This window comes from Rhodococcus sp. IEGM 1354 (genome assembly GCF_030056855.1).
GTDB lineage: Bacteria > Actinomycetota > Actinomycetes > Mycobacteriales > Mycobacteriaceae > Rhodococcoides.
This window is the reverse complement of sequence record NZ_JASHKT010000008.1, coordinates 56,437-171,779: the sequence shown is the minus strand read 5'-3', so window position 1 is coordinate 171,779 and position 115,343 is coordinate 56,437. Positions and strand designations below refer to the sequence as shown.

Sequence of the window (115,343 nt, the reverse complement as noted above, 5' to 3'; positions counted from 1 at the left end):
GAAGGCCGCATATCCCAGAATCACCACCACATAGAGCACGGTCGGCACCACGAACACCCACGCGTTCACCGACGCACCTGTGGTCGTGCCCGCAACGACGCAGATCCAGGCGAACAGCAGTGCGGAGGCGACTCCGATCCAGTCGAGGTCCTCGGAAATCTTGCGGTTCAGTTCGGGCCGATTCTCGGGGGCAGTCCAGTACTCGTGCAGTCGTCGACTCGGCAGGTTCACCATCTGAGCCGGAAGCTTGGGCAGCCACCAGCCGACGCTGACGAACAACCCGATCATGACGAATCCGGTACCACCCATCGTGAGGAGGAAGGAGAGCTTCGAATCCATCCGATCCACCTGACCGGAGCCGTCGAAATGTGCAGGAATCTCGGTGCCCGCGGTGACGGCGACCCACACGAGGCTACCCACGAAGACGAGACTGGACAGCAGTAAGGCAGCGCGCGAGAACTTCATCCCCGTTCACTTTAATGCCTCCGGCAGTGGTGTGGTTGAGTGCCACAGAAGGAACCTATCCGCACCACTGCCGGAGGCATCGATGCCCAACAACGAGTTCGGAGACTTTCAGACTCCGATCGAGTTGGCGCGCGCGTTGGTCGACACCCTGCCCGGTCGCGACTGGACCCGCGTCCTGGAACCCACGTGCGGTGTCGGGAATTTCCTGTCGGTCATGGCCCGGAGTCATCCCGAAACAGAGCGCGTCGGGATCGAGCTGCAGCCCGAGTATGCCTTCTCAGCAGCACAATTCGGCAGGATCATCACAGCGTCGATCTTCGACTTCGATCTGGCCCGAGGTATCGAGTGGAGTTCGGGGCCCGGCCCGACCCTCGTGATCGGCAACCCGCCGTGGGTGACCAACTCGCAACTGTCGGTGCTCGATTCCGCCAATCGACCCGCCCGCATGAACACCAAGAACGCTCGCGGTATCGAGGCCATCACCGGCAGCTCCAACTTCGATATCGCAGAGTTCATTTGGGTCAAGTTGCTCACCGAATTCGCAGATCGCCCCGCAACGGTCGCGATGATCTGCAAAACCCAGGTAGCTCGAAACGTTCTGCTGCACTGTGCTCGGCATCAGCTTCCGGTGACCGGTTCGAGCGTACGAATGATAGATGCGAAGAAGTGGTTCGACGCAGGGGTCGATGCCTGCTGGTTCGTTGTCGAACTCGGGCCGGGCCAGGCCGACTACACCGCAGAGACATTTCCGAGCCTCGATGCGGTGCAGCCGGACAACAGAATCGGAGTCGTTGACGGCCAACTGGTCGCGAATGTCGATGCATATCAGCGCAGTAAGCAGTTCGACGGTGCGAGCCCTCTCGTATGGCGGCAAGGCATCAAACACGACGCCACAGCGGTGATGGAGTTGGCCGAGAAGGGTGGTCCGCGAACCAAACTGGGAACCGGCGTGGACATCGAAGCCGACTACCTGTTCCCACTCTTCAAGTGCACCGATGTCTACCGCGACAAGCTGGACTCGGTGTCAAGGTGGATGATCGTGCCGCAGTCGCATACCGGTGACGACACCGAGCTACTTGCGTCGACTGCACCGAAGCTGTGGAAGTACCTGACCGACAATGCCGCCGTCCTCGACGGGCGGAAGTCGTCGATCTACCGCAACAGGGCCCGCTTCTGCATTTTCGGTGTGGGCCCGTACACGTTCGCGCCGTACAAGATTGCGATCTCCGGGTTCCACAAGATCCCACAGTTCAGGATGGTCGGTCCCTACGACGGCAAACCAGCGGTGTTCGACGATGCCACCTATCTGCTCCCTTTCGAGGACCCCGCAGCCTGCTCCGTCGCGCACGCGTTACTGACCGGGCCCGAAGCCACCGATCTGATTGCTGCTCTGGCATTCTGGGACAGCAAGCGGCCCGTGACGAAGAAGCTCTTGCAGCGCATCGACCTCGCGGCGATCGCCCGGGCGACCGACCCCGTCGTACTGAGTGAGCGTTCCGCAGCGGCGGCAGCGGCGCACGGTCCAGTGTTCGAGGCAGCATCGCTCACTCGTGCAGTCGATCTCGCGAGGGGCAAAAAGCTGTGACTGTCGATCGTCCTCAGCGACAACCCGTTCCGGAGCTGGGCCTCCTCCTCATAGGTGGAGTCATGTTCGTCGTGGCTACCATCGTGAAGTGGGATTGGCTGTTCATAGGGTCCATTTTCTTGGGCGTATTCGCCGGTTTCGCAGCCCTGATTTCGACATGGCTGGCCCGTCAGCGTCGGCGCATCATCGCACTGCTCACCATCCTCGGATTCGTCCTGACGGGGATCGGTGCCGTCTACATGGTCAGGGACGCATCGGAACCCGTCATCTTCTCTCCCGGGCTCGTCCTCTATCCAGGAGGCAGCCTCGCACTGTCCGGCATCATCAACCTGCTGTCAGGCCTCATACAGAAGTCGCGCCGAGGCAGTGGAGACGTCACAGATCGGTCTTGATCGTTTCGGTCAATCGGTCGAGGTAGTCGGCGTTGCGTTTGTAGTGCACCCAGGGCCCGATTTTGGTGCTGGTCACCAGGTGGGCGCGTTGTAGCACCGCCATGTATTGCGAGGCAGTCGACTGCGAGACGCCGGCCCTCGACTGAATGTGTTTGAGGCACACCCCTACCTGTTCGGCCGGTTCGAGCTGCGGCGGAAAGTCGCTCGGGTCCTTGAGCCATTGCATGATCGCCAATCGCGCCGGGTTGCTGAGAGCACCGAACACTGCAGCAAGCTCCGCAGGATTCAGTTCGTCAGCCACCCTCGAAGCGTACTCCAATATCGCAATATCGCGATCTGTGGTCTACTTACTCGGACATCGCAATATCGCGATATTCAGATAAGGAGAAGCCGATGAAGACAGCAGTAGTCGTGGGGGCCAACGGCGTGATCGGCGGAAATCTGGTCGAACACCTGCAGCGGACCGGGGATTGGAACATCATCGGCCTGTCCCGCCGCGGCGGTATCGACAACGAACGCGTCCAGCACATTATGGTGGACCTGCTCGACGGCGACGAGACTCGACGCCGACTCTCGCACCTGACAGACGTCACGCACATCTTCTACGCCGCGTACCAGGAACGCCCCACGTGGGCCGAGCTGGTGCCTCCCAATCTGGCGATGCTCGTCAACGTGGTCACCGTGATCGAGGACAGTTCCCCGAACCTGGAACACGTTTAGCCTGATGCAGGGCTACAAGGTCTACGGCGCGCATCTCGGACCGTTCAAAACCCCTGCGCGCGAAACCGATCCACCGCACATGCCGCCCGAGTTCAACGTCGACCAACAACAGTTCCTCGAAAGCCGTCAGGTCGGAAAGAGGTGGTCCTGGTCGGCTATCCGGCCATCGGTGGTGTGCGGTGTAGCGCTGGGGAATCCGATGAATCTGGCCACCGTGATCGCCGTCTACGCCACCATGTGCAAGAAGCTGGGCGTGCCCATGCGATTCCCGGGCAAGCCCGGTGCTTTCGGATCTCTGCTGGAAATGACCGATGCATCGTTGCTCGCCGAAGCGACCGTGTGGGCCGCAACCACTCCCGCGTGCGCGAATCAGGCGTTCAACATCACCAACGGAGACCTGTTCCGCTGGAACGACATGTGGCCGCGCATAGCGGACATCTTCGGGTTGGACACCGCCACCCCACTGCCGATGTCGCTGGAAGACGTCATGGCCGACAAAGAGCCACTGTGGAATTCGATTGTGTCCGAACACGAGCTGAAGCCCACTACTTACCGCGATGTGTCGTCCTGGGCATTCGGTGACTTCGTGTTCTCGTGGGACTACGACGTCATATCCGACGGCTCCAAGGCCCGCCGCATGGGTTTTCATCGTTTCGTGGACACCGAGGCGATGTTCGCCGGCATCGTCACAGATCTCCGGCAGCAACGAATTATTCCCTGAGCGAATCGGGCTCGGTGGTTCCGCACCCCGGGAGCTGTGGAGGCATAGGCTTTTCGACGCACGCCCCCGACAAGGAGATCGCCATGTCAGTGAAGTCCGAATCGACGTCCACTCGGCACGTGATGCCAAAGAAGCAACTACTCGCAGTCAGTATCGGCAACGCCGTGGAGTGGTACGACTGGACGGTCTACGCGACATTCTCGATCTACTTCGCCACCCAGATCTTCTCCGGTGACAACCCGGCTGTGGCTCTGTTGAGCACATTGGCAACGTACTCGGTGGCGTTCTTCTTCAGGCCGCTCGGGGGCTTGCTGATCGGGCGCTTCTCCGACCTCAGAGGGCGACGCCAGGCAATGATCCTGACGATCGCGATGATGTCGGGTGGGTCGTTCGCGATCGCCGCCCTTCCCACCTTCGCTGTCGCAGGGTGGATCGCTCCGATTCTGCTATTGCTGGCCCGGATCCTCCAGGGCATGTCGATGGGCGGCGAGGTCTCCAACGCGTCGGCCTACCTCGCCGAGATCGCCCCGAACGACAGGCGGGGCCGATACTCGTCCTTCTATTACATCTCAACCGGCACGGCCATTCTCCTTGCGTCACTGCTCGGCGCGTACCTGACGTTCGTGCTCGACGACGACCAACTGAGCTCGTGGGGCTGGCGCGTACCGTTCGTCATCGGCGGGCTGCTCGGAGTAGTGGGACTCTGGATGCGACGCGGCATGGCCGAAGCCGACAACCAGGAGCGCAACGCGGTGAAGGCGAAGGCCGTGCGAAACCCGTTGTGGATGACCATGAAGCACCATCCCCGCGCCGTTCTGCAGGTCATCGGATTCGTTCTCCTCGCCACACTCGCCTACTACACGTTCTTCTCCGCGATGACGCCCTACGCCGTCAAGCAGCGCGGAGCAGACGCCAACGACGTGTTCGTAGCGTTGTCGATCGCGACAGCGATGTTCGTCGCGCTGCAGTACCCCATGGGCGCTCTCGCGGACCGCATCGGCCGCAAGCCGCAATTGCTCACCTACGCTGCGCTGTTCGCGATTCTGATCATCCCGCTCTCCAAGCTGATCGGGCCGTCGTTCGTAAAACTGCTCATCGTCTTCTGCGTCGGCCTGCTGCTGTTCGCGATGTGCTCGGCCATCATTCCTGCCGTTCTGGCCGAAGCCTTCCCGGCCGAGCTTCGAGGGGTCGGTATCGGGGCTTGGTACAACCTCACCGTTGCTCTCTTCGGAGGCACCGCTCCGCTACTGGTCAACGCCTTGTCCGAGAAAGGCCACGCCGACTGGTTCTTCTACTATCTCGCTGCCGCAGCTGTGATCTCGTTCCTGACGATGGTGTGGATGCCGGAGAAGCGTGGCCAGGACCTGGACTGATTCTCGGCGACACTACGATCGGATGACACACCGTCCGAGGCCGTAGGAGAGTCGATGCACCCGTTCGACGCAGCAGTCGCACTCGAGATTGTCGGCGAGGGCACGTACGCAGGACGTACGTCGCCGCCGTACAACAACATGGTCGGCCCGTTCGGCGGAATCACTGCTGCATCGTTCGTCCGTGCCATCGAACTCCACCCCGACTGCCAGGGAACACCGGTCTCGCTGACAGTGAATTTCGCCGGACCGGTTGCCGAGGGTGATTTCGAGATCTCCGCCCGCCCGGTGCGGACCAACCGAAGCAACCAACACTGGTATCTCGAACTGGCGCAGAACGGTGTGGTGGCTACGACCGCAACTGCGGTGTTCGGTTCACGTCGTGAGACCTGGGACAACATCGAGGCGACGGTCCCTGACGTTCCTTCCCCCGCCGATACGAACCAAGGCGGCCTTCCCGACGCCATCGCATGGGCGCAGAACTACGAGATGCGTTTCGTGGCAGGCGCACTGAGTGATCAGGAGTCCGCAGACTCGACCGAAACTCTGTGGATCCGCGATACACCACCGCGGCCGATGGACTTCGCGGCCCTGACCTCGCTGAGCGATGTGTTCTATCCGCGGATCTTCCAGCGGCTCGGCACGTACGTTCCGGCTGGAACGATCTCGTTGACCACCCATTACTTCGCTACGCCCGAGGATCTCGAGCAGCATTCCGACGGATACGTCCTCGGCACCGCACGGGCACGCCGATTTCACCAGGGCTACTTCGACCAGACTGCCGAATTGTGGACCGAGGGCGGGAGTTTGCTGGCCACCAGTCATCAGGTGGTCTACTACAAGGTGTGACTTACCGACGACTGTTCGAGCAGTCGTCGTACCGCGCCCCTGGCACCGTTGTCCTGCAGCGAACGCTTGGCTCGCTGGTACGCACCTCGTAGTCGCGGGCTACCCGCGAGGTCCCCGAACACTGCGCGATTGGTCAGGAACGCTCCGGGATTGTCGTGGTCTTCCCACGACAGTCGCTGCAGACGCTCCGCATCGACGTCCATCATGGGAACGTCCCCACGCTCGTACACCCCACACCATCCGGCGAGTATCAACGCGCAGTGATCGACGGTCCGATCGTGCGCCAACCGATCTCGCAGGACCGGCAGCACGAATTTTGGGATTCGCGCGGAGGCGTCGACGATCTGACGTTCGAGGGTGTCTCGAACGGCCAGACTCGAAAATCGTTGCAGCAGTTGCTCGATATAGGCATCCAGGTCGATCCCCGGCACCGGCGCGAGCGTCGGGGCAACCTCGGCACGCATGTACGACGCGACGAATTCACGCATGTCCGGATCCGCCATCACCTCGTGGACGTGGGTGTACCCGGCGATGATGCCGAGGTAGCTCATGGCCTGGTGGGATCCATTGAGCAGTCGAAGCTTCATGTGCTCGTACGGTGCGACATCGGAGACGAGTTGCACTCCTACTTCGTCGAACGGTGGCCGCCCGAACGAGAAGGTGTCTTCGAGTACCCACTGCGAGAACGATTCCGACTGAACCGGCCAGCGGTCGTCGATGCCGAAGTCACGTCGAGCATCCTCGATGACGGTCGACGTCGTTGCCGGCGTGATGCGATCGACCATCGAGTTGGGAAAGGCAACCGTGGAATCGATCCAATCGGCGAGATCGCGGTCGTGGTGGCGCGCGAAGGACGTCAGCGCGGTGCGGGCGACCGCGCCGTTGTGAACGATGTTGTCGCAGGACATCACGGTGAATGGCGGGACTCCGTGGAATCGACGGGTGGCGAGAGCCACGGTCAAAAACCCGAAGACGCTCGTCGGTGTGGAGAGATCCTCGAGATCCGCCAGCACCGACGGGTCGGTGGGCTCGAACGCGCCCGTCAGATCGTCGACGCCGTAACCGCCTTCGGTGATGGTCAGGGACACGATCATCGTCGACGGTGAACTCAGCACATCGATGACGGTCTGCGGATCGTCGGGTGCGAAAACGAAATCGGCGACGGAGCCGACGACTCGGGCGTCACGTATGCCGTCGGGGTCGACGGTCACGAGTGTGTAGAGGTAGTCCTGGGCGTCGAGCACCTCCCCGATTCTCTTGTCCTGGGGCAGCACTCCTACCCCGCACAGCGCCCAGTCCAGGTGCCCGGCCGCGAGCAATCGGTCGAAGTAGACCGCCTGATGTGCGCGGTGAAACGCACCGACACCGAAATGAACCACACCGCAGTGCAGTTCGTCGGCGTCGTACTCGGGCCTCGCGACGGTCGCCGGTAGGTGTTCCAACGTGGTGCGACCAAGCTCGGTCATGACTTCGGTCCTCGAGTCGGCTGAAGATGAAACGGACGTGGTGAGCGGTGGCGCTCCCGGGCAGGTTCTGCCACCAGGAGCACCACCGCAGTTCAGGTGTGAATTAGCAGGACGACTTGTAGACGTACTGTGCGCCTTCGCCGTCGATGTTGTCGGCGGTGATGACGTGGAAGCCGGTGGAGATCTCGGCGGTGACCGGCTTGTCGTCGATAGCCGCCATGGCCTGCTCTACGCCGTCGGTGCCGATGGTGCCGGGCTGCTGCGCGATCAGTGCTTGCACCGTTCCCTCACGAAGCTGCTTGACCTGCGCCGGGCCCGCATCGAAGCCGACGATCTTGACCTGATCCTGCTTGCCTGCCTGTCGAACTCCTGTTGCGGTGCCTTCGGCCGCAAAAGTGTTGGCGGCGAAGATGCCGACGATGTCGGGGTCCTTGGCCAGTGCGGCAGAGACCAGACGGGCTGCTTCGGCCGGATCGTTGTGGCTGTACTGCACGCCCAGGTAGTCGAAGGCCGAGTTCGCTCCGACTGCTTCCTCGAAGCCGTCCACTCGCGCGTCGGCCGTGGAGACGCCTGGGTCGGTGGAAATGACCAGTACCTTGCCGCCTGCCGGGCTGAGCCGCTCGATCGCGTTGAACGCTTCTGCGCCGCCACCCTTGTTGTCGGACGAGATGGAGGAGACCGCGATGGACGGGTCTTCGAGAGTGGTGTCGACGAGGACGACCTTGATGCCGGCCTTCGATGCTGCGGCCAATGGTGCCTGCATGGCCGCGACGTCGGTGGGAGCGATGAGGATTGCCGACGGCCGTGATGCCACAACCGAATCCACGATCGGTTTCTGCAGCGTCGGGTCGAACTTCACCGGTCCCTGCGTATCGACGGTGACGCCTGCGTCCTTTGCCGCGGCCTCGATTCCGCACTGCATGCTGATGTAGAACTCGTCTCCGCTGACGCCCTGGATGAAGGCGATCTTGCCGCTGCCGCCACCGCTTCCGGAGTCGGACGAACAACCCGCCAGGAACATGGCGGAGACCGAAGCGACACTCAGTGCAACGACGGCGGTGCGTGATGTGATCATGGTCGACTTTCTTGTAAGGGGTTGCGAGTGAGGGAGTTCAGGGCCGGTCCGAAGCTAGGGACTTCGAGACCAGAGTTTCTTGAGGGAGCTGGGCGATTGGCCTCGACTTGCGGCATCGCGTCGACGTTGGTCGAAGTAGACCGCTGCGATGAGAACCGCACCGACGGCGACCTGCTGCCAGAAGGGCTGCACTCCGACGATGACGAAACCGTTCTGCAGTACGGCCGGGATGAACAATCCGACGACGGTGCCGAACATGGTGCCGATGCCGCCGAAGAGGCTGGTGCCACCGATGACCACTGCCGCAATGACATTGAGGTTGGTCTGGGACTGGCCGGCGATCGCGGTGGTGCCGTACTGGGACAGCGACAGTATGCCCGCCAATCCGGCGAGGGTGCCGGAAAGTGCGTAGATCTTGACCAGATGCATGTCCACTTTGATACCGACGCGGCGAGCGGATTGCTCCTTGGAGCCGACGGCGAAGGTGTAGAGACCGAACTTGGTGCGGTGCAGAACGATTCCGAAGATGACGACCAGCACCAAGGCGATGCTCGAGATCAACGGGATGGTGGTGGCAGGCAGGTTTCCGTAGCCGATCGTGTCGACGAGAACCGGTGGTACGTCACGGATGTCGACGCCGCCGGTGATGACCTGCGACAGACCGAGCGCCCCGCCCAGTGTGCCGAGTGTGACGATCAGCGGAGGCACTTTCGCCTTACCGATCAGAAATCCGTTCAGCAGGCCCCAGCACAGACCGCATCCCAGCGCCACCACGATGCCGACGGCCGCCACTCCCCAGCCGTCGCCACCGATCGCGGCCATCGTCTTCGCCGACACCACGCCGGAGAAGACGAGCACCGACCCGACCGAGAGGTCGATACCGCTGGTGACGATCACGAATGTCATGCCGATGCCGAGGACGGCCAGGATGGAGACGTTCTGAATGATCTGCCGGATGTTGCCCCATTCGGGGAAGCTGCCGGGGGCCATGATCGAGAACACCAGGCAGATCGCGGCCAGCACGAGCACGATCTGAAAGACCTGGACCCGAGCCAACTTTCCGAGCGATTCGACGAGATCGAACGAGTGCCGTGACGGCCTGTCGCCGGGAGGCAACGGCTCGAGCGATGGGGAGATGGTCTGGTTGCTCATCGTGTTGCTCCGGTGGTTGCGCCGGTCATCGCGCCGACGAGTTCTTCCATGGTCGTGTTCTTGGCGTCGAGGGTGGCCACGCGCTTGCCCATCCGCAGCACCTGAACCCGGTCTGCTACTTCCATCACGTGGGGCATGGAGTGGCTGATGAACACCACGGCCACTCCCCTGTCCGCCACGCGGCGAATGGTGTCGAGGACGTTGCGCGTCTGCACCACACCGAGGGCGGCGGTCGGTTCGTCGAGAAAGACGACGCCCTTGGCCCAGGCGACGGCGCGCGCGATGGCGATGGCCTGTTGCTGGCCGCCGGACATCGATCCCACCGGGACGGTGAGGCTGCGGACGGTGGCACCGAGTTCGTCGAGCGCATCCTGTGATTGCTTGCGCATCGTGGAGACGTCGAGGAAACCGAGGCGGCCGAGCGGCCCCTTGGCCGGCAGTTCGCGTCCGAGAAACATGTTCTGTTGCGCGTTGAGATGCGGAGCGAGCGCGAGATCCTGGAACACCGTTTCGATACCGAGCTCTGCCGCCACCGTCGGACTGTCGAGATCGACTGCTGTGCCGTCGAACAGGATCTCTCCGGTGTCGACGGCCAGGCTGCCCGAAAGAGCCTTGACCATCGTTGACTTGCCTGCGCCGTTGTCGCCGATGAGGGCGACGACCTCACCCGGGTAGATGTCGAAGTCGGCGTCGTCGAGGGCGCGCACGTTTCCGAAGCTCCTCGACAATCCCCTCGCTTCGAGGATCGGTGTCGCAGCAGGTGCAACGGTGGCCATGGGTACTCCTCGGTCGAATGGAAACGTTCGGGTGTGGGACAGGACGCCCCCGCCGACGCCGGTGCAGCACGGTTCGAGAACTGGGCCTGCGCGGCATGTCGAGCTCCCTGCGGGGCTCGCTGTGTTAACGAGTGTGACCCACACAACTCGCATTGTCACGTGTTTCGCGAAAATTCATGTCACCGGTGACATGGCCTATCGGCCCGGCAGTTGTTCCGCCGCAGTACGAGGCCGATATCCGACCACGAAGTACCGTCTCTGAACTGGACAAATGGACGATCTGCACCGTTTTCGCGACGGGAACTACGCGCTGCGGTACCGTCCATGACACCGATGACATACGCGTCCACTCCGGGACGGATGACACCGATGACATGACCACTCGGAACAGTGAAGGTAGACCCCCATGGCGAAGTTCGACGGCCGCAAGATCTTGGTGACAGGTGCCAGCGGAGGCATCGGCTCGGCAACCGTTCGACGATTGGTGGCCGACGGTGCCGACGTCGTCGCGGCGGGCCAGTCCGTGGACGCGCTGGACAAATTGGCCGACGAAACCGGCGCAACGCCCCTGGCGTTCGATCTGACGTCCGAGGACAGTGTTCGCGACGCCGTCGCCGGCCTCGAGCTGTACGGCGTCGTCAACTGCGCCGGATTCGGCGGCGAGATCGCCACGCCTCAGGACACCGACATCTCGATCTTCGACAAGGTCATCGCCATCAATGCGCGCGGCGCCCTGTTGGTCATCAAGTACACCGTCCCCGCCATGATCGCCGCGGGCACCGGAGCGATCGTCAACGTCTCGAGCCAGGCCAGTCTCGTCGCTCTGACCGGACACATCTCCTACGGATCCTCGAAAGCAGCCTTGGACAACATCACTCGGGTCTCCGCACTCGAACTCGGCCGCCACGGCATCCGCGTGAACGGTGTGAACCCGACGGTCGTCATGACGGAGATGTCCGCGTTCTACTGGGGTCGCCCGGAGATCGAGGAGCCGTTCCTGGCGCAGATGCCGCTGGGACGCTGGGCCACCGAAGACGAGATTGCCGCGCCGATTGCCTTCTTGCTGAGCGATGATGCTTCCATGGTGACCGGAGTGTCGTTGCCGGTGGACGGCGGCTACACCAGTCGCTGACGGGACGAGGACGAGCAGACGGGGTAGATCATGACCACCATGCAAGACGTCGCGGCGCTGGCCAAGGTCAGTGCCAAGACCGTCTCACGGGTGTACAACAACGACCCGCACGTCGATCCCGATACTCGTGCCCGCGTTGCCGAAGCACTCGAGTCGCTCAACTATGTGCCGAACACGATGGCGACCTCCTTTCGCAACGGCCAGACGGCGGCCATCGGTGTCGCCGTACCGGACATCGACGACCCCTTCTTCTCCTCCATCGCACGCGCAGTGGAGGAACGGGCCCGCCAGGACGACATGGCAGTTCTCGTCACCAGCCTCGGTCACGACGGAGATCAGGAACAGGCGTTGGTGGAGTCGCTGCTGCGTAGGCAGTTGAGCGGCTTGATCATCGCGCCGACGGGTGCGGACCACGCATATCTGGAGCGCTGGATCGACAAGACTCCGACGGTGTTCGTCGACCGCGCACCCGACGGCCTCAAAGCCGACAGCTTCGTCGACGACGATCACGGCGGGGCGGTGTTGGCCACCGATCATCTCCTCGATCTGGGTCATACCCGCATTGCCGTCATCGGCGACAGTGCCGGGATCCCGACAAGCCGCAATCGCTTGGCCGGATATCGAGAGTCGTTGCAGGCCCGGGGAATCGAGTTCGACGAGGCTCTCGTCGCTCTGGGTGTGCTGGACCGCGAGGACGCCCGTGTGGCACTGACCGACTTGACCGCACTCGACAGTCCCCCTACTGCACTGTTCCTGTCGAACGCGCGAGTGGCAATGGCCTGCGTGCCTGTTCTACAGCAGATGAACTTGCTGCATCTGGCGTTCGTCGGATTCGGCGACTTTCCCCTCGCCGATGCAGTGATGCCACCGGTGACGGTGATCGATCAGAACCCGGCTCGACTCGGCCATCTGGCCATCGAACGACTGTTGGGTCGAATCGAAAATCCCGGGCGCCGTTACAAACGGCGCAACATCCTCGGCGTCGAGTTGATCGAGCGCGAATCCTGCACTCCCGGAACCACTCACACCATCAGCTGAGCCCGAGCTCTCGGGCCACGAGATCGGCTTGCTGCGCGGTCGTCAGTTCGGCGTCGACGCGTAGGTGCGGAATGCGCGGCGTCCGAGCGGGCGGATCCACCGGCCGGTGGGCATCGCGATCCGCCCCACGAGCGGCCCGGCGTCGCGCCAGGAGCTCCGGCGATCCGTCGACGTGGATCACCTTCGTTGCGGCTGGGGACAATTCGTTCACGAGTAGCGTCCATTCGGGCGCACCCGTCAATTCGCGGGTGAAGGGCGCAACGAGGACGGGCCGCTGACCGAGTTGTACGAGATCCCGGGCAGCGGCGCGCACCACGGCGTAGCGCCCGGCGCGAATTCGCTCCGAATGGGGACCGGCACTGTTCCAGTGCGGGCCTTCGATCAGCGAATCCAGTTCGTCCAGTAGCGGATTGGTGATGGTGTCCAGGTCGAGCAGGGCCGTACCGAGACGGCGCGCCAGCTCTCTACCCAGCGTCGTTTTGCCACTGCCCGCCGCGCCGGCAACCACCAGGACCGGCAGGGATTCCCGTTCGATTCCGAGGACGTCTTGACAGACATGAGGCATAGCGGGAATCATACAAGACAACGTTGTCTCGCATACGTGCTACAGCGACACACTTCCTCCGATCGAGAGTTCACGTGACCGAGCGCGCCAGCATCAAAGACGTCGCCGCCTTGGCGGGCGTCAGCTTCAAGACCGTCTCACGCGTCGTCAACGGCGTGGATACGGTCCTGCCGGAGCTGCGCGAGCGGGTCGAGGCTGCGGTGCAGACACTGAACTACGTACCGAACTCCGCCGCCAGGTCCCTTAAATCGGGGTCGGGCAACACCATCGGGATCGTCGTCGACTCCATCGACGATGTCTTCTTCGCATCCCTGGTCAGTGCCGTCGAAGATCGCGCACTCGAACACGGGCTCGCCGTCATCGTCGGCAGCACCGGCTTCGATGCCCAGCGCGAACGGGATCAGCTGGCCCTCCTGGCCGGACAACACGTGCGGGGCATCATTCTCGCGCCGGTCGGCGACCACAGCGATTTCCTCGTACCTCGGCGTCGCACACTGCCCACGGTCACCATCGACCGCTCGATCGCCGGTTTCGATTCTGTCATCGTCGACGATTACGGTGCCGCCAAGCGAGCCGTCGAGAAGTTGGTGGCAAGCGGGCACACGCGAATTGCCCTGCTCGGCTTCGACGATCGCCTGCAAACCGCGCAGCTGCGCAGGCAGGCGTATCTCGACGTCCTCGCCGATCTCGGCCAAGAGCCGGAAGCCGCGCTCGCCCCTCCGGTATCCCACGCCGCAGATTCGGTGCGGCCGGTAGTGAAGACACTACTGGCGCAGCGCAATCCACCGACTGCGTTCTTCGTCGCCAACGCACGACACGCGACCGCCGTGGTGTCCGTTCTGCACGAGATCGGTCGCACCGACGTAGCCATGGTGTCGTTCGGCAATTTCTCGCTCGCCGACGCCGTCAGCCCGTCGGTGACCTGTATCGACCAAGACCCGTATCGCATCGGCACCCTCGCATTCGACCGCCTGGTGCAGCGGTTCGACGATCCCTATCTCGAACCCGAGCAGCAGATAGCGCCGACCACTCTGGTGGAACGACTTTCACACGCACTCCCCCTACCCGTAGAGAAATGAGAACTACTCCGTGAACCCCAGACTTGTTGCGGGACTGGACCTCGGGAGCACCGGCGTCAAAGTGCTCGTCACCGACGATGCAGGCACCGAGCTGCTCATCGAGCAGAGTCCCACGCCGTGGCGGCACGGACCGGGCGGAACCACCGACCTGTCCGCCGAGGATCTGTTGTCCACCATCGGACACCTACTCGATGCGGTCGCTCGCCGGCTGCCCGAGGCAACCGGTGACCCGGCCGCCCGCATCGACGCCATCGCGGTGTCCGGGATGGGTGAAACGGGCTTTCTTCTCGATGAAGACAACGTTGTCCGAGCACCGGCCTTCGCGTGGTTCGATCCGCGTGGTCAGCAGCAGGTCGACAACCTGCCGGCCGAATTGCGCGATCAGTTCGCCGGCAAGACCGGGCTTCCCGTCGGCGTTCAGGTCTCCGTCGTCAAGATTGCTCATCTGCGTGACAACGGACTGAGCCTCGACGGGCTGCGCTGGTTCAATCTGCCGGAGTTCGTCGTCCTGTCCCTCGGCGGTCGTGCCGTGGCCGACTACTCGCTGAGTTCGCGCACCGGACTACTCGATCAGGACAGCGGCGAGCCGTGGTCGGAGATGTTGGCGCACCTGGGTGTCGGAACCGACTTCATGCCGCCACTGGTCGACGCCGGAACCGATCTCGGAACTGCCGACGCATCAACACTTCCCGCGTCCATCGCCGGCGCTCGTCTGACTGTGGCCGGTCACGATCATCTCGTCTCCGCGGTGTCGGGCGGAGCTATCCCGCCCGACCGCTACCACGTGTCGATGGGCACTGCCGAGGTGCTGCTGCGGGTACTCGACGCTCCGTTGACCACGGCCGCGCGGAGCAGGCTCGCCGACCATCTCATCAACTCGGTACGCCATGTGGTGCCGGGCCAACATGTACTCGTTGCCGGAGTCAAGACCGGCTTGCTGATGCGACGGGCGTTGCAGCTGTGCGACATCAGCGATCGTGCCGGCCGCGACCTACTGGACCAGCGAGTGTGCGCCCTGCCTCCAGGTGGGCCGTTCACCGACGGTGGTATCGACATCGCCGGTGCCCGCAACGACGACGGCGTTCTGTCCATCACGGTCCGGACCGACGGGATCGATTCAGCCGAGCTGTTCCGCTCGATTCTGTTGCACGGCAACGACGAAGTGGCTCGCCTTATCGAGGCACTCGACGCCGAAGTGCCGCCCGCCAGGACGACATTGCTCACCGGCGGCTGGGCCGGCATGGCCAGCGTACGAGATGCCCGGGCTCAGGTACTGCCCGACGTCTCGGTCTCGACCAGATCCCAGGACACCGCCTACGGTGCAGCACTGTTCGCCGCCCGACTACTGACGCTCATAGAAATCTGAGCCCATATTTCTGCAGTGAGACAACGTTGTCCCACTCGCGCTCGACCCCAACACCCACCAGGAGAAGAAGATGAACGAACTCACCACCCTCGAACGTCGCGGAATGGCTGCCATTTCCACCGAAGACGGCAACATGCTCATCGTCGCCGGAGATCAGCGCAACGGCATGAAGGCCGTCATGAAGGACGCCGTCGACGGGCCGGGCTCGATCACCGTCGAGCAGCTCGCCGAGGCCAAAGCCGATCTGGTTCGCTACCTCGGCAATCACGCGCCGGCCATCCTGCTGGACCCGGAGGTGGCACTGCCGAAGATCGTCGACGACGGTGTGCTCTCGCGGGGCACCGCGTTGGTGGTCGGCATGGATGCGTCGGGCTTCGAGGAGACCGACGGTCTGCGCTACACCCGTTTCGTCGACGGCGTGACCCCGCGCGTCGTGCGTGACCTCGGCGGCGACGTCGCCAAGATGCTGTTCTACATGCGCCCCGAGCAGCAGGGCGTCGACTCCCGTGTTGCCGAGGAGATCCGCGACCTCGTCAAGGCCTGCTCGGCCGAGGGTCTGCTTCTCATCGTCGAGATCTTGACGTACCAGCTCGAGGGCGAGTCGGACGAGGACTACAAGGCCGGCTTCGGCAAGATCATCGCCGACTCCACGCGCATTTCGGTCGAGTGCGGTGCCAAGGTGCTCAAGCTCCCCTACCCCGGTTCCGCCGAGGCCTGCGCTGCCGTTACCGAAGCGGCACAGGGTGTTCCGTGGGCCGTGCTGTCGGCGGGCGTCGATCACGAGACGTTCATCGAGCAGGTCCGCGTCGCCGTCGCCAACGGTGCACGGGGAGCGATGGCAGGCCGGTCACTGTGGAAGGACAGCATGGCTGTCGCTGCCGACACCCGCGAGGATCTGCTCACCAACCGCGCACTCCCCCGGCTGCGTGAACTGAACGCGGCCGTCGACGCCTGATCGGCGTTTTTCGACCGAGCCCGTGCGCGAACACGGGCTCGGTCGACGCCGTCTGGGTAGCGTGAACCCATGACGGAAGACTCGAACCACATCGATATCGTTGCCGCGCCCGGAGTGTTCGCCGATCTGCAGACCGCACAGGAGCTGGTCGCACGGGCCCTGTCCGCCCGCGGTCTGTCGGGCGGAATTGTCGACGCTGCAACCGGTTCTGGTGAGGTCGTCGTCGTTCCCGGCGATGGAGCGCAGGTCGATTCGTCGTTGTACAGCAGCGTCGTTCGCGTCGACTTCGGTCAGTGCGCACCGGATCGGTCCAAAAATATTCGCGCCCACATCCGGGGCCGCGGTCTCGACGGTCTCCGGTTCGCTATCGACAGTGTCTACCTCCATCGCTTCCACCCCGGCACGATCGTGACGTACGGAGATCACCCCGAGCAACGTGTCGAACTGCGGGTGCCCGAAGGCGACGGCCCGTTCCCCGTCGCCGTACTGATTCACGGCGGGTACTGGCGTTCGAGGTGGGAATTCGACCTGATGGATGCGATGGCGGTGGATCTGACCGCACGCGGGTACGCCACCTGGAATCTGGAATACCGCCGACCCGACGAACACGGATGGGACGCGATGACTTCCGACGTCGCGGCGGCACTCGCTGCGTTGGAGAATGCACCCGCCTCGCTGGATCTGTCTCGAATCGTCCTGATGGGCCATTCCGCGGGAGGCCAACTGGCCCTGCGACTTGCGGCCGATTCTGTCGGCGAACGAGTGGCCCCTGCCCTGGCGGTGAGTCTGGCCGGGGTGCTCGACCTGAAAGTCGGCGACGAGCGGTGGCTCGGGGAAGGTGCGGTATCGAACGCCATCGGTGCCCGCTATGGCGAGGCCCAGCGCATCTACGAGGAGTCGTCACCGATGTCTCGACTGCCCCTCGGCGTTCCACAGCTGGTGGTGTCCGCAGTGGCCGACGATCCCAATCTCCTCGAAATCAGCCGCGCGTACTACGCTGCCGCATCCGCGAGTTCCGATTCCGTTGCTTCGGTCGAAGGACCGGGCGGGCACTTCGCCGTCGTCGATCCCACGTCGGAGATCTGGGTCGACATCGTTGCGGCGGTAGAGGCGGCCCTGAAGTAGCTCGACCTCATTCGGTGGTGATCGACAGAATCACCCGCGGCTTGCGGCGTCGAGCGATGATCAGTTCGACGAGCATGACGATGCGGTATTCGATGCCGTATTTCTTCTTCAGCACCGAGGTCGGTCTCGAGGCGGCGTCTCCGGTGACGATGGTTGCCGAGCCGGTCACCGCCACGGCGTCATCGGGCACCGCTCCGCGCCGACTGCACGGGCGGAGCTCCACGCGATCGGAGTTCCTGATGCGTTTGACCTTGCCGCTGTCCGCGGGAGTGATGACGACCAGGTTGTCGCCGTCTCGGGCGATCCACACCGGCGTCGATACCGGCGCACCGGATCGACGGAAGGTGGTGAGCGAGACGAATGCCTCGTCGCCGAGGGCACGAGCGTCATCCGAAGTAGTGGCCATGAGTACCAAGTTACGCACCCTCCTCGCGTCGAGTCCGTAGTGTGCATGTTGTGACGCGGAGCACAACGACGTGCAGCCGCGCCGGGACATCGAAAGCGAGATCGTCGTGAAGAGCACCATGCAGGACACCCCACTGTCCATCGGCCAGCTGGTTCGATTCGGGACGTCCATCCACTCCTCGGCCGAGATCACCACGTGGACCGACACCGGCCCCACCACGGTGACATTCGGGGAGTTGGGCAGGCGGGCAGCACAATTGGCTCACGGCCTGAGGTCGATAGGGATCGACGATGATCAGCGAGTCGCGACATTCATGTGGAACAACGCCCCGCATATGGAGGCCTACATGGCGATTCCGGCGATGGGCGCAGTGCTGCACACCCTGAACATCCGACTCTTCCCCGAGCAGCTCACTTACATCGTCAATCATGCCGAGGATCAGGTGATCATCGCCGACGCGAGTCTGCTCCCCCTGCTGACGCCGTTGCTGCCGACGTTCGAGACCGTGCGACACCTCGTGGTCGTTGGGGTCGACCCGGCGCAGGTCACTGCACCCGACGGTATCGAGGTGCTCGGCTACGAGGACCTGCTGGCGGGCAACCCGGAGGAGTTCGATTGGCCCGAACTCGACGAACGGTCAGCTGCCGCAATGTGTTACACCTCGGGCACCACCGGTGATCCCAAGGGGGTCGTGTACTCGCATCGTTCGATCTACCTGCATTCCATGCAGGCGTGCATGACCGACGCAATGGCAATTGCGCAGTCCGACAAGGTGTTGGCCATCGTGCCGATGTTCCACGCGATGTCGTGGGGGCTCCCGTATGCGGCGCTGATGGTCGGTGCGTCCCTGATCATGCCCGACAGGTTTCTGCAGCCGGCTCCGTTGGCAGAGATGATGTCGACGCTTCGTCCGACGGCGGCGGCTGCTGTCCCGACGATCTGGCAGGCCCTGCTCGCTCATCTGGACGAGCATCCGGCGGATCTGTCGAGTCTGCGTGATGTGGTGGTCGGCGGTGCCGCATGCCCACCGAGTCTGATGAAGGCATTCCACGAGAAGTACGGCGTCCACATCTCGCAGGCATGGGGCATGACCGAGACGTCACCGCTCGGCACCTCCGGTAGGCCCGACGCGGGACTATCGCCGGAGGACGAGTTCGACTTGCGTTGCACACAAGGCAGATTCGTTGCCGGCGTTCGGGCACGACTCGTCGACGACGCCGGAACGGTGTTGCCGTGGGACGGCAAGACCGTCGGGGAACTCGAGGTGCGTGGGCCGTGGATCACCGGCAGCTACTACCGCGCCGACGCGGACGACAAGTTCGACGACGGTTGGCTGCGAACCGGTGACGTGGGCACCATCTCCGAGAACGGCTACCTCCGGCTCACCGATCGATCCAAGGACATCATCAAGTCCGGCGGTGAATGGATCTCGTCGGTGGAACTCGAGAACCAGGTGATGGGACATCCGGCTGTTCGTGAGGCCGCGGTCATCGGTGTGCCCGACCCGAAGTGGGACGAGCGTCCACTGGTCGCTGTCGTCGTCCGCGAGGGTGCGTCGGTGACGGCCGAAGAACTGAAAGAGTTCCTCGACAGCCGCGTCGCGCATTGGCAGTTGCCGGAACGATGGACCTTCATCGACGAGGTCCCGAAAACGAGCGTGGGCAAATACGACAAGAAAAGGCTGCGGAGTTCCCACGCCGACGGGGCGTTGGAGGTCATCGAACTGGTGTAGGACTAACTGCTCCAACCCCAGTTGTAGGGGTTCACCACGATTCGGTACCAGGTATCGGTGTTCTCGACGTTGGTGCACGGCACCACGATGTACGACTGCGATGCCTTCTCGAGTGACTGCGCCTTGTTGCAAAAGTACTGTCCACCCTCACCGGACTGCTCGGCGCGATAAACGGGGCCGTAGTGCCATTCGTCGGCACTGGCGGTCGCGGCTCCCATGGTGGCTCCGGCGGCGAGCGGAAGCGCCAGAAGTCCGGTCAATACGGTAATACGTCGGCTGATGCGGTTCATTCGAGGGCCTTTCGTGGCGGCACGTCCTGCACAACGTCGCCGGCCGTGGTCCGGCCACCGACTCGATCCGTTCATTGGTGACGTCGCTCGACGGTCGGGTCGTGTTACCAGTCGACGCGACGCATCGCGGCTACCCATCGACCTCCACGCCGAACCGCACCGCCAATTCTGCCAATCCGTCGTCGTAGCCCTGACCGATCGGCCGGAAGCGCCAGCCACTCCCGCGGCGGTAGATCTCTGCGAGCAGCATCGATCGTTCCGTGGTCGCGGCATCCAGCACCGCTGTCGCGACCGCCGAATCGAGTCCATCGAGCGACACCGATACCGCGCCTAGGTCACCGAATGTGTGGTCACCGTCGATTGCTGCGGCGACGGTGATACGCACGCAATCCTCGGGAACGAGTGAAAGGTCGATGCGCACACCCTGCTCGCTGTCTCCGTCGATAGACATCGAGACCGCACCGTCCGAGGTAGCCGGGGCGTTGTAGAACACGAAGTCCTCGTCACTGGCGACCAATTCATCGTCGGACAGCAAGAACGCAACTACATCTACACCGACCCGATCGGAGTCGTCGGCACGCCAGGAACTGTTGACCGTCAGCACTGCCTGATCGGGGTCGAGGTCGACGACGCCACCCCGTGGCACCAACGGAGCGATTCGGGACCGCCGAGCAGGGAGCGGCGCGGGAATTTCGATTTTCAGTTCTCGGTCGATCGCTGCCGGTGTCAGCAACGTGAGATCCCGTTCCTTCACTTTTGGCATCCGCGGGTCTCCATCGCCGCCGTCCAAGATCAGGATGTCGGTCACGCCGGCGCTGAGATTCACAGCCGGTGTCGCACCGAGTTGGATCAGGCGCGACCGCATGAGTACCGACTCGGCGTGCGAACCGCCCATGACCAAGACCCTTCTTGTCTGCCAGGGCTTGACGACTGGATCGGGCTGCTGCTCGGCTGGTTTCGGCTGGGTCTGCGGCCGAATACCTTTCGGCGTTCCCGGCTGCACATTCCGGAGCAAGTCGAGCAATTCCGACTCCGAGATGATGCGAAGGCCATGGGCGCGCGCCCTTTCGACTTTTCCGCTTTCCGTTGTGGGATCCGAACACACCACCACACTCGTGAATCGACTGACGGAATTCATCACGTCCAGTCCGGCTGCCGTGAGCTGAGCGGCCAAGCGCAATCGCGGGATTCGCGTGTCGCCGCTGATCACGACTCGCATGCCCTGAACGAGACCGCCGTCCTCGGCAAGTGGACCTGGGTTCTCCCACGCGCAATGTGTGCGAGGAACGGTATCCGGATACAGCGTCAGACGCTCGGTGCACGTGACGACTGGAAGGGGAAGTTCGAGCGACCTGGCCAGCCGAGCGCTGTGGGTGAACACCTGCGCCAGCACTTGGGCATCGTCGTAGGCGTCGTGCGCATTGGACTGCTGCACTTTCCAGTGCGCGGCCAGGGTGGACAGCTTGTGGTTGGGAGTATCGAGTTGTAGTCGCCTCGACAATGCCACGGTGCACAACCGTTGCTTCGTCGGCATGTCGATGCCCGCACGCATCGATTCGAGCTTCAAGAACCCGTGATCGAAACTCGCGTTGTGCGCGACCAAGGTTCGACCATCCAGTAGATCCATGAGTTGCGGAGCGATCATGTCGAACGTCGGCGCACCGGCAAGCCGTTTGGGCGTCAGTTTGTGAATGTGCACCGGGCCAGGATCGCAACCCGGGTTGACCAAAGTCGACAGTTCGCGTCCGACACGTCCGGCCTCGTCGACCGTCAGAGCGGCCACACTGAGCACTCGATCACGGGATGCCTTCAGACCCGAGGTCTCGACATCGACGACGACCCATTTGTCGCGGCCGGTTCTAACCGAATTCTTCACAGGATTACCGCTTTCGACCGCATCGGATAATGGAGGCCACTATGCCGCACGAGATGCTGCACGCGAGTCGACTTCGGGCCAACACCTACGGTTCCTGGCCACCGACGGCCGTTCCGCAGCACATTGGCGTACCTCGAACAATCAGTGCGCTTGCCAACGCACGCATAGCGAGCCCTCCCCCTGCAAGACGACGTTTCCACACCTTCTGCCTGCTGAAGCAGGCATAGGGGCTCATTGTCGGCAGAACCTTCGGGGAACTTCCGATATGCATGCCAGGGCAAGCACAAGGAGCGATGATGGCGGAACCGCGACGACGAGCCCGTGAGCACTCGGGAGAACTGGCCGAAACGTTCGTCGCGCGTCGCCATCAGTTGCGCATGACCCAAGCCGAGTTGGCGTTGCTCGCCGGGGTGGGTCGTTCCACCGTTCAAGCACTCGAAGGAGGAAAGAACACAGTGCAGCTCGACAGCGTGGTCGCGGTCGCGGATGCTCTGGGGTGCGATATCGCACTGCTCACGCGCGCCGGATCCTTTGTGCCACCGCTGGATCCGACATGATTCAAGCACTCGAGCTACGAGAGGTCGATGCAGCCGATACCAGGGAAGACCTCTTCTTCCCGATCAACTGACCCGCTCGGGAAACGACATGGTGTTTCGATACGACAGCACCTACCTCGACGACTCCTCTGCGCCGGATCGTCACCGAGGCCCGAATTGACGGTCTCCCGCATCCCCCAGTCCGGGCACGATGATGCCCTGATCGTTGAGCTCATCATCGACGGCGGCACAGACCACGCGGACAGGGTGTCCTGACTTCTCCAGCGCTGCAAGGCCTTCGGGTGTGACGACGACGCACACGACGACCACGTCGGTTGCTCCGCGTGCCACGAGCAAGTCGATCGTCGCGGTCATGGACCCGCCTGTGGCCAACATCGGGTCGAGAACGAACACCGGCGTGCCGGCGAGATCTGCGGGGAGAGACTCGAGGTACGGCACCGGCTGCAGTGTCTTCTCGTCTCGTGCCATGCCGATGAATCCCACACCGGATCGCGGAATGAGCGCACTCGCCTGCTCCACCATGCCCAGCCCTGCCCGGAGAACAGGAACCAGCAGAGGTGGGTTCGCCAACCGCACACCCGTGGTGCGGGCAACCGGGGTGTCGACCTCGAAGGTGTCCACCGGGGCATCACGCAAAGCCTCGTACACCAAGGTGTGTGTCAGCTGCCGCAGCGCCGAACGGAAGGTCGCGTTGTCACTGTGGACGTCGCGCATCGTCGTCAAAAGCGCTGCGGTCAAGGGATGGTCGACTACGTGGGTATCCATGGTCGCAGATTATGGGCCCCTCGTCGGCCATCCGTCCACACGGCTCGCACTCGCTCGAACTGTCCGAAAGCTGCCCCTCAGCGTCGGCAACTTTTGCCCACGACGGGGCCGCGACCGGCACGTTGACTCGGACGCATGACGCTTCGCAACGATCGATTCGAGTTCGACACCGACATCGCTCCCCTGTCTCGGAACGCAATCCGATGACGGTCGGACCGCTCTCCGACTGCCTGGTCGTCGACCTGTCGCGGGCACTCGCCGGACCCCATGCGGCGATGATGCTCGGCGACCTCGGCGCGCGAGTGATCAAGGTCGAATCGCCCAGCGGCGGTGACGACACCCGAAGTTGGGGCCCACCCTTCGTCGCCGACGACGAGGGCGATCGGCACTCGACGTACTTCCTCTCGTGCAATCGCAACAAGGAATCCATCGCACTCGACCTGAAAGCTGTCGACGGCCGAGACACGCTCACCGCCTTGATCCGCCGCGCCGACGTGCTCGTCGAGAACTTTCGTCCCGGCGTTCTCGCTCGCCTCGGCTACAGCATGGAGGCATTGCACGAGCTGAATCCGCGTCTGGTGATCCTGTCCATCACCGGTTTCGGCCACGACGGCCCAGAAGGCACGCGCCCCGGTTACGACCAGATCGCTCAGGGCGAAGCAGGATTGATGTCCCTGACTGGGCCGTCGAAGGACGAACCCACTCGAGTCGGCGTTCCCATCGGTGATCTGCTCGCCGGAATGAACGGCGCATACGGCGTCGTGGCCGCACTGCACGAGCGCAACACCACCGGACGCGGCCGCGTCGTGCGAACCAGCTTGTTGGCCTCAATCGTCGGGGTGCACGCATTTCAAGGCACTCGCTACACCGTGGCCGGCGAGGTGCCCCGCCCCACCGGCGGACATCACCCGTCGATCTGCCCGTACGGTCTGTTCCACTCGTCCGAGGGTCTGGTTCAGATTGCCGTGGGCAGCGAGGGATTGTGGCAACGCTTCGCTCCCGCATTCGGATTGGACCGTCCGGAGTGGGCCACCAACCCCCAACGCGTCGACGACAGAGAGGCCGTCATCGCCGCTGTCGATGCCGTTTTCGCGGACTGGCCGACCGACAAACTTCTCGGACTACTCGGTGAGCTCGGCATACCGGCCGGACGCGTCCGTGATCTGGCCGAGGTCTACACCTGGGAACAGACACGGTCGCAGGGACTGATGATCGACGTCGATCATTCGGCCCTGGGCACCATCACGTTGCCCGGCCCACCGCTGCGCATGGACGAGGATTGCGAGGGTGCCGCGATGCGCACGACACACGCGGCCCCGCCGACCCTCGACCAGCACGGCGACTCGATCCGCGCCTGGCTCGAGACGACACCATGACCCGCACCGGCGCGCCGGCACGGCTCGGCGCACTCGAACTCGTCGAGATGGTCGTCGACGCCGGCAGTTTCGTCCGGTGGGACACCGACCCGCTTCCCCCGATCGGGGTGCACGGACCGGCGGATCAGGGCTATCTCGACGAGCTCGCCGCGGCCCGTGAAACGAGCGGCTGCGACGAGTCGGTGTTGACCGGCGAAGCCACCCTTGCAGGGCGCCGGGTGGCACTCGTCCTGTGCGAGTTCGGGTTTCTCGCCGGCTCCATCGGAACGGCGGCCGCCGAACGATTGGTACAGGCCGTCGAAAAGGCGACAGCAGAACAGCTTCCGCTGCTCGCCTCGCCGACCTCCGGCGGAACACGGATGCAGGAGGGCACGGTCGCCTTCTTGCAGATGGTCAAGATCTCGGCGGCTATTGCTGCGCACAAGTCGGCGGGTCTCGCCTACGCCGTCTACCTTCGCCATCCCACGACCGGTGGAGCACTTGCCTCGTGGGGCTCTCTCGGCCACGTCACTGCGGCCGAACCGGGTGCGCTCCTGGGCTTTCTCGGTCCGCGCGTGTACCAGGCGCTGTACGGCGAAAAGTTTCCCGAGGGAGTGCAGACAGCCGAAAACCTCGCCGCCCGTGGCCTGGTCGACGCGGTGGTCCCTCCCGAGCAACTCCGTGAGGTTGCCATTTCGGCCCTCGCCGTCCTGTGTGCGCCACACGAGCCACCTCCGCCGGTTCCGAACATCCCGTTGGAGCACCTCGACGATGTGCCGGCATGGGAATCCATCCGTCGTTCTCGACGACCGGAACGGCCGGGAGTACGCCACCTCGTGCGATCGGCAGCGAACACGGTGACCACGTTGCAGGGCACCGGAGCCGGTGAGATCGAGCCCGGATTGTTTCTGGCCCTTGCCAAGTTCGGGGCCTCGGCGTGTGTACTTCTCGGCCAGGACCGCACTTTCGCCGATCAGCCGTTGGGTCCCGCCGGCCTCCGGGAAGCACGACGCGGAATGCGTTTGGCGGAAGAGCTGCAACTACCCCTCGTCACAGTCATCGACACTGCCGGTGCAGCGTTGAGCAAGGAGGCCGAAGAAGGTGGCCTCGCGGGCGAGATCGCCCGCTGCTTGGTCGAACTCACGACACTGAAGGCACCGACGATCTGCCTGCTGCTCGGCCAGGGAGCCGGCGGCGGCGCACTCGCACTGCTCCCGGCCGATCGGGTGCTGTGTGCTCAGCACGGTTGGCTGTCGCCACTGCCGCCGGAGGGTGCATCGGCGATCAAGTTCCACACCACCGACCGCGCAGCCGAGATGGCAGAGGAGCAGGGCGTGCGCAGCCTGGACCTGCTGCGTAACGGCGTCATCGACCGGATCGTGGCCGAACGGCCGGATGCCTCCGACGAACCTGCGGCGTTCCTGTCACGCCTCGGGACCGTGCTCGAACACGAATTGGCCGTACTCCTTGCCGCCGACCCTGCCGCCCTGGCGACCTCACGGTTGCAGCGCTACCGCTACCTGGGGATGTCCGATAACCAAAAAAGTGCGCTCATTGGGCAAAGCTTGCCAGTGCACCCCCGGTCCCACGGTCGATAACGTTCGTGGGGCGAGCCCCCGCCGCGCGAACGCCGGCCGACTCTGCAGTACCCACAGATCCCGATGAAGGAGATTTCAGTGCCCGACGCAATCGAGGTCCGCAAGGTCCCGCTCCACAACGTGTCCGATGCCAGCGAGCTGGCGAAGCTCATCGACGACGGGGTGCTCGACGCCGACCGGGTCATTGCAGTCATCGGTAAGACCGAAGGCAACGGCGGAGTCAACGACTACACCCGCATCATCGCCGACCGAGCATTCCGCGAAGTGTTGTCCGCGAAAGGAACTCGCAGCGCACACGACGTCGGCGAGGTTCCGATCGTCTGGTCCGGTGGCACCGACGGAGTCATCAGCCCCCACGCCACCATCTTCGCCACCGTCCCGTCGGACAAGGCAGTGCAGACCGAGGAGCCGCGCCTGACGGTCGGCGTCGCGATGAGCGAGCAGTTGATGCCCGAGGACATCGGCCGCACCGCGATGATCACCAAAGTGGCTGCGGCAGTCAAGGATGCGATGGCCAACGCCGGCATCACCGATCCCGCAGACGTGCACTACGTGCAGACCAAGACCCCGCTGCTGACGATCCACACCATCCGTGACGCCAAGAGCCGCGGCAAGACCGTCTGGACCGAACAGACGCACGAGTCGATGGATCTGTCCAACGGCGGCACCGCTCTCGGTATCGCTGTCGCGCTCGGTGAGATCGATATGCCGACCGACGAGGACGTCATGCACAGTCGTGAGCTGTACTCCTCGGTGGCCTCGTGCTCCTCGGGCGTCGAGTTGGACCGTGCGCAGATCGTCGTCGTGGGTAACACTCGCGGAATCGGCGGCCGGTACCGCATCGGACACAGCGTGATGAACGACGCGCTTGATCAGGACGGCATCTGGAACGCGATCAAGGATGCCGGTCTCGAACTTCCCGAGCGGCCGCACACGAAGGATCTGGGCGGCAAGCTCGTCAACGTCTTCCTCAAATGCGAAGCAAGCCAGGACGGTACGGTCCGTGGACGACGCAACGCCATGCTCGACGATTCCGACGTCCACTGGCACCGCCAGATCAAGGCGTGCGTCGGTGGAGTCACCGCGGCAGTGACCGGCGACCCAGCGGTCTTCGTATCGGTCTCGGCAGCGCACCAGGGCCCCGAAGGTGGCGGCCCCGTCGCCGCGATCGTCGACCTCGGATAGCACCGGTTCCGATATCGAACAGCGCCGCGCGAACCCGACAGTCTCGGGTTCGCGCGGCGTCCGGCCCTCCCTGCTTCTGCGTCTCTCTCGAACGAAGGAACCACCATGGCAACCACCGTCGGACCCGCTGCCGAACTTCTGATGTCCGACGCGGTCGAGCTCAGCGGCAAGATCAAGCGCCGCGAGGTCTCGTGCGTCGAGACAATGACGGCGTACCTCGACCACATCGAGGCACACAATCCGACGGTCAACGCCATTGTCGCCCTTCGTGATCGCGACGAGCTGATGGACGAGGCACGCGAGCGAGATCAGCAGCTTTCGGACGGACAGTATCTCGGGTGGATGCACGGATTTCCCCATGCGGTGAAGGACCTGTCCGCAGCCCGAGGCCTACCGTTCACATCGGGGTCACCGATCTTCGCGGATCGCATCGCCGACGCGGACGATCTGTTCGTCGCCCGCGTGAAAGCGGCCGGTGCCATCGTGATCGGCAAGACCAACACACCGGAATTCGGGTTCGGATCTCAGACGTACAACCCGGTGTACGGAACCACCGTCTCGCCCTACGACACCTCGCGCACTGCAGGCGGAAGCAGCGGAGGTGCGGCGGCAGCATTGGCCCTGCGCATGCTGCCCGTCGCCGACGGCACCGACTACATGGGATCGCTGCGCAACCCCGCAGCCTTCAACAATGTGGTCGGCTTTCGCCCGTCGTGGGGACGCATTCCCGAGCCCGGCTTCATCGCCCAGGGCGCGGTCGCCGGACCGATGGGCCGATCGGTCACCGACGTCGCACATCTGCTGTCGACGATGGCGGGCCCGGATGCCAACGCGCCCCTCGGCATCGACGAGGACCCGGAGATCTTCACCCGCACTCTCGAACGCAGCTTCCGCGGTGCCCGCATCGCGTGGGTCGGAGACTGGAACGGTCACCTGGCTACCGAACCCGGTGTCCTCGATCTGTGCGAGTCGTCGTTCACCGTCTTCGAGGACCTCGGCTGCGCAGTGGAGAGCACCGTGCCGTCGTACGACCCGGCGAAAATCTGGGACTCGTTCCTGACGTGGCGGTGGTGGGCGCAGCTCGGGATGGCCGATCTGTACGAGGACCCGCGCACGAGGGAGCTGATGAAGCCCGAAATGCTGTGGGAGATGGAGCATGCCGTCGCATTGACCGCACTCGACGTCACCAAGGCAGCGCAGGCTCGCAACGACTGGCAGAGCGCACTGACGACATTGTTCGAGACCTACGACTTCGTTCTCGCGCCCACCGCTCAGGTGTTCCCGTTCGACAAGGACCAACACTGGCCGCAGTCCATCGCGGGTCGACCCATGGACACCTATCACCGGTGGATGGAAACGGTGGTGCCCTGGACGATGACCGGCGTTCCTGCCGCCGCCGTCCCGGTCGGGTTCGACGATCGCGGTCTGCCGATGGGGGTCCAGATCATCGGCAGGCACGGTGCCGACCGGGCGGTTCTGCAGCTCGCCTACGCCTACGAGCAGGCCTCGCGGTGGGTCGAACGCGTACTCCCGCCGGCACTGCACGTCGGCTGATCCCCCGCCGTCGCGACATGCGCAACACAGTATTGTTGAACAATGGATGACATGGTCGGTGCGCTTCGGCCACGAGTACGAGACTTCCCGGCGTCGGCGAGTTACGCGCTCACCGTCGCAGAATTGCTTGCACTCCCCAGCCTCTCCGGGTCCACTCTTGTTGCGGGCGAGCAGGGACTCGAGAATGTGGTTCGACGCGTCAACGTCATCGAAGTACCCGACATCCTGCCGTGGGTGAAACCGAACGAACTGCTGCTGACAACGGGTTTCCCACTGCGGCATGCAGATTCGGGCCGCCCGTTCGGTGCCGGTGCCCTGGTGGAGCTGGTCGAGGGACTCGCCGAACGCGGCGCGGCAGCGCTAGGAGTCAAAGAAGGACGCTACTTCGGAGACGTGCCCGCTGCGATGATCGAGGCAGCGGATCGACTCGGCCTGCCGCTCTTCCTCATTCGCCGGGATGTCGGCTTCGACGAGGTCATCTCCGAGGTGTTCACACACCTCGTCGACCGGCAGGCGTGGGCGTTGGATATCGCCGATCGCATGCATCGAGCACTGACCTCGATCGTGCTCGAAGGCGGCGATCTACCTCAGATCGCCGATGAGGTCGCCACGCTCTTCGAGGCCTCGGTGCTCATCTGCACTCCGGACGGTCGAGTCCAGGCCACAGCAGGAGCAGACGCAGATCTTGCGGCCCTGGAAGAGATGCCCCTGTTCGACCCGTCCGGTCGTCTGCTCACCGAACGACTCAACGAAGGCCTGCAACCGGTACCGGGCGACAGCGGGCACCGCATTGCCGTCGCACCGATCATCGCGGGCGGCACCGACCATGGACTGATCGTGGCTGTGGCGGCCGCCGAGCGACTCGGTCCCGTCACGATGCAGTCCCTCGAACGCGCGGCCACCGTCGTGGCGTTGGCGGTCATCAAGAAGCTCGCGGTCTCTGCAGTCGAGTCCAAGTTTCGCGGCGACTTCCTGCGGGACGTCCTCAACGGCGCAACCGAATCCCCCGAACAGATCATCGAGTACTGCGCCCAGCTCGACTGGGACGTGGACCGGAGCATGGTCGTCATCGTTGCCCAATTGGACGAAATCGCCGAGGTTGCCGTGAGCAACTCGGTGAAGCCGGCCGTGTCCGGCCGCCTGCCACAGGAGCGGCTGACCGCGGCGTGGCAGCAGGTGGTGCGCAGGCGCGATCGACGGGCTCCCGTCGTCGGGTTCAGCAACGAGGTCGTCACGCTGATGCCGGCCGAACCCGGCACCGAACGGGACGTCGTCGAGGATCTGATCGCCTCCGTCGCCGGAGACAAGGGCGGCGGACGAAACTCGTTCGGCGCGGGCGTGAGCCGCGTCATCGACTCCGTTGCCGACATTCCGCGCGCCTACGATCAAGCCCGCAAAGCAGTCGTCGTAGGACGCCGTATGCGCGGAAACGGATCGGTAGCGCATTTCGACGGCCTCGGCGTGCATCGACTGCTGTCACTGGTCACCGACGGAGCCGAGCTGCAGGCCTTCGCAACCGAGGTGTTGGGCTCACTTGCGGGCGACGACGCCGATGCCGTCGACCTGCGCCAGACGTTGCAGGCACTGCTGGACACCAACTGCAACGTGGCAGAGACCGCTCGCGTCTTGCATTTCCACTACAACACACTCCGCTACCGCATCGGCAAGCTTGAGTCCATCGTCGGCCCGTTCACCACCGATCCGATTCTGCGCCTGGATGTAGCGCTGGCGCTGCGGGTCGCGGAGATGAAGGGGCTGTGACAGCACCCGAGGAGACACACAGTGCCTGAGGGCAATTCGATCGGAACCGACGCCAACGCACTCGCGGCAGCAGTGCGCGCCGGCACCATGTCCGCGCGCGAGGTGACCGAGCAGCACCTCGAACACATCGGCCGAATCAACACCGAGCTGAATGCGATCGTCACCGTCGCAGCCGAATCGGCACTGCTGGCAGCCGACGGAATCGATGCCCGCATCGCCCGCGGCGAGCGGGTCGGCGACCTCGCCGGAGTGCCGTTCACGGTCAAGGACCTGATCGCCACCGCCGGAGTTCGCACCACGGCGGGCTCACATGCGCTCGCGGACAACGTCCCTCGCGTCGACGCTCCCGCCGTTGCTCGGATGCGCGCCGAGGGCGCAATCCTGATCGGTAAGACCAACACACCCGAGTTCGGTGCCAGCGGACTGACGCACAACGACCTGTTCGGCTACACCGTCAACCCGCTCTCTCCCGCCGGCACGAAGCTGTCACCGGGCGGGAGCAGTGGCGGTGAGTCGGCGGCCATCGCGTCGGGCATGAGTGTGGTGGGACTGGGCACCGATTTCGGTGGCTCGGTGCGGTGGCCCGCGCACTGCACCGGTCTGTGCTCGATCAGGCCGACACCGGGTCGAATCGACTCCGAGGGGCAGTATCCCGGTGTCATGAGCGACAACCGAGTGCTGACGAATCCGGCGACCATGCACGGCACCGTGCAGACCATCGGACCCATGGCCCGCACTCTCGACGACGTGATCCTGTTGCTGCGCGTGCTGTCGTCGCCTCAATACGCCTGGACCGACCCTTCGAGCGTGAACCTCCGCGAGCTCGATATTCGTTGGGCCACAGGAGAAGGCACGATTCCGGTCGATGCGGAGATCCGCGCTGCCGTCGAGGCCGCAGCACTGCGCACAGAGCCGATCGTCGGATCGGTGACGCCGTACGAGGGCACCGCACTACGCGAAGCTCATGAGCTGTTCACTCGGATGCGGGCCTGCGAAACCCAAACGGACATCGAGCAATACGGCCCCGCCGAGTTCAGCGCCAACATTCGGGCCATTCTGGCTGCCGTCGGAACCACCACGGCCGCAGACGTCGAGGCACTGTGGGCTCGACGCGCCGAGATGCAGCACCAGCTGGTGTCCACGATGGGCGACGTCCTGATACTTCCCGTTGCATCGATTCTCGCCCCTCCGCTCGGTGAGACGAGCTTCGAGGTCGACGGTGCCTCTCTGTCGTGGTCGCAGGCGCTGGCGAGTAGCCGAGCGATCAGCATCCTCGGGGTGCCCTCGGTGGTGATTCCCGTTGCCACCTCCAGCAGCGGTCTGCCGATCGGAGTGCAGATCATCGCCAAGCCGTGGCACGAGCATCACGCTCTCGCCGTCGCCGCCGCTCTGACGTAGTCCGCGCGGTCCGTCCATCCGTACCGCGACGGCAGGTTCTTACAACGACCCGCTGTCGATTTGGTCGAAATGTGTTTCATGGTCGGCCCGCGCCAGCAACTAGCGTGATGGGCATCACTCATCCGGTCGAAAGGCGGCGGCATGCGCGACATTCTCGACGACGTGGCCCCGTGGCTGCGCGAACGTGAGCCGTTCGCCCTGGCCACGGTGGTACGTACGTGGCAGTCGTCGCCGCGCCCAGCGGGTGCGGCAATGGCAGTGGCTACGTCCGGTCAGGTCATCGGGAGCGTTTCCGGCGGCTGCATCGAAGGTGCCCTGTACGAGCTGGCGAACGACGTCCTCGCCGACGGTATGGCCAGGAGCGAGACCTACCGGGTAGCGGACGACGACGCGATCGGCGTCGGCCTCACGTGCGGCGGCACCATCGAGGTGTTCGTTCGTCTCATCGACAGCGACGCGTGCGCGGCACTCGAAGACGTCGCGCGTCTGGTCTCGAGCGGCGAGCCGGTGGCCGTGCTCACCGACCTCACCACCGGGGCCCCGACGCGGCTGGCGGTTCTGGGAGCGGAAGCAACCGTCGATCCCGACGGACTCACCGACATCGAGTCCGACGGTTCGAGCGTGAGTCTCGCCGTTCTCGACCGACTACACCGCGGCGAGTCCGGCCTGGACATTCACTTCGTCGACGACGGCGCGCGATCCGTCATGGTCGAGTTGTTCGGGCCACCGCCCCGGATGTACGTGTTCGGTGCCATCGATTTCGCCGCCGCGATGTGCCGCCTGGGCACGTTCGCCGGCTTCGCCGTCACCGTCGTCGACGCCCGCCCGGTGTTCGCCACCCGAGCACGATTCCCCGACGCGCACGACGTCGTGGTGGCGTGGCCGCACACGTTCCTCGCTACTGCGCCGGTGGACGAGCGCACCGTCATCACCGTTCTCACCCATGACGAGAAGTTCGACATTCCGCTGCTCGAGGTCGCGCTGCGCAGTGGCGCCGCCTACGTGGGCGCACTGGGCAGTCGGTCCACCCACCGCCGCCGGGTGGAACTGCTCGGCGAGCGCGGGGTGACCGACAGCGAGCTGGCTCGGTTGCACTCCCCCATCGGGCTCGATCTGGGTGCCTCCACTCCACCGGAAACGGCGATCTCCATCGTGGCCGAGATTCTCAAGGTCTCACGGCAGACGACCGGGCTCGAATTGCGAAGTCTCAGTGGGCCGATCCACCGCGATGCTGCAGCCCAGATCGACGCGACGTCACCCATCCGATCGGCCGTCAGGTGCTGACACTGCACGACGAGCAGCGCTCGCCCACCACGGAGGTACCGCATACCGTCGAGACCGTGCTGGGCTCGAACCTGCTGGCGCACGCCACGTTGCTCGCCGGTCGCGCCGGCCTCGGCCGGCCGGTATGCAGAATCAATCATGTCGACGACCCCGCCGGCATTCGGTTCTGGATTCGGCCGGGTGACCTGTTGTCCACGACGAGCGAGGCCCTCACGCACCTGACGGAGCCGACGGCCGCGCTGCTGTCCCGAGCCCATTCCCTCGGCGTTGCCGGGATTCTGGTGCGGGTGGACGACGACATCGCCGTTCCGGACTGCGTCGGCGTGAGTGCCGAGACACTGGGCCTGCCGCTGGTTCAGGTCTGCGGCGAACTCGACCCCGGGCATGATCTCACCGCGGGCCTACGCGACAACGCAAAGACGCAGGCACGAGCGATGTTTCGGTCCGAGCGTCTGCGCCGGGCATTGACCGACATCACGCTCGCCGGCGGCGGGGTCGCACAACTGGCATTCGCAACCTCGGTCGAATGCGATGTGGCAGTGTCGATCACCACGGTGGACGGACGAGAACTTGCCTCGGCAGGCAGTGACGACGAACTGCGCGCCCTCCGCGCCAGCACCGCCCTCGATCCCACCGGAAGACTGCGCACCGACTCCGTCGACGGCGGCCTCGGTCTGCGTTCGCAACAGGGCAATGCGATCGCGGTATGCGCCATCACTGCCAACGGAATCGACCACGGACGCATCGTCCTGTTCTCCTCACGTCGGCCTTTGACGGAATCGGACCTGCACACCGCCGACGCCGCCGCAGGTGTGTTGGCGATGGTCGTCACTCGCGATCTCGCGCTGTCGGCAGTCGAGGAGAAACACCGATCGAACTTTCTTCGCGATCTCCTCCTGGGCCGAGGCGGCGAGCACGCACACGCGGTGGCGCATGCTCGACGATTCGGCTGGGATCTCGGCAGGCCGGTGGTGATCGTCGCGATCGAACCGATCCCACACCTCGACGACGAACCGACGCCCGGCCGCAGGCCACTCGTCGATCGGCAGATGTCGGCTTTCGCAGGGGCTCTGGCACAACGAGACCCGCAGGCCGCCATCGCCGCCCTCGGCACCGAAACCGTCATCATCATGGGCGAGCGTCCCACGACGGTCGCGGACGTGCACGAGATCGTCGAGCGAGTACACGGAGACGGCGGCGGTGGTCGGCAACCGTTCACGGTCGGGATCTCGCGACCGTGCACCACGGTGGCCGACATCCCCAGCAGGTACGGCCAGGCGCGTACCGCGTTGAAGGTCGGCCGGCAAGTATCCGGGGACTGGGCCGTCACCACGTTCGACGAACTAGGCGTGTTCCGACTACTGAGCCTGGTGGACAACGTCGACGAGCTCGAATCGTTCACCCGGGAAACCCTGCACGACCTCGCCGGGCACGACGACGAAGCACGCGACATGCGCAGAACGCTGGAAACCCTGCTGGCCACCAACATCAACATTGCCGAAACCGCTCGGGCACTGCACTTTCACTACAACACCTTGCGATACCGAATAACGAAACTCGAAAAGATACTGGGCCCCTTCACCGATCGCGCCGATCTACGCCTGGATCTTTCCCTCGCGCTGAAAATCATGGCCATGCGCGGAACCGACCACCACATGTGACGGACCCGCCATCGAGCGCTTGGCAGATTGCGCTCGTAGCGATTTGGAAATGCATCAGTAACGTTGCAGGACAATGCTTTACCCATCCCGCGAACCACCCCGGTTCGATACGTTGGAGAAAGGCTCGACATGCCTATCTGGAAGATTCACGGAGACGGAAAGAATGTTCGACCGGGTGACGTCGTCGCGCCGAACGAACGGTTGAACTGGGGCCGCACCATCAGTCTCGGCGGCCAACATGTGGTGTCGATGTTCGGGGCCACGTTCGTCTTCCCCATCATCATGGGGCTCAATCCTCAACTCGCCATTCTGATGTCGGGCTTCTGCACCATCTTCTTCCTGCTCATGGTCAAGGGCCGCATCCCCAGCTACCTCGGCACGTCCGCGGTGTTCGTCGGCGGTGTCGCGGCCATCCGAGCGCAGGGTGGAACGTCGGCCGAGGTCACCGGAGCCATCCTGGTATCGGGTCTCGTACTGGCGCTGGCCGGGCTCGCCATCCACTTCATGGGCGGCGGCGTCGTGGTGCGGGTGTTGCCCCCGGTCGTCACCGGTGCGGTGGTCATGTTGATCGGCTTCAATCTCGCGCCCGTCGTGGCCAGCACCTACTGGCCACAGGACCAATGGGTCGCTCTCGCAGTGATGTTCGTGCTCATAGTCATGAGCGTGGCGTTGCGCGGGTTCCTCGGACGGATCGCGATTCTGCTGTCGCTGGTGTTCGGGTACGCACTGTCGTGGATCCTCGACCTCGCATCCGGGCCCATCACGTCCTACGACGCCACGGCCGGCGAGGTCACCGAGCACTTCCGCGTCAACTGGTCGGGTGTCGAGGCGTCGCAATGGTTCGGACTCCCGCCGTTCAGCGACGAGGCCAACGGCATCGTCGGCATTCACGCACCGTCGTTCAGTCTCGCCTTCATCGTTCTCGTCCTCCCGGGTGTCATCGCTCTGATCGCCGAGAATGCGGGCCACGTCAAGGCTGTCGCGGAGATGACCGGTGACGATCTCGACCCGATGATGGGCCGGGCACTCGCTGCCGACGGCATCGCAACGGTCATGGCCAGCTCGGTCGGTGGCTCACCGACGACGACCTACGCCGAGAACATCGGCGTCATGGCGGCGACCAAGGTCTATTCGACGGCGGCATACACGGCGGCCGGAATCATCGCCATGATCCTCGGATTCTCGCCGAAGTTCGGCGCGCTGATCTCGGCCACCCCCGGCGGCGTACTCGGCGGTATCACCGTCGTCCTCTACGGCATGATCGGTCTGCTGGGTGCCAAGATCTGGCGCGAGAACGGTGTCGACTTCGGCAACCCGCTCAACATGATGCCGGTTGCCGCGGGTCTGATCATCGCGATCGGCGACACCTCGCTCGTGTTCAGCGATTCGTTCTCGTTGAGCGGTATCTCCCTCGGCACGATAGTCGTCATAGGGCTCTACCACCTGTGCGCTCGCATTGCCCCGGCCCACATGAAGACACCGGTCGACGCGTCGCCTCGGCATCGATCCTCCTCTACCACAGCACGTTCCGACGGCAGCGACGGAGACGGGGTTGTCGGTGAGGTCGACACCCTGAAGCCGTTGCGGTAACGAGCGATTGCAACACTGGGGCGTGACGTTTGTCACCTCTTGACGAAACACTTCCAGGCACAGGCAGGCAGGATCGGGATATGAAACCTTCTCCATTGAAATACCATCGGCCGCGGTCGATCGAGGAGGCGTGCCGGATCCTGGCCGAGGTCGACGGCAAGGTACTCGCCGGCGGGCAGTCCCTGATTCCGATGCTGTCGATGCGCCTGGCCGCTCCTGGGAACCTGATCGACATCACCGGTATCGACGGTCTCGACGACATCACCGGGTCGACCGACTCGGGCGTCACGTTCGCGGCTCTGGCCACGCACGCGTCGTTGGCGTCGAACCTGGCTGCCGCCCGGACGCAGCCGTTGCTCGGACGGGCACTGCAACTGGTGGCCCACGCGACCATCCGGAACCGTGGGACCACCGTCGGATCCATCGTGCATGCCGACCCGTCGGCCGAGATGCCTGCCGTCATCCGGTTGCTCGACGGTTCGGTGACGGTGCAGTCCGTCCGCGGCCGCCGGGAGATCGCGGCGAAGGATCTGTTTCTCGGGCCGTTGGAGTCCTCGCTCGAGACGGACGAGATCGCGATCGCCGCAACGGTTCCCGCTGCCCGGACCGGAGAAGGAACGGCCATCGACGAGGTTGCGCGACGCCACGGCGACTACGCGCTCGTCGGGGTCGCGGCCCGCGTCACCGTTACCGAGAACGCGGTGCGCACCGCGCACGTCACCTACGTCTCCGCCGGAGAATTCGGCGAGGTCGTCGACTACACCGATGTCATCGGTGGGGCCGCTGTGTCCGACGCACGTGATCCGAAGTGGAACGCGTTGTCGGAGGACGCACGTCGACGCGTCGAGACCGAGTCCGATATTCATGCCACCGCGGCGTACCGATCCCAACTCGTCGCAGCACTGACCGCACGGGTGGTGATGGCCGCCGCAGTCGACGGCGCGTCGTCGAAGTCCACTCACCCGCAGCACGCCGATTCCGGAGTGAACCACTGATGAAGACAACAGATATCGAACAGCAGTTGGACGATCTGATGGCGGAGACCGGTGAACAACACGTACAGGTGACGTTCACCCTCAACGCAACCAAGCAGACAATCGTCGTCCCGGCCCGCACCCTCGCATCGGACGCCATCCGCCACGACCTTCGTCAGACCGGCACCCACGTCGGATGTGAGCACGGCGTGTGCGGCGCGTGCACCGTGCTTCTCGACGGCAAGCCCGTCCGGGCCTGCCTGATGCTCGCCGCCAGCCTCGAAGGCCAGACCGTCACCACGGTGGAGGGTCTCGTCGAGCCGGACGGCACTCTGCATCCCGTGCAGCAGGCCTTCAAGGACTGCCACGGTCTGCAGTGCGGTTTCTGCACACCGGGATTCGTCACGACGATCGCCGCGTTCCTCGAAGAGAACGACTCGCCGACGCAGGCGGAAGCCACCGAGGCCATCGCCGGCAACATCTGTCGGTGTACCGGCTATCAGAACATCAAGGCCTCGGTGCTGCGCGCTGCCGAGATCAAACGTGAGCGGGCGGGCGAGTTCCCGCTCGGTCCCGACGACGAGTCGAGTCGTGCCGCACTCGACCGCAAGGTACGCGGATCCACCAGTCCCGTCGGCGGACGGATGGGCCGAGCATGAGCACCACGCGCACCGCACCGCCGCACACTCCCACCAACACCGCTCCCCTGTTCGGCCAGCCGCTGTCGCGGTCGGAGGACGAGCGGCTGCTCAGCGGCAAGGGCAAGTATCTCGACGACCTCGGTCACGGCGCACTGATAGCCGCCTTCGTGCGCTCCCCGCACGCACATGCACGCATCACGGCCATCGACATCGACGACGCGCTGGCCATGCCGGGCGTGCACGCGGTGTACACCTACGACGATCTCGAAGCGGACTCGGCCGAGATGGCCGAAGGGCTGCCGCTGTTGATCCCCCATCCGGCAATCGTGGCTCCGCGCAACGGCTTCCCGCTCGCCAAAGACGAGGTCAATCACGTCGGTGAGGCCATCGTCATGGTCATCGCAACGAATCGCTACGTGGCCGAGGATGCCTGTGCGGTCATCGACGTCCGCTACGACATCCTCGAACCCGTGGTGGGTATCGACACTGCACGCGTCGCAGCTCGGCAAGTACACGACGACGTGCCGGACAACGTGGCCGCGCACCTGCAGCACGGTTTCGGCGACATCGACGCCGAACTGGCCGCTGCACCACACCGCATCACCCTCGACCTGAACATCGAGCGTTCGGCGGCGATGCCGATGGAGGGCAAAGGCGTCTACGCGCGCTGGGACAGTGACGAAGAGACGCTGACCTTCTGGTCGTCCACGCAGACCTCCACGTCGGTGCGCGCGGCCGTCGCGGCGCGACTCGGCATGGCGATGAACAAGATTCACTGCATCGCCCCGGACGTCGGGGGCGGATTCGGCGTCAAGATCATGCACCCGTGGCCGGAGGAGGTGATGGTGACGTGGGCAGCTCGACAGCTCGGTCGCGCCGGCATCTCCAACGAGGTCAAGTGGGTCGAGGACCGCCGCGAGCACTTCATCTCGAGTGCGCACGAACGTGCACAGGTTCAAGAGGTCACGCTCGGTTTCGACGACGAGGGACGGCTGCTGGCGTTCGACTTCACCGTCTGGCACGACAACGGCGCATACCTGCCGTACGGCATCATCGTGCTGATCAACACTGCGACGCAGGTGCTGGGGCCATACAAGCCGGTCTCGTTCCGCTGCAACGGTTATTCGCTGTACACCAACACCGTCATCGTCATTCCGTATCGAGGAGCGGGCCGCCCGCAAGGTGTGTTCGCAATGGAACGCTCGATGGACGCCATTGCCCAGTACCTCGGCAAGGACCGACTCGAGGTACGCGAGAAGAATCTCATCAGGCCCGAGGAGATGCCCTACGACTTCGGTTTGATGTTCCAGGACGGTCGACCGTTGATCTACGACACCGGCGATTACCAGGCCGGCATCGACAAGCTCAAGGCGCTGATCGACTGGGACGGCTTCCCCGAATACAAGAAGCAGGCAGCCGCGCAGGGCCGCACCGTCGGTATCGGTGTCGGTGCCTACGTCGAGGGCACCGGCCCGGGGCCGTACGAGGGCGCGCACGTGCTCATCGAGAACTCGGGAAAGATCAAGGGCGCAACGGGGTTGACGACGCAGGGCCAGGGCCATCAGACGACGTTCGCGCAGATCGTCGCCGATGACCTGGGTGTCTCCATCGCCGACGTCGAGATCACCACCGGCGATACTCGTCGATTCGGTTATGCCGTCGGCACATTCGCCTCCCGTGGTGCGGTGATGTCCGGTTCGGCGTTCCACGTGGCCGCGCAGATGGTCGCCGAGAAAGCGAAGGTCATCGCCGGGCGTGCCCTCGATCTCGACCCCGTCGAGCTCGAATTGCGCGGGGGCTACGTCTGCAAGATCGGCACCGAACCCGGAGCAGAGGGCACGTCCATCTCCCTCGGTGTCGTTGCCGTACTGTCCAATCCGCTGCGTTATGCCTTCGACAAGGAGTCGAGGCAGGCCACCGGGTTCGCGAAGATGGACACCGACATGACGATCCCGCCGGTGCCGGAGGGCGAACAGCCGGGCCTCGAAGCCACCGGTTACTACTCTCCCCCGCGCTCGACGTTCGCGTCGGGCATCCACGCGGCGATCGTCGAGACCGATCCGGTGACGGCCGAGATCCACGTCGAGCGCTACGCGGTGGTGCACGACTGCGGCAACGTCATCAACCCTCGGATCGTCGAGGGCCAGATTCACGGCGGCGTCGCCCAAGGAATCGGCGGCGCGTTGTACGAGAAGATTGCCTACGACGAGCACGGGCAATTACTGAACGCCTCGTTCATGGACTTCCTGATGCCGTTCGTCACCGAAGTTCCCGAGACCATCGAGATGGACCACACCGTCACCCCGTCCGGGCTCAATCCGTTGGGCATGAAGGGTGCCGGCGAAGCCGGTGTCATCCCCACCAGCGCCGTCATCGCGGCTGCTGTCGAAGACGCCGAGGGCTTTTCGATCACCTCGATGCCCATTTCACCGTCCGACCTGTACGAGCTGCGGCTGACCCATGCGGTCGCTCAGACAACCGAGGAGATTTCATGAGAATCGCAGGAACCGCAACGCTGGCCGCACCTCCCGCCGAGGTGTACGACAGCATGCAGGACGGCCGGGTACTGGCCGCGACCATCCCCGGAGTGCAGTCGCTCGAGCAGTTGAGCGACGATCACTACAAGCTCTCGATCACCGCAGGCGTCGCAGCCATCAAGGGCACCTACGACGGCGAAGTGGTGCTCTCGCAACAGAATCGGCCCGAATCGTTCGTCATGACCGCCTCCGGTGCCGGCGCACCGGGCACGGTGCGCGCAGACGTCACCATCAAGCTCGAGCCCACCGAGGGCGGCGGCACGATGCTCAGCTACGATGCCGACGCCGTGGTCGGCGGCATGGTCGGCGGTGTCGGTCAGCGCATGATCACCGGTGTCGCCAAGAAGATGGCCGGAGTGTTCTTCAACGGCCTCGACGGCGTCATCGCCAACGGGGTGCCGGAGGCCGCTGCTGCTCCCGCGGAGGTAACAGCCAGCGACACCGGTGCCGGCCCCACCGCCCTGCCTGCCGCGGCCGGACGCGCTGTGAGTGCCGGTGCACCCGTCACCGCGCAGTCCGTCCGAAGCACCCTGCTGGCCGCCGCAGCCGGCGCAGGCTTCGCACTGGCCGGAGTCGTGTTGGGCGGACTGCTCACTCGCTCGTCCTGTAACCGGTAACCCTGCACCGTCTCGGCTCACGACAAGGCCGCTCATCCCCGTAGATCGGGGGTGAGCGGCCTTTGTCGTTGCAAGTACTGCCAATTCGGAGCTGCTGCAGGGCGCGCGAAGCTCAAATGCTCGGCCGGAGTTTGGCACCTTGTGCCAAAGATACTGAGACGCAGAACGGGTCGAATGTGAGTACACGTCAGGTACCCGCCGATCCGATCAACGGACGCGTGGCCTACGAACCATATCGAGGAGGAAGCGTGGAACCACGAAAGATTCGGGTCGGTATCGACACCGGTGGCACATTCACCGACGTCGTGGCAGTGGACGAGGAGTCGGGAGCCATGGTGACCACCAAGACTCCGTCGACTCCCAGTGATCCGGCCGAGGGATTCCTGACCGGCATCGACAAGGTACTCCGCCAGCTCGGGGTATCCGGCGATTCGCTCAGCGCCGTCAGCCATGGCACCACCGTCGCTACCAACAAGCTGCTCGAAGGCAAGGTGGAGAACCTGGGGTTCATCACCACCGAGGGCTACGAGCACGTACTCGAGATCGCGCGCCAGTCGGTACCCGACGGCTACGGCAACTCCTACTTCTGGGTCAAGCCCGATCGCATCGTGCCCGCACACCGCGTGCGCACCATCCGCGGCCGGCTCTCGTTCGACGGCAACGAGATCCGCCCCCTCAACGACGACGATGTGCGCGCGGCAGCAGCATTCTTCAAGGCCGAGGGCGTCAAGACGCTCGGCGTGTGCCTGGTGCACTCCTATGCCAACCCCGATCACGAGCAGCGCGTCCGCGACATCCTCCTCGAGGAATACCCCGAGGCGACAGTCTCCATCTCCACCGAGGTGCTGCGCGAGTACCGCGAATTCGAGCGCGCCATCACCACATTGGTCGACGCGGCCGTGAAGCCGAACATTCGCAGCTACGTCAACAACATCGCGAACCGGTTGCGGGAGTTCGCCACCGAATCCGGTGATGCACGCGACGTGCCGTTCTACGTCATGAAGTCCAACGGCGGCGTCCTCTCCGCCAAAGAGGTTGTGCACCAGCCCATCACCACCGTGCTGTCGGGACCAGCAGCCGGCGCGCTGGGTGCGGCCCTGGTAGCCAGCGCGGCAGGCGTCGAACAAGTGTTGACCTGCGACGGCGGCGGCACCTCCACCGACGTGACCGTCGTGGTCCGAGGCGAGCCCGCGCTGACCACCGAGGGACGCGTCGGCAACTACCCGTCGAAGATCCCGATGATCGACGTCGTCACCGTCGGCGCGGGCGGCGGCTCGATCGCCTGGATGACACCCGAGGGAACGCTGCGCGTCGGGCCACATTCGGCCGGTGCCGATCCCGGGCCCATGTGTTACGGAAACGGCGGCTCCGCTCCGACGATCACCGATGCCCACGTCCTGCTCGGCCGCATTCCTCCCCACCTGCTCGGCGGCGAGATCCCCCTCGATACCGACCTGGCACGCAAGGGGATCGAAGACCTCGCGCACCAGCTCTCGCTGGAGGTCGAAGCCTGCGGCACCGGCATCCTCGAGGTGTCGGCCTGGAACCAGGCCAATGCGCTGCGGCAGATCTCGGTCAAGCGTGGCCTCGACGTCCGCGACTTCACCCTCGTCACGTTCGGCGGCTCGGGATCGTTGCTCGCCTGCCGCCTGGTGGACATCCTGGGTCTGAAAGATGTTCTGGTACCGCTCAATCCGGGCAACGTCTCGGCGTTCGGTCTGCTCACCGTCGATGTGCGCAACGACTACGTGCAGACCCACGTCAGTCGGCACGACCGACTGCGCGCGGAGGACCTGGAATCGGAGCTGGCAGTGCTCGCTGCCCGTGCCGACGAGGCACTCGCCGGTGAAGGCTTCGCTGCCGAGGATCGTCGCTACGCACGCTCGGCCGACCTGCGCTACTTCGGTCAGGCCTTCGAGGTGCGCGTACCGATCGCCGACGGCGAGATCACCCAGGCGAGCATCGATCAGGCCGCCGAGGCCTTCCACGAAGCGCACCGTGAGCTGTACGGCTACGACTTCCGCGGCGATCAGAGTCAGTTCGTCGAGTGGGTCAACCTGCGGGTCAGCGGTATCGGCCCCATCAAGCGCCCCGTGCTGTCGGAGATCGCCACCGGCACCGGAGCCGAAAGTGCCCGCACCGGAACGCGTCAGGCGTACTTCGACGGCTGGCACGAGACCGCGATCTACAGCCGTGCGGATCTCGGAGCCGGTGACACGATCACCGGCCCGGCCGTCATCGAAGAATTCAGCTCCACCGTGCCGATCGATCCGGGCTTCTCCGCCCGCATCGACACGTTCGGCAACGTCCGCATCACCCGCACTCTCGACTCGAACGGAGCGAACTGATGACCGTCATCGACATGGTGAACAACAAGCCCTACCGGCTTTCTCCGGTCGACGCGCCTGCGCCTGATCCCGTTCTCGTCGAGATCGTGGCCGGCTACCTCGCAAGCGTCGAAATGGAAGTGGAGACCGCCATTTCGCGGACGTCGCGGTCACCGATGATTCGTGACGCCCACGATTTCCGCGCCGGAATTCACGACCGCAATCTGCGCAAGCTGACGGGGCGTTCCTACTCCGCGTTGGTGCATCCGGTGGCTCGCGACTTCCCGCTCGAGACCATGAAGCCGGGCGACGTCTACTTCCACAACGACGTCTATCTCTCCGAGGGTGGCATCGGCCACCTGCCCGATCTCTGTGTCACTGTGCCGGTGTTCGCTACCAAGCCCGGCGACACAGAGCCGTCGGTCGTTGCTTTCGTGCAGGCCTTCGGCCATCACGACGACATCGGCGGCTGCTGCCCCGGCTCCATGCCGTCCGGTGCCACCACCGTGTACGAAGAGGGCCTGATGGTTCCGCCGATCAAGCTGTGGGATCAGGGCGTACCCAACCAGGCTGCGTTGACGATCATGACGCGCAATTCCCGCATGCCCGACGCGTTGGCCGCCGATCTCGACGCCGAATGCTCCGCGTGCCTGATGGGTGCTCGGCGAATGACGGAGCTGTACGAGCGCTACGGCATCGACACCGTCGAGGCGTGCTTCGACTCGATGATGGATGCCACCACCGAGATCTACCGCCGCGAGATCCTGAGCAAGATCCCCAAGGGCGAGTACACCTGGGAGGACTACGCCGAGCACGATGGCGTCGACGAGCCCATGTTGCACGTTCAGCGCATCACGTTGACCAAGACCGGCCCTGAGGACGAGCGCGGCGAGCGACTCATCCTCGATTTCACCGGCACCGGGCCACAGGCCAAGGGCCCGATCAACCACTGCGGTGATTACGCCGACGGCAACTTCCTGGCCAAATGGCTTGCGCCGGTGCTCCGCAACCTCGCGGACTCTCCCGAGCGCATGGCCGAGCTCGACGTCAACGAGGGCGTCATCCCGCTGATCGAGATGAAGTTCCCGGAGAAGGGCACGCTCATCACCCCGATCTTCCCGGCCCCGACCAACGCTCGTACGTTCGTCATCCTGCGCTTGCTCGGTGTGCTCGCCGGTGTGGTGGCAAAGGCCGTGGACGGCAACATGCCTGCCGATCAGGAAACCATTCGCTACACGGGCGTGTACGGCGACGACTTCGACGGCAACTCGTACCTCATGCGTGAGGTGCTCGGCGGCGGCTCCGGTGGTCGGCATTACGCGGACGGTGAGGACACCATTCACGTCGTGCCCGATTCGCGGAACCTGCCCACCGAATTCACCGAGAGCCGCTTCCCGTTCATCGTGGAAAAGCTGGGCCTGGCCAAGGATTCGGGCGGTGCCGGACGCTACCGCGGCGGCCTCGGTTACGAGAAGCACATCCGGATGCTCAAGGATGCGCACTTCATGTCCATCGCCGACCGTTCGATTCTCGCGTGCTGGGGAGTGAAGGGCGGCAAGGCCGGCGGATCGTTCTCGGTGACGCTGAATCCGGGTCAGCCCAACGAGCGTGAGTTCGACGCGTTGACCGATGCCGAGCCGATCCTGGCGGGCGACACCATCCGAATCCGCACGACGGGCGGCGGCGGCTGGGGCGATCCCCTGGAACGTCCCATCGAATCGGTGGAGCAGGACGTGCTGTGGGGCAAAGTCTCTCGCGAGTTCGCGGCCAAGGACTACGGCGTCGTCATTGCCGAGGACACGGCGACCGCGGACATCGAGGCATCGGAGAAGCTGCGTGCAGAGATGCGCAATGCGCGCGGCCTCGATGAGCCGTTCTTCGATCGCGGACCGGGATACGAGCAGCTTTCCGGCGGTGCGAAGTTCGCCGAGTACGACTTCATCGATCGCTGAGATCACCTGATGACTCTCGACGTTTCCCGTGGCACTGACATCGCGATCGTCGGTGCCACGGGTAAGACCGGACAAGCCGTCGCAGCTGCACTCGACGGTGTGGCGGTGGTACGGAGGCTGAGTCGTTCTGCGCCGGACTTTCCGGTGGACCTGGAGACCGGCGATGGACTGGTCGAGGCATTCACCGGGTGCCGCGGGGTGTACTTCATTGCGCCCAATGTGCATCCGGACGAGTCGGCTCTACTCGTGCGGGCGCTGGACGCTGCGGCTTCGGCAGGGGTCGACCACGTCGTCTATCACTCGGTGGCCTGGCCGTACAGCCCGCGGATGCCGCACCACATGGACAAGGCACGCTGCGAGGAAGAACTACGTGCTTTCAGTTCGAAGCGGGGCTTGCACTGGACCATCCTGCAGCCCTGCGCCTATGCACAGAACTTCGAGGCGGTTCTGGACGGGACTGCTGCCGATCTTGCTGTGCCCTACAGCCTGGACACCACGTTCTCGTTCATCAGCCTCGACGATGTGGCCGATATAGCAGCTCGGGTCCTCATCGAGGGACCCGAGCTGCACCATGGGGCGACCTACGAGCTCGGTGGGCCGGAAGCGCTCAGTGTCCGAGACGTGGTTCGTCTGGTCGAGGTGGCCACCGGCCGTGTGGTCGCTTCCAGGTCCTCGAGTGTCGACGAATGGATGAGGCTGCACAGCGACTCGATGTCCGCCGATGAGCAGTATCGACTCGGGGCAATGTTCGAGTTCTACGACGACCGAGACTTTCTGGCCGGGAGTGCCGTCACCGCAACCCTGTTGGGCCGGGAGCCGACGCCGGTGCGTGCGTTGATCAGCTAGTTGTTTCTCGACTAGCAGGCCACTGCAACACCCTCACGGCCAGGTGATGCCCAGGATCGTCACTGCGCTTTCGGCACCGGAGGGGAGCGAGTACGTGCGTACGTCACGCACTCGACTCCCGTCCAAGGCAGCGCCCAAAGGTGAAGCGATCGAGCAGCTTCGGTCGCTGCTCTCCATCGCGCGTTCGACCAGAACGAAGGTGTCCACGTCCTTCTCGTCACCATCGAACATGACGGTGACAGCAGATCCTGGGCCGGCGATATCGCGGTCGATGGTTTTCGATGCGTCCGATTCTGCGATGCGGCTTTTCACTTCTGCGATTGTGCGATCGATGCGCTGCAGCTCGGCGCGAGCGCGGTGGTACGCGTCGTTGTTGTCCAGGTCACCCGAAGCACGTTGCACCAGAACGTTGTTGAAAGCCATCACTCGGCTCTCCAGCAGCTCCGACAGTTGTTGCTCACGGGGTGCGGGTGTGTCGAACGGCAGGTGATCGATAGTGGTCACGGCTTCTCCTGTGTGACTGGAGTTGTGAGAGTGCTCGGGCAGCACGTCATTGTGCGATGCACGGACGCAGAACTGCGCCGTCGATTCGAGATGATTATTCGATGACCGCTGTTTCTCGATACGCCGACGGACAGGCGAAATCGAGCGCGATGAGAACGGCCGGTGATCGAAAAAGATGGCGCTGCAATCGGGTCCAGGACGGAGTCGAGGGACCGAGGATCGAACGAGGTGACGAAAGCGCGAACGCTACCGCACCTCTGCTCCATCGGGGATCACAGCGACACACCTTCTTTCGGTTCGAGCTCGTGCAGCCGACTGTAGCCGAAAGAAAATAAAAAGCCAGTCGGTGATGCGGGCGGTGCTCTAGACGATGCCGAGAGCGATCATCGCGTCGGCGACTTTGATGAAACCGGCGATGTTCGCGCCGTGGACGTAGTCGCCCGGCTTGCCGTACTCCTCGGCGGTCGCGATCGTTCGGTGATGGATTCCGTGCATTATCGCTGCGAGGCGTTCGTCGGTGTACTCGAAACTCCACGAGTCACGAGATGCGTTCTGCTGCATCTCGAGAGCGGAGGTTGCAACTCCTCCGGCATTGGCCGCCTTGCCAGGTGCGAACGCGACCGAGGCGTCGCGGAAGATCTGGACGGCGTCCGGTGTGGTCGGCATGTTGGCCCCTTCGGCCACCACCTTCACGCCATTGGAGACGAGGACTTTCGCCGCGTCGGCATCGAGTTCGTTCTGCGTGGCCGACGGCATTGCTACCTGGCACGGCACATCCCAGATCGAGCCGTTTTCGATGAACGATGCTCCGTCGACGGTCTCGCAATACGCACTGATGCGTTCGCGTCGCACCTCTTTGATGTCTTTGAGCAGTTCGAGGTCGATGCCGTTGGAGTCGACGATGTAGCCCGAGGAATCCGAGCATGCGATCACCGTGCCGCCAAGTTGATGCACCTTCTCGATCGCGTAGATGGCGACGTTTCCGGACCCGGACACGACGGCGGTCTTGCCATCCAGTGAGGTGCCGAGCGTCTCGAGCATGTCTGCGACGAAATAGGCGACGCCGTAGCCGGTGGCTTCCCGGCGTACCTGCGAACCACCCCACGAGGTGCCTTTGCCGGTCAACACGCCGGATTCGTAGGAGTTGGTCAGACGCTTGTATTGCCCGAAGAGATAACCGATTTCGCGGCCACCGACGCCGATGTCGCCGGCGGGCACATCGGTGTACTCGCCGATGTGGCGATGCAGCTCGGTCATGAAGGACTGGCAGAACCGCATGATCTCGGCCTCGGATCGTCCCTTGGGGTCGAAGTCGGAGCCGCCTTTGCCGCCGCCGATGGGGAGCCCGGTCAGTGCGTTCTTGAAGATCTGCTCGAAACCCAGGAACTTGACGATGCCCAGGTTGACGCTGGAGTGGAACCGCAATCCACCCTTGTACGGCCCCAGGGCGCTGTTGTACTGCACTCGGAATCCACGGTTGACGTGCACTGCGCCGGCGTCGTCCACCCACGGAACACGGAAGATGATCTGACGCTCCGGCTCACACAAACGCTCGATCAACCCGGCGTCGGCGTAACCCGGACTGCGATCGACGACCACTCGAAGCGAGTCGAACACCTCGGTCACCGCTTGATGGAACTCGGGCTCCCCCGCGTTCCGCGCGCGAACTTGCTGGTAGATCGTCTCGATCTGGTCTCGCGTCGACACTCGTGCGTCTCCTATGTGAGGAATGTGAAATATGACCGTAACAATGAAGGACGAGAGATGGGCACACAGGTTGGGGCCTCACAGGACTGGATCCACGACGTTTCCGATCGAGTGGGGTCAGCTTCCGCAGCGCGATGTACGCGCGAATGCGGCCTGCGGGTCAACACCTGTCTGCATACGCCACGCCGTCAGAGCGAGTCCCAGACCGGCCAGGTGCGTCGGATCATCGAGCGAGGTGCCCAGGAGCGTGTCGAGTCGCGACAACCGGGCGTAGAGAGACTGTCGCCTGATGCCCAGTCCGATCGCGGTCTGGGCTTTACTACCGCCGTTCGCCACGAAGGCATCGAGGGTTCGCACGAGATCGGCAGAGTGCTCGGTGTCGAAAGCGATCACGTCTCCGAGCTGTTCGGTGACGAACTCCGTGATCATGGCCGGTACGCACGCGCCCAGCAACCGTTGAACACCGACATCGCGAGCGCAAAGAACACCGGTGCGAGTTCCGAAGCGCCGCGCGATCTGGACCACCTCACGCGCTCGGCCGATCGCATCGGAGACATGAGACAACCCGAGGACCGGAGCCGACGCACCGATCGTGCGCAATGATGAACCATGAGATCCGCCGCGGAGCAGAGCCTCGATCTCACTGAACGCGGAGCGAACTCGCGCAGGCGACGGCTGCACCCAGCCCTGAGCGAGCACGACGACGTGGTTCGCAGCCACCCCGACCAAACACCGCCCGAGGACGGACTCGACCGCCTCTCGAACCGGAATCAACAGCTCGCGCGCCGGAGTTCGTTGATCGACGTCGACGGCGGCCACCAGAACATGGTGGCCTTCGGTGAGTGCCCAACCGGCTGCGCCGAGGCGCTCGACGAGGTCACCGTGTGAGGTCGACGTGCCTCCCACGAGATCGGTGATCACGGCCTGTGCACGGGACTGTCGGGGACCGAGGCCGGGATGTCGACCGAGTTCCAGAGCTACCGCGACGGCCGCGCAGTGACCGATGGCCGAGCGCCGTGCAGTGGTCCGTCCGGCCAGCACGAGCCGACCGAGCGAGCCCGCGGGTCCGCGCACGTCGAGGACCGTTTTTTCATCGGCCGATCGCGGTGCAGCGGTAGCGTTGTGTTCGACGACGCGGCCCTCCGCGTCGAGCAGATCGACGCCACAGCCGGCCAGCCGTGCGATCGCGTCGAGTAGGGCAGTCATGCCCTGCCCCGCCACGACGAGGTCCATGAGCTGATGCCAGACCGGCTCGCCGGTGCGCTGCATTCCGAGCCGGCGCCTCATCACGAGGTCGTGGAAGTCCTCGACCATCCGCTCGAAGGGGACGATCGTGTGCAGCGTCAAGAACGCCACCCCTCGGCGACGCGCGGCCTCGACCAATTCCGGCGGTGCCACGAGAAATGAGCGCCCGACTTCCATTGCGAGAGCGGCACATCCCGCGTCGGCCAGTTGGTCGACGTAGGCGGTCAGCTGCTGGGCCGATCGTCCCTGGAGGCCGAGTCCGGTGGTCAACAACAGCTCTCCGCCCGACAGCAAGCCGCCCATCTCGTAGACCTCGGACGAGTGCACCCAGCGGACGACCCCAGTGTCGGGTGAGCCCGTGAGTATCTCGACAGCAGCCGCTTCGAAAGACGGCAGCGCCAGAACGTTTCGCAGAGTCGGCAGCATTCGTTCATGCTCCGCCGACGGGACACAGTGCTCCAGATCGACTATTGCTCGAGTGACACGTTGTCCCTTGGCAATCTGTGCGAGGCCTGGTCGACTGATGACACGCATCACCCTTACCGTTCGTAGACGCTTCAGGAGGACCCCTTGACCGATCCCGCGCACACCGACGAGTACTTCCTCGGACTTGCCATCGAACAGGCACAGATCGGCTGGGAGGAGGGCGGCGTTCCCATCGGCGCGGCACTCGTGCACGACGGCGAAGTACTTGCGGTGGGACGGAACCGACGCGTGCAGATGGACAGCGCAATTCGTCACGGCGAAACCGACTGCATCGAGCGAGCGGGGCGGCTGCCGGCTTCGGCGTACCGCAAATCCGTTCTCTACACCACCCTGTCCCCGTGCTTCATGTGCGCGGGAACCGCATTGCTGTACGAGATTCCGCGAATCGTCATCGGCGAGAACCGCTCCTTCGAGATGTCGGAGAGTCTGTTGCGCGAGCATGGAGTACAGCTCGACGTCGTCGACGACCCCGCCTGTCTGCAGCTCATGGAACGCATGTTGGCGGAGCGCCCGGGCCTGTGGCTCGAAGACATCGGCGAGGAGGCATGAGCAACCGAGCCGATCACGAGTCCACCGCACAGAAGGCCGACGAACCGGTAGACCTGGACTACCCCGTCACGCCCGTGCCCCGCAGTGCCCGCAAGCCGTTCTTCTCGTTGGCCATCGTTCTGCTGGGCTTCACCATCTTCACGCCGACAATGCTGGCCGGCGCTGCACTCGGCACGGCGTTCAGTTTCTGGACCCTCATCCTGGTGATCGTCGCCGGCTCGGCGATTCTGGGCGCGTACGTGGCCATGATGGGATTTGCCGGTGCACGTACAGGTTTGACGACCGTGCTCATGGCGCGGTACAGCTTCGGCACCCGCGGATCCAAGCTCGCGTCGTTGCTCCTCGGTGGTACGCAGATTGGTTGGTATGGCGTCATCATCGGCACCATCGGTGAGCTCACCTCGCAGGCTTTGGGGTGGGAGTCGTATGCCGCGCGGGCGGCGGTCATGATCGGTGCGAGCATCCTCATGTGCATCACCGCCTGCTACGGATACCGCGGGATGTACTGGGTCTCGGTCGTGTCGACGCCATTGATTATTGCCTTGGCATGTTGGGTGGTCTCCCGCTCTCTCGACGAGGTCGGTGGGTTCTCCGGTCTGACGTCGATCGCACCCACGACGACCATGACGGTCACGCTCGCCATCACGACGGTCGTCGGCACTTTCGTCTCCGCGGGGACCCAGGCACCCAACTGGACTCGATTCGCGCGATCCGGGTCGCAAGCGGCGTGGGCGTGCATCATCGGGTTCCTCGTCGGCAACGGAATGATGATTCTCTTCGGAGCGATCGGAGCAATCACGTTCGGTGAAGGCGATTTCGTTCTGGTTCTCTACAACCTGGGGCTCGTAGGCTGGGGCTTGATTCTGCTGTTCGGCAACTTGTGGAAGAGCAACGCCGACACCGCTTATGCCTTCGGTGTTGCCGGCGCGGAAATGTTCCGGCATCCCCGCAAGGCACCGTTCATCATCGGCGGCTGCGTCATCGGGACCGTGCTCGCGCTCGTCGGTGTGCACAACCATCTGGTCGACTACCTGAGCCTGCTCGGCACTTTCATTCCCCCGTTGGGCGGTGTACTCATCGGAGACTTCCTGTGCCGCTGGCGTCAGGGCCTTCCCGAGGGACACACTCCCCCGCTGGTGCACTGGCGACATCTCGCGGTCTACGCCTTCGCGGCCTTCCTCGCGTGGTTGTCCGGGGAACTGGAAATTGGTATCCCGCCGTTGATCGGCATCGTGGTCGCCATTGCACTGACGATGGTTCTGCATCGACGCGGCGCTGCGTCAGCAGATGGATCCTTAGCCGCTTAGGGTTGTCGACACTCCACCGCGAAGCCAGTGTCCATCGAAGAGAGGTAGCCGACGCCGATGATCATCACCGGATTGTTCTTCGCGGAGTACGCACGCGTCAGCGAAGACATGCTCGACATCCTCGGCGGTGTATGGGATACCTGCACCGTCCCGCGCGATACCCGCATGCTCGAATGCCGTCTGGTCGCCTTGCTACAAACCGGGCCCGACGACATCGGTAAGGACTTCCCTGCGACGCTCGAGGTGCTCGACGCGAAGGGCGAACACATCGTGAATCAGCGGGGCCTGCAGATCCCCGGTGCCGGCTTCACTGGCGAGAATCGATTCTGGTTCCTCCCGATGCAGATGGTCTTCCGTGATGAGGGACGACACAACTTCATCCTCAGCGCCGGTGGAGCCACAGCAAGCGTGGGGCTTCACATCGCCTTCGGCTGACGTCAGCTACTGATCGTCTCCCGCGCGGCACCCCGCTCCACGACTCGACGAGCGGTTCGGGCTACAGCCTCGTCGATCAGGAATCCCTTGCTGTCCACAGCCACACCCGAAGTGGCGCGTGCCAAATCTGCCAACAGTTCCTCGGCTTCTCGTACCTCGTCCTCGGACGGCACGAAAACCGTTTGCACGGGGGCGAGTTGAGCCGGATGAATACACGCACGACCGACGAATCCGAGACCGGCCAGAGCGCGAGTGTCGACCTCGAACGCCTCGGCGTCGCGGAAGTTTCGCGACACCGCTGCAGGCGGCGGATCGATTCCCGCCGCCACGCTGGCTGCGACCACCTGCGCTCGCACGAACGACAGCGACTCGGCGGAGCCGTCGACACCCAGATCGGCGGCCAGGTCCACCTCCCCGATCTGAAGAAACTTGACCCGCGGGGCACGGGCAATCTCTAGAGCCGCGAACACTCCCGCGGCAGTCTCGATGAGAGGCGAGACCACCGCGTCACTGCCACTCAGTAGAGCGTCGGCCTGCTCCACCTCGCGAGCCGACGACACCTTCGGCAGCCAGATGCCCGTCAAGTTCGGGTGCAGGACCGCGCGAATATCGGCCTCCTGCAACGGCCCCGGATTCACCCGCACCCAAATCTGCACGTCACCCGGATCGCAGGCGGCAACCCACGCAGCAACCGTCGCGCGAGCGTGATCCTTGTTTGCCGCGGTGACGGCGTCCTCGAGATCCAGCACCACCGCGTCCGTGCCCGATGCCAAAGCTTTGTCGAAGCGCTCCGGCACGTCCCCGGGAACGTAGAGGTAAGTCAGAGCCGACCTCATCCGATGACACCCGTTCCCGCTACGAGGGACTTGGCGATGACGGTCCGCATGATGTCGTTGGTGCCCTCGCCGATGGCCATGAGGGGAGCATCGCGGTAAAGACGCTCGACGACGAACTCGGTGGAGTAGCCGTAGCCACCGTGTATACGCATGGCTTCGAGGCTGGCTGTGATCGCGGCCTCGGAGGCGAAGTATTTCGCCATCCCGGCTTCCATGTCCACTCGCTTGCCCGAATCTGCCTGCGATGCAGCCCAGTACGTCATCAGACGCGCAGCCTGGAGCTGGGTCGCGATGTCGGCGATCTTGAGCTGAATGGCCTGGAACTCGGCGATGGGCTGACCGAATGCAGTGCGCTGCTTCGCATATTCGAGGGCAGCGTCATAGGCAGCCTGCGCGATGCCGACGCTGCGGCCGGCAATGTTCAGCCGGCCGATCTCGAGACCCGACAGTGCTTGCTGCAGACCCCGACCCTCCACCCCACCGAGCACTGCGTCGACGGGAACGCGCACATCGGTGAAGGTGATCTCACACGATTCGGTGCCCTTGTAGCCGAGCTTGCCCATGTCGCGCTGCACCTCGAACCCGTCGGTCGTGGTGTCGATCAGTAGCAGCGACATGCCCTTGTGCGCGGGAGTCGTGGTGGTGTCGGTCTTGACCAGTACCGGAAGCACATTCGCGTGTCGGGCATTGGTGATCCAGGTCTTCGCACCGTTGACGACGTAGTGGTCGCCGTCGCGCTTGGCGGTGGTCTTGATGCCCTGCAGGTCGGTTCCGGCACCGGGCTCGGTCAGGCCGACTCCCGTACGCCATTCACCGGTCGCAAGCTTGGGCAGCAGTGTCTTCTTCTGCTCGTCGGTACCGTGCTTGCCGATCATCCAGCACGAGAGGTTGTGGCTACCGAGAATTCCGGCGACACCCATCCATCCGCGGGCGAGTTCCTCGTACACCAAAGTGAACGAGACCTTGTCGAGGTCGAGGCCGCCGTACTCCTCCGGGGTCGTGATGCCGAACAGGCCCATGGCCTTCATGTGCTCGACGATCTCGGTGGGGTATCGGCCCGTCTTCTCCCACTCGTTGGCGACCGGGATGATTTCCTTGTCGACGAAGGTGCGCAATGCTTTGCGGAAGGCCGTCTGCTGCTCGTCGTACGTGAAGTCCATGATGATGTCCTGTCGATTGGGGTGTCGTCGATCGAAGTGTCACGGTGCCGGCGCGATGGCTGCGGCGAGGTCGAGGATGGCGGTCAAATCGGTTTCGTCGACCAACCCGAGGATGCGGTCGGCCAATTCGGTGGCACGAGAGTCGTTGCCACAGTTGGCGAGAAACTTGTCCAGCAGACGGTCGTCGCTCAGCGGGAACCCGGCGGATCCTTGGCTGCCGCCGACGGAGGCGTCGAGCACTCGTCCGTCGGTGAGGGTGAGAACGGCCCTGCCCGACGCGGCGGCCGCGGGAACCTCGGACGGGAGGTTCGTCACCCGCACCTTGCGGGCGGTGACGAGAACGTCCTCGCGCGCGATGGATTCGTCGGTGTAGGTCGAGACGGTGATCGCTCCGTCGTGCAGAAGCGCGGCCACACTCCAGGGCAGATCGAACTTGCCGTCGTAGGTGCTGCGCGGGGACGCGACCCCGGTGTTCGGGCCGCACACGAAGGGACTCGAATCGGGGTGCACGAAGACCTCGATGTCGGCGATCTCGCCTACGTGAACCGTATTGTCTGCGAGTGCTTCCGATACCGCGTCGAGCGTCACGTGCATCAGCTGGCAACTCGGATACGGCTTGATGCCGATGCGGGTGGCTTCCCACCGCGTGCCGAGCCCCTCCGTCAACGCCGCGAAGTTCGTCGGCCGATCGGTCAGCGCAGCGTAGATGCCGCGTCGACCTTCGAGAACCGACGACGGTCCCGTGGCACCGGCAGCGGCGAGCCGGGCGGCCAGCACACCGTTCATGCTCGCCGATCCGGGATGCAGTGCCTTGGTGTCGGCGTCGGTATCGAGAAACTCGAGCAGCCCCGAGCTGGACGACCCGGCGATGCCCAGGGCGTTGACCAGTGTTTCGGTGTCGAACTTCGAGAGGTGGCCGGCGACGAGCGCGGCGGTCAACGGACCCACCGCTGCGGTCGCATGAACACCCCGAGCGTGAAACCCGTGCGGGCTCACTTCACCAAGGCGGCAGGCGGTTTCGAGACCGAGGGCGGCGGCGGTCAGCACGTCTGCACCAGAGGCCGATACCTGCTGCCCGACGGCAAATGCCGCAGGAAGAGATACGGCCGTCGCGTGGACCAGTGCGCCCGCATGCGTGTCGTCGAAGTCCAGGGAATGCAGCATCACCCCGGTCGCGAAGGCGGCTGCCGGTGCGGACAGGCCTCGGGTGCCGGTGAGCGGCCGCGCCTCCGGTGGGCCTCCGAGGGCGTCGGCCACTGTCCAGCCCGGTCGGCCGTAGCCGAGACGTTGGGCCGCAACGGTATTGCCGACGCCATCGAGAAGGTGTCGCGCCGCCGAGTGCCGGACGTTCTCGGGCAGGTCGGCAACGGTCACACTCGATGCCCACTCTGCCAAGATCGTCGAACTCACGCCCGAACCTCGTCCTTCGCCGTACCGAAGGCACCCTCCGCCTTCAGTTTCGCGACGCGTTCGTCGTCGTAGCCCAGTTGCTCGCGCACGATGTCGTCGAAGTGCTCGTTGCGCTGCGGCGCTCGGCGGTACTGCTTGGCCTCGGAACCGAAGTTCACCGGTGAGGCGACCTGACGGACCGTGTTGTAGACCGGGTGCTCGGTCTCGACCACGAGATTGCGTGCGAGCGTGTGAGGTTCGGTGAGTGCGTGCTCGACGTCGTTGATCGGACCTGAAGGCACCCCGGCAGGGCCGAGCTTCGAGAGCCAGTGATCGACGGTATTCGTGGCGAACACCTCTTCCAGGATCGGCAGCAGCACGTCCTGATGCTTGCCACGCAGCGAGAAGTTGCTGAACCGCGGATCGGCACCGAGGTCCGGGCGATCGATGGCGACGACGAGCCGGTCCCAGAACTTCTCCTTCGCGCAGCCGACGATGAGCCAACCGTCCGTCGCCTCGAAGGCCTGGAACGGCACCAGGGACGGGTGCGCCGAGTTCTTCGTACGGATCGGCTCGAAGCCGGCGTTGAGATGCCACGTCGCGGGATACGTGAGCAGAGACATCGCTGTGTCGTACAGCGAGACGTCGCAGTCACCGCCGATGCCGTCGCGCCGGGCTGCGTGCAGTCCTGACAGCAGCGAAATGGCGGCGACGAAGCCACCGGAGTAATCGACCAGCGACAGACCGGATTTGGTGGGCGGGCCGTCCGGGTCGCCGGTAACGCTCATCCAGCCGGCGAGACCCTGCAGGATGTAGTCGTAGCCAGGCTCTTTCGACCGCGGACCGGTCATGCCGAAACCGGTGAGACTGCAGCACACGATCGCGGGATTGAGATGCTTGAGCTGGTCGTAGGTGATGCCGATCTTCTCCGGCACGTCACCACGGAGGTTGGAGTAGACCGCGTCGCTGGTACGGACGAGGTCCTCGAACACCGCTCGGCCACTCGGGGTCGAAAGGTCCAGGGAGAGAGACCGTTTGTTGCGGTTGAAGCTCTCGAAGAACAGCGAGTCCTCGCCCTCGTTGTAGGGCGGCACGTAGCGTCCGACGTCGCCGCCGACGCTGGGGTCCTCGATCTTGATGACATCCGCGCCCAGATCGGCGAGGTGCAGGCTGCCGAACGGGCCTGCGCCGTACTGCTCGAGCGAGATGATGCGGACGTCTTCGAGTGGCCTCATGCGTCGGAATCCTTAGTCTGGGGAAGTTTGAGCGGGCCGTTCTGCGCTTCGGGGAAGTAGTTCTGCCCGATGCCGCTGTCCCGGGTGGCGACCATGACCGAGCGCTTCCACGAAATAACCTCGACGCCATCTTGATTGAGGCCGCGAGTGATCATCGAGACTATGCCGGCGTAGGGGCGTGATTCGGACTTACGCAGTCCGGTGCAGATGCTTTCGGCGTAGAGCGTGTCGCCTGCGTACACCGGGTGCGACATCTTGATGTCGGTGAAGGCGAGGTTCGAGATCGCGTTCTGGCTCATGTCGATCACCGAAAGTCCCAGTACCACAGAGACTGTGAAGCCGGAGTTGACGATGACCTTCCCATCGGTGATGGGGTTCTGCGATGCCAGGTGTGCGTTGAAATGGTTCTGGTTGGTGTTGAGCGACAGCAGCGTGATCCACGTGTTGTCGGTCTCCGTGATCGTCCGCCCGAAGGGATGTTGGTAGACGTCCCCCACGGTGTAGTCGTCGAAGAAGCGCCCCAGAACGGCCGGATGGATTGCCACCGTGTCTCCTCGTGTCGGTTTGGCGAGTGCCTTACCTAGACCATAAACATCAGACGTTTACGCCGTCAAGGGTTCGAGAAAACCGGTAATCAGCAGACTTCACTTGAATCGACTCGATAAAGAGCAGATGTTTATGGGTTGCGGAGTCGATCCATCTGGCGGTACGAGTCGCCGAGGTGGTCGAGATGCTTACGCATCAGATCCATCGCAGCCATCGAGTCACCGGACTCCACCACGTCGAGCAGTCCCCGGTGGTCGCTGTCGACGCATTGCCAGAACCCATCGGGTGCATGATCGCGGCCGAATCGGCCGGACAGGACACGGAAGACGGGAGCCGTGATGAGCTCGAGCAAGGGGTTGTGGGCTGCGCGCAGCAAGACGAGGTGAAATTCCTGGTTCTTGGCGAAGGTCTCGGGCCCCTGCACGTCGTTGGGGTCGAAGATCGTCGCGTTGAGCTGCTCGAGATGCTCGTCGGTGCGGCGGAACGCAGCGATGCCTGCGGCCGGTACCTCCATCAGGTTGCGCACTTCCATTAGCTGGTCGACGGTGACGGTCTCGGCGGCGGCCATCAGGGCCACACCGGTTTCCAGATGCTCACTGATGTGTCCGACGCTGGGGACGGCGACGAAGCTTCCTCCGGTCACTCCCCTGGTCGTCTCGATCAGGTTCTGACTGGCCAGGGACCGGAGAGCTTCACGAATGGTGCTACGGCCGACGCCGAACTCGGCGGTGAGCTCGGCCTCGCCAGGCAGCCGCTCCCCCGGTTGCAGCTCACCGGACAGAATGCGGCTCCGAAGATGGCCGGCGAGAACCGCATACGCGGGGACGCTCTTGGCGGTCGCCTTGAGCGGAGCCGATTGGGCCACGTCTTCCCCCTGATGTCGCTCGACTGTTTTTACTGACCGGTCGGCTCGAGCTTATCGTGGCCGACGCTCCGCGATGCAGAGATCGCACCCTTCGATACATCCGCCTTTTAGCGAGAAAACACGCAAATCGACTCCGGCGAGGACCGATATTTGGACAAAGCCGACGCAATACATCAGAGGTATTGCTTTTCCTTGCGATCACCCGCACTATGACTGAAGTCACCTCAGCAGTGACCCCACGACTTCGTAGGACACGCGGAGCACGCCTTCCCGCTCCCCTCGGGCACCGACAGAACGGACGCAGCATGAAACGCATTGGAGTCGACGTCGGCGGCACGTTCACCGACCTCGTCCTGTGGGACGACGACGGCACGGTCGTCGTGCACAAGACCCCGTCCACCAATCACGACCCCTCGATCGGCACGATGGACGGAATCAAGGTCCTCGCCGAACGCGCCGGGATCGACCCGTCCGAGATCGACATGTTCTTCCACGGCACCACCGTGGCCACCAACATCGTGCTCGAGCACAACGGTTGCGACGTCGGCATGATCACCACCGAGGGTTTCCGCGACTTGCTGCACATCGCGCGCAAGAAGCGTCCTCTCAATTACTCGAACTACCAGGATCTTCCGTGGCAGAAGTGGCAGCTCGTGCCACGGCGCAACCGGCGGGTGGTCCCGGAACGCATCGATGCCGCAGGAAATATTCTGACCCCGCTCGACGAAGATGCTGTGCGCGAACAGGTTCGCCTGCTGCGCGAGCGAGGCGTGCAGGCCATCGCCGTCGCATTCCTGCACGCGTACCGCAATCCGACTCATGAGCAACGCGTCAGAGCCATCATCGAGGAGGAGTTCCCCGGCGTCTTCATCTCCCTCTCCAGCGAGGTCGCGCCGCAATACCGAGAGTACGAACGCTTCTCGACCGCAGCACTCAACGCCTTCATCGGACCGAAGACCTCGAAGTACATCGAGAATCTCGCCGGCAAGGCTAAGGCCGCGCAGGTCGGCGAAGACGTGCACCTCATGACCTCGGCCGGCGGACTCGTCACTTCTCGCAGCGCCAGCGAAATCCCGGTCTCACTCCTGACCAGCGGTGTGGTCGCCGGCCTGCTCGGTGGCTGCGCCATCGGCAAAGCGTCCGGTTACCCCAGCGTCATCACACTCGATGTCGGCGGAACCTCCGCGGATGTCGGCGTGGCCCCGGACGGCGCGCTGCGCATGAAGCATCTGCTCGACACCCGAATCGGTGACTATCACGCGATGGTGCCGATGGCCGAGGTCGACACCATCGGTGCCGGCGGCGGATCCATCGCCGTGGTCGACGACGGCGGCATGTTCCGCGTCGGACCACGCAGTGCGGGTGCCGTTCCCGGACCGGCCTGTTACGGACACGGCGGCACCGAACCGACCTCCACCGACGCCATGGTGATGATGGGATGGCTACGCGAGAAGAGCTTCCTGTCCGGAACCATGGAGGTCAAGCCCGAGCTGGCGCGCGAAGCGATTCAGACTCACATCGCCGACAAGCTCGACACCCCTCTCGACGACGCCGCGATGGGCATCTTCAAGATCCTCGCCCATTCCATGACCGAGGCGATCAGCCTGCACTCGGTGCGCAAAGGCTATGACCCGCGCGACTTCTCACTGATCGCCGAAGGTGGCGCTGGTCCGCTGTTCGCCTGGCAGATCGCCGACCAGCTCGGCATTCCCCGGGTGATCGTGCCCGGTCACCCCGGCATCACTTCCGCCGTCGGCCTGCTCACCACCGACATCCGCTACGAGGAGCCGACGACGGTGTGGACGTCTTCTGCGGACCCGAACATCGAACTGCTGCAGGAGCAGGTCGAGCGTCTGTCTGCCCTCGCCGTCGCGCAGCTCGAGAAGGACGGTGTTGCGGCCGAGAACATTTCGCTCGAACGCAGCGTCGACTGCCGTTACGTCGGCCAGGGCTACGAATTGCGCGTCGCTGCGCCGGACGGCGAGATCGACGACGTGTGGGTCAAGACCGTCGCGGAGGCGTTCCACGAAGTGCACGGCCGCACCTACTCACAGCGGTTCGACGACAAGCCCGTGCAGCTGATCAACGTCCGTGTCACCGGTGTGGGTGCGGTCCCGCACGTGCAGATCGCCGACATCGCCGTGGGTACCGCCGACTCCTCGGCCGCGATCAAGACGACCACCCAGGCGCTGTTCTGGCAGGACGAGACGTCCGCGCCGCAGTGGGTGGACACCCCGGTCTACGAGCGGTCGTTGTTGTTGGCGAACAACGAGATCGACGGTCCTGCGATCGTCGAGCAGTTCGATTCCACCACGATCATCGGCATGAATCAGCACGCCACCGTCGACGCCGTCGGCCACATCATCATCGAGAGGAACCCCGCATGAGCAAGGCGCTGATGCCCACCACCGGAGTGTCACTGGCGGGCGAATCCACTCGAACCTGGAACGACGTCGAGGTCGATCCCATCACGCTGCGCGTCATCGGCGGAGCCCTGCAGTCGATGGCCAAGGAGATGGCCCAGGTGCTCTACCGCATGGCGTACTCCTCGCTCATCCGCGAGTCCGAGGACCTCGGCGCGGGCATCTTCGACATCAACGGACGCGAACTGTGCGAATCGGATTCGACTCCGATGCACTGTGGTTCGATTCCCGCCTACATCAAAGGGGTCAACCGTCGCCTCGCCGGAACGTACAAGCCCGGAGATGTGGTGCTGCACAACCATCCGTACCACGGTGCGGCTCACTCCCCCGATTACGGCGTGATCATTCCGATCTTCTGGCAGGGCGAGCACATCGGCTTCGCCGGGTGTACCGGTCACGTGTCCGACGTCGGCGGCAACTTCCCCGGCCTCTGCATGGATGTCGTCGACGTGTGGGCCGAGGGCAAGTTGATGGACTCGATGAAGATCTACGAGGCCGGGGTCCGCAACGACTATCTGATTCAGCACATCCTCGACAACGTCCGCACACCGGAGCAGAACCGCGGCGACCTCGAAGCGTTGATCGCGTGCTCGCGGATCGGGGAGAAACGATTCACCGAGCTCCTCGAGAAGTACGGCCTCGACACCGTGATGAGCGCGGGCGAGCGCTGGATGGACTACTCCGAATCCATGCTGCGTAAAAAAATTCGCGAGATTCCCGACGGCAGCTACACCGCGCCCATCGGCTACCTCGACGACGACGGTAAGAACCGCGACGAACCGCTCAAGGTGGCCGTGCGGGTGCAGGTCGAAGGCGAGGACATTCTCATCGACCTCACCGGCTCGAACAGCCAGGTGCCCACCGCGTTCAACGTCCCGTTCGAGGGTTCGGTTCTACCGGTGGCCGTCTCGGCCATTCGCACGATTCTGCTCGACGAGGACCTGACCGAGGAATTCGTTCCCCAGAACGACGGGTGCTTCAGGCCCGTCAAGGCCTATGCCCCCGAGGGCACGATCTTCAACCCGGACTTCCCCGCGTCGTGCTTCGCGCGATTCTCGCAGGTGAACCGGGTGTTCGACTCGATCAATCTCGCTCTGGCCCCGGTACTTCCGGATCACGCCATCGCGGGATCGTCCGCCGCTCTGTGCGCCATCGCCTATTCCGGCATCGCGCCGGACGGCGAATCCTATTGGGTCTACATCGAAATCAACGAGGGCTCCTACGGTGGCCGCAACGGCAAGGACGGGATGGACGCCGTCGACGCCCTGATGGCCAACACGCGTAACAACCCCATCGAGGAGCTCGAGCTCAACCACGCCATGCGCGCGTTGCGTTACGAGCTGCGCGACGAGGCTCCCGCACCAGGCAAGTGGCGCGGCGGTATCGGCAGTGTGCGCAAGTGGTTGATGGAGACCGATACGTTCCTCGGTTCCGAGGCCGACAACCGGTCGGATCCGCCGGCCGGAGCGCTCGGTGGCCACAACGGCGTGTCCGGCTCGTTCACCAGGAACGCCGGGACCGATCGTGAAGAAGTGTTGTACTCCAAGGTCACTCAGGAGACGATTCGTTCCGGTGAGACGCTGGAGATCAAACTGCCCTCGGGCGGTGGCTTCGGTAACCCGTTCGAGCGTGACCCCTTCCAGGTGCTCAGCGACGTCTGGGACGAGTACCTCACCGAGGACGATGCTCGACGCGACTACGGTGTGGTCGTGAACACCGATTCGTGGACGATCGACGAGGACGCGACGGCCGAGCTGCGCGCCCGGAGCGCGGCCTGATCGAGGACGGGACCTTCGGCGGTGTCGTCCGGTGGATCGACGACCGGAACGACACCCCGGGGCCCCTGTCCGGCCTGCGCATCGGCGTCAAGGACAACATCGACGTGGCCGGCGTCGAGACCACCTGCGCGTCGGAGTTTTTCGAGGACAACGTCGCTGCCGCGGACGCCGAGGTCGTCACCCGTCTGCGACGCGCAGGCGGGTCGGTGGTCGCGAAACTGAACATGGCCGAGTTCGCCGTCGGCGTCACCTCGCAGAACTCGGCTGCGGGACCGTCGTACAACCCGTGGAATCGCACTCGGGTGCCCGGCGGATCGAGTGGTGGTTCGGGGATCGCCGTCGCTGCCGGGTTGGTCGACGCGTCCCTGGGCACCGACACCGGCGGGTCGGTTCGCCTCCCCGCCGCCGCGTGCGGAATCACCGGTCTACGCCCGAGCTGGGGATCGATCAGCAACGACGGTGTGTTCCCGGTGAGCGAGCAGTTCGACACCGTAGGCCCGATGGCGCGGTCGGTTACCGAGGTGAAAGCCCTGTTCGACGTCCTGTCCCCCAGCGCATCCGAGCCCTTGGAGGTCACACGCATCGGTGTCCCCACCGTGTTCCTCACCGCAGACGTGGACCCGGGCGTCGCGCAGACCGTTGCGGCCGCGGTGCGCACGTTCGCCGAACTGGGGTACGAGATCGTCCCCATCGAGCTGGGGCATGCCACCAATGCCCAGGACATCGTCTACACGATCGTGTACAGCGACCTCGCTCGCTGCCATCGACATCGGCTCGACACCGAGCCTTCCCGCTTCCAACCCGCCACCCGTGAGCGAATAGCGTTGGGCCTGAGCATCTCCGAGTCCGACCGTGCCCGTGCACTCGCCGGCCGTGATCGGTTCCGCGAGGCCATGACCACCACGTTCGAGATGGTCGACGTGGTGTTGACCCCGGCCATGCCCGTCGACGTTCCACCGAGGGACGGGGGTGACGACGTTGTCGCTCTCTCACGCCGGATGGGTCAGTTCACGTATCCGTGGTCTCTGCACGACGGTCCGACGCTGGCTCTGCCGGTCGGATTCCACCCGTCCTCGGGAATGCCGGTGGGAGCGCAACTGACCGCTGCGGCGCACCGCGAGGGTGCGTTGTTCGGCGTCGGCGAGCGCTATCAATCGGTGACCGACTGGCATTCGGCAATACCACCGCATACATCAGATCTTTAGCAGGAGTTGCTCGGCCATTTTCGGGGCGTTGTCCGAATTTACCTCACCTTGACGCCCTAAACATCTTATGTTTAGGTGGGAAATAGCTGTTACGTACGTCTCACTACGGAAGAACATGCGACAGCCGACACTCCCCTTCGGCACCGTCACGCCGATCATCCAGCGAGGACGCAGATGCAACTACGCCGAGCCACGTCCATCATGGCAGCACTGACGCTGTCCACCGCATTGGTGGCCTGTGGATCCGATCCCGGTCCCGACGCGGACCCCGACAACCCGGTCACGATCGATGTCACCGTCTCGGCAGCGGCCGAAATCTACAGCATCCCTTGGCTTGTCGCGCAGAAGCAGGGACTGTTCGAGAAGCACGGTGTGATCGTGGAGAACATCGTGCCGGGCAAGGGCGGTAGCGCGACCATGCGCACACTGCTCGACGGCAACATCCCCATCGGTGAAGTCAGCTACCCGTCGATCGTGCAGGCGGACGCGGCCGGCTCCGAACTCCGCATCGTCGGCGGTGGCACGCAGGGGCCATATCCGATGAATTTCTACGCGCTCGCCTCGAATCCCAACATCAACTCCATCGAGGACGTCCGCCGTTGGGCCTACACCCGACCCAACTCGGCCTCCGACGCCCTCACCCGCCTCATTCCCTCACTCGCGGGCGTAGACGCCGGCCAGATCGAGCGGGTCGCCTCCGGCGGAATCGGCGAGGGGTTTGCACTGCTCGAAGCCGGCAACGTAGATATCGCCCTCGTCCCCTCCATCGTCGCCGAGCAGCGACCGGAGGACTTCAAGCTGATCGTCAGTAGCCCTGACTACATGTCGCGGTTCCTGCAGTCGACGATCACCACAACGAAGGATTACGCCGCAAGCAATCCCGGCGTCGTACGAGCCATAAACGCCGGCTACACCGAGGCGGTCGCGTCGATCGAGGCCGATCCTGTTGCCGCCGCGGAGATCTACGCGGCGTACACGGGATTCGACGTCGAGTCGGCCACCGCAGTGGTCGAACGTGCGTCCTCGGTCGGCACGTGGGGCGGCGGCTTCGACACAGCGTCTGTCCTGTCCGCGCAGGACGGAGTGGAGGCATCGGGCAGTGACCGCGAACCCGACTTCTGCACTCTGTTCGACCCGGAATTCCTCGCTGAGGGAGTCAAAGATGACTTGCCCGGCGACTGCGACTCCTGACAGCAATTTCCCACCACCAGAAGGTAGCGACGTGACTCACGCAGCGACTCGACCCCGCCCCGACACCACCTCCGCCATCGCCGTCGCATCGTCGGTGTCGCGGCGCTTCGGTGATGTGACTGCCCTCCACGAGATCGACTTGTCCATCGGCCGAGGCGAATTCGTCTCCGTCGTCGGGCCCAGCGGCTGCGGCAAGTCCACTCTGCTCGAGGTGTTTGCCGGACTACAGGATCACGACGGCGGTACCGTCCACGTCGACGGCCAGACACTGACCGGCCCTCGGTCCAAGACCGCAGTCATCTTCCAGGAATCGGCGACGCTGCCGTGGCGGACCGTCCGCGACAACGTCGCGTTCGCTCTCGAAGTCCGCGGCGTCGGTAAGAAGGAACGTCGGTCCCGCGCCGACGAGTTGCTGAACACCGTGGGGCTGAGCAAGTTCGGCGACCACTACCCCACCCAGTTGTCCGGCGGTATGCGCCAGCGTGTGGCCATCGCGCGCTGCCTGTCCATGGAGCCCGACCTGATTCTCGCGGACGAGCCGTTCGGCGCACTCGACGAGCAGACCCGACTGGTCATGTCCTACGAGCTGCTCAAGATCGTCGAAAAGCTCACGTGCGGCGTCTTGTTCATCACCCACAGCATCCAGGAAGCAGTACTGCTGTCCGATCGCGTGCTGGTGATGAGTGCGCGGCCCGGTCGATTCATCGACGAGGTGGACATCGACCTCCCGCGTCCACGGTCCGAAGACGTGCTGGCCAGTCCCGACGCTGTAGCTCTGCACGAACGTATCTGGTCGCGGCTGCGGGACGAGGCCAAGAAGACGATGAGCATCGAACCATGAGTGCGCCCACGCGCGTGAACACGCGCGCCTCCGTGGTCCCCGGATACATCCGCCCTGCCCCCTCCACCCAACTCGGTCTCCCTGCATGGGGATGGACCGTGCTGATCCTCGCCGCGGCACTGGTGGCCATCGACATCTCAGCACGGTTCTTTGCCTCACCACTGGACATCGTTCCGGTGACCGACATGATTTCGACGTCACTGAGCCTGCTGACCGATCCGGACTTCCTGATCGACGAGTTGGGCCGGACGCTGGGGATCATCGTCCTTGCCTTCGTGCTGAGCTCCGTACTCGGTGTCGCCGCCGCCTACGTCCTGTGGCGGTACGAGCTGTGGGACAGAGCGTTTCAACCGTACCTCAACGTCTACTACGCGGTCCCGACGTTCGCGCTGTACCCGATCATGGTGGTGTTGTTCGGTGCGGGTGTGGCTCCGATCGCCATTCTGTCCACCATCTTCGCGTTCGGTGTGGTGGCGTTGAATGCAAGAACCGGCTTCAATGCGGTCTCTCCGATCGTCACCAAGCTCGGAACCACACTGATGCTCACGCGGTGGCAGTACTTCCGATCGGTGCTGCTTCCGAATGCATTGCCGAGCATCGTGACCGGACTCAAGCTGGGACTCTCGTACGCCGTCATCTCGGTGTTGGCCAGTGAGTTCATCCTGTCGACTCAAGGCCTGGGCCACTTCATCTCCATTGCCTACGACGGGTTCGACATCGCCGACATGTACGCCGGGATCCTCATCGTGGCGCTGATCGCTCTGCTCTCGACCTCGCTGATCTCGCTCGCGCTCAACCGATTCGATTGGAGGCGCCGCTGATGAGCAGCACCTTGGACAGAGTAGCCACCGCCCCGACTACTCCCCCGAAAGCCGTCTCGTCCGCAGGCCGCACCAACGCCCGACGGTTCCTCCCTCCTCTGGTCGTGGCCGTCGTCGCGGTACTGATCTGGTGGGTCTCGGCGGTTCTCGTCGACAGTCTCATCTTCCCGACGCCCGCCGAGGCCATGGCCTCACTCGTCGAAGACCTGGGCAAGGCAGACTTCCGCGCCAATGTCGGCGACTCGCTACGTATTCTTGTGCTCGCGTTTCTGGCCAGTACGGTCGTGGGTTCCCTGCTGGGTCTGACGCTGGGCCTGAGCCCGTTCTGGACCCGAACCGTCGCCCCGATCGTCTACTCGATCAACAGCATTCCGAAGATCGTGCTGTACCCGATCTTCCTGTCATTCCTCGGCATCGGCGCACTGAGCCGGTTCGGATTCTCTTTCTACGCAGCCTTCATCCCGATGTTCCTCGTCGCCGTCGAGGCCACGGCATCGGTCCAGAGAATCCACCTCAAGATGGCGGCATCACTGCAGGTGAGTTGGCCCCGGCTGATCCGTCAGATCGTGATTCCGGCAGTTCTGCCCGCGCTGGCGACAGGTATGCGCATGACTTTCGGTTTGGCGTTCCTGGGACTGCTTCTCGCCGAGATGTTCTCGTCGTCCAGCGGCATCGGATACGAACTTCTGCGCAACGTCAGCCTGGTGCGGATGGAGAACATCATGGGCACGGTTGTGTTGATCCTCGTCATGGCACTGCCACCAACGATTGCCCTGCAGTGGTTGGAAACTCGCATCACGTCGAAATACGGTGGTCGGTGACGACGACAGCTCAGATTCTTGGCTCCTATTGCTGAACTGAGACGAGACGCCGGCAGTCGTGCGTTGATTACCCAAAATCTCGCTAGCTGACTACGGCGAATGGCCGGGCACCGTCTCGGTGCCCGGCCAACGAAAACCTCTAACCTATCGCAGGGAGATCTCAGCCCCACCGGAGAAGACGGAATCGTGTACTTCGAGGGTCGCGGGGACCGCATCCGCTGGGATGTCGAACACGATCGTTATGTTCTGCGACAGACCGGGGTTGATATCTCCCCCCGATTGCAGTTTCTGCCTCCAGATTGATCGCTGCCATCGCGTCGTTCTCGAACTCGCGACCTTGGACATCGATCAGCTTCTGGTTCGAGCCGAAGTAGCTTTGCGCCTTATCGGAAACATTGGTCACCGTGACACTGACCAGCACGAACTGCCCGAGTGCGTCTTTCTGAAGGTACGGGTTGTCACCCAGGGTCGTAACACCTGTCTCGACACCAGTCACGACGAAACCGAACTTACCATCGCGGACTTCCTGGCCGATACCCGGTGCCGCTTGCTCAGGTTCGGTTGCGGGGGAAACCGATTCGACAGGAGCAACGACCGCAGCAGAAGGAGCATTTCCGGCTGCGACAGGTGCAGCCGTGGACGAGGTTGTGGATTGTGCAGTTGTGGACTTCTCATCATCACCCCCACCCAACATTCCGCCCACAACAAGAACCAGCACGACGCCACCCACAACCCACGGCCACTTCCGCTTCTTTTTCGCGGGCGGCTGCGGCTGTCCATACGGCTGCTGAGCGTAGGGCTGCTGCGCGTAGGGCTGTCCCTGCGCAGGTTGTTGGGCACCGTAAGAGCCTTGTGGCTGCCCGTAGGGGGCATGCCCTGAAGACTGCGGCTGATTCGGATCGTGCGGAAATGTCATGAAGTCCTGGTCTCTGGTCGAAGTGGTGCTGAGTAGGTATAGGACCGGCGGGTCGGAATGTTTCAGTGCATCGTAAAAATTCATTCGACCGAATGAACTAAGAGCCTTTTCGCTTCCCCATAGGCAATCTCTGCTATTCCCCTCGCGCGCGTCTGCGGTCTTCGGAAGTGAAGGCCGATGCCGAATACGCATCGACACCGGCCGATCGCTTCCGACGCTGCTAGTCCGCAACCGAATCGAAGGCCGCCGTCACCCCGCCGACGTCGAGACGTACGTAATCGACTTGCCGCGATGAAAGCCCTGCCATCGCCCAAGTTTGCGGTCCGTCAGTCGAACACAATCCCGACGGCCGACCGGACCAATGCCGATACCGCTGGCGATCGGACTCCGGCCGGCCACGCGATGACCGTCGTGATCATCGGCGCATCGGACACAGGTACGGCCATATGCTCGGGCCACTGCCACGCGCGACTCGACGCTGGGATCACCAGCAGCGCCTGACCCAGCGCGACCAGCTGGGCGATCTGCGATTGAGCGCGCACCTCAGGCCCGGGCCCCTTCGGATAGGTCCCGTCGAGCTGGGGCCACCGAGCCATCGGCAGATCCGCGACGTCACGGATATCGTCCATGGTCAGTTCGTCTTTCGAGGCAAAGGTGTGATCACGCGGAACGATCGCGACCTGCCCCTCGGTGAGGAGGTCCTCGGAGTCGAACCCGACGAGGTCATCGACGGGGCGATGCATCAACGCCACGTCGGCATCACCGCGGCGAAGATATCCGGCCTGCTCGCCGACTTCGCACAACAAGACATCCACGTCAGCGGGGTACGCATCGAGAACGCGGCGTAGGAGCTCGTGGGACGCACCGGCTTTGGTTACCAGTTTGACTCTGGCACCAGCGGCTCGTGCTCGCTGCGCTGCCGCTGCGACCGCGTCGAGCGCCGTCGCAGCGTCCCGCAGGAGCACGGCACCGGCAGCAGTGAGTGCGACTCCGCGGCGATTCCGATCCAGGAGCGCGACGCCGAGTCGGCGCTCCATCCTGCTGATCGCTCGCGAGAGTGGTGGCTGGGCGATCCCTAGGCGTTGCGCTGCGCGTCCGAAGTGCAGCTCCTCGGCAACGGCGATGAAGTACCGGAGTTCGCGTGTTTCGAGGTCGTCCACTCCGACAGCGTAGTTGTGATACCCGTTGAGTATCACTGGTTGGTCGATCGGTATTGGACGCACCTGCTCTCGACGCCGACCATGGACTGCATGACAACGAAGACCGCGCTGATCACCGGCGCCAACAAAGGGATCGGCTTTGCCATCGCGCACGGACTCGGAATGCAGGGGATCAGAGTGGGAGTCGGGGCCCGCAACGATGCACGACGACAGGACGCGGTCGACAAGCTTCGTGCTGCGGGCGTCGACGCGTTCGGAGTCCCCCTCGATGTCACGTCGGACGCCAGCGTTGCCGCCGCCGCCGACTCGATCGACGACCTGGACATATTGGTGAATAACGCCGGAATCTCCGGCGGCGATCAACAGAATACGACGACGCTGGATATCGACGTACTGCGGACTGCGCTGGACACCAACGTTTTCGGGGTCATCCGAGTGACAAACGCGCTACTTCCGACGCTTCTACGGTCTGCCTCGCCGCGCATTGTCAATGTCTCGAGCAACATGGGCTCGCTCGCGCTACAGACCGGTCCGATAATGGCCGCCTACGCTCCATCCAAGACCATGGTGAACGCGATGACCGTGCAATACGCACGGCAGCTCGCGGACACTGCGGTGATCGTGAATGCATGCTGCCCGGGCTATGTGGCAACGGATTTCACCGGATTCGCCTCCACACGCACGCCCGAGGAGGGTGCGCGAATCGCACTGAAGCTCGCCACCCTGCCCAACGACGGCCCGCGGGGCGGATTCTTCGACGACGCCGGATCGGTGGCCTGGTGAGACTCTCGGCGCCGAGCTGACCACCGCCGACGGTGTCGAGGGGGAATGCAGGAGACCGCCCCCTCCTACTCCCCTCGTGCTCGTTTGCGATCCTCCGGGGTGAAGGCCGACGGCGAGCGCGCCTGGACACCGGCCGATCGCTTCCGATGCTGGTAGTCCGCCACCGAGTCGGTGGCTGCCGTCACACCCACCGACGTCGAGACGTACGTCATCGACTTGTCCCGCTGAAAGCCCAGATCGGCACCGACCTCGACGGCATCGATGTTCGATCCCAAGAACACGAGGTCCCAGCTGTCCTCGGCCTCCTGCCGCTGAGTCAGTTCCAGCACGACAGCGACCGAGGCGAGCATCCTGATGTGCATCACTACGTGCTACAGATACCGCGGGGTGTATTGAGACTCAGTGGTGTCGACGCCGTTGATCGTTGCCCTGGTGTGATGGGTCGTCTCTCGACGAGGTCGGCGGGTTCTCCGGTCTGACGTCGGTCGCACCGACGACAACCATGACGGCAACGCTCGCCGTCACGACGGTCGTCGGTACCCTCGTCTCGGCGGGGGACACAGGCACCCAACTGGACTCGGTTCGCGCGATCCGGTTCGCAAGCAGCGTGAGCGTGCATCATCGGGCGACTCGTCGGTTGGGGCTTATCCAACGGTTCGGCAACCTTCGACGAGCAACGCCGACACCGCACATGCCTTCGGTGTCGGCGGCGCGGAATGTTCCGGCATCCCTGCTAGGCGCCGTTCATCATCGACGGCTGCGCAATCGGGAGGCAGCTTGCGCTCGTCAGCGTACACAACCATCTGGTCGACTACCTGAGCCTGCTCGGCACCTTCATTCCCCCATTGGGGTGTTTTCATTGGAAACTTCCTGAGCTGCTGGCGTCAGGGCATTCCTGAGGAACATACTCCCCCGCTCGCGCACTGGCGACATCTCGCGGTCTACACCCTCGTGGCATTCCTCGCGTGGTTGTCCGGCGAACTTGAGATCGGAATCCCGCCCTTGATCGGTCTCGTGGTTGCCATCTAGCTTTTGCTGGTTGGCCATCGCTGCCGGCGATTTCTCCACCAGACAGACGAGGTCCCGCCCTGGCGGATTGCACTGGACAGCGATCACACCGCCGACTTACCTGTTCGGCTGCCTTTTCATTCCTACGACAGCCCAAACTGAGCGGCGTAAGGACCGCGTCGGGCAGGTCGAGGTTCTTGTCCGCGGCCCGCGCTAAGCACCCTCACAACGACCGCGACGAACGACCCACCGACGGCGAGCAGCACAAGCGAGACCAGAGCTGCGTTGCATGGCTGGTTTCCACCCACTTATCGCAGCACTGGCATACGGTTAGCTCTGTGCTCAAGCAAACCGCCGTACGACGGCACGCCATTTTCAGGCCTTCGCACAGACACACGGCGTTGCGCAAGCCGGTAGAAGAATGAGCAGACCCGAGCCGCGCACATCCGCATACCTTCTACGGCCTGGACGGAATGTCGAGGAGTACGAGATATTTATATCTTCCGGTGACGACCTTCGTGCACAGCGGGAACGTCTCGAAGTCATCATCAACAACGTCAACACCCAGGCTAGAGATGCAGGGGCGCGGTATCGATTCTCCGTACGGAGATGGGAGCACGCCCCATCTCGCCGCACACACGGTGACGGGAACTTCGAATTCAGGTATGACGCGGAGAATGCACATCTGGTGATAGTGCTTCTGCACCAAGATCTGCGAGATGGGACACGCGAAGAGATCGAGGCCGCAATGGAATGCTCGACAACCCAGGTCGCTGTCATATGGATGAGTCCACCGCCAAAAACGTCACGAAAGAGAGCGAACAGACAACTTCGTAAGGCGATGAAGGACTTACAAGACGACGTGCGATGGATGCTCACTGGAGACCCCGGCAGTGAAGCTTCAGTGGACACGATGATTTCCATCGTCACCAGAACCCTTATCGATATCGCGGCTAGAAATCAGGAAGCGGAAGGAGGACCTTACAGTGAAGAGCGATAGAACCACCGAAGACGACCTGGTCGAGGCCGCCATCGTATGGGACGAAGACTTCATGCGCCGATCTCAGGACACCGGTGCTCTGCACCTACTTGGAGTTCTCGACCTACTGCCTAGCCATCTGCATCGTGACTCGGAGATAGCACAATTAAGCGCGAACCCCACCCACGCATCCGACCCTGAATCCCCGCTCTACAGAGCTGCTGAAGCCATTCGGATGGTATTCGACGGACGTCCGGACGAATCAGCTCGCTATCTCGATGACCTCGGCGAAGAAGGTACCCTCACTTGGCTGTTCGGGCGGCTGGTGCGTCTGTGGCTGGCCGATTCCCCGTCAGAAGGAGTAGAAGCTCTCGCAATTTACCTCGATACCACTTCAAGTGTATCTCAATCATTACGAGCCCGAATTCATCTGAAATTTATGTGGTGGACATTTGACTCCGGCGACATAAGAGTCGCCCAAAATCATTACGACAATGCTGTCAAGTACTCGACCGGAAATCTTCGAGTCGCTGTACGAACCCTAGGAAATTATTTCGGCAGAGATGCCTACTTCAATACCCGCAAGATCGACACAAGGCTGGTCACCTACCCCCACATAACACAGTCCATAACACAAGAAGCGCAACGCCAGCTGACCCGGTCGGTGGAAGACCAATTCAAGAGCCCATGGACGAAAACATGGGGCTCATCCGTAGTGCCGCACGTGATCGAGGCCGCAGAACTGAAAATTGGTTGGATCGGTGCAATGTGGCTGCTCAGTCCAGTCCAACGAACCAAAGCAGCGATCTTGCTTCGTAATGGGAGGACATCCGAGCATCGAATGCAGGCTCTATCCAACTGGACGCTGAGCGGTGGTGGGAGCCTGACCCGTATATTCCGGGACAGCGAGCAATACTTCACTGCTGAGAATCTTGAAAAAATGTTAGTCAAAGATCTTGCCCTAGGCGATAAGGTATTAGACCGTGGACATTGGTACAGCCTTTGTTTGGCGATCTGGGATGAGTTGCCGGATGCGGTTGTCGACCGGTTGATTGAGAATATAGAAATTACGGACCGAAGCGCCAGACAACACTCGGACATGTTGCCACTTTTCGGCGCTTTAGCCCAGACCGGCGGGGATAAGTGGCTACAGCGATATATGAATATGAACGAAAGGCAACGCGCGATAGTTATTGCGTACGTGCCATCCTCCGCATTGAGGTTTTTCCCCGAAGATTCTACTCTCAGTGTAATTCACGACTACCTTCGTAGCTTCTCTTCGCAGGAGACCCCAGATTCTGCGTACCAGAACCTCGTCTCCTTTGCTCTAGAAAGGGACATTGCTCAGGATTTCTTGCCTCAATTCCTAGACGTCCTTCCCGATGACGTTGCTCCGAATATTCAACTGCGTTACAAATTTCCTTGGCTGATGGCTGCGATCACCCCTGCAACCGAACGATCCCTCGTTACAGCTATCGATGCCATGAAGAACGACTTGTCCGACATAGAGCAGGGCATGTGGTCGCAGCGGACGCGAGACAGTCGGTTGCAAGCCGCCGTCTGTATGCTTGCACTTAACAGCATTGACGCCTCCGCAGTACAGCTTCTGACCGACACGGTCAGCCACCCCTTAGCCGTCTCCGACCAAACGCTGAACGCCATCCGTGCTTTGACGTGGCTCGCGGATGCAGACTTGATCAATCCAAATGACATTGATCCAGATCAGACATGGGCGACGCATCTGTCAGCCAGCCCACTGGACGAATTTTGGGACGGCCCTGGAGATTTTCGACTAGTGAATGTCGCGTTGTCGGGCCTGTTGGCGCGGTCACGATCTGAATACCTCCCCGCACTGATCGCAGGAGCCCGCGATCCAGATGTCCGTGTTCGCAAACTCGCAATCGAATCCCTCGAAGCTGTTGCCCGACGCTCATCCACCGATGTCGAACAAATCTCCACTGCCTACGATTCCGCGATAATTGGAGCCATATACGACCCCGAAGCTGCGGTTCAAATAGCCGGCGTTAACACCGCCGATCTGATTCGTGATCCCACACTGCGACGAGTCGCGTGGGCACGAATAATGGAAGTACTCCCGCTTTCCGTCCGAAACCTCCGACAAGCAATCACTGCAAGTGCCTCCAACCTGGCCGCCAGCAAGAACCAGCCGCAGGATCTCAAGCCGACTTCCGACCAAATCCTTACCGCGGCGAGCACGGACAGATCATTGTTGGTGAGACATGCGGCCAAAGAGTCGCCAAAGCTATGACGGTGGCATCGAGTAGCAGGGCCGCAGACGACGGGCCGAGCAGACATGCGATCTCAATTCTTCCTCGGCCGCTGGGTTGTGTCTGCTCCGCGACCGGTTGCAACCTACGACCGCAATGCGACTTCGCAGACTATCGCCGCGCTCTATTGGCAAGCAACCGCGACCATCGCACGGTCGACACTCGCCTAAGATTCACGGCCTCCCATGGGTCTCCAAGCCGCTGCGGCGCGGGCCTGCCCTCGCTGCAAACGGTCGTGGCTCACATGCAACATCCACCAATGCCGGAGGGAGAACTATCACCGAAAGCGCCGCCAATGACGCCTCGGAAAGCTCACCCCCTATCCAGTTTGAGACAATCGACCAGACCGCACACGCGGCCTGACCTCAACCCCGGCAGTCAACTGAACTCGGGGCAGTCCCTCTCACAACTAGACCTATAAGGAGGGCTACACCGGGCCCGAATTTATGGAAGCGTCGTCCCTCCCTCGAAACACTGCGCGTGAAGCTGCAAAACCTCGGCCTCACAGGCCCCACAGCGGCGACACTCCAGACCCAATCAACGCCCGTTACACGCGAGCGGAAGGTTGCCCAGCGAGCAGCGCATAGAGCGAAGTGGCCAAACCTTGTGGATCACGAGTGCCAAGTGCGGCTCTGCTGTAAGCCCGGGTCCTACGTCGTCGCGCCGCTGATCTTCGGCTGCCGCGCTGTCGACCTTGGCCTGAGAAAACGCCGAGTCGGACGCCGCAACCTCTTGAGTGAACGCGACACCGACCAAGAACAGCGCTCAACCCCTCGAATGAAACTGACGCCTCGCAGCTCGACACCTCCCCGCCCATGAACCCACGTGGGGGTAACTTTCATTGCAAACGTCTACAAGGAGACCGCACCACTGATGGCCAAGACCAACGCAGCCCTGATCTGGAGCATCGCGAACCTGATGCGCGGACCGTTCCAACCGAACCAGTACGGGGACGTGATCCTGCCGCTGACCATCCTGCGCCGCCTAGACTGCATCCTCGACCCCACCAAAGCAGCGGTCCTCGCCGAGTTCGAGAAGCGCAAGCAGACGAGTGTTGCACTCAAACCCTTCCTCACCGCGAAATCCGGTTACTCCTTCTACAACACCTCTAAATGGGACTTCGCGAAGCTGGCCGCAGACCCGGAAGGGTTGGCCGACAACCTTGTCGACTACATCGCTGGATTCTCCGCCAACGTCGGTGATGTGTTCGACGGATTCGGTATGGACTCGCTGATCGCGGACCTAGACAAGAAAAACCTCCTCTTCCTGATTGTCAAAGAGTTCGCCAACGTCGACCTGCATCCCAACGCAGTCTCCGCACACAACATGGGCTACATCTTCGAAGAACTGATCCGCAAGTTCGCCGAATCCAACAACGCCCAGGCCGGTGACCACTTCACCCCACGTGAAGTGATCCGCCTGATGGTCGAACTGCTCTTCCAAAACGACGACGAAGTACTAACCAAAGCCGGCATCGTACGGACCATCTACGACCCCGCCGCCGGCACCGGAGGCATGCTCTCGGTCGCCGACGAGCACCTGCACGACATGAACCCCAAAGCCCGCCTCGTGATGTACGGCCAAGAGATCAACGCTCGCTCCTACGCGATGTGCAAGTCCGACATGATCATCAAGGGCCAAGACATCGACAACATCTACCTCGGCAACACCCTCACCGACGATCGGTACTCAGGAAACACATTCGACTACCTACTCTCCAACCCGCCCTTCGGCGTCGAATGGAAATCAGCGCAAGAAGCAGTAGTCGAAGAACACGACAAGCGGGGACACGCGGGACGATTCGGGCCGGGCCTACCCAGGGTCTCAGACGGATCACTTCTGTTCCTCATGCACCTGATCTCGAAGATGCGCGCCCCACGTGACGGCGGCAGCCGATTGGCTATGGTCCTCAACGGATCCCCACTGTTCACCGGCGGAGCCGGATCGGGCGAATCGAACATCCGCCGCTGGATCATCGAGAACGACCTACTCGACACCATCGTTGCGCTGCCGGTCGACATGTTCTACAACACAGGCATCAGCACATACATCTGGATCCTCGACAACAACAAGCCCTCCGACCGCAAAAACAAGGTGCAACTGATCGACGGCTCGGCCATGTTCGGGAAGATGCGCAAGTCGTTGGGCTCCAAACGGAAAGAGCTCCGGCCCGAGGACATCACAACCATCGCCCAGCTCTACGTCGACCAGATCGACGATCCCGGCAATTCCGAAGCACCGTCACAGTCAAAGGTGTTTGGCTGTGAAGACTTCGGCTACTCGACCATCACGGTCGAACGGCCCCTACAACTGCGGTTCGAGCTCACCCCGGACAAGGTCGACGAAGTTCTCGCCCAGAAATCAATCGACAAGCTCAAGGCGGGGGAGCAGGCCGCCGTCCGCAATGCGCTGACCGGCCTTGTTGGCCGGGAGTGGGACGACCGTGGTGCCTTCGTGGGTGAATTGAAAGATGCGCTACGCACGGCCGGCATCACCAAGCCCAGTTCTCCACTAGTCAAAACACTCTGGTCCGCGATCGGCGAGCACGATGACAACGCGGTGATCTGCACCGACACAAAGGGCAACCCCGAACCGGACCCTGCGCTCCGGGACACCGAGAACGTACCGCTGACCGAGCATATCGACGAGTATTTCGCCCGCGAAGTCCTCCCGCACGTGCCGGACGCGTGGATCGACTACGACAAAACGAAAATCGGCTATGAGATCCCCTTCACCCGCCACTTCTACCAGTACATCCCGCCCCGCGACCTGGCCGAGATCAAATCCGACCTCCAAATCCTCGTTAAAGACATCACGGAAATGCTCGCCGGAGTTGGCGAATGAACTGGCCCGCATACCCTGCATACACAAAATCCGGCGTTGAATGGCTAGGGAACGTTCCGGAGTCGTGGAGTATCGCTCCGGTCCGGGCGGCGATGTACGAATCAGACGTGCGAAACGTTGGGGGGACAGACACGAACTATTTATCGCTTATGGCAAATATTGGAATGATCCCATACGCGGAGAAAGGTGACGTCGGCAACAAGAAGCCGGAAGATCTGTCGAAATGCAAGATCGTCAAACAGAACGATTTTGTAATTAACAGCATGAATTACCAGATTGGGTCCTATGGCGTTTCTAAGTACGACGGAGTTTGCAGCGCGGTGTATATCGTACTTCGGCACCAACCGGAGCTAGTTGAGCTGCGGTTCGCGCTTCGCATCTTCGAGACTCGTAGCTTTCAAAAATACGCGCAATCGTTTGGCAATGGCATCCTCGAACACCGGCGGGCTATTAGCTGGGACACGCTGAAAGGTCTCCGCATTGCAATACCGCCGCTATCCGAACAAAGAAGGCTGCTGAACTTCCTGGACCGAGAGACCGCAAAGATTGATGCGCTGATCGACAAGCAGAACCATCTGATCGCCACCCTGCGCGAGGACCGCACCGCCACCATCACCCACACCGTCACCAAAGGCCTCAACCCCGACGCCGAAATGAAGGACACCGGCGTGGAATGGCTCGGCGAAGTCCCACGTCACTGGTCGGTAAGCCGGTTCAGTAGGCACATCGCCATCAACGGCGGTCAGGTCGACCCACGATTGACTCCCTACCGCGACATGCCGCTTATTGCTCCAAACCACGTCGAGTCGCGGACTGGTGTGCTGATCGGTCTCGAATCCGCCGCAGACCAGGGTGCTGACAGTGGGAAGTACCTCGTTGATAGCGGGCAAATCGTTTACTCGAAAATTCGACCCAACCTGTCAAAGGCGGTGATTGCGCCCTGCAACTGTCTTTGCAGCGCAGACATGTACGCTTTATCGCCGGATCGACTTCGTTTTGAAACTGCTTTCGTTCTCCGAATGCTGTTGTCGAAACCATTCACTGACTACGTCGTCGATTCGTCCATGCGAGTAGCTATGCCAAAAGTGAACCACGATTCTTTGGGTGCTGCTCCCGTGTGGATCCCTCCGCTTGAAGAGCAACGCGCGATCATCACCCACCTTGACTCTGAATGCGCCAGGGTCGATACCTTGATCGCGAAAGCTGCCGAGGTCATCAAAACGCTGCGCGAATACAGATCCGCTTTGATCACGGCTGCTGTGACCGGCAAAATTGACGTGCGAGGGGCTGCGTAGCTATGGCTCAGCACAACGAGATTGAGTTCGAGCGGGAAATCTGTGAGCATCTCGCCGCCTACGGTTGGCTGTACTCCACCAACGATTCCGGATACGACCGAGAACAGGCGCTTTTTCCCGAGGATGTCTTGGGGTGGCTGGCCGACACACAACCCGATCAGCTGGCCAAGCACCTCAAACCGGGATTGACAGGTGCGCCGCTTCAGACCGCGAAGCGCGGTGTGTTGCAAGCCCTGGTCAAGACCCTCGATGCCGATCCAGCGAAGGACGGCGGCACCTTGTCGGTGCTGCGGCGCGGATTTCGACATATCAATGCTCAGTTCTCGATGTGCCAATTCGCGCCCAACACCATGCTGAACGCGACCACTGCCGAGAAGTACGCGAAGGTGCGGCTACGAGTGATGCGGCAGGTGCACTACTCGACGAGCTGCAACAACAGTATCGATCTGGTGTTCTTCGTCAACGGATTGCCTGTTGGTACGGCGGAACTCAAGACCGATTTCACCCAGAACATCACTGACGCGGTCCTGCAGTACAAAAACAATAGGCTTCCGAAAGGTGAGCCGCTGCTGGCGTTCGGATCGCGCGCGCTGGTCCACTTCGCGGTGTCCAACAGCGAGGTGGAGATGTCCACCAAGCTGGCCGGGCCGAGCACGGTGTTCTTGCCGTTCAACCGTGGCAACAGCCACCACAAAGGCAACCCGGCCAACCCCAATGGATCCCCCACCGCGTACCTCTGGGAGACGATCCTGCAGCGCGACACGTGGCTGGACATCCTCGGCCGGTTCATGCATCTGGAGATCCGCGACAGCGTCGACCCGATCACGGGCAAGAAGACGCGGAAGAAGACGATGCTGTTCCCGCGGTATCACCAGTGGGAGGTCGTCACCCGCCTCGTCGAGGCCGCTCGCGCCGAGGGACCCGGCCACAAGTATCTGATCCAGCATTCGGCGGGGTCCGGTAAGACCAACTCCATTTCCTGGCTGGCGCACCGCCTTTCGGGGTTGCACAACGCGGCCGATTCGAAGGTGTTCGACTCGGTCATCGTCGTGACCGACCGGACCGTCCTCGACTCTCAGCTGCAGGAGGCGATCAAGCAGATCGACAAGGTACATGGCGTCGTCGCTCACATCGACGGGCTCGGTGGCTCGAAGTCGAAGCTACTCGCTGATGCTCTCGCGGCGCGGACTCCGATCATCATCGTCACCATCCAGACGTTCCCGCATGCCTTGGAGGCGATCGCCGACCGCACCGAACTGGCATCGCGCTCGTTCGCGATCATCGCCGACGAGGCACACTCCTCCCAGGCCGGCGAAGCGTCGAAGCGGCTCAAGGACGTGCTCTCACCGGGCGAGTTGGCGGAGCTGGCCGACGGCGGTAACTACGACACGCAGGACGTGATGGCTGCGCAGATGACTGCTCGGGCCTCGACCCCGAACGTTTCGTTCTTCGCGTTCACCGCGACCCCGAAGGGCAAAACCCTGGAGCTGTTCGGACGGCCCGGCCAAGATGGGCTTCCGGCTCCGTTTCACCTGTACTCGATGCAGCAAGCGATCGAGGAGGGCTTCATCCTCGATGTGCTGACCAACTACACCCCGTACAAGACCGCGTTCCGTCTCACCCACAATGGCCGTGCTTACGAAAGCGATACCGATCGCACGGGCGGGACTGTCGCGGTCACGACCGACGGGCCGGCCGATGAGAATTTGGTCGACAAGTCTGCGGCGATCACGTCGGTGATGAACTGGGTCAAGCTGCACCCGACGAACATTTCCCAGAAGGTGCAGATCATCGTTGAGCACTTCCGGGCGAACATCGCTTGGCGGCTCGACGGCAAGGCCAAAGCGATGGTGGTTACCTCTTCACGCAAAGCTGCTGTGCGGTACAAGGTCGCGTTCGACAAGTACGTCGCCGAGCACGGCTACATCGACGTCGCCGCATTGGTCGCGTTCTCCGGGGAAGTCATCGACGCCGATTCCGGGCCGGACAAGCTGACCGAGACCTCGATGAATCCGGGGCTTGAGGGCCGGGATCTGCGCGATGCGTTCGATACCGACGACTACCAGGTGATGTTGGTGGCCAACAAGTTTCAGACCGGTTTCGATCAGCCATTGTTGGTGGCGATGTACGTGGACAAGAAGCTTTCCGGCGTGGCAGCTGTGCAGACACTATCCCGCTTGAACCGGACCCTGCCTCCGAAGAAGGATCAGACGTTCGTCCTCGATTTCGCCAACGATCCGAAGGACATCGTCCACGCGTTCGAGCCGTACTACGAGGCCACCACGCTGTCCGGGGTGACCGATCCGAACATCATTCACACGCTGGCCAGCAAGCTGGACATGGCTGCGATCTACACCGACAGCGAGGTCACCGGGTTCGCGGACGCGTTCGTGGAGGGCAAGGGAAACAACGCCTTGACTCAGTGGATCACCCCGGCTCGTCAACGCTTCCGCGACGGTGAACACCAGGCGGTCGGCAACAAAGATCAGACTGCACGCGACGAGCTGGACATGTTCCGCAAGGACGTCTCGACCTACATCAAGCTCTATGACTTCCTCTCCCAGATCGTCGACTACGAAGACCCGCAGCTCGAATCCCGCTCACGGTTCCTCAAGCATCTGGCCCCGACGATCACCAGCGAGCAGATCAACCACGAAATCGACCTGTCGACAGTCCAGTTCGACTACATCGACCAGCACAAACAAGCCACCGCGCAGAACAAGCTCACGGGGGAGGCCACTGTCGATCCGATGCGTGAGGCCGGCAGCGGCACCGTGCGCGATCCCGAGTTGGTGCGGATCGAGGAGGTGATAACTAAAATCAATGACCTATTCTCAGGAGAGCATACTCAGGCGGATACTCGCGCGGTTGTCACCCATATCCGGGACAAACTGACAGGGAACGAAACGCTTCGAGAACAGGCTCAGGCGAATTCACTTGCACAGTTCTCGGCAAGCCCCGATATCAGCTGGGTCTTTACCGGAGCCGTGATCGAAGCCATGAAAGCGTCTGAGGACCTTTCGGGGCAGATCTTATCTAGCGAAACCATTTCTCGGACGTTGCTAGACGAGCTGCTACCTGGAATCTATCGAGCGCTCCAGAAAGTTACTTAGTCGGAATCGATACACTTTTCGCTTAACCCGGGGAGATCAGTGGGGAGTTTAAATTGGCCCGCGCCGTACGGGTCGAGTCGCGTCGTCCTGGCATGTCCCCAGTAAACGGAGGTATCTCGCTTTGGAATCTTGTTGCCCAGCAGCATGCCCGAGCGATTGCGTCCGCCGCTGACGACGGTGATACCCGGGGCCGGGTGTAATTCGAGTATTGCCTTCGGACCGATACCCCGGAAGCCGGCCACACCGATGGACGTCAGGAGCGCGCCGACCGGCTCTTCGACAGTCCTGTCGGCCGATGACTCGGGAACGTGGGGCGTCGAGACGCCGTCGAGCAGTTCTCGCAGTGCCGTCGGCCCTTCGAGGGCTGCGAGCACGTAGTACATCACGTCATCGGACACGTCTGTGTCCTCGTCGATGGCGTCAATCGCCGCGTCGACGAGTGGCCTGTCGACAGCATTGACGGCAACGGTCACCGGCACTCCTATGTTCGTTCTGATGGCTAACCACACCCCACAGTTCCATATGGGACCGACAGTTCGCAGGGACATCGAAAACGCCACCGAATGTGTCGGTACCCGATGCTTCGATGGCAGGATGTCACGACTCGATGAGGGTTTCCCGCCGCCCACGGCCTGTGTGCAGTGGTGTCAGCACCGCAGCTACGACCTGCACGTCCTCGACGACAGTACGGCCAAAGCGATCTAGAAATTCTCCGCTTCACATACAGTCAACAGATGAAAGAAATCTGTTCGGATGACTCCGAGCCCACGAACTGCGGTAAAACGCATGACAGCGTAAGCCGACAAGCGCCAGCGCTACTTCAAAAGATCGACAGAAAAGAAACTGCGAATAAAGGGGCACGAGCGTGATATCGAGGATTCGTCTAATCTCCTACAAAGGTTTTAACGATTTCACTATCCGCTTTGCAAGCACATCATTACTGATCGGCCCAAACAATGCAGGCAAGAGTACCGCCATAGGCGCACTTCGCCTTTGCGCCGCACTTCTACACCATGCAAAACGACGAAAACCAAACGAAACTAGATTTGACCAGAGACGAGATAGAAGCGTATTTGTATACCCAATAAGCATAACACCGGTAAAATTCTTCGACGAAAACATCCGTCACGAGTTTCAGCCAATAGAAACTAGAATTGAGCTGCATTTCAAGAACAAGTCTGCTCTATACGTCGTGTGGCCTGAAGACGAGGCAGGATATTTCTACCTTGAGCATATTCCTGGAGCCCAGCCACCAAGCTTGGCTGTTGCACGTCGCGACTACTCGACCATTGGGGTTGTTCAAACTCTCAATCCGCTTGAGCACCAAGAATCCGTTCTTAGCGAACTTCACGTGCGTGAGAATCTTGGCACTCGACTTGCGAGCAAGCATTTTAGAAACCAGCTATATCAAGTAGACGCGGAGTCAGAAACTGAATTTGCAGAGTTGAAGCGTTATCTCGTTGATAGGACACCCGAGATCGCGTCTCTGGACCTCGCAGTCACTCATGCCGACGCTCGACAGCTCGATCTGTACTTCAGAGAAAATAATAGCAAGGTAGAAAAGGAGATCTACTGGGCGGGAGACGGTCTTCAAATTTGGCTTCAGTTATTGTTTCACATCTGGCGGCATGAGAAAGTGCAAACCTTGATTCTGGATGAGCCTGATGTCTATCTGCATCCGGATTTGCAGCGCCGTTTGGTCTCCTTGCTCGAAGATTTAGGCTCCCAGGTAATTCTAGCTACACACGCACCCGAAATGCTGGCGGAAGCGAATAAAGAGTCCGTAATACTTATTGATAGAAACCGTCGAACCTCGAAGAGAATCACCGACAGCTCTGCCTTGTCGGAAATTAACGACTCTCTAGGATCCGGTTTCAACCTGAGACTAGCTAAAGCTCTGCAATCAAAAGTAGCATTGTTCGTCGAGGGCAAGGATATGAAGATTCTGTCGAATCTTGCGAAAAAGCTGGACGCAAAAAAATTGGGTAATGAACGTGGGGTAACGGTTGTTCCAATGGGTGGTTCGTCGAAGTCGGATCTTGCTAAGTCATTTGGTTGGCTGAACCGGACCGTACTGGACTCTTCGGTTCAAGTTTACGTCGCACTCGACCGCGACTTCATGAGTGACAACGAAGTCGCGATAATTCTTGAGGGTTTCGCCAAAGAGGACGTCAGAGCACACGTCTGGCAGAGAAATGAGATTGAAAGTTACCTAATTAGCGTTCCTACCATTTCCAGGATTTCGGGGATAGAAATTGAGACAATACATCTATTCCTGGACGAGACGACATCCGAGCTTCGTGAAAAAACTTTCGGTCAGTTCTTGAGCGCATTTGAAGCTCGAGCACGAGGATCTGGAAAGAACATCGTTACCTTACATACTGAGGTAACGGCTTTTTTCAACGAAAACTGGCAATCAACTCAGTGGCGCCTGGAGCGTAGCCCGGGCAAAGAGGTCCTAGCCGGCATAAATCGACGAATACAGAGCAACGGGGGAACAGCCGTAAGCCCGCGTTCGTTGTCGTCGTCCATATACCGCCGCGAGATTCCGGACGAGCTCAGGGACTTCCTCCTTGAAATCGAAAGCCTGCTGACATAGGCCGATGGCAGGCGTAGCTCATCACTCGCGAAATAATGCACCCGCACCTCGACCAGCGAACCGCCAAAAGTCCGTGACCACTGACTTGTCGGGTATCGAAGGCATTCTTTACAGCCGGCATATGGAGCGCCCTAGTCATAAAGTAATAAGTGCATCCTACTAACGAGAGCCATAATCTAGCTCTCCAGCTTCACGAACGCGTCTCGGCTGGCACTCACCCAGGTTTCTGACATCACCACCACGTCTACGAGTGGCCTGTCGACAGCATTGTCGGCAACGGTCACCGGCACTCCTATGTTCGTTCTGATGGCTAACCACACCCCACAGTTCCATATGGGACCGACAGTTCGCAGGGACATCGAAAACGCCACCGAATGTGTCGGTACCCGATGCTTCGATGGCAGGATGTCACGACTCGATGAGGGTTTCCCGCCGCCCACGGCCTGTGTGCAGTGGTGTCAGCACCGCAGCTACGACCTGCATGTACTCGACGACGGTGTGGAGGTGGACCTGGATTGGTGGAACGGCCACCTCGACCGGGCAGGACACGATCTTCGGCTGCGCGGCCGCAACCTCGACGGCGAGATCGTCGAGTACGGCGGCGCAACTGTTCAGCGCAACGATCTTCGAATCGGCACCGATCTGGCTACGGGCGAACACGATTCGCTCGGCCTGTTGTTTCTCTGCGCAGCCTGGCAGAGCAGTCACCGGCACCGCAGGGCTATGCGGCGATTCCCGGACGTCATGAACCCGCACCTCAGCCGTCCCGACGAGAACCCCGTCGCCAAGACTCTCGCTGTGCTCGACAGCTGCGTCCGCAACCGCGCAGTGCCCGACCATCCAAACTCGACCTGGTCCGGTTGGCCCGACGCACCGGGCGTCGGAATGTCGCTCATGGCGACGTTCCTGTGGGCGGTGAAAGCGTCGGTCTACGGCGGACCGGCTCAACTGATCGACCAATACGGAGTCTCCACCCTCATCCACGAAGGATGGCTCGAAGACCCGTCCGTCACCGGATTCACTCGTCGTCGCTACGACCGCTACGTCGAACTCATCACCGCATGGGCCACCGACATCGACACCAGCCCTGAACTCGTCGAAATGTGGCTCGTGCAGCGCTGGAGCGCCCGACTCAACGAAGCACGACACGGTCGCTACACAGCACCCACGTTGTTCTGAGTCACCTTGCAATTCATAGTGATACGAGCATGAAACTTTTCGCAGTACGGCGACCAATGCCACACATCATGGCACCAACAGCACACCCAAGCCGGGGATCAGAGCGTTCGACGCATCGGGATTCTCGCGGTCGTGGGTCACCGTTACGAACACCGGACCCGCACCCGTTCGAGCTGTCACCTCGGTCGGCAGGCGGTAAGCCTGCGGACCACCCTGATTGGCCGGCTGAGTCCGATCGATCTCGTCGTTCCAGTGCCGCAAGCCGGCGGAGCCTGCCTCACCGGTGGACAGGTTGCGCCAGTTGACCGTCAGATGCCGGTAAGCGAACTGGTAGTAGTACGGCCGGATGTCGGCGGCCGAGAAACGCACCTCACCCGGCTTCTCCCCGACCACCGCGCGAATCGGAATGGTCTGGATCAGCCCGCCGGGAACGCCCGCAGGGACGAATTCAGGCCCCGTGATGACAGGCACCTGCAGTACCGACTCCTGCGGCGCAGCGGTTGCAGTTCCGGCACCTACGCCGAAGGCCAGGGGGACGGACAGCGCCAGGGCGGCGACTCCGCATCGGATCGATGTCCTCATCGATTTCCTTTCGTAGGTGCGCTCAGGGCACGTAAATCAAGCCTTTGCCCGGGATCAGAGTGTCGGCGTACGGCGCACTGTCGTAGTACTCGCGGTAGTGCGTCACGGTGATCTCGACCCAGCCACTACCCGTGGGCAGCGCGACCTCGAGTGGTAACTGTTCTGCGCGCAGCGGCGGGAGGTCGTTCGGCGGGCCCGGGTTGGGGTTGTCCTGCCAGTGCCGCAGTCCTACGGTTCCACGAAACCCGATGTCCCAGTTCCGCCAAGTCACACCGAGACTTCGGTACGGATACTGGTCTGCATACGGCGCGATATTCGCCGCGGACAACAGCAGAACACCCGGCTCGGTCCCGACCGTGGCCTTCATCGGAATGGTCTGAAACAACCCACCGGGCACCGCACCGGGCGCGATCTGAAAACCGGTCACTACTGGAACCTGCAGCAGCGTGCTCTGCGGCGCTGCCACAGCCGTTCCCAGGCCGATGCCGAGCATCAACGGAACTGTCAGTGCGATCGATACGACCGCTCGCCGGAACGTCTTTCGCATACCGCACGCCTTCCGCTCATGTCGCACAATGGAATACCGGTTCGCTCGGGGCACCGGACCACTCATTCGAGCCCGAACTTGAAACATCGAGCGCTGCTCGAGCCGTTACCCGACCCACCCTCGCAGCCACCGCGACAAAAGGACCACTCGTATACCGATTCGTGACGGGGTCGTGACACGAAAGACGTTAACAGACCACTTGGCCCGTTCGATGAATTGGGCAGAGGTGCTGCACTCGGCAGCCACCGGTGAGGACGAACGAATGAGTCGAGTCCGCAGAGTCGTGGCCACGTGCGCACTGATCGCCGCTACCGGTTTCGCAGCCATCGCCTGCGGATCCGAGCAACCCACCGGAACCGAGTCCCCGCCCACCACCAGTGCAGCCGCAGCGCCGTCGGCCAACGGCTACACCGACTCCGACGGAGGCAGCGGCCCCGGGCCCACCGGTGAAACTCCTGACGTGACTGGGCTACCGACCATCCCCGTCGAGCAAGGCATTCCCGCTGTGCCACCTGCCCCGAATCGCGACGACGTCAACGTCGATGCCCGCGATTACGAACAACCCGGCGGCCAGTACTTCTTCCAGTCCCCCAGCGGCAACGTGTTCTGCGGCTTCAACTCGTACAACGCACCCGGAACCATTGTGGGCTGTCAAGTGCGTTACTCGGTGCCGGGAAACACCGGGCGCGAGTGCTCCAATGCCGCGAACAACACCTACGGGGTGAAGATCAACCAGGACGACACCGTCGAACAGATCTGCACCAATCAGGGCATCTTCGTCGGAGACCCGAACAACGGCGAACCGCGAGTACTCGAATACGGCCAGGTCGTCGGAGTGACCGGCACCTTCTGCCGCTCCACCGAAGCCGGCATCGCCTGCTACAGCGGCGACCACGGATTCGCCATCTCCCGCGACATCAACATTGCTTTCTGACAACACTTTCCGAGCGAACTAGGCCCGACTGGGCTCGGTGACGAAGTCGTCCAGATCGGCCCGCCGCGTCATCTCCCAGTAGTCGACGATGCGCCATGGCAGCGTCGAGACCACACGTCCGGCGTCGTTGCGGTACCAGTTGTCCATGCCGCCGTGCGACCAGATCATCTTCGCGTGCGCCTCGTCGTGCTTGCGGACGTACTCCGCTTCCACATCCGCCTTGCACTCGATGGCTCCGATTCGCTTGTCCACCATGTCGATCAACACATCGACGATGTAGCGCACCTGACATTCCGCGATGGTGATGTAACTGCCCCCGTGACCCAGTACCGTTCCGGGACCGCAGGTGATGAAGAAGTTCGGGAAGTCCGGGACAGTGATGCCGAGATATGCGTGCGCATCCTCCGGGCCCCAGATATCGCGAATGGACTCCCCCGATCGTCCGCGCACGTCGATCGGCGTCAACAGCTTGTGGGTCTCGAAGCCCGTCGCGAGAATCACTACATCGACCTCGGTCTCCGAACCATTCTGCGCAACAACCGATTTAGCGGTGATGGACGAGACTGCATCGGCGATGAGGGTGACGTTGTCGCGCTTGAGGGCGGCGTACCAGCCGTTGTCGAGAAGCATCCGTTTGCCGAAAGGCGGGTAGTCGGGAAGCGACTTTTCGATCAGGTCGGGCCGACCCTCGAGCTCGGCTTCGATGTAGCGGGTGAAGACGCGTCGATGCGCGTCGTTCATCGGGTTGATCGAGCGCTGCGGATGCTCCCACTCGGGATCGACCTGCAGCGAGCTGTGCACACGATCGTTGAAGTTCCAGGCCAGCCTGGTCCGGTACCACAGCCGATACAGCGGAACGACGTCCATCAGGTAGTTGGCGTCATCGCCCATCTCGGTGAAGTACACGTCGCTCGACGACACCCACTGCGGCGAACGCTGAAACACCGTCGCATGCCCCACCGTCGACGCGATGGCCGGCAGCACCTGCATGGCACTGGCCCCGGTTCCGACGATGGCGACGCGCTTGCCGGTCAGATCCAGATCCGCCGGCCAGTTCGCGGTATGGAAGATCGGGCCGTCGAACGACTCGAGCCCGGGAATGTGGGGCACCTTCGGCCGATTGAGCTGACCGGTCGCGGTGATCACCACGTCGGCGGTCAGGGTTTCGCCATCGACGGTACGGACGGTCCAGCCCTGTCGCTGCGCGTCGTATTCGGCGGTCGCTACCTCGGTGTCGAAGCGAATACGTTGCCGCAGATCGTGTTCGGAGGCGACGTCGCTGAGGTACTGCCACACCTCGTCGCGCTTGCCGAAGTGGGTGCTCCAGGCCCGCGGCGCGAAGGAGTAGGAGTACAGGTGACTGGGGGTGTCGACACCCGCACCGGGGTAGGTGTTCTCGAACCAGCCGCCGCCCACGTCGGAGTTTTTCTCGAGCACAACGTGGCTGATGCCCGCTTCGTGCAGCTTGATGGCGGCGAGCATCCCCGAGACGCCGGCACCGATCACGATGACCGACAGATCGTTCGGAGCAGCCACCGGAGTGTCCGAGGCGGTGAAGCCCATGTCCTCGGCGACCATGACGCCGAACTCGGGAGGAACCTGCTCACCGACGGCCACGCTGATCATCTCGACCAGGTGCTCCGAATCGGGCGAGGGCACCGCCATGGGCGCACCCTCGTGGAACGCGCAGATCGCGTCGAGCGCCGCAGATCGGATGCGGTCGGCAACTGCGTCGTCGAATCCGCCCGTGTCGTTGTTGTCCATGCCCCGACTGCGCGTGGGGCGATACGGATCGGCGAGCCACATGGGATCGCCGGTCAACTGATAGAGCACCGCCACCAGCGTGGGCAGGTTGGCTGCGGTGAGAGCCCGCGAGAGCCGGTCCCGATCGACCCCACCCACGGTTTCCACTGCCGTTGCTGCGTCTGTGGACACCGGTACCTCCTGTTGCGCGCTGCTCCATCCGACTCCGACAGCTCAACTAACCACGGTTAGGCAATTTCGCGCAAGGGATTCGCGATCTCGAAATTCACAGCACATCGAGCCTTGACAATGTGGCCCACGCCACACGATGCTTCATGGCACTACCTAACAGCGGACAGGCGAAGGGACACACCCATGGAACTCACCGAGGCGATGCGCACCACCGGCACCTGCAGGCGGTACCTCAGCGATCCTGTTCCCGACGAGGTGTTCAAGGCCGCGTTCGACGTCGCCCGCTTCGGCCCGCAGGGCGGCAACCGACAGCCCGTGCGATGGATCGTCGTGCGCGACGCCGCCCGCAAGCAGGCCCTCGCCGATCTCTACCTCCCGATGTGGGACGCCTACTTCGCCGGCATCACCGGCGGAACCGTCGCCGTCGGCGCATTGCCCAAGACCGTGCAGGACGCCGACTACTTCGCCCGCCACCTCCACGAGGTACCCGCCATCGTGGTGGTCTGCGCCGCGTTGGACGGACTGCACCCCACCGACCACGAACTCGGCCGACTCTCCGTCGTCGGCGGCGCATCCATCTACCCCACCGTGCAGAACCTGTGCCTGAGTCTGCGCGACCAGGGTGTCGCGACCGCGGTGACGACTTTGCTGTGCCACGAGGAGCCCGCTATTCGCGAACTGCTCGGGATCCCGGACGACTACATCACCGCCGCGCACATCGCCGTCGGTTATCCCGAGAAGTCGTTCCCGCGCAGGCTCACTCGCGATCCCGTCGAACAGATCGTTGCGGCAGAGACGTTCTCGCAGCCGATGTTCGAGTCCGCTGCACTCTCCCCCGCCCTTTAATAGCTAGCACCTCGAGGAGTCCGCCGTGCCCGGTACTGCCATCCACCACCGCTCCCCCATCGGCCGCGCCACCATCGGCGATCAGCTGCGTCGCCATGCACGCACGCAGCCGAACAAGGTCGCGTTCATCAGCTACGCGGCGGACGGCACCCGCGAGGTCACCTCGTACGGCGAACTGGATTCTCGCGCAAACCAGTTCGCCAATCTGCTGGTCGATCTCGGCGTGACCTCGGGCGACCGCGTCGCATCGATGGCACGTAACAGCGTCGACGTGGTGGTGGCGTACTACGGCACGCTCAAAGCGGGTGCGGCCTTCACCGGCATCAACGTGATGTATCGCGCGGCCGAGGTGAAGCACCAACTCGAACACGCGGAACCGACTGTGGTGGTGGCCGATCCGGCCTACGCCGAGATCATCTCCTCGGTGAAGCCGGAGACCACCACCCTGGTGACCTTCGGTACCGAATACGCCGCACTGACGGCGAACACCCCGTCCACCGAGCCGGACGTCGACATGGACGAGAACGACGTCGCGATGGTCATCTATACCTCCGGAACCGAAGCAGCTCCCAAGGGCGTGATGATTCCGCACCGCAACTTCCTGATCTCCACCGCGCCCGCATGGAGCTGGGGCCTGCGCACCGGACCGGAGGACACCTGGCTGTTCGTCATGCCGTTCCACACCATCGCCGGACTCGGCTCGATGACGACCCTGACGCTGATGGGTGCCACCCTCGTACTGCCCGCGACGGTCGATCCGGCTCAGTCACTGCGCATCATCGCTGCCGAGAAGATCTCCGTCATCGCGCAGACGCCGACGTTCTATCTGGCCCTGGCCCGTGACGAGCAGTTCGGCCCCGAGACCGTCAGCCAGGTCCGGCGCTGCCTCACCTACGGTGGCCAGGTGTCACCGCACACGATCAGCGCCTGGGCCGCCGCCGCACCCGAGGCTATCTGGGGCACCTACTGGGGACAGTCGGAACTCTCGCAGCTCGGTTCGGTCGGCTGGTTCACGACCCTCGACGACATTCCCGACGGCGACGCGTCGTGGATCGGGAAGCCCGTCACCCACCTCGAGATCAAGGTGGTCGACCCCGCGGGCAACGAGAGCGAGATCGGCGAATTGCTCTGCCGCACTCCATCGGTGATGCTCGGCTACTTCAAGGACCCCGAGCGTACCGCCGAGGTGTTCCGAGACAGCTGGGTGCACACCGGCGACATGGTGCGCATCGACGCCGACGGCAACCTGTTCTTCTACGATCGGATGAAGGACATGATCAAGTCGGGAGGGATGAACGTGTCGTCGCAGGAAGTGGAACGCACCATCCACACGCACCCGGATGTGCTGCGTGCCGCCGTCGTCGGAGTACCCGACCCGTACTGGTCCGAGGCCGTCACCGCCTTCGTCATCGCCCGCGACGGGGTGACCGCCGACCCGGCCGCGATCATCGAGTACTGCCGCACCGAGTTGGCGTCGTACAAGGCACCGAAGTCGGTACACATCGTGGCCGAACTGCCCGTCGATCCGCAGGGCAAGATCCTCAAGCGTGAACTGCGACTGCTGGCGGCGGTCGAGGAAACGGTATGACGCAGCCGGCCGATGTGAGTCCACTGCCTCGTCAGGCTCGTACGCGTCAACGGCGAGAGGACATCGTCGCCAATGCCGCGAATATCTTTGCGCGTGAGGGCTACTCGAACGTGGGGATGCGCGATATCGCCGACGCCGTCGGTATCAAGGGTGCCAGCCTCTACCACCACTTCCCGTCCAAGGAAGATATCCTCTTCGCGATCTGTCTGACGGTCACGCAGGAACCGGCCGAGGAGAACCTGCCGCTGCTCGACGCGGCCGGAACCCCGACCGAGCGCCTGTCGTCTCTGGTGCGTGCGCACCTGGTGCATCTGAACCGGCGACGGGTGGAGTACATCGTCGGCCTTCACGAGTTGGCCTCGCTGACGCCCGAGCATCGCACTGTCATCGAGGACTACCGCCGCCAGTATCAACGACGCGTCCGCGATGTCATCACCGCCGGAATGCGCAGTGGTGAATTCACCGTCCCGGATGCACGATTGGCGTCGTTCGCCCTGACCGACATGCTCAACGGCATCAGCAACTGGTTCCACGACGGCGGCGAGCTGAGCATCGAGGACGTTGCCGACAACTACGTCGACTTGGCCGTTCACCGCATTCTGGGGGCATCACATGACAATTGACGGTCACTGCGACCCCGAATTCGCGGCGGTGCGCGACGCACTCGCCGCCAATGTCGAGAGCGGAGCCGAACTCGGCGCGTCGATTGTGGTCGACATCGACGGCCATACCGCTGTCGACCTCTGGGGTGGCTACCGCGACACCGAGCGCCGGCTGCCGTGGGAGTCGGACACGATCACCAACGTGTGGTCGACCACGAAAATGGTGACGTGCCTGGCGGCGTTGATGCTCATCGAGCGTGGCGTGCTCGATCCGGATGCGCCGGTCGCGACGTACTGGCCCGAGTTCGCAGCGGCAGGTAAGCAGGACATCGCGGTCCGGAACCTGCTGTCGCACACCTCCGGAGTCTCGGGATGGGACAGGCCGTTCAGCGAAGAGGACCTCTACGACTGGGACCTCTCGACCTCACGTCTGGCTGAGCAGGCTCCGTGGTGGGACTCGCGCACCACGTCGGGGTATCACGCAGCCAGCCAGGGGCACCTGATCGGCGAAGTGGTTCGGCGCGTCACCGGAAAGCCGTTGCGGCAGTTCGTCGCCGATGAGATTGCTGGTCCTCTCGGTGCCGACTTCCAGATCGGTGCCGCCGAGGCTGACTGGGATCGGATCGCCGATGTGGTTCCGCCGCCCCCGCCCACCGACGACGCTGTGCCCGATCCGACGATGGTGCGTCGCAAAACGTTCCTCGGGCCGTTGGTGCAGGCCTCGTCCGCGAAGACCGCTGCATGGCGCGGCGCGGACATGGGCGCGTTGAACGGGCACGGAAATGCACGATCGGTCGCGAGAATCCTGTCGGTCATCTCCCGAGGCGGCACCGTGGACGACATACGACTGCTGAGCCCGGAGACCATCGACACGATCTTCGAGGAGCAATCGAACGGACTCGATCTGGCACTGGGCATTCCGTTGCGCTTCGGCCTGGGCTTCGCTCTGCCACAGAAGGAATCGATGCCTTACATCCCCGACGGCAAGATCTGCTTCTGGGGAGGTTGGGGCGGATCGCTCACCGTTCTGCACCCGGAGTCGAAGCTGACCGTCTCCTACGTCATGAACCGAATGGGGCCCGGAATCATCGGCTCGGACCGCGCGGAGCAGTACGTCCGGGCGGTGTACGAGGCGATGGTCTGACGGTCAGCGCTCGGACGGCGTCAAGAATTCGAGCACTGCCGCCATGTCCTTGGCCCCGAGTCCGGAGTCCAACGCCCCGTCGAGAACGTTCCCGACGGTTGTGGCCTGGGGAAGCTCGAGCCCGTGGTCGCGGGCGAGCGCGAGTCCCAGGCCTACGTCCTTGTGCAAGAGCGACAACGGGAATGCCACACCAGCCGCGGACGGGTCGAGAAAGTGTTCCTTCTTGTAGCCCACGTACGGCGCAGCCACCGCGCTGGAACCCAACACCTCGTACAGGGCGGCCGGTGCCAAACCGGCCGACTCACCGAGAATCAGTGCTTCGGCAACGGCCTGGTTCAATGCAGCGAGAACCGAATTGACGGCGAGTTTCGCCACCGAAGCAGTACCGGCCGCACCGGTGTGGAACTGCGCGCGCGTCACTGCCTCCAACACCGGCTTCAGGTAGGTGAACTGTTCGTCGTCGCACCCGACCATGGTCGTGATCTGCCCGGTCTCGGCCAGGCTCACACTGCCCGATACCGGGGCGTCGACCACCGCTGTACCCGATCCTGCTGCGCGCTCGGCGAACTCGCGCACGGCGGTCGGCCCGACCGTCCCCATCACCACATGAAGGTGTTCCGCCGCGCCGGCTGTCGCAATTCCGTGCTCACCGAACAGCACCTCCTCGGTCGCTGCCGCATCGGGCAACATACTGAAGGAGATCTCGGCTCGCGCCAGATCGGCGGGCGTCGTGGTGATCGTCATTCCCAGATCGACCAGGCCGGCCGGCGCTGTCTCCGACGTCAGGTACAGGTCGTAGGCGGTGACCGTGTGGCCCGCCTCGAGGAAGCGGCGCACCATATGGGTACCCATGCGGCCGACTCCGGCGAATCCGATGTGCATTGTCTCTCCTAGGGTGGGGCGGGCCATCAAGTGTGTACTTCGATGTCGATCAGGACGTCGGTGCGTCGCCGACCCGCACCAGGAGCTTCTGGGCGTCACCGTTCGGGTCCAGCAGCCGCTCGAATCCGTCGGCGACGATGTTCTCGACGTCGATGATTTCGCTGACCACTTTCTCCACCGGGTAGCGTCCCGACGCGACCAGTGCGATGATGCGCGGCCAGTCGTATACCGGGTAGCACCAGGTGCCCACCAGAGTCAGGTCCTTGTTGGACATGGCCATTGGATCAATCGTTGCGGGCTTGACGTGCAGACCGACCTGCGCGACGGTTCCTCCGGAGCGAACGCTGTCGAGCGCTGCCGTCAATCCGTGCTGATGACCCGAGCATTCCGCTGCGGCGTCGACTCCGATACCGCCGGTCAGGGCGCGGACGGCCGCGGGCACATCCTGCACCGTCGGATCCAGCACCTCAGCAATACCGAATGCCTCGATCAGCGCGCGGCGCTTGGCATTCGGCTCCGAGACGATGATCTTCGCTGCGCCCGACGCATGCGCATACAAAGCGGACAGGGCCCCGATCGGTCCAGCACCCGTGATGAGGATGGTGTCCCCTGCTCGCAACCCCGTGCAGTCGACGCCGTAGGCGGCCACCGCTGCCGGCTCGATCAGCGCGCCCTGGACATCACTGACGCTGTCCGGTAGCACCGACACCTGTTGTTCCTGCACCGCAACCAGTTCGGAGATTCCTCCGCCGCCCCAGCTCAGACCGGTGCAGGCCATGATCACACACAGATGGTTCAGTCCGCGTCGGCAGTAGTAGCACTTACCGCAGGTGACGAGCGGCATCACCGACACACGATCGCCCACCGCGACCGACTCGACGTCGGAGCCGATCTCGACTACGCGCGCCGAGAATTCGTGTCCGAACACCTGCGGCGCTTTCGCACCGGTGAGTGCGTGGGGTTCGGTCGGAATGACGATCGGACCGAAGGCGTACTCGTGCAGGTCCGTTCCGCAGATGCCGCAGAAGAACGGTCGAAGCAGAACCTCGCCCGGGCCCACCTTCGGGGCCGGAACGTCTTCTACCCGTACATCGTGTCGGTCGTGAAATACCGCAGCGCGCATAGCTTTCTCCTGAAGTCGAAAAATCTGTGTGAAGGGGCGAGGTCCTGCGTCAGACCGCGGTGATTCCGCCGTCGATGGTGACCGCGGAACCGGTCTGATAGCCGACGTCCTCGCGCAGCAGGAAGACCACCAGCTCGGCGATCTCCTCGGGAGATCCGTACCGCCGAAGCGGTGTGCCTTCGATGAACCGGTCGCGCTCGAAGTTCGGATCGTCCGGGTTGACCAGACTTTCGGACCTCGACATCAACGGAGTGTCGACCGGTCCGGGGCAGATGCAGTTCACCCGAATGCCGTGGGCCGCGGATTCGGCTGCAGCACTGCGCGTCAGCCCCAGAACGGCGTGCTTGGTCACCACGTAGTCGGAGCGATCAGGAGCGCCCTTGAGGCTGAGAATCGAACCGGTGTTGACCACCGCTCCACCCCCGGACCGCTGCAGCAGCGGGAGCACGTTCTTCAGTCCGAAGAACATTCCGTTGAGGTTGACGTCCACCACCGATCGCCATTCGCTCTCGGTGGTATCGACGATGGACTTGTGCACTCCCTCGACCCCGGCGTTGTTGAAGAACAGTCGCGGTTCGCCGATCAGCGAGGTCGCGGCGTCCGCATACGCCTTCACCTGATCGTGAACGGACACATCGGCGGCGAACGGATGGATCTCGCCCTCCGACTCCGCAGCCGTGCGCTCTGCGGCCGCCATGTTCATGTCGACGGCGAGCACTCGGGCACCCAACGACGCCAGCCGATGCGCCACTGCCCGGCCGATGCCGCTGCCGGCACCGGTGACTATTGCACCCTTGTTCGTGAACTGAGACTGTTCGTTCATCGCTGACTCCTCGGGAGGATTCCGGCCGCGCGGTAACTCTCGGTCTTGTCCATGAAACTCTCGAACGTGGATCGGAACCCGAGGAAACCGGCCTTGCGGCTTTTCGTCATATCGGTCAAGCATTCGATGTCGCGGCCCAGGTCGCCGTCCGTATGCCACCAGGACGCCAGACGATCGACATCTGCTTCGACCAGATCGTGCTTCGCCGCGATCTCGGCCCACACCTTCGCGGCGTCACCCATGCGTTCGGCGAGCGGCTTGGGGGCATCGGCGAAACCGACGGGTTCGACGCCGAACGCCTCCGCGATCTGTGGCCACATCCAGCGCCATCGGAACACGTCACCGTTCGCGATGTTGAAGGCTTCGTTCTCGCCCTCGACATGTGTTGCCGCCCAGATCATCTGCTCGGCGAGAAGGTCCGCATCGGTGATGTCGGTCAAGCCGTTCCACTGGGTATCCGAACCGGGGAACACGAACGGCGCACCGGTCTCGCGGCAGATCTCGGCGTACACGCCCAGCGTGAGCGCCATGTTCATCGCGTTCCCCACCGCGTAACCGAAGACGGTGTGCGCTCGGTGCACACTCCAGGTGAACCCCTGCGCTTCCGACGCCGAGAACAGTTCGTCCTCTTGGGTGTAGTAGAAGTTCGGGTTCGGCAGCCTGGGTTCGCTCTCGTGGAACGGAGTTTCGGCCATGACACCGGTCGCGTAATCGTCGAACGGGCCGAGATAGTGCTTCAGGCCGGTCATCAGCGCGACGTGACGCAGCGCGGACTTGCCCTTCATCGCACCGAGGACGTTGCGGATGATGCTGCCGTTGACCTCGATGTTCTCGGCCTCCGAGTCCTGCTTCATCCAGGCCGTGATGAACACGATCTCCGGGTCGACGCCGTCGAGTGCTGCAGCCAACGACTCCGGATCGAGCAGATTCGCCGAGACCGGCACCACGCCCTCGACCGGATTGGTCGTGCCGCGGGCCAGACCGTAGGTGGTCCATCCTGCGTCGACGAGCTGGCGCGAGATCGTCTGGCCGGCAATCCCGGTGGCACCGATGACGAGCGCCGCCTTGCTGGGCGCGCTCATCGGATGGCCGGATCGATAAGGACCTTGCCTTCGACCTTGCCGGTCGAGAGCCGCTCCAGCGCCGCGGGCAGATCTGCCAGCCCCACAGGTGCTTCGGCCAGCTCCTTGCCGAGCGGTCCGGTGTTCAGAATGTCCAGTGCGGCAGGTAGATCGGTGTCGCACACGTGCGCGAGGGTGGTCTCGAGAGTGATCTCTCGGAAAACGAGCGAATGCACGTCCAGCTCCGGTTTCTCTTTGGGAATTCCTACTGCGAGTACGCGGCCGCCATCGGCCACCATGGTCAACGCCGAGACCAATTGGCCGGGCGCTCCACTTGCTTCGATGACGACGTCCGGCTTCTTTCCGCCCAGTGCCTCGATGATCTCCGCGCCGAGGTCCTCGGACGGAGTCAGCGTGCGATGCGCTCCGAGGCGCGTCGCACGATCGAGCCGCTTCCCCGGGAAGTCGACGACGGTGACATCGACATCCACCAGGTGCTTCAGGCCGGCGAGGACGAACGAACCGATGGCACCGGCACCGATGACGACGACGTTGTCACCGTCACGGGCACCAGAGCGCCGCGCAGCGTGAATGCCGACGGCCAATGGCTGAGCGAGTCCGGCATAGTCGACGGACAGTCCTTCGGGCAACGCTCGCAGCGTCTTCGACGGGACGCTCACGTACTCCGCCATGCCGCCGTCGACGTTGAGTCCGAGGGTCTTGTAGGTCGCGCACTGGTTGGTGCGGCCTTCTTTGCATCGTCGGCATGTGCCACACCAGATTCCGGCCCCGGTAGCCACCAGATCTCCGATCTTGTTCTCGGAGTCGGGGTCTGCTTCGACCACCTCGCCGACGAATTCGTGGCCGAGGATCAACGGGCCCTGATGTCCACTGTGGGGGTGCCGCCGCAGCACCGGGAAGGTCTTGGGTCCGGCCACCCATTCCGAGGCGTCGGTGCCGCAGATACCCGAGCGCAGAACACGGACGAGCGCTTCACCCGACGCACGTCGCGGAACCGGAACCTCCTCGACGCGGATGTCGCGCGCGCCGTAGTACACGGCCGCCTGCATGGTGTCGGGCACAATTCCTCCTGGACGAATTTCGAATGTGATGCACGCTACTTGTTAAGTGTAGAGTAACACTGCACATGTTCAGTGCCAAGCGGTTACGGCACGAAAACCTGTGCGAGAACGTGGAACAGCGGAATGACCGAGCAATGAGACAATCGATGCACTACGGTCCGTCCAGTGGGTGCGTACACCCGGCATCAGGGGGCGACGTTGATTGCAGAGGTGGGAGGCGACGGAAGAATGACCGAAGAGAGCGTCGAGGTCGAATCGGCCGAGACGGCCGTTCAGATGAACGCGCAAATGGGCTTGCGACTGCGTGGAGCGCGCGAGAAGGCGAACATGTCGTTGCGGGAGATGGCACGTCGAGTTCATCTGTCCCCCAGCTTCATCTCTCAGGTCGAGCTCGGACGGACGGCACCCTCGGTGGGCACGCTGTACGCCATGGTCACCGAGTTGGGTCTCTCGCTCGACTCTCTGATGGCCGAGGACGTAGCACCGCATGACCTCGAATCCCCGCGGCCTACACCGTCGACTCGGCCGAAGCTCGCGGACCGAACCGAGGTAGCCCACGCGAACGGCAGTGCGCGAGCGTCCTCGGTTCAGCCGCTCCCGGAGGTGGGAGCGCTTCCCGGCCTGCAGCGGGCCGACGAACGACCCGAGTTGTATCTCGGGGGTGTGCGTTGGGAACGCCTGACGCCGGACGACGACCCGGACGTGGAGTTCCTCCGCGTCACCTACCCGGCTGGAACCGAATCCTGCCCCGCAGACAATCTGATGAACCACGGCGGCAAGGAGTACATCCACATCCTGTCCGGACGATTGGAGATTCAGGTGGCCTTCGCCCGGCAGGTGCTCGGCCCGGGTGACAGTCTCCATTTCGACTCGTCCATTCCGCATCGACTGAGCAACCCGCACGACGAGACCTGTGTCGCAATCTGGTTCGTGGTCGGTCGGCAGAAATGATGCGGTCTCACACCGCCGTGTAACCGCCGTCGACCACCAGCGCGGCACCGTGCACGAAGCGGGCCTCGTCACTGGCCAGGAACAGCACGGCGTTGGCGACGTCCTCCGGCTCACCGACGTGACCGATCGGATGCTTGGGCTCCATGATGTCGAGGTAGCCGCGCAGCCCGCCTTCGCTGCGTTCGGCCAGTTCACGCACGAACGGAGTCAGGATGGTGCCCGGGTGGACGGAGTTCACCCTGATGCCGTCGCGTCCGTACGTCACCGCGTCCTTCTTCGTCATGATCGTGACCGCGCCTTTGGCGGCGTGATACGGGGCCATCTCGTGCGATCCGACGAGTCCGTAGATCGACGAGATGTTGACGATGCTGCCGCCGCCGTTGGCCCGTAGGTGCCCGATCGCGTGCTTGGTGCAGAAGAAGACGCCCTTCACATCGACCGCGAAGACTGCGTCCCACTCTGCCTCGGTGACCTCGTGGGTGGGCTTGTCGACACCGGAGATGCCTGCGTTGTTGACGAGGATGTCGAGCTTCCCGAATTCTGCGGACACCTGCTCGAACACCGAGGACACCTCGGCCTCGTCACTGACATCCAATCGCCAGAACGCCGCCCGGCCGCCCTGTTCCTCGATCAGTCGGACGGTCTCCACTCCGTCCTTCTCGGAGACGTCGGTGACGGCGACGGCAGCTCCGTGCGCAGCGAACAGCGTTGCCATGGCACGGCCCATTCCCTTGCCGGATCCGGTGACGATGGCGACTTTGTCGGTCAGACGAGACATGAAGGGTCCTCGGTGTCGTATGGGTTTCGGGATTTCAGAGAGTTGCGTCGAAGGTGATGTGCACCTTGATGTTCTCGGCCGGCTTCTGTGCCTCGTCGAGAGCGGTCACGGCATCGTCGGCGGCGATTTCGCGGGTCACCAGTCCACCGAGATCGAGCCCGCTCCTGGCGATGAAACGCAGCGTCGCCGGCCACACGCCCGGCGAGCCGATCGCGCCACGGATGTCGAGTTCCTTGGATTGGATGAGCCCCAGTTTCGCCGGTGCCGATCGTCCGACGTCGATACCGATGTACACCACTCGGGCGCGATGCCCGGCGAATTCGAGTGCACTGGCCATGACCTCGGGACGGCCCGTTGCCTCGACGACGACATCGGCACCTCGGCCGTTGCTCACCTTCTCGAGCAGTTCGTCCACCTCGTCCGGGGTGACCGCATGTGCTGCACCGAGTTTCAACGCCGCCTGCCGGCGTCCCTCGGAAGGTTCGACCACGATGGTCGTCGCCCCGAGCGCGGCGCCACCGGCAACCACCCCGAGCCCGATCGGTCCGGCTCCGAGCACGACGAGTACGTCGCTCGCGTTGACGTTTCCGGCGCGCATCAACCCGTAGTAGCCGCAGCTGAACGGTTCGACGAGCGCGCCGCTGGTGAACGAGACCTCGTCGGGAAGCTTGTGCAGCCACGCAGGTTTGACGACGAAGAACTCCGCCGCTGCGCCGCTGATGGAGAACCCGAAGTGGTCCTCGCCGATGACGCATTCTCCGACGACACGGTCGCCCACCTGGAAGCCGTCGACGTCGGCACCCACCTTCGCCACCTCACCGGACCACTCGTGGCCGGGAATGATCGGGTACTCGAACGGGATGATGTAGCGGCCCTCGAGCAGTTCGATATCGGAATGGCAGACGCCGACCGACCGTGCGGCGATCAGAACTTCGTCCGCCGCGATCGCAGGGATATCGAGGTCGGCAACCTCGGCCTTGTTCTCTGCGACGAATCTGAGTGCTTTCACTGCTGTCTCCTCTGTATGACGTTCTTGTGCGGAAGGTCAGTGCGTGCGGGCCGAATTGCGCTGCTGCAGAGCGATGTACAGGACGGCGGCCACGATGACGATGGCTCCCTGCAGCCAGTACTGCCAGGCCGTATCGAGGCGCAGGAAGTTGGCCAGGGCCAGAATCACCTGCAGCAGAAGCGCTCCGAGCAGTACGGCGATCGGCGAACCGCTACCGCCGCGCAGCAGCGTTCCGGCCACGACGACCGCGGTGATGGCCGACAAGGTGAAACCGATCCCCTGGTTCGGGTCACCGACGCCGACCTGTCCGACCAGCATGATGCCGCCCAGCATCGTCATCAACGAGCAGCCGATGTAGGCCGCGGTGACGGTGAGGCCGGTGCGGACGCCCATCTTTTCGGCGATGACGCTGTCCGATCCCGAAGCGCGAAGCGCTATTCCGGGCCGAGCGAAGCGAAGAACGGTACCGAGTGCCACCGCTGCGAGTACCGCGACCACGAAGGCCACTGGAACCGGGCCGACGCTGTAATTGATGACATCGAGAATGGCGAAGTCGACGTATCCGTCGATCTCGGGTCGGAGCAGCAGCGAGATTCCCTGAATTCCGATGTAGGTCACCAGTGTCGCTGCCACAGCAGTGAAGCCGAGGCCGCGGATCAATCCGCCGTTGATTGCGCCGACGATGATCGCGGCGGCGACGGCCACCGCAACACCGGCCACCAGACTCCCCACCGACGCCCCGTCGAACCAGAAGAACGACATGATCACCAGCACCAGCCCGGTGAGAGGTCCCACCGACAGATCGATGCCGCCGGTCATCACCACCAGCATCTGGCCGAGCGCGATGAAACCGAGCGCCGTGGTGGTGAGCAGTACCGATACGAGGTTGGCTTCACCGAGGAACCGTGCGTTCTGCGTCGTGGCGATCAGGGACAGCAGCACGATGGCCCCGAGCAGTGTGTAGGCGGGCAGTGATCGAGCGATTTTGCTCGGAGGCTTGTCCACCGCCCCGACTCCTGTTGCCGCCGCAGCGCTTCGGTGTCCGGTGGCCGACACCATGGCTTGCATCATGTTGTGTTCGGTCACCGCGTCACCGCTGAGGGACTCGACGACGGCACCGCGGGAGACGACCAGAACCCGGTCGCACAATCCCTCGAGTTCGACGGCGTCGGAGGACAGCACGACGATTGCCATACCGTCGTCCGCGGCCGCTCGTAGCTGCGAATAGATCTCGGCGCGGGCCCCGGCGTCGACGCCCTGCGTCGGCTCCTCGGCCAGAATGAGCGTGGGCTCGGACAGCAACGCTCGGGCCAGGACCACCTTCTGCTGGTTGCCTCCGGAGAGGTTCCCCACCGAGGTCTCGACGCTCGGTGCCTTGACGGTCAGGGCCTTGGCCATCGCCGTCGTGAGTCGACTTTCGCGGCTCTTGTCGATGATGCCGTTGGACACGAATCGCCCGAACGCGCCGAGGGCGGAATTCTCCCGGATCGAGAATTCCGGCAATACGCCTTCTCCTGCGCGATCGGCAGGCATGAACGCGATTCCGGCGCGGTGTGCGTCGGCGGACGACTTCAGCGTCAATCGATCACCGCCCAGCCGGACGGTGCCGGTGGATTCGGTGAGACCGGCCAGGGCACGGAGCAACGCGACCTGGCCGTTGCCCGCGACACCGGCGAGACCGACGATCTCGCCCGCACCGACCGTGAACGAGATGTCCTCGAAATCGGAGCTCGACAGATTCTCGACGACGAGGCCTTCCGCACTCGGGCCGCTGCCCTTCGGCGGGAACACGGCGTCGACGTCGCGGCCTGCGATGAGCGTGATGATCTCGTCGTCGGTGAGGGACTGTGGATCGTAGGAGCCGCGCACCCGGCCGTCGCGAAGAATGGTCATCGTGTCCGCCAGTTCCCGGACCTCGGGAATGCGGTGGGTGATGTAGACGACCGCTACCCCGGCTGCAGCAAACCGACGAACCTGCTCGAAGAGCAGATCCACCTTGTCCTGCACCAACGGTGCCGTCGGCTCGTCGAGAATGAGCACCTTGGTGTCGATCGCGAGTGCCTTGGCGATCTCGATCAGTTGACGCTCGGCGATGGGGAGGTCGGCGCACTTGGTGTCCGGGTGCACGGTGCATCCCACCACCGCCAGCTTCTCGGTGACCCACGGCCCCATCTCGAAGACCGAGGGGCGCAGATGGCGAGGAATGGCGAGAACGAGATTCTCGGCGACCGTCAGGTCCGGCAACAGAGCCGGAGTCTGATGGACGATGGAGATGCCGAGTTCGAGAGCGTCGGCGGGCGTCAAGCCGGTCCGCTCCTCGCCCGCGACGACCACCGATCCCGACGTCGGGGTCAGCGTTCCCGAGATGATCGACATCAGCGTCGACTTGCCTGCGCCGTTCTCACCCAGCAGCGCGTGCACCTGCCCCGGCCTGATGTCGATGTCGACACCGGCCAGTGCGGTCACCGGGCCGAACGTCATGCCGATTCCACGGACCTGAAGGTACGGCTCGGCGAGAGTGACTGTGGACGTGGATCTCTCGTTCATCGAAGCTCCTGACAGCACTGGCTGCGGTGTGATCGGACGTGTCATTGCAGTACCTCTCCGATGCGCTGCGGATCGAGCGTGCTCGACAGGAGCGCGTCCTCGGGCAGATTCGGCTCGCAGATCGGTGCGCTCGGTGCACCACTGATCGAGTCCTCGAAGGCAACCGGCACATCGACTTTCGACTCGGGTGCGACGCCTCCGGTGGCCTCGGCCACGACGTGCTGGACGGCCAACCGGACCATGTAGGTCTGCGAGGTGACCGTGAACAGCTCGAACCCGGGATTGGCGTCCTTCAATTGCTCGTACTGGCACGACAATCCGTTGGAATCGGCCGACGCGATCAGCGGAAGCGGACGGCCGGCCTGCTGAAATGCCGTCATGATGCTGGTCGCGGCGAAGTCCGTCATGACCGCATCGATCTGCGGGAAGCGCGACAGCATCGTCGAGGTGGCCTGCTGGGTTTCCGCGGGCGTCCAGTTGGTGACGGTGAACGGCTGGTCGCCGATCAACTTGATACCCGGATGATCGGCCAGGACTTCCTGCATGCCTTCGTATTCCGCGAGATCCTGAGAGTTCGCGGGCGGTCCGCCGAGGAACAGAACGTTGCCCTCACCGTTGGGCAGCGACTTCACCAGCCACTCGGCATACAGGCGGCCGATCGCGCCGAAGTCCGCGGCCACGAAGGTGGTGTACTCCGACCCCTCGGAGCCACCGGGAGAAATTCGGTACGGAACGACGGCGACGCCGGCCTTGTACTCGTAGCGCAGCGCCGGAAGAACGGCCTTGCCCGAGTCGGGGAACACGAGCATTCCGTCGACGCCCTGAGCGCCGAGGCTCTTGATGTCGGCGATCGCCTTCTGCGTGTCACCCTGGGCATCGGTGGTGATGAAGTCCGTGACGGACGAGCACTTGGCGAGTTCGTCCTGCAGTTCGGCGAAGTTGGTTCGCTTCCAACTGTTTCCACCGCTGCCGTCAGCGAATCCGATGACGGCAGAGTTGGGGCCGCACCAGTCCGGCCGCGGCTCGCTGCTGGACACGGTCTCGAAGCCGCCCACCGAGCAGCCCGCGATCAGGGCGGCGACAGGCAACAGCGTCATCATCCGCAGGGTGTAGGTCTTGAGCTTCATCGATGGTGTCCTCGAGTCAAGGGGGAAGAACGAATGTCGTAGCGGGGCAGGTCCCGTGTGCCGGCGGTCATGACACCTCGACCGGCTTCCTGGGTTCCTCGACGGCAGCCGTGCGACGGGTGCGTCCGGGCCGGAAACCGCTGTGGAAGGCCACACCGAGGCCGAGCGCGAGAGCCTGGATGAGGATCTGCCAGCCGTACGCGAGTCCCAGAGTCGACGCCAAACGGTCGACCTGGGTGAAGAAGACTGCGGCGATCAACGAGGCGAGCACACTGCCCTTACCGCCGAGCAGCGATGTGCCACCGAGAACCACTGCGGCCACCGACGGCAGAAGGTAGGTGTTGCCCTCGCTGATTCCAGGAGTGTTGACGATGCCGGTCAGCAACACGCCGGCGACGGCGTAGAGCACGGCGGCCACGGAATACGCGCTCAACGTGTAGCGCAGCGGTGCGATGCCTGCCGCGACGGCCACCCGCGGATTGGCACCGACGGCCTCGAAGATGCGTCCGGTCGGGGTGAGGCGAACGACGACCCCGACGATGATCGTCAGGACGACCGCGACGACGACGGTCACCGGGACTCCGAGCACCGTCGATCCGATGACATCGGACAGTCCGGTCGGGGTACGACGTGCGGCACCCTCGGAGACCGCCCAGGTCGCGCCGATGAGCAGTGCATTCATACCCAGAGTCGCGACGATCGGAGCAACGTTCAATCGCGCGACCACAAAGCCCGAGACGGCTCCGGCCACTGCGGAGATGAGCAGTGCTGCGATCACGGCCATGACGATGGCACCGGTCGTACCGCTACTGGCGAGCTTGGTGACCACAACGACCGACAGTGAGAACACGCCCGGTACCGAAAGATCGATACCGCCCTGCTGCACGACCAGGGTCTGTCCGATCGCGACGACCGCGAGGATCGCCGCGAACGGCAACATCGCCGATATCGCGCCACTGCTGACGCTCTGCGGCGCGAGCAGGGCGCTGATCAGGAACAGAACTACGGTGGCAATTCCGATGGCGACAGCGCCTCGAGCTCGTCCGCTGAGGGCCGTCCCCACTACGCCTGCCGACGATCGTTCGTTTCCTGGAGTGGGCTCGACGCCCGTCGAGGGAGCCGGTCCTCCAACCGATTGACCATGTGATGTCACGAGAGTTCTCCGTTGATCGGGCGATGGGGGTGGTGGAGCCGGCGGCAGGTTCTGCAGCGAGAAAGTCAGCTGTGCGCGTCGCACGCGGCACATCGCGTCAGAATGTCCACCACTGCTGCATGAATGTCCTGTCCTGATTGAACTGTGCAGTGGGTCACTTTGTCAAGCAGCTCATGCGCTACGCCACTTTCAGGGGCCACAAGGGGTCTCTCAACTGCGGATACTGAAACTCGAGCCATGCCCGTAAGTGGCCGCCGAGGCCATGCGAACGCTGATCGGGCGAAGTAGAGAGTGTTCTGTGACAGTTGACACTTGCCATTCAGCTCCCTACCGTCATCACCTACCGGCACACCTGCGGCCGCTCGACTTTCCAGGAGAATCCATGACACAGGCACAGGAACTCGATATCGACGCCATCAAGGCCACGATCTCCGAGCTCGAGAACAAGCGCTACGCGGCAATCGTCGACGGCGATCTCGACGCCTTCGTGAGCTGCTGCCACCCGAACCTCGTGTACACCCACTCCGACGGCAGCCGCGACACGGTCGACTCGTACCTGAACAAGGTCACCTCGGGCTTCTACGTCTACCACCGCATCGATCACCCCACCGACGACATTCTCGTCTCGGGCGACACCGCAGTCGTCGTCGGCGAAATGAACGCGAGCATCACCGCCAACGGCAAAGAAAAAGAGCTGGTCAACAACTCGATTGCGGTGTGGGTCAAGGAGAACGACCAGTGGCTGCTGCTCGCCTACCAGCCCACTCCGCGCCCCTCGCACTGACGCGCACTCGACTCACCGACACACCGGAGGCACGGATGCTCGAATTCGAGCACGACACACTCGCACAACGCGTTCTGTTCGGAGCAGGTAAGGCCGCATCCAACCTCGCTGCCGAGGTCGGTCGACTCGGCGCGACGTCGGTCATGGTGATTGCAGGCCCCGCCGAAACCGAGCTGGCAACATCGGTGTGCAGCGAGATCGAGCCTCGCCTGATGTACTCCGAAGTGGTACAGCATGTTCCGATCGAGACAGCGGAGAAGGCACGCGCTGCAGCCCGCGAACACGAGGTGGATCTGCTGGTCTCCGTCGGCGGCGGTTCGACCACCGGTCTGGCGAAAGCCGTCGCCCTGACCAGTGGCATTCCCATCGTCGCCATTCCCACCACGTACGCGGGCTCGGAGGCCACGAATGTGTGGGGACTGACCGAGGCGTCGCGCAAGACCACCGGCGTCGACGCGCGAGTGCTCCCGACCACCGTGATCTACGACGTGCTCTCGCTGCTGACCCTTCCGGTGGAATTGAGTGTGGCGTCAGGACTCAACGCCCTGGCGCATTCCGTCGACTCGATGTGGGCTCCTCGGGCGGATCCGATCAATTCGACTCTCGCAGTGGAGGCCATCACTGCGCTGTCCAGCGGGCTTCGAGACATCAAGCGAGATTCCGCCAGCCAATCCGGCCATGAGCAAACCCTTTACGGCGCTTACCTTTCCGCGGTCGCCTTCGCGTCCGCGGGGTCCGGATTGCATCACAAGATCTGCCATGTTCTCGGTGGCACGTACAACATGCCGCATGCCCAGACGCATGCGATCGTGCTGCCCCACGTACTCGAGTACAACGCTCCGTATGCGCCCGCAGCCGAGCAGCGCATCGCGGCTGCTTTCGGGACCTCCACCGCGGTGGAGGGACTGTGGTCGCTCCGCACCGAACTCGAGGCACCGACCGCGCTGCGCGACTACGGTCTGAAGGAGTCCGATCTCGAGGAGGCCGCCGCGCTCGTTCTCGAAGCAGCTCCCGCGTCCAATCCGCGGCCCGTCACTGCTGAATCGCTGATGGCTTTGCTCCGTAATGCTTGGGCAGGAACGACTTCCGAGAACGAGGACCGCTGACATGGATATCGGCAACCGCACCGACGTCTCCTCCGAGCAGAGCGGCAGAGAGCGTGCGCTGACCGACAAGGTCGTCGCCAGCTTCGCCGACACCCCCGATCCGCGATTGCGAGAACTCCTCACCGGGTTGACCGAGCATCTCCATGCGTTCATTCGAGAAGTCCGACTGACCGAGGACGAGTGGGCCAAGGCCATCGAGTTCCTCACCGAAGTCGGTCACATCACCGATGACCGGCGTCAGGAATTCATCCTGCTGTCCGATGTTTTCGGTACCTCGATGCAGACCGTGACCGTCAACAACGAAGCGATCGCCGGTGAAACGGAGTCGACGGTGTTCGGTCCGTTCTTCGTCGACGACGCCCCCGCAATCGAGTCGGGCGGAGACATCTCCCACGGCGCACCGGGCCAGGCATGCTGGGTCGAGGGGACGGTCACCGATATATCAGGTGAACCCGTTGCGAATGCCCGGATCGAGGTGTGGGAAGCCGACGACGACGGTTTCTACGACGTCCAGTACTCCGACGGACGGGTTGCCGCTCGCGGTCACCTGTTCTCGGACGACAACGGGAAGTTCGCGTTCTGGGGCCTCACTCCGACTCCCTACCCGATTCCCTTCGACGGCCCCGTCGGACGGATGCTCGACGCCGCCGGACGCTCGCCGATGCGGGCATCGCACCTGCACTTCATGGTCACCGCCGAGGGTAAACGGACACTGATCACCCACATCTTCGTGCGCGGCGACGAACTGCTCGATCGCGATTCGGTGTTCGGCGTCAAGGATTCGCTCATCAAGGACTTCGTGGAACAGCCTGCGGGCACCCCCACTCCCGACGGTCGAGAACTGGGGGAAAACACATGGTCGAGAGTCGAATTCGACATCGTTCTCGCGCCGGAGCAGTAAAGGCCACGCCGACCCGGGGTAGCGATCGCGGCCCAGCTATGGCGCAAGCAAAGCCAACGGAATCACCGCGATACCGTCCTGCCGGCGGTAAGCGTGAGGACCTGTCGTCACTACGATCGCGTCCCTCATTCGACTGCCCACTGCGCTCCGAAGCCACTTCAGATGTCGGACATCGTGGTCCGTGATATCGGGCGAGACTTTCACCTCGATGCCGATGAACGATCCATCGCCTTGCTCGACGATCAGATCCACTTCGGCAGTCCTGCCACGGAAATGAAACAGCCTCGCCTCGTTCGCTTGCGCGTACACCTCGAGGCTTTGCGTTACGAACGACTCGAAAAGGTGCCCCAATCTGACGCCCGCCGAGCCGCCGGGCGTCAACAGGGACTCAGCTGTCACGCCGAGCAATCGAGCGCACAGGGCTGGATCCACTAGATGGTGCTTAGGTGCCTTGGCCAGCTTCCCCAACGAATTATCCTGCGGCAACCATGCTTCCACGTCATGCAGCATGCGCAGGCGACTGAGCACATCGCGATAGTTGATCGATGTTTGACGGGTTGGCTTGTGGGTCGCACCCGGCGTTGCCGCATCCCTGATCGACTCCCAGGATGCTGTTGTCGATGTGGCTGCGGCGTATGCAGTCATCCAGGCACGAAGGGATTCCGGACGTCGAACCACGTGGCCTTGCTCCGGAAAGTCGTGTTCGATGATCGCGTGCAGGTAGCCGTCCAAAGCTGCGCGATTCGCGCGACCGGCGAGACGACGGATGCCAGGGAAGCCGGAAACCAGCACTTCTTCGATGTAATCGCCGAGCACGGTCTCGGTCGAACCCGAAATAGTCACCTGCCGGGGAGACAGCAAGTCCTTCAGGGATACAGCCGAATCCGACGGCCGACGTTCGGCGAAGCTCAGAGGCCACATTCGTACACGGACAATTCGGCCTGCACCGGAGTGGACTACAGCGTCGGAAGGCGGCGCGCTTCCCGTCAGCAGAAATTGCCCACCCGACGCATCGTTGTCCACGGCTCTGCGAACCAAGTCCCATGACGGCGGGAATCGTTGCCATTCATCGATAAGCATGGGGCGCGCCGATCTCGCGAGCAGATCTGGGTCCGCAGAAATCAGCTGCCGATCCACCGCGTTGTCGAGTTCGAGAACCGACTTCGCACGGCGGGTGGCGGTAGCGGTCTTGCCTACGCCCTTCGCACCGTCGAGGTTGATCGCGGCTAGGTGAGGGAGGAGGTCGTCGAGCTCCTCGTCCACGATTCGCGGGACGTACATGGCACTGGACACGCAGCTATCATACAGATTTACCCTCGTCTATCATCCATTTTTCACACCATCTACTGGACAGATTTCCCAGTTGCGCAGACCCGGCGGGTTCGATCCCACGTGCCCTAGCGTGCGGGGACCGTGATTCCTCGTGCGTCGAGGATGGGGCGTACTCCCTCGGCGAAATGGTACGACTCCTCGAGGTGCGGGTAGCCTGACAGGATGAACTCGTCGAATCCGGCGTCGTGGTACTCGCCGATCAGGTTGGCAACTTCCTCGTGCGAACCCACCAGCGCGGTGCCGGCACCGCCTCGAACGAGACCGACTCCGGCCCACAGGTTCGGGTAGATCTCGAGCGAATCCTTGCTGCCGCCGTGCAACGCAGCCATCCGACGCTGTCCCTCGGACTGCGACGACGAGTGCAGCGCGTGCGCCGCAGACACCTGCTCCTCGGGAAGCTCGTCGAGCAGCTTTTGTGCGACGGCCCACGCTTCTTCGGGCGTGTCGCGGCTGATGGTGTGCAGGCGGATGCCATAGGTGAGTTTGCGGCCCTCGGCGTCCGCGAGCGCCTGCACTTTCTCGATCTTGGCGCGGGCGTCGGCCGGAGGCTCACCCCACGTCAGATACGTCTGGACGTGCTTGGCCGCGACAGCGAGTGCGGGATCGGACGAACCGCCGAACCAGAACTCGGGCAACGGTTCCGGTGCTTCGGACACACGAGCATCGGCAACCTTGAAGAATTCGCCCTCGTGATCGACCGACGTCTCCGTCCAGATCCGATGCACCAGCCCGAGAAATTCGTCGGTGCGGGCGTAGCGCCGATCGTGGTCGATCCAATCACCGAAACGACGCTGCTCGACGTCGTCGCCGCCGGTGACGATGTTGAACAGCACCCGACCTTCCGAGAACCGCTGCAGCGTCGCTGCCTGTTGTGCCGCGAGAGTGGGCGGTGTGAGGCCGGGACGGAACGCGACGAGGAACTTGAGGCGTCGGGTGCTTTGCAGCAGAGCCGCCGTGGTCAGCCAGGCGTCCTCGCACCACGTTCCCGTCGGAGTCAGCACCCCCTCGTAGCCGAGTCGGTCTGCGGCCTGAGCCACCTCCGTGAGGTACCGCAACGACGGACGACGGAACCCGGCAGGTTCGACGATGTTGGCCGACGCGTGAGATGCGCCGACGATGGAGCGGCCGTCGCCAGCGGTGGGAAGGAACCAGAAGATGCGTGCGGTCACGAGTGAACTCCTACGACGTGGTGGGTGATCAGTTGGTGGAGGCGGTCGCGGCGGCGATGGCGGCGTTGTAACGCGTGTCGACGAAGTCTGCGAACGTGTTGCCGCCAGGGATGCTGCCGCTCTCGACGAACACATCGAAGAGCGCCTGCTCGGATTCGATCACGTTGTCGTCCAGAGCAATTGCTGGTCGCTGGCTTCGCCCCTGCGCCAATTCACCCGCGGCCGGGTCGATGCCGACGGCCGTGGAGTACGCCGCCGCCCACTCTGCCGGGTGTACGTCCGCCCATGCGGACGCCTTGGCCAGACGAACCACGAAGTCCTGCAGCGCAGTGTTCTTCGCGGGATCGTCCAGAGCCTGCTGAGACGCGATACCGAAGCCATAACCGTTGGCCACACCCTCGGCAGTGGTCAGCGTCTTCGAGCCGTTCTGCACCTGCGCGATCGCCGTGAACGGATCCCAGATCGCCCAGGCGTCGACCTCACCGGAAGTGAATGCCGTCAGCGCGTCGGCCGGCTGAAGGAACACCAACTGAACGTCGTCGGTGGTCAAGCCGGCCTTCTGCAACTGCAGCAGCACGTGGCCGTGCGCGGAACTTCCCTTGCCCACTGCGATCTTCTTGCCCCGCAGGTCTGCGAACGACGCCAGAGTCGACTCTGCGGGTACAAGGATCTGATCCCCACTCGCATCGTTGGTGTAGGCGGACACGACCTTGATGCGGGCATTGGCTGCAACCCCGAAGACGGGAGGCGTGTTGCCGGTGACCGCGAAGTCGATCTGGCCGGCCGTTGCAGCCTCCACCTGTGGCGGTCCGGAGGTGAAGGTGGAGAACGCGACATCGTAGGGAGCCGAGTCGAGCTCACCCGATGCACGCAGTAGGGCTTCGGTGCCACCCTTCTGGTCGCCGACATCGAGGGTGACTGTGGCGAGTTGGTCGTTCGAGACCAGTTCCGGGGCCTGGGTGTTGGTGGTATCGCTACCACGCGAGACGCAACCGGTGAGTCCGACGACCGTCAAGGACAGGGCAGTGAGCACACCGAGTGCGCGCAGAGATCGAGGACGAGCATGTGACGACATGTGTGAAAGATCCTTGTCAGGTGCCGAATTGGACGGTCAGTGAACTCCGAGAGCTCCGAGCAGATGGGTGCGAAGGCGGGAAAAGCCCGGCGTTCCGCGATCACGGGGACGGGGCAGATCGACGGTGACGGTGTCCGAGACTGCGCCGTTCTCGAGCACCACAACCCGATCGGCCAGCGCGATCGCCTCGTCGACATCGTGCGTGACCAGGAGGATGCCGAAGCGGTGCCGTCCCCACAGGTCGAGCAGAAGTGACTGCATGGTCAGTCGTGTGAGTGCGTCGAGCGCTCCGAACGGTTCGTCGAGGAGCAGCAGTTCGGGCTCCCCCACCAACGCCCGCGCCAGCGCAGCGCGCTGAGCTTGCCCACCGGACAATGTGAGTGGCCATGCGTCTCGCTTCTCGGCCAGCCCCACCTCGTCGAGAGTCGCGTCCGCAGCAGTCAATGCTTCGTTGCCGGTGACGCCTGCGGTGTTCAGACCGTAGGAGACGTTCTGGCGAACCGACCGCCACGGGAACAGTCGTGGTTCCTGGAACGCGACTGCAGGATGTCCGGCGACGTGCCGCTCCCCCGTGTGGTCGGTCGACAGTCCGGCCAGGACACGCAGGATGGTCGACTTGCCGGAGCCGGATCGTCCGACCAGCGAGACGATTTCGCCGCGCTCGATGGACAGGTCGACACCCTTCAACACGTGACTGGATCCGTAGAACTTGTCGATGCCGTGCAGGGTGGCGACGGAAGTCGTCGTCGTAGTCATGAATCACGCATCCAATCGATAACGGAGGGCTCGCTTTTCGAGGATTCGGACGATTCCGTCGGTGCCGATTCCCATCAGCGCGTAGACGACGAGACCGAAGATGATGGTGTCGACCCGCAGGAAGTCCCGCGCATTGTTGATGATGTAGCCGAGCCCGGATTCGGCATTGATCTGCTCGGCCACGATCAACGACAGCCACGCGATGGCCAACGACTGCCGAAGTCCCACCAATAGCTGGGGCGCGATGCTCGGCAGAATGATCGTTGTGAATCGCTGTCGCCACGAAAATCCCAGGACAACGGCAGTGTCGAGAAAGTCGCGATCGATCTGCCGGATGGCCGAGAACGTGTTGAGGTACAACGGAAATGCCACTCCGAGAGCGACGAGCAGAATCTTAGGAGTCTCGCCGATCCCGAACCACAGGATGAACAGGGGGATCAACCCAAGGTGCGGGAGTGCGCGCAGCATCTGCAACGGTGGATCTACGGTTGCTTCAGCGAGTTTGGACAGTCCGACGAGCGCTCCGAGCGCCACCCCGATCAGCCCGCCGAGCACAAGCCCCTGAACCACTCGCGTTCCCGAAATGGCCAGCGCATCCGCCAATTCACCGTTGCGCAGCAATTCCAGACCCGCGTCGAAGATCAGTGACGGTGCGGGGAGAACACGTTCGGAGAGAACTCCGGCAGCACTGGCGATCTGCCAGAGGACGAGGAGGACGATCGGCGACAAGGCGCGCAGGACGGTCCATCGGTATCGCTGCCACAGTGGAGTTTTGGACGAGGCGGAAACCGGGTCGACCTTCGATACGAGGCTGTGCCGCGTGTCCACAGGTCCCGCGGGAGCGGCGTACGACGTCACGACCATGTTCACTTGCCTTCCACTTGATGACGATCAGCTTCGACTCACCACCTTTCGTTACGAGAGGGGTCCGGGGCCAGGGTTCGAATCAGCGTGAATCTAGGTCGGGCAGAATCGGACATATGACAGTCGAGCCCATTCACACCGAGCGCCTGACCCTTCGTCTGTACGAACCAGACGACGCAGACAGGGTTCTCGCGTACTACAGCGATCCCGAGGTGTGCCGCTATCTCCTCCACGAAGCGTGGACCCATGCCGACGCCGTTGCGGCGGTGGGTAAGCGGATGAAGCGAAGCGGGCTGCACACCCAGGCATTGGCGATGGTCGTCGAACATCAAGGCACTGTGGTGGGCAACGTCGAGGCATGGTTGGTGGACGGATCCCCGGCACTTGTCGAGCTCGG

97 protein-coding genes and 2 pseudogenes (2 of these 99 only partly in view) are annotated in these 115,343 nt (G+C 63.2%); 56 read left to right on the top strand and 43 right to left on the bottom strand.

What is annotated here, in order from left to right; all coding sequences use genetic code 11:
- Positions 1-465 carry the 5' portion of a hypothetical protein gene (locus QM588_RS18670; protein WP_283315512.1) on the bottom strand. Its footprint begins 39 nt before the window's first position, so only the first 465 of its 504 coding nucleotides appear in the window; the start codon lies at positions 463-465; its stop codon lies off the left edge, out of view.
- Positions 466-547: 82 nt separating this feature from the next.
- On the opposite strand from QM588_RS18670, the gene QM588_RS18665 reads away from it, so the two are divergent.
- Together QM588_RS18665 and QM588_RS18660 are read left to right on the top strand one after the other, a co-directional pair.
- Complete coding sequence (locus tag QM588_RS18665) at positions 548-2,050, top strand: SAM-dependent methyltransferase (protein ID WP_283315510.1); 1,503 nt, start codon at positions 548-550, stop codon at positions 2,048-2,050.
- Between the two features lie 62 nt (positions 2,051-2,112).
- The gene (locus tag QM588_RS18660; protein WP_283315507.1) at positions 2,113-2,442 is read left to right on the top strand and encodes a hypothetical protein; all 330 of its coding nucleotides are present in this window, start codon (positions 2,113-2,115) and stop codon (positions 2,440-2,442) included.
- On the opposite strand, the gene QM588_RS18655 is transcribed toward QM588_RS18660, so the two are convergent.
- On the bottom strand, positions 2,426-2,743 hold the full coding sequence (locus QM588_RS18655) for an ArsR/SmtB family transcription factor (RefSeq protein WP_052061234.1): 318 nt from the start codon (positions 2,741-2,743) through the stop codon (positions 2,426-2,428). The two genes, QM588_RS18660 and QM588_RS18655, sit on opposite strands and share 17 nt — an antisense overlap.
- A 92-nt stretch (positions 2,744-2,835) precedes the next feature.
- On the opposite strand from QM588_RS18655, the pseudogene QM588_RS18650 reads away from it, so the two are divergent.
- The 3 genes and pseudogenes from QM588_RS18650 (at position 2,836) to QM588_RS18640 (ending at position 6,102) form a co-directional block, all read left to right on the top strand.
- A pseudogene (locus QM588_RS18650) lies at positions 2,836-3,883 on the top strand (SDR family oxidoreductase).
- Between the two features lie 83 nt (positions 3,884-3,966).
- Entirely contained in the window at positions 3,967-5,256 is a 1,290-nt protein-coding gene (locus QM588_RS18645) for an MFS transporter (RefSeq protein ID WP_283315504.1), read from the top strand.
- 54 nt (positions 5,257-5,310) lie between these two features.
- Entirely contained in the window at positions 5,311-6,102 is a 792-nt protein-coding gene (locus QM588_RS18640; RefSeq protein ID WP_283315502.1) for an acyl-CoA thioesterase, read from the top strand.
- Here the strand turns inward: QM588_RS18640 and QM588_RS18635 are convergent.
- The 4 genes from QM588_RS18635 to QM588_RS18620 form a co-directional block, all read right to left on the bottom strand.
- Complete coding sequence (locus tag QM588_RS18635) at positions 6,090-7,568, bottom strand: mannitol dehydrogenase family protein (protein ID WP_283315501.1); 1,479 nt, start codon at positions 7,566-7,568, stop codon at positions 6,090-6,092. The two genes, QM588_RS18640 and QM588_RS18635, sit on opposite strands and share 13 nt — an antisense overlap.
- Positions 7,569-7,671: 103 nt before the next feature.
- Positions 7,672-8,643: an ABC transporter substrate-binding protein gene (locus tag QM588_RS18630; RefSeq protein ID WP_222062926.1), complete on the bottom strand. Its 972-nt coding sequence runs from the start codon at positions 8,641-8,643 to the stop codon at positions 7,672-7,674.
- A gap of 54 nt (positions 8,644-8,697) precedes the next feature.
- A complete protein-coding gene (locus tag QM588_RS18625; protein WP_222062927.1) occupies positions 8,698-9,795 on the bottom strand; it encodes an ABC transporter permease in 1,098 nt (365 codons plus the stop codon).
- Positions 9,792-10,571: an ATP-binding cassette domain-containing protein gene (locus tag QM588_RS18620; protein ID WP_032364377.1), complete on the bottom strand. Its 780-nt coding sequence runs from the start codon at positions 10,569-10,571 to the stop codon at positions 9,792-9,794. The genes QM588_RS18625 and QM588_RS18620 overlap by 4 nt, the downstream gene beginning before the upstream one ends.
- A 406-nt stretch (positions 10,572-10,977) precedes the next feature.
- Between QM588_RS18620 and QM588_RS18615 the strand changes: the two genes are divergently transcribed.
- Positions 10,978-11,703: an SDR family oxidoreductase gene (locus QM588_RS18615; RefSeq protein WP_027497731.1), complete on the top strand. Its 726-nt coding sequence runs from the start codon at positions 10,978-10,980 to the stop codon at positions 11,701-11,703.
- Positions 11,704-11,733: 30 nt separating this feature from the next.
- Positions 11,734-12,741, top strand: a complete 1,008-nt coding sequence (locus tag QM588_RS18610) for a LacI family DNA-binding transcriptional regulator (RefSeq protein WP_032383247.1) — start codon at positions 11,734-11,736, stop codon at positions 12,739-12,741.
- On the opposite strand, the gene QM588_RS18605 is transcribed toward QM588_RS18610, so the two are convergent.
- Positions 12,734-13,306, bottom strand: coding sequence for an AAA family ATPase (locus QM588_RS18605; RefSeq protein ID WP_283315498.1), 573 nt, complete (start codon positions 13,304-13,306; stop codon positions 12,734-12,736). The two genes, QM588_RS18610 and QM588_RS18605, sit on opposite strands and share 8 nt — an antisense overlap.
- A 74-nt stretch (positions 13,307-13,380) precedes the next feature.
- On the opposite strand from QM588_RS18605, the gene QM588_RS18600 reads away from it, so the two are divergent.
- The 4 genes from QM588_RS18600 (at position 13,381) to QM588_RS18585 (ending at position 17,831) form a co-directional block, all read left to right on the top strand.
- Complete coding sequence (locus QM588_RS18600; protein ID WP_032384887.1) at positions 13,381-14,385, top strand: LacI family DNA-binding transcriptional regulator; 1,005 nt, start codon at positions 13,381-13,383, stop codon at positions 14,383-14,385.
- A 10-nt stretch (positions 14,386-14,395) separates the two neighbouring features.
- A complete protein-coding gene (locus QM588_RS18595) occupies positions 14,396-15,751 on the top strand; it encodes an FGGY-family carbohydrate kinase (RefSeq protein ID WP_283315496.1) in 1,356 nt (451 codons plus the stop codon).
- A gap of 70 nt (positions 15,752-15,821) precedes the next feature.
- On the top strand, positions 15,822-16,706 hold the full coding sequence (locus QM588_RS18590; protein ID WP_283315494.1) for a hypothetical protein: 885 nt from the start codon (positions 15,822-15,824) through the stop codon (positions 16,704-16,706).
- Between the two features lie 69 nt (positions 16,707-16,775).
- A complete protein-coding gene (locus QM588_RS18585) occupies positions 16,776-17,831 on the top strand; it encodes an alpha/beta hydrolase (protein WP_283315492.1) in 1,056 nt (351 codons plus the stop codon).
- A gap of 7 nt (positions 17,832-17,838) precedes the next feature.
- Here the strand turns inward: QM588_RS18585 and QM588_RS18580 are convergent, their stop codons facing one another.
- Entirely contained in the window at positions 17,839-18,237 is a 399-nt protein-coding gene (locus QM588_RS18580) for a PPOX class F420-dependent oxidoreductase (protein WP_283315491.1), read from the bottom strand.
- A gap of 106 nt (positions 18,238-18,343) precedes the next feature.
- Between QM588_RS18580 and QM588_RS18575 the strand changes: the two genes are divergently transcribed.
- Complete coding sequence (locus QM588_RS18575) at positions 18,344-19,969, top strand: long-chain fatty acid--CoA ligase (protein ID WP_032364456.1); 1,626 nt, start codon at positions 18,344-18,346, stop codon at positions 19,967-19,969.
- 2 nt (positions 19,970-19,971) lie between these two features.
- On the opposite strand, the gene QM588_RS18570 is transcribed toward QM588_RS18575, so the two are convergent.
- A complete protein-coding gene (locus tag QM588_RS18570; RefSeq protein ID WP_283315490.1) occupies positions 19,972-20,259 on the bottom strand; it encodes a hypothetical protein in 288 nt (95 codons plus the stop codon).
- A gap of 130 nt (positions 20,260-20,389) precedes the next feature.
- Positions 20,390-22,135 carry a TerD family protein gene (locus QM588_RS18565; protein ID WP_283315489.1) on the bottom strand — a complete coding sequence of 582 codons (1,746 nt, stop codon included), beginning with the start codon at positions 22,133-22,135 and terminating at the stop codon, positions 20,390-20,392.
- 296 nt (positions 22,136-22,431) lie between these two features.
- On the opposite strand from QM588_RS18565, the gene QM588_RS18560 reads away from it, so the two are divergent.
- A complete protein-coding gene (locus QM588_RS18560) occupies positions 22,432-22,692 on the top strand; it encodes a helix-turn-helix domain-containing protein (RefSeq protein WP_283315487.1) in 261 nt (86 codons plus the stop codon).
- 141 nt (positions 22,693-22,833) lie between these two features.
- Here QM588_RS18560 and upp read toward each other — a convergent pair whose 3' ends face one another.
- A complete protein-coding gene (gene upp, locus QM588_RS18555) occupies positions 22,834-23,457 on the bottom strand; it encodes a uracil phosphoribosyltransferase (protein WP_027497743.1) in 624 nt (207 codons plus the stop codon).
- Between the two features lie 203 nt (positions 23,458-23,660).
- On the opposite strand from upp, the gene QM588_RS18550 reads away from it, so the two are divergent.
- The 16 genes from QM588_RS18550 (at position 23,661) to QM588_RS18475 (ending at position 46,737) form a co-directional block, all read left to right on the top strand.
- A complete protein-coding gene (locus QM588_RS18550; protein ID WP_032375223.1) occupies positions 23,661-24,833 on the top strand; it encodes a CaiB/BaiF CoA transferase family protein in 1,173 nt (390 codons plus the stop codon).
- A complete protein-coding gene (locus QM588_RS18545; protein ID WP_283315484.1) occupies positions 24,830-26,410 on the top strand; it encodes a carboxyl transferase domain-containing protein in 1,581 nt (526 codons plus the stop codon). The genes QM588_RS18550 and QM588_RS18545 overlap by 4 nt, the downstream gene beginning before the upstream one ends.
- 78 nt (positions 26,411-26,488) lie before the next feature.
- A complete protein-coding gene (locus tag QM588_RS18540) occupies positions 26,489-27,595 on the top strand; it encodes a ring-opening amidohydrolase (RefSeq protein ID WP_032375321.1) in 1,107 nt (368 codons plus the stop codon).
- Positions 27,596-27,700: 105 nt separating this feature from the next.
- Positions 27,701-29,149: an amidase gene (locus tag QM588_RS18535; protein ID WP_032375225.1), complete on the top strand. Its 1,449-nt coding sequence runs from the start codon at positions 27,701-27,703 to the stop codon at positions 29,147-29,149.
- Positions 29,150-29,191: 42 nt separating this feature from the next.
- Positions 29,192-30,910: a PucR family transcriptional regulator gene (locus QM588_RS18530; RefSeq protein ID WP_206498399.1), complete on the top strand. Its 1,719-nt coding sequence runs from the start codon at positions 29,192-29,194 to the stop codon at positions 30,908-30,910.
- Between the two features lie 21 nt (positions 30,911-30,931).
- Positions 30,932-32,308: an amidase gene (locus QM588_RS18525; protein ID WP_283315482.1), complete on the top strand. Its 1,377-nt coding sequence runs from the start codon at positions 30,932-30,934 to the stop codon at positions 32,306-32,308.
- Between the two features lie 141 nt (positions 32,309-32,449).
- Positions 32,450-33,592 (top strand): XdhC family protein, encoded by a 1,143-nt coding sequence (locus QM588_RS18520; protein WP_283315480.1) that lies wholly within the window; start codon positions 32,450-32,452, stop codon positions 33,590-33,592.
- Complete coding sequence (locus tag QM588_RS18515; RefSeq protein ID WP_283315478.1) at positions 33,586-35,253, top strand: helix-turn-helix domain-containing protein; 1,668 nt, start codon at positions 33,586-33,588, stop codon at positions 35,251-35,253. Before QM588_RS18520 ends, QM588_RS18515 begins: the two co-directional genes overlap by 7 nt.
- Before the next feature lie 129 nt (positions 35,254-35,382).
- A complete protein-coding gene (locus QM588_RS18510) occupies positions 35,383-36,843 on the top strand; it encodes a uracil-xanthine permease family protein (RefSeq protein WP_283315475.1) in 1,461 nt (486 codons plus the stop codon).
- A gap of 80 nt (positions 36,844-36,923) precedes the next feature.
- Complete coding sequence (locus QM588_RS18505) at positions 36,924-37,838, top strand: FAD binding domain-containing protein (RefSeq protein ID WP_283315474.1); 915 nt, start codon at positions 36,924-36,926, stop codon at positions 37,836-37,838.
- Entirely contained in the window at positions 37,838-38,476 is a 639-nt protein-coding gene (locus QM588_RS18500; RefSeq protein ID WP_032384874.1) for a (2Fe-2S)-binding protein, read from the top strand. The genes QM588_RS18505 and QM588_RS18500 overlap by 1 nt, the downstream gene beginning before the upstream one ends.
- The gene (cutA, locus tag QM588_RS18495; protein WP_283315472.1) at positions 38,473-40,953 is read left to right on the top strand and encodes an aerobic carbon-monoxide dehydrogenase large subunit; all 2,481 of its coding nucleotides are present in this window, start codon (positions 38,473-38,475) and stop codon (positions 40,951-40,953) included. Before QM588_RS18500 ends, cutA begins: the two co-directional genes overlap by 4 nt.
- Positions 40,950-41,612, top strand: coding sequence for an SRPBCC family protein (locus QM588_RS18490; protein WP_283315471.1), 663 nt, complete (start codon positions 40,950-40,952; stop codon positions 41,610-41,612). Before cutA ends, QM588_RS18490 begins: the two co-directional genes overlap by 4 nt.
- Before the next feature lie 248 nt (positions 41,613-41,860).
- A complete protein-coding gene (locus tag QM588_RS18485) occupies positions 41,861-43,960 on the top strand; it encodes a hydantoinase/oxoprolinase family protein (RefSeq protein ID WP_283315470.1) in 2,100 nt (699 codons plus the stop codon).
- The gene (locus tag QM588_RS18480) at positions 43,960-45,891 is read left to right on the top strand and encodes a hydantoinase B/oxoprolinase family protein (protein ID WP_442972943.1); all 1,932 of its coding nucleotides are present in this window, start codon (positions 43,960-43,962) and stop codon (positions 45,889-45,891) included. Before QM588_RS18485 ends, QM588_RS18480 begins: the two co-directional genes overlap by 1 nt.
- Positions 45,892-45,900: 9 nt before the next feature.
- Positions 45,901-46,737, top strand: a complete 837-nt coding sequence (locus QM588_RS18475; protein WP_283315468.1) for an NmrA family NAD(P)-binding protein — start codon at positions 45,901-45,903, stop codon at positions 46,735-46,737.
- Positions 46,738-46,770: 33 nt separating this feature from the next.
- Here QM588_RS18475 and QM588_RS18470 read toward each other — a convergent pair whose 3' ends face one another.
- From QM588_RS18470 to QM588_RS18460, 3 genes are all read right to left on the bottom strand, one after another.
- Positions 46,771-47,241, bottom strand: a complete 471-nt coding sequence (locus QM588_RS18470) for a GreA/GreB family elongation factor (RefSeq protein WP_155288834.1) — start codon at positions 47,239-47,241, stop codon at positions 46,771-46,773.
- 363 nt (positions 47,242-47,604) lie between these two features.
- Positions 47,605-48,948: an NADP-specific glutamate dehydrogenase gene (gene gdhA / locus QM588_RS18465; RefSeq protein WP_283315466.1), complete on the bottom strand. Its 1,344-nt coding sequence runs from the start codon at positions 48,946-48,948 to the stop codon at positions 47,605-47,607.
- A gap of 117 nt (positions 48,949-49,065) precedes the next feature.
- A complete protein-coding gene (locus tag QM588_RS18460) occupies positions 49,066-50,619 on the bottom strand; it encodes a helix-turn-helix domain-containing protein (RefSeq protein WP_283315464.1) in 1,554 nt (517 codons plus the stop codon).
- 144 nt (positions 50,620-50,763) lie between these two features.
- Here QM588_RS18460 and QM588_RS18455 point away from each other — a divergent pair, with 144 nt between their 5' ends.
- Genes QM588_RS18455 through QM588_RS18445 form a run of 3 tightly spaced genes read left to right on the top strand, consistent with a single transcriptional unit; the run spans position 50,764 to position 52,970 of the window.
- The gene (locus tag QM588_RS18455; protein WP_283315462.1) at positions 50,764-51,228 is read left to right on the top strand and encodes a nucleoside deaminase; all 465 of its coding nucleotides are present in this window, start codon (positions 50,764-50,766) and stop codon (positions 51,226-51,228) included.
- Positions 51,225-52,535, top strand: coding sequence for a cytosine permease (gene codB, locus QM588_RS18450; RefSeq protein ID WP_283315460.1), 1,311 nt, complete (start codon positions 51,225-51,227; stop codon positions 52,533-52,535). The genes QM588_RS18455 and codB overlap by 4 nt, the downstream gene beginning before the upstream one ends.
- A 57-nt stretch (positions 52,536-52,592) precedes the next feature.
- Positions 52,593-52,970 (top strand): DUF6941 family protein, encoded by a 378-nt coding sequence (locus tag QM588_RS18445; protein ID WP_222059264.1) that lies wholly within the window; start codon positions 52,593-52,595, stop codon positions 52,968-52,970.
- A 2-nt stretch (positions 52,971-52,972) separates the two neighbouring features.
- Here the strand turns inward: QM588_RS18445 and QM588_RS18440 are convergent, their stop codons facing one another.
- The 6 genes from QM588_RS18440 to QM588_RS18415 form a co-directional block, all read right to left on the bottom strand.
- Positions 52,973-53,806, bottom strand: coding sequence for an HpcH/HpaI aldolase/citrate lyase family protein (locus tag QM588_RS18440; RefSeq protein ID WP_283315457.1), 834 nt, complete (start codon positions 53,804-53,806; stop codon positions 52,973-52,975).
- Positions 53,803-54,966, bottom strand: a complete 1,164-nt coding sequence (locus tag QM588_RS18435) for an acyl-CoA dehydrogenase family protein (protein ID WP_032384865.1) — start codon at positions 54,964-54,966, stop codon at positions 53,803-53,805. The genes QM588_RS18440 and QM588_RS18435 overlap by 4 nt, the downstream gene beginning before the upstream one ends.
- A 39-nt stretch (positions 54,967-55,005) precedes the next feature.
- A complete protein-coding gene (locus tag QM588_RS18430; RefSeq protein ID WP_283315453.1) occupies positions 55,006-56,376 on the bottom strand; it encodes an MmgE/PrpD family protein in 1,371 nt (456 codons plus the stop codon).
- A complete protein-coding gene (locus QM588_RS18425) occupies positions 56,373-57,590 on the bottom strand; it encodes a CaiB/BaiF CoA transferase family protein (RefSeq protein WP_094666494.1) in 1,218 nt (405 codons plus the stop codon). Before QM588_RS18425 ends, QM588_RS18430 begins: the two co-directional genes overlap by 4 nt.
- Complete coding sequence (locus QM588_RS18420) at positions 57,587-58,135, bottom strand: MaoC family dehydratase (protein ID WP_283315450.1); 549 nt, start codon at positions 58,133-58,135, stop codon at positions 57,587-57,589. The genes QM588_RS18425 and QM588_RS18420 overlap by 4 nt, the downstream gene beginning before the upstream one ends.
- 131 nt (positions 58,136-58,266) lie before the next feature.
- Positions 58,267-59,001, bottom strand: a complete 735-nt coding sequence (locus QM588_RS18415; protein ID WP_032399112.1) for a FadR/GntR family transcriptional regulator — start codon at positions 58,999-59,001, stop codon at positions 58,267-58,269.
- Between the two features lie 305 nt (positions 59,002-59,306).
- Here QM588_RS18415 and QM588_RS18410 point away from each other — a divergent pair, with 305 nt between their 5' ends.
- The 7 genes from QM588_RS18410 to QM588_RS18380 all read left to right on the top strand — a co-directional run bounded on the left by QM588_RS18410 (position 59,307) and on the right by QM588_RS18380 (position 68,081).
- Positions 59,307-61,388 carry a hydantoinase/oxoprolinase family protein gene (locus tag QM588_RS18410; RefSeq protein WP_032399111.1) on the top strand — a complete coding sequence of 694 codons (2,082 nt, stop codon included), beginning with the start codon at positions 59,307-59,309 and terminating at the stop codon, positions 61,386-61,388.
- The gene (locus QM588_RS18405) at positions 61,385-63,202 is read left to right on the top strand and encodes a hydantoinase B/oxoprolinase family protein (protein ID WP_094623206.1); all 1,818 of its coding nucleotides are present in this window, start codon (positions 61,385-61,387) and stop codon (positions 63,200-63,202) included. The genes QM588_RS18410 and QM588_RS18405 overlap by 4 nt, the downstream gene beginning before the upstream one ends.
- Entirely contained in the window at positions 63,148-64,407 is a 1,260-nt protein-coding gene (locus QM588_RS18400) for an amidase (protein WP_283315445.1), read from the top strand. Before QM588_RS18405 ends, QM588_RS18400 begins: the two co-directional genes overlap by 55 nt.
- Before the next feature lie 174 nt (positions 64,408-64,581).
- A complete protein-coding gene (locus QM588_RS18395; protein WP_283315444.1) occupies positions 64,582-65,598 on the top strand; it encodes an ABC transporter substrate-binding protein in 1,017 nt (338 codons plus the stop codon).
- Between the two features lie 76 nt (positions 65,599-65,674).
- Positions 65,675-66,439, top strand: a complete 765-nt coding sequence (locus QM588_RS18390) for an ABC transporter ATP-binding protein (RefSeq protein WP_052061252.1) — start codon at positions 65,675-65,677, stop codon at positions 66,437-66,439.
- Entirely contained in the window at positions 66,436-67,260 is an 825-nt protein-coding gene (locus tag QM588_RS18385; protein WP_283315443.1) for an ABC transporter permease, read from the top strand. Before QM588_RS18390 ends, QM588_RS18385 begins: the two co-directional genes overlap by 4 nt.
- A complete protein-coding gene (locus QM588_RS18380; RefSeq protein ID WP_283315442.1) occupies positions 67,260-68,081 on the top strand; it encodes an ABC transporter permease in 822 nt (273 codons plus the stop codon). Before QM588_RS18385 ends, QM588_RS18380 begins: the two co-directional genes overlap by 1 nt.
- A gap of 144 nt (positions 68,082-68,225) precedes the next feature.
- Here the strand turns inward: QM588_RS18380 and QM588_RS25835 are convergent.
- Positions 68,226-68,775, bottom strand: a pseudogene (locus tag QM588_RS25835) (DUF4352 domain-containing protein).
- Between the two features lie 548 nt (positions 68,776-69,323).
- Positions 69,324-70,157 carry a LysR family transcriptional regulator gene (locus QM588_RS18365; protein WP_283315440.1) on the bottom strand — a complete coding sequence of 278 codons (834 nt, stop codon included), beginning with the start codon at positions 70,155-70,157 and terminating at the stop codon, positions 69,324-69,326.
- Between the two features lie 90 nt (positions 70,158-70,247).
- On the opposite strand from QM588_RS18365, the gene QM588_RS18360 reads away from it, so the two are divergent.
- On the top strand, positions 70,248-70,940 hold the full coding sequence (locus QM588_RS18360; RefSeq protein ID WP_283315439.1) for an SDR family NAD(P)-dependent oxidoreductase: 693 nt from the start codon (positions 70,248-70,250) through the stop codon (positions 70,938-70,940).
- Between the two features lie 65 nt (positions 70,941-71,005).
- On the opposite strand, the gene QM588_RS18355 is transcribed toward QM588_RS18360, so the two are convergent.
- Entirely contained in the window at positions 71,006-71,302 is a 297-nt protein-coding gene (locus QM588_RS18355; protein ID WP_283315438.1) for a hypothetical protein, read from the bottom strand.
- A 472-nt stretch (positions 71,303-71,774) separates the two neighbouring features.
- Entirely contained in the window at positions 71,775-72,056 is a 282-nt protein-coding gene (locus tag QM588_RS18350; RefSeq protein ID WP_283315436.1) for a hypothetical protein, read from the bottom strand.
- Positions 72,057-72,934: 878 nt separating this feature from the next.
- On the opposite strand from QM588_RS18350, the gene QM588_RS18345 reads away from it, so the two are divergent.
- From QM588_RS18345 to QM588_RS18330, 4 genes are all read left to right on the top strand, one after another.
- A complete protein-coding gene (locus tag QM588_RS18345) occupies positions 72,935-75,196 on the top strand; it encodes a hypothetical protein (protein ID WP_283315434.1) in 2,262 nt (753 codons plus the stop codon).
- 892 nt (positions 75,197-76,088) lie between these two features.
- Positions 76,089-78,059: a type I restriction-modification system subunit M gene (locus tag QM588_RS18340; RefSeq protein ID WP_283315433.1), complete on the top strand. Its 1,971-nt coding sequence runs from the start codon at positions 76,089-76,091 to the stop codon at positions 78,057-78,059.
- Positions 78,056-79,354: a restriction endonuclease subunit S gene (locus QM588_RS18335; protein WP_336620086.1), complete on the top strand. Its 1,299-nt coding sequence runs from the start codon at positions 78,056-78,058 to the stop codon at positions 79,352-79,354. The genes QM588_RS18340 and QM588_RS18335 overlap by 4 nt, the downstream gene beginning before the upstream one ends.
- 2 nt (positions 79,355-79,356) lie before the next feature.
- Positions 79,357-82,467 carry a type I restriction endonuclease subunit R gene (locus tag QM588_RS18330; RefSeq protein ID WP_283315431.1) on the top strand — a complete coding sequence of 1,037 codons (3,111 nt, stop codon included), beginning with the start codon at positions 79,357-79,359 and terminating at the stop codon, positions 82,465-82,467.
- On the opposite strand, the gene QM588_RS18325 is transcribed toward QM588_RS18330, so the two are convergent.
- Positions 82,464-82,940, bottom strand: a complete 477-nt coding sequence (locus QM588_RS18325) for a hypothetical protein (protein WP_283315429.1) — start codon at positions 82,938-82,940, stop codon at positions 82,464-82,466. The genes QM588_RS18330 and QM588_RS18325 overlap by 4 nt on opposite strands.
- 392 nt (positions 82,941-83,332) lie before the next feature.
- On the opposite strand from QM588_RS18325, the gene QM588_RS18320 reads away from it, so the two are divergent.
- Together QM588_RS18320 and QM588_RS18315 are read left to right on the top strand one after the other, a co-directional pair.
- Complete coding sequence (locus tag QM588_RS18320) at positions 83,333-85,066, top strand: ATP-dependent nuclease (RefSeq protein ID WP_283315427.1); 1,734 nt, start codon at positions 83,333-83,335, stop codon at positions 85,064-85,066.
- 405 nt (positions 85,067-85,471) lie between these two features.
- Positions 85,472-86,245, top strand: a complete 774-nt coding sequence (locus tag QM588_RS18315; RefSeq protein ID WP_283315426.1) for an 8-oxoguanine DNA glycosylase OGG fold protein — start codon at positions 85,472-85,474, stop codon at positions 86,243-86,245.
- A gap of 66 nt (positions 86,246-86,311) precedes the next feature.
- Here the strand turns inward: QM588_RS18315 and QM588_RS18310 are convergent, their stop codons facing one another.
- Both QM588_RS18310 and QM588_RS18305 read right to left on the bottom strand, forming a co-directional pair.
- Positions 86,312-86,827, bottom strand: coding sequence for a hypothetical protein (locus QM588_RS18310; protein WP_283315425.1), 516 nt, complete (start codon positions 86,825-86,827; stop codon positions 86,312-86,314).
- 22 nt (positions 86,828-86,849) lie between these two features.
- Positions 86,850-87,374 (bottom strand): hypothetical protein, encoded by a 525-nt coding sequence (locus tag QM588_RS18305; protein ID WP_283315423.1) that lies wholly within the window; start codon positions 87,372-87,374, stop codon positions 86,850-86,852.
- Between the two features lie 211 nt (positions 87,375-87,585).
- Here QM588_RS18305 and QM588_RS18300 point away from each other — a divergent pair, with 211 nt between their 5' ends.
- Complete coding sequence (locus tag QM588_RS18300) at positions 87,586-88,308, top strand: hypothetical protein (RefSeq protein WP_283315421.1); 723 nt, start codon at positions 87,586-87,588, stop codon at positions 88,306-88,308.
- 18 nt (positions 88,309-88,326) lie between these two features.
- Here the strand turns inward: QM588_RS18300 and QM588_RS18295 are convergent, their stop codons facing one another.
- Positions 88,327-90,243 carry a flavin-containing monooxygenase gene (locus QM588_RS18295; RefSeq protein WP_283315418.1) on the bottom strand — a complete coding sequence of 639 codons (1,917 nt, stop codon included), beginning with the start codon at positions 90,241-90,243 and terminating at the stop codon, positions 88,327-88,329.
- A gap of 183 nt (positions 90,244-90,426) precedes the next feature.
- On the opposite strand from QM588_RS18295, the gene QM588_RS18290 reads away from it, so the two are divergent.
- From QM588_RS18290 to QM588_RS18275, 4 genes are read left to right on the top strand one after another with little or no spacing between them, the layout of a single operon-like run.
- Positions 90,427-91,089 (top strand): nitroreductase family protein, encoded by a 663-nt coding sequence (locus QM588_RS18290; RefSeq protein ID WP_032384835.1) that lies wholly within the window; start codon positions 90,427-90,429, stop codon positions 91,087-91,089.
- Positions 91,090-91,114: 25 nt separating this feature from the next.
- On the top strand, positions 91,115-92,677 hold the full coding sequence (locus QM588_RS18285) for a class I adenylate-forming enzyme family protein (protein WP_283315415.1): 1,563 nt from the start codon (positions 91,115-91,117) through the stop codon (positions 92,675-92,677).
- Positions 92,674-93,300 carry a TetR/AcrR family transcriptional regulator gene (locus QM588_RS18280; RefSeq protein WP_283315413.1) on the top strand — a complete coding sequence of 209 codons (627 nt, stop codon included), beginning with the start codon at positions 92,674-92,676 and terminating at the stop codon, positions 93,298-93,300. The genes QM588_RS18285 and QM588_RS18280 overlap by 4 nt, the downstream gene beginning before the upstream one ends.
- The gene (locus QM588_RS18275) at positions 93,290-94,423 is read left to right on the top strand and encodes a serine hydrolase domain-containing protein (protein ID WP_283315411.1); all 1,134 of its coding nucleotides are present in this window, start codon (positions 93,290-93,292) and stop codon (positions 94,421-94,423) included. The genes QM588_RS18280 and QM588_RS18275 overlap by 11 nt, the downstream gene beginning before the upstream one ends.
- 3 nt (positions 94,424-94,426) lie before the next feature.
- Here the strand turns inward: QM588_RS18275 and QM588_RS18270 are convergent, their stop codons facing one another.
- Genes QM588_RS18270 through QM588_RS18250 form a run of 5 tightly spaced genes read right to left on the bottom strand, consistent with a single transcriptional unit; the run spans position 94,427 to position 99,394 of the window.
- Positions 94,427-95,305, bottom strand: coding sequence for an NAD(P)-dependent oxidoreductase (locus QM588_RS18270; protein WP_283315409.1), 879 nt, complete (start codon positions 95,303-95,305; stop codon positions 94,427-94,429).
- 49 nt (positions 95,306-95,354) lie between these two features.
- The gene (locus QM588_RS18265; RefSeq protein WP_032384831.1) at positions 95,355-96,428 is read right to left on the bottom strand and encodes a 2,3-butanediol dehydrogenase; all 1,074 of its coding nucleotides are present in this window, start codon (positions 96,426-96,428) and stop codon (positions 95,355-95,357) included.
- Between the two features lie 49 nt (positions 96,429-96,477).
- Entirely contained in the window at positions 96,478-97,251 is a 774-nt protein-coding gene (locus QM588_RS18260) for an SDR family NAD(P)-dependent oxidoreductase (protein WP_201011470.1), read from the bottom strand.
- Positions 97,248-98,333 carry an SDR family oxidoreductase gene (locus QM588_RS18255; RefSeq protein WP_283315404.1) on the bottom strand — a complete coding sequence of 362 codons (1,086 nt, stop codon included), beginning with the start codon at positions 98,331-98,333 and terminating at the stop codon, positions 97,248-97,250. Before QM588_RS18255 ends, QM588_RS18260 begins: the two co-directional genes overlap by 4 nt.
- Positions 98,330-99,394 (bottom strand): zinc-dependent alcohol dehydrogenase, encoded by a 1,065-nt coding sequence (locus QM588_RS18250; protein WP_283315403.1) that lies wholly within the window; start codon positions 99,392-99,394, stop codon positions 98,330-98,332. The genes QM588_RS18255 and QM588_RS18250 overlap by 4 nt, the downstream gene beginning before the upstream one ends.
- 228 nt (positions 99,395-99,622) lie before the next feature.
- Between QM588_RS18250 and QM588_RS18245 the strand changes: the two genes are divergently transcribed.
- Positions 99,623-100,345 carry a helix-turn-helix domain-containing protein gene (locus QM588_RS18245; RefSeq protein WP_032384944.1) on the top strand — a complete coding sequence of 241 codons (723 nt, stop codon included), beginning with the start codon at positions 99,623-99,625 and terminating at the stop codon, positions 100,343-100,345.
- Positions 100,346-100,352: 7 nt separating this feature from the next.
- Here QM588_RS18245 and QM588_RS18240 read toward each other — a convergent pair whose 3' ends face one another.
- From QM588_RS18240 to QM588_RS18220, 5 genes are all read right to left on the bottom strand, one after another.
- Positions 100,353-101,123 carry an SDR family NAD(P)-dependent oxidoreductase gene (locus QM588_RS18240; protein WP_283315401.1) on the bottom strand — a complete coding sequence of 257 codons (771 nt, stop codon included), beginning with the start codon at positions 101,121-101,123 and terminating at the stop codon, positions 100,353-100,355.
- A 34-nt stretch (positions 101,124-101,157) separates the two neighbouring features.
- Positions 101,158-102,132 (bottom strand): zinc-dependent alcohol dehydrogenase, encoded by a 975-nt coding sequence (locus QM588_RS18235; protein ID WP_283315400.1) that lies wholly within the window; start codon positions 102,130-102,132, stop codon positions 101,158-101,160.
- Positions 102,133-102,168: 36 nt separating this feature from the next.
- Entirely contained in the window at positions 102,169-104,679 is a 2,511-nt protein-coding gene (locus tag QM588_RS18230; RefSeq protein WP_283315399.1) for an ATP-binding cassette domain-containing protein, read from the bottom strand.
- 41 nt (positions 104,680-104,720) lie between these two features.
- Positions 104,721-105,806, bottom strand: a complete 1,086-nt coding sequence (locus tag QM588_RS18225) for an ABC transporter substrate-binding protein (protein WP_094664413.1) — start codon at positions 105,804-105,806, stop codon at positions 104,721-104,723.
- A 67-nt stretch (positions 105,807-105,873) separates the two neighbouring features.
- Positions 105,874-106,959, bottom strand: coding sequence for an ABC transporter permease (locus QM588_RS18220; RefSeq protein WP_222059836.1), 1,086 nt, complete (start codon positions 106,957-106,959; stop codon positions 105,874-105,876).
- Between the two features lie 382 nt (positions 106,960-107,341).
- Between QM588_RS18220 and QM588_RS18215 the strand changes: the two genes are divergently transcribed.
- The 3 genes from QM588_RS18215 to QM588_RS18205 are packed head-to-tail and all read left to right on the top strand — an operon-like array spanning position 107,342 to position 109,750.
- The gene (locus QM588_RS18215; protein ID WP_032384825.1) at positions 107,342-107,743 is read left to right on the top strand and encodes a nuclear transport factor 2 family protein; all 402 of its coding nucleotides are present in this window, start codon (positions 107,342-107,344) and stop codon (positions 107,741-107,743) included.
- Between the two features lie 35 nt (positions 107,744-107,778).
- Positions 107,779-108,849, top strand: a complete 1,071-nt coding sequence (locus QM588_RS18210; RefSeq protein ID WP_283315588.1) for a maleylacetate reductase — start codon at positions 107,779-107,781, stop codon at positions 108,847-108,849.
- A 1-nt stretch (position 108,850) separates the two neighbouring features.
- Positions 108,851-109,750, top strand: coding sequence for a dioxygenase family protein (locus tag QM588_RS18205; protein WP_283315395.1), 900 nt, complete (start codon positions 108,851-108,853; stop codon positions 109,748-109,750).
- A 36-nt stretch (positions 109,751-109,786) separates the two neighbouring features.
- Here QM588_RS18205 and QM588_RS18200 read toward each other — a convergent pair whose 3' ends face one another.
- The 5 genes from QM588_RS18200 to QM588_RS18180 form a co-directional block, all read right to left on the bottom strand.
- On the bottom strand, positions 109,787-111,031 hold the full coding sequence (locus tag QM588_RS18200; RefSeq protein ID WP_032369020.1) for an ATP-binding protein: 1,245 nt from the start codon (positions 111,029-111,031) through the stop codon (positions 109,787-109,789).
- A 116-nt stretch (positions 111,032-111,147) separates the two neighbouring features.
- On the bottom strand, positions 111,148-112,251 hold the full coding sequence (locus tag QM588_RS18195) for an LLM class flavin-dependent oxidoreductase (RefSeq protein WP_283315393.1): 1,104 nt from the start codon (positions 112,249-112,251) through the stop codon (positions 111,148-111,150).
- 28 nt (positions 112,252-112,279) lie between these two features.
- The gene (locus QM588_RS18190) at positions 112,280-113,326 is read right to left on the bottom strand and encodes an ABC transporter substrate-binding protein (RefSeq protein ID WP_283315392.1); all 1,047 of its coding nucleotides are present in this window, start codon (positions 113,324-113,326) and stop codon (positions 112,280-112,282) included.
- Between the two features lie 36 nt (positions 113,327-113,362).
- Complete coding sequence (locus QM588_RS18185; RefSeq protein ID WP_032406964.1) at positions 113,363-114,082, bottom strand: ABC transporter ATP-binding protein; 720 nt, start codon at positions 114,080-114,082, stop codon at positions 113,363-113,365.
- A 3-nt stretch (positions 114,083-114,085) separates the two neighbouring features.
- Entirely contained in the window at positions 114,086-114,946 is an 861-nt protein-coding gene (locus QM588_RS18180; protein ID WP_283315585.1) for an ABC transporter permease, read from the bottom strand.
- Between the two features lie 116 nt (positions 114,947-115,062).
- On the opposite strand from QM588_RS18180, the gene QM588_RS18175 reads away from it, so the two are divergent.
- Positions 115,063-115,343 carry the 5' portion of a GNAT family N-acetyltransferase gene (locus QM588_RS18175; protein WP_283315389.1) on the top strand. 250 nt of this gene lie beyond the right edge of the window, so 281 of the gene's 531 nt are visible here — the first part of the coding sequence; its start codon is at positions 115,063-115,065; its stop codon lies beyond the right edge, outside the window.

Coding starts and splice junctions, on each gene's coding strand:
- QM588_RS18240 (WP_283315401.1), bottom strand. CDS start 101,123: ATGTCTCGTCTGACCGACAAAGTCGCCATCGTCACCGGATCCGGCAAG.
- QM588_RS18475 (WP_283315468.1), top strand. CDS start 45,901: ATGACTCTCGACGTTTCCCGTGGCACTGACATCGCGATCGTCGGTGCC.
- QM588_RS18665 (WP_283315510.1), top strand. CDS start 548: ATGCCCAACAACGAGTTCGGAGACTTTCAGACTCCGATCGAGTTGGCG.
- QM588_RS18245 (WP_032384944.1), top strand. CDS start 99,623: ATGACCGAAGAGAGCGTCGAGGTCGAATCGGCCGAGACGGCCGTTCAG.
- QM588_RS18480 (WP_442972943.1), top strand. CDS start 43,960: ATGACCGTCATCGACATGGTGAACAACAAGCCCTACCGGCTTTCTCCG.
- QM588_RS18585 (WP_283315492.1), top strand. CDS start 16,776: ATGACGGAAGACTCGAACCACATCGATATCGTTGCCGCGCCCGGAGTG.
- QM588_RS18560 (WP_283315487.1), top strand. CDS start 22,432: ATGGCGGAACCGCGACGACGAGCCCGTGAGCACTCGGGAGAACTGGCC.
- QM588_RS18315 (WP_283315426.1), top strand. CDS start 85,472: ATGTCACGACTCGATGAGGGTTTCCCGCCGCCCACGGCCTGTGTGCAG.
- cutA (WP_283315472.1), top strand. CDS start 38,473: ATGAGCACCACGCGCACCGCACCGCCGCACACTCCCACCAACACCGCT.
- QM588_RS18340 (WP_283315433.1), top strand. CDS start 76,089: ATGGCCAAGACCAACGCAGCCCTGATCTGGAGCATCGCGAACCTGATG.
- QM588_RS18260 (WP_201011470.1), bottom strand. CDS start 97,251: ATGAACGAACAGTCTCAGTTCACGAACAAGGGTGCAATAGTCACCGGT.
- QM588_RS18305 (WP_283315423.1), bottom strand. CDS start 87,374: ATGCGAAAGACGTTCCGGCGAGCGGTCGTATCGATCGCACTGACAGTT.
- QM588_RS18635 (WP_283315501.1), bottom strand. CDS start 7,568: ATGACCGAGCTTGGTCGCACCACGTTGGAACACCTACCGGCGACCGTC.
- QM588_RS18300 (WP_283315421.1), top strand. CDS start 87,586: ATGAATTGGGCAGAGGTGCTGCACTCGGCAGCCACCGGTGAGGACGAA.
- QM588_RS18570 (WP_283315490.1), bottom strand. CDS start 20,259: ATGAACCGCATCAGCCGACGTATTACCGTATTGACCGGACTTCTGGCG.
- QM588_RS18615 (WP_027497731.1), top strand. CDS start 10,978: ATGGCGAAGTTCGACGGCCGCAAGATCTTGGTGACAGGTGCCAGCGGA.
- QM588_RS18660 (WP_283315507.1), top strand. CDS start 2,113: ATGTTCGTCGTGGCTACCATCGTGAAGTGGGATTGGCTGTTCATAGGG.
- QM588_RS18270 (WP_283315409.1), bottom strand. CDS start 95,305: ATGCACATCGGATTCGCCGGAGTCGGCCGCATGGGTACCCATATGGTG.
- QM588_RS18185 (WP_032406964.1), bottom strand. CDS start 114,082: ATGACTACGACGACGACTTCCGTCGCCACCCTGCACGGCATCGACAAG.
- QM588_RS18290 (WP_032384835.1), top strand. CDS start 90,427: ATGGAACTCACCGAGGCGATGCGCACCACCGGCACCTGCAGGCGGTAC.
- QM588_RS18210 (WP_283315588.1), top strand. CDS start 107,779: ATGCTCGAATTCGAGCACGACACACTCGCACAACGCGTTCTGTTCGGA.
- QM588_RS18545 (WP_283315484.1), top strand. CDS start 24,830: ATGACCCGCACCGGCGCGCCGGCACGGCTCGGCGCACTCGAACTCGTC.
- QM588_RS18440 (WP_283315457.1), bottom strand. CDS start 53,806: ATGAGGTCGGCTCTGACTTACCTCTACGTTCCCGGGGACGTGCCGGAG.
- QM588_RS18265 (WP_032384831.1), bottom strand. CDS start 96,428: ATGCGCGCTGCGGTATTTCACGACCGACACGATGTACGGGTAGAAGAC.
- QM588_RS18550 (WP_032375223.1), top strand. CDS start 23,661: ATGACGGTCGGACCGCTCTCCGACTGCCTGGTCGTCGACCTGTCGCGG.
- QM588_RS18335 (WP_336620086.1), top strand. CDS start 78,056: ATGAACTGGCCCGCATACCCTGCATACACAAAATCCGGCGTTGAATGG.
- QM588_RS18215 (WP_032384825.1), top strand. CDS start 107,342: ATGACACAGGCACAGGAACTCGATATCGACGCCATCAAGGCCACGATC.
- QM588_RS18605 (WP_283315498.1), bottom strand. CDS start 13,306: ATGCCTCATGTCTGTCAAGACGTCCTCGGAATCGAACGGGAATCCCTG.
- QM588_RS18230 (WP_283315399.1), bottom strand. CDS start 104,679: ATGAACGAGAGATCCACGTCCACAGTCACTCTCGCCGAGCCGTACCTT.
- QM588_RS18645 (WP_283315504.1), top strand. CDS start 3,967: ATGTCAGTGAAGTCCGAATCGACGTCCACTCGGCACGTGATGCCAAAG.
- QM588_RS18355 (WP_283315438.1), bottom strand. CDS start 71,302: ATGCACATCAGGATGCTCGCCTCGGTCGCTGTCGTGCTGGAACTGACT.
- QM588_RS18255 (WP_283315404.1), bottom strand. CDS start 98,333: ATGAGCGCGCCCAGCAAGGCGGCGCTCGTCATCGGTGCCACCGGGATT.
- QM588_RS18410 (WP_032399111.1), top strand. CDS start 59,307: ATGAAACGCATTGGAGTCGACGTCGGCGGCACGTTCACCGACCTCGTC.
- QM588_RS18490 (WP_283315471.1), top strand. CDS start 40,950: ATGAGAATCGCAGGAACCGCAACGCTGGCCGCACCTCCCGCCGAGGTG.
- QM588_RS18530 (WP_206498399.1), top strand. CDS start 29,192: ATGGATGACATGGTCGGTGCGCTTCGGCCACGAGTACGAGACTTCCCG.
- QM588_RS18275 (WP_283315411.1), top strand. CDS start 93,290: ATGACAATTGACGGTCACTGCGACCCCGAATTCGCGGCGGTGCGCGAC.
- QM588_RS18205 (WP_283315395.1), top strand. CDS start 108,851: ATGGATATCGGCAACCGCACCGACGTCTCCTCCGAGCAGAGCGGCAGA.
- QM588_RS18310 (WP_283315425.1), bottom strand. CDS start 86,827: ATGAGGACATCGATCCGATGCGGAGTCGCCGCCCTGGCGCTGTCCGTC.
- QM588_RS18620 (WP_032364377.1), bottom strand. CDS start 10,571: ATGGCCACCGTTGCACCTGCTGCGACACCGATCCTCGAAGCGAGGGGA.
- QM588_RS18405 (WP_094623206.1), top strand. CDS start 61,385: ATGAGCAAGGCGCTGATGCCCACCACCGGAGTGTCACTGGCGGGCGAA.
- QM588_RS18445 (WP_222059264.1), top strand. CDS start 52,593: ATGATCATCACCGGATTGTTCTTCGCGGAGTACGCACGCGTCAGCGAA.
- QM588_RS18505 (WP_283315474.1), top strand. CDS start 36,924: ATGAAACCTTCTCCATTGAAATACCATCGGCCGCGGTCGATCGAGGAG.
- QM588_RS18535 (WP_032375225.1), top strand. CDS start 27,701: ATGGCAACCACCGTCGGACCCGCTGCCGAACTTCTGATGTCCGACGCG.
- QM588_RS18280 (WP_283315413.1), top strand. CDS start 92,674: ATGACGCAGCCGGCCGATGTGAGTCCACTGCCTCGTCAGGCTCGTACG.
- codB (WP_283315460.1), top strand. CDS start 51,225: ATGAGCAACCGAGCCGATCACGAGTCCACCGCACAGAAGGCCGACGAA.
- QM588_RS18225 (WP_094664413.1), bottom strand. CDS start 105,806: ATGAAGCTCAAGACCTACACCCTGCGGATGATGACGCTGTTGCCTGTC.
- QM588_RS18630 (WP_222062926.1), bottom strand. CDS start 8,643: ATGATCACATCACGCACCGCCGTCGTTGCACTGAGTGTCGCTTCGGTC.
- QM588_RS18360 (WP_283315439.1), top strand. CDS start 70,248: ATGACAACGAAGACCGCGCTGATCACCGGCGCCAACAAAGGGATCGGC.
- QM588_RS18385 (WP_283315443.1), top strand. CDS start 66,436: ATGAGTGCGCCCACGCGCGTGAACACGCGCGCCTCCGTGGTCCCCGGA.
- QM588_RS18640 (WP_283315502.1), top strand. CDS start 5,311: ATGCACCCGTTCGACGCAGCAGTCGCACTCGAGATTGTCGGCGAGGGC.
- QM588_RS18580 (WP_283315491.1), bottom strand. CDS start 18,237: ATGGCCACTACTTCGGATGACGCTCGTGCCCTCGGCGACGAGGCATTC.
- QM588_RS18380 (WP_283315442.1), top strand. CDS start 67,260: ATGAGCAGCACCTTGGACAGAGTAGCCACCGCCCCGACTACTCCCCCG.
- QM588_RS18330 (WP_283315431.1), top strand. CDS start 79,357: ATGGCTCAGCACAACGAGATTGAGTTCGAGCGGGAAATCTGTGAGCAT.
- QM588_RS18190 (WP_283315392.1), bottom strand. CDS start 113,326: ATGTCGTCACATGCTCGTCCTCGATCTCTGCGCGCACTCGGTGTGCTC.
- QM588_RS18625 (WP_222062927.1), bottom strand. CDS start 9,795: ATGAGCAACCAGACCATCTCCCCATCGCTCGAGCCGTTGCCTCCCGGC.
- QM588_RS18500 (WP_032384874.1), top strand. CDS start 37,838: ATGAAGACAACAGATATCGAACAGCAGTTGGACGATCTGATGGCGGAG.
- QM588_RS18590 (WP_283315494.1), top strand. CDS start 15,822: ATGAACGAACTCACCACCCTCGAACGTCGCGGAATGGCTGCCATTTCC.
- QM588_RS18610 (WP_032383247.1), top strand. CDS start 11,734: ATGACCACCATGCAAGACGTCGCGGCGCTGGCCAAGGTCAGTGCCAAG.
- QM588_RS18425 (WP_094666494.1), bottom strand. CDS start 57,590: ATGAGGCCACTCGAAGACGTCCGCATCATCTCGCTCGAGCAGTACGGC.
- QM588_RS18200 (WP_032369020.1), bottom strand. CDS start 111,031: ATGTACGTCCCGCGAATCGTGGACGAGGAGCTCGACGACCTCCTCCCT.
- QM588_RS18395 (WP_283315444.1), top strand. CDS start 64,582: ATGCAACTACGCCGAGCCACGTCCATCATGGCAGCACTGACGCTGTCC.
- upp (WP_027497743.1), bottom strand. CDS start 23,457: ATGGATACCCACGTAGTCGACCATCCCTTGACCGCAGCGCTTTTGACG.
- QM588_RS18510 (WP_283315475.1), top strand. CDS start 35,383: ATGCCTATCTGGAAGATTCACGGAGACGGAAAGAATGTTCGACCGGGT.
- QM588_RS18435 (WP_032384865.1), bottom strand. CDS start 54,966: ATGGACTTCACGTACGACGAGCAGCAGACGGCCTTCCGCAAAGCATTG.
- QM588_RS18520 (WP_283315480.1), top strand. CDS start 32,450: ATGCGCGACATTCTCGACGACGTGGCCCCGTGGCTGCGCGAACGTGAG.
- QM588_RS18460 (WP_283315464.1), bottom strand. CDS start 50,619: ATGCTGCCGACTCTGCGAAACGTTCTGGCGCTGCCGTCTTTCGAAGCG.
- QM588_RS18180 (WP_283315585.1), bottom strand. CDS start 114,946: ATGGTCGTGACGTCGTACGCCGCTCCCGCGGGACCTGTGGACACGCGG.